This is a genomic window from Actinomycetospora termitidis, from assembly GCF_030286555.1.
Taxonomy (GTDB): Bacteria; Actinomycetota; Actinomycetes; order Mycobacteriales; family Pseudonocardiaceae; genus Actinomycetospora; species Actinomycetospora termitidis.
The window spans coordinates 1-112,651 of record NZ_JASVWF010000006.1; the positions used below are offsets into that span (position 1 = coordinate 1).

The following is a 112,651-nucleotide window of genomic DNA, read 5'->3' on the forward strand; positions in this document are numbered from 1 at the left end:
TCACCTGGACCAAGACCGCCGAAGAGATCCTGCCCCACGCCACCCGTCAGCGAACTTCAGACGCGCGACACTAGCGGCCCTACCGGCCCACACCCGCCAGCGTGGGGTAGTCCGTGTAGCCCCGGTGGTCGCCGCGGTAGAACGTCGCGTCGTCGGCCGGGGCGAGGGGCGCGCGGGCCCGGAGCCGCTCCACGAGGTCGGGGTTCGAGACGAACATCGTCCCCAGCGCGACCACGTCCGCGAGCCCGTCGTCCACCACCCGCAGTGCCTCCGCGCCCGCGGGGAAGTCGGCCCACGCCGCGTGCGGGTTCAGCACGAACACCCCCGGCCAGCGACGGCGCAGGTCGACGGTCAGGTCGCGGTGCCCGGGCCACTCGAACAGGTGCAGGTAGGACAGCGCGGGGAGCTGGTCGACGAGGCCGCGGTAGAGCTCGTCGACCTCGTCCTCGACCAGCCCGAACGCCGTGCACCCCGGCGACAGGCGCAGCGCCAGGTGCTCCGGCCCGATCCGCGCGGCCACCGCGTCCACCAGCTCCAGCACGAACCGTCGACGCCCCGCGAGGTCGCCGCCGTAGCGGTCCGTGCGCAGGTTCGCCGTGCTGGAGAGGAACTGCTGGATCAGGTAGCCGTACGCGCCGTGCAGCTCGACCCCGTCGAACCCCGCCGACATCGCGAGCTCCGCGGAGTCCGCGAACCCGACGATCGTCGCCTCGACCTCCTCGACGGTCATCGCCCGCGGCACCGGGTAGGGGCGTCGCACGGCAGGCTCGCTCGAGTACAGGCGCACGATGCCCTCCGCTGGCACCGCCGACGGCGCCAGCGGCGCCAGCCCGCCGCCGAGCAGTTCCGGGTGGCTGTTCCGACCGGCGTGCATGAGCTGGGCGACGATCCGGCCGCCTGCGGCGTGCACGCGGTCGACGACCGGTCGCCACGACGCCGCCTGCGCCGCGGTGTGCATCCCCGGGGTGTCGGTGTAGCCCTGCCCGACCGCCTCGGGCTGCATCGCCTCGGACACGATCAGCCCGGCCGACGCGCGCTGCTCGTAGTACTCGATGATGAGCTCGGTGGCCGAGAGGCCCGGGCCGTACGCGCGCCGTCGGGTCAGCGGCGCCATCGCGATGCGGTTGGGCAGGTGCAGGGTCGGGAGGTCGATCGGGTCGAACGCGGTGGTCATGGCCGCGACGGTGCTCCCGCTCCTACGCCGATGAGCCCCCACGGCGTCGAGAACGGCTCTTCCCGACGGCAGGTCGGGTCGATCTGCTCGTTCCCGTCACGCCGTGCGCTTGACGGTGCGCAGAACCGGCGCGGTGTGGATCGCGATCAGCCCGGGCAACGTCGTCACCGGGCCGGTCAGGTATTCGAAGAGGGCGCGGTCGTCGCGGAGCTGGACGCTCGCGTAGAGGTTCGTCGCGCCCGTGGTCGCGGCCGCGAAGCCGACCTCCGGGTGTCCGGCCAGCGCCTCCCCGGCCGCGAGCAGGTCGGACGGGTGCACCGAGAGCCACAGCGCGGCCGACGACCGCAGCCCGAGCAGCGACGGCGCGAAGTCCACGTCGAAGACCAGCGCCTGTCCCCGCACGAGCTCCGCCACCCGTCGTCGCACCGTCGTGGGGGACCGGCCCGTCGTCGTCGCGAGGTCCCGCCAGCGCGCTCGGCCGTCGACCTCGAGCGCCGCGAGCAGCGCGGCGTCGTCGTCGGTCGGGCGGCAGCGCTGGCCGTCGTCGGGAAGGGCCGCGTCCGCGATGCGGCGCACGGCCTCGTCGGGAAGGGGACCGGCCTTGGTGAGCGGGCTGATCCGTCCGCCCGCGAACACCGCGAGGACCGACAGTCCGTCGACCCGCGTGACCCGCGGGCTGCGGGGCAGGCGGGAGAGCACCGATCCGGACGGCTGGTCGTCCCCGGCCGGGACCCGGACCATCGTGAGCAGCTCCGCGCCGCCGGACGTCAGCTGCACCCACGACGTCTCCGGCAGGCGCGCGACCGCGTGGGCGAGCCCCTCGGCGGCGTCCGGGACGCACCCGACCCGCACCAGCCACTGCTGCTCGTCCACCGCCGACGGCCAGGTCTTCCCGACGACGCGCACCGCGCCGGCCGCCCGCAGCTCCCGGTAGCGGCGCTCCACCGTGCGTTCGGAGACGTCCAGCACGTCGGCGACCAGTGAGAACGCCACTCGCCCGTCGATCTGCAGCGCCTGCAGCAGTCCGCGCTCCACCTCGTCGGCCGGGCCGGGGGAGCGGGTCACGCGTGCCAGCTCAGCACATCAGGCCTGCGGGAACGACGTGAACATGTCGACCAGGGACTGCGGCGAGTCCGGCCCGAACATGAGGTCGCATAGCTCGGTGCCGTCGAGGGTGGCGGCCTCGGCCCGCGGGAACAGGGCCTGCTCGTACGCGGCGAGCGCGGCCCCGACGTCGTCCGGGTGGGCGGCGAGGGCGAGGCCGAGCTCGGCGCCGTCCTGCATCGCGAGGTTGGCGCCCTCACCGTTGGGCGGGGCGAGGTGGGCGGCGTCGCCGACGAGGGTCACGCCCGGCACGCGCTCCCACCGGTGGCCGGTCGGGAGCGTGTGCAGGCGGCGGACGACCGGGTCGACGTCGGTGTCCGTGAGCAGGGCGGTGAGCTCGGGGGCCCAGCCGTCGAACTCGCGCAGGACGCGCGGGACGTCGACGTCGTCGAACCAGCTCAGCGGCTTCGTCAGCGCGACGTAGGTGTGCAGGGTCCCGCCGGCCTCGCGGTGGGCCTGGATGCCCTTCCCGGGGGCGACCGCCATCATCGAGCCGCCACCGACGGTCGCCGCGGAGGTCGGGTGCCGGGTGTCGCTCTCGTGCAGCCAGGTCTCGACGAACGACCGGCCGGAGTAGGTCGGCGTCGCGTCCGAGACCAGCGGGCGGACCTTCGACCAGGCGCCGTCCGCGCCGACCAGGACGTCGATCTCCACGGTTGTCCCGTCGGCGAACGTGATCTCGTGCCGGCCGCCGTCGAGCGGACGGATCGCGGCGACCTTGTGGCCCCACCGCACGGTGTCCTCGGGCAGGGAGTCGAGCAGCAGACGGCGCAGGTCGGCGCGCTGGATCTCCGGACGCCCGCCCGACCCGTCGTCGGGCTCGTCGAGCAGGACGGTGCCGTGCTGGTCGAGCACGCGCATCGCCTCGCGGCCCTCGAGGACCAGGGCGCGGAACGCCTCCGTCAGCCCGGCCGCCTCGAGGGCGGGCTGGCCGTTCTCCTCGTGGATGTCGAGCATGCCGCCCTGCGCGCGGGCGGTCGCACTCGGTTCCGCCTCGTACACCGTGGCCCGGAGTCCGTGGACGTGCAGGACGCGGGCGAGGACGAGGCCGCCGAGGCCGGCGCCGACGATCGTGACGTGGGTGGTGGTCATGACGTACCTCCTGTGGAATGTCGTTCCAGAAAAGTTTGGAACGGCGCTCCAACCGTGTCAAGATGAGGCATGGCCACGCGGACCCGGCGGAGTGACGCGCTCTCCCGCGAGCGCATCGTGGACGCGGCCGTCGAGGTGCTCGACGCGTCGGGCGAGAGCGGCCTGACGTTCCGCGTGCTGACCGAGCGCCTGGCCACCGGCGCGGGCGCGATCTACTGGCACGTCGCGAACCGGGACGAACTGCTCGGCGCGGCGACGGACGGGGTGGTCGCGGCGGCCCTGGCGGACCGGCCATCGGCGGGGTCGCCGGAGGAGGAGCTGCGGGCGGTCGGGCTCCGGTTGTTCGACGCGATCGACGACCACCCCTGGCTGGGGACGCAGCTCGGGGTGCAGATGTCGCGCTCCCCGACCGGACCCACGACGCCGCGGTTGGTCGAGGCGTTCGGGCGGCCGATCCGTGACCTGGGCGTCCCGGAACCCGCGTGGTTCACGGCGACGACGACGGTCCTGTCCTACGTGCTCGGCGCCGCCGGGCAGAACGCGGTCAACGGACGCGCGGGCGGCGGCGGTCTCGGGCGGGCGGAGTTCCTCGACGCGACGGCGGCGGCGTGGGAGGCGCTCGACGAGGACGGCTATCCGTTCGTCCGTCGGGTCGCGCGGCAGATGCGCGGCCACGACGACCAGGAGCAGTTCCTCGCCGGCCTCGACCTCGTGGTCGGCGGCATCCGGGCGGCGCACCCGCCCGAGCGGTGATCATCGAGCACTGAGGGCTGCGGGATGGCGCTCGACGGCGGGGCGCGGGTCGCCTGCCCTGCAGACGACAACGGGCGAACCGTGTCCCCAGGACACGGTTCGCCCGTCGTGGTTCCGTGCGGTGGCTAGCCGTTCGACAGTGAGCCGTGCCCGGCGGCACCGCCGATGCCGTGCCCGCCGGAGGCGCCGTTGGCCTGGGCGTCCCCGCCGGACGAGGAGTTCTCGCTCGGCGCCGACTTGCCCAGCAGCGCGAGGTTGCTGCCGGACAGGACGTTGATCCCGCCCTGGCCGCCGGTGGCGAGGCCACCGTTGCCGCCCGCACCGCCGGTGCCGGCGCCACCGTTGCCGCCGTTGCCCCCGGTCAGGGTGCTGACGGTGCTCGTGATGTCGGTGATGGGCGACGAGCCGTGGCTGCCGTGCTTGCCGTCGGAGTGCTCACCCTTCGCGTGGCCGCCCTTGCCGTGGCTGCCGCCGGACTGATGGCTGCTCCCGACCTGGTGGCCGTCCTTCTCATGGCTGCAGGAGTCCCCGGTGCTGGCCATGGCGGGCGCGGCGGCGGCCAGCAGGCCCACGCCGGCGATCCCGGCGACCGTCACCGCCCGGCCCGCGCGGCCGACCCGCGGCTCCGCGCCCCGGACGTCGAGACCGATGCCCCCGGCGGCGTTGGTGTGCTTGCCCATGTCTCGTCTCCCATCGCGGTGCGACGTCGGCACGCTCTGCGCCGAACGCCGCGGGAATCCCCCGGATGGATCTCGCTGTAACCCCGATCGAGACATCGCCGTGATCCAACCGTGACCTCACACGGAAGATCCGCACCTCGAACGGGTAGCCGCCGATCATGAGTGACTCACTGCACGGCGTGGTCGCGGCGGTCACGGGGGCCTCGAGCGGGATCGGCGGGGCGACCGCCCGCGCGCTCGCCGAGCGGGGCGCGACCCTCGCCCTGCTCGCGCGCCGCGAGGACCGCCTCACCACCCTCGCGGAGGACCTCGGCGGCGCGACCAGCATCCACGTCGTCGATCTCGCAGACACCGAAGCCGCCGTGGGGGCGATCGGCGAGGTCGTCGCGCGCCACGGGCGGCTCGACGTCCTCGTGAACAACGCCGGGTACGGCTCCCTCGCCCCAGCGCGCGGGTCCGACCTCGCCGACTGGCGCGCGACCACGGCGATCAACCTCGACGGGCTGCTCGCCGTCACGCACGCCGCCCTCGAGCCGCTGGTGAATGCCGCGTCCGGGTCGCGGGGCGTCGCCGACGTCGTCAACGTCAGCTCTGACGCCGGACGGCGGGTCATGCCGGTCGGAGCGGTCTACGCGGCGACGAAGCACGCGGTCGGTGCCTTCTCCGAGTCGCTGCGCCAGGAGCTCGCGCCGGCGCACGTGCGGGTCGGCGTGGTCGAGCCGGGCATCACCCGCACCGAGCTGCCGGACAAGGGGGAGGGCGACACCCCGGACCTCGACTCGCTCGGGGAGCTCGGTGTGCTCGAGGCCGCCGACATCGCCGACGCGGTGGTCTACATGGTCACCCGACCGGCCCGCGTCGCCGTCAATGAGATCCTCGTCCGGCCGGTGGAGCAGGACTGAACTTGTCCGCCTCGACGAACACCATGGGCGCATGGCGATCAGCACCCTGACCCACCTCAACTTCACCGGCGACGCCCGCGCGGCGCTGGAGTTCTACCACTCGGTCTTCGGCGGGCAGCTCGTGATCAACACCTACGGTCAGGGCGGCGTGCCGCAGGACTCGCCCGACTCCGACCGCGTGGAGTTCGCCCCGGTCGCGGCGGACTCCCCGAACGCCGACCTCGTCGCCTTCGGCATGGTCGCGGCCGAGAACGGCTTCCGCATCGCGGCCTACGACGTCTTCGACGCGACCGGAGGCGGGCTCGCCGGGGCCGGTCGTCGCCGGGCCGACAGCCTCGTCCACGACGAGTCGCTGTTCGTCATGCTCAACGGCGAGTCGTTGGAGGAGGTCACGCCGCTGTGGAAGGGGCTGGCCGAGGGCGGGACGGTCCTGCAGGCCCTCGCGCCGACGCCGTGGGGGACGCCCTACGGCATGGTCACCGACCGCTTCGGCGTCACCTGGATCGTCGCGACGAGCTGAGCGACGACCGGAGCCGCCACCCGACGACGGCGAGCGTCACCACCGCGACCACCCCGAGGACGACGAGGTCGGGCACGGACGACCCGACGGCGACGGCGGTGTTCTCCGCACCCGCCGCCGTCGCCGGATCGGCCCCGACGAGGCCCGCGGTGCCGTCGTAGACGACGAACAGCACGCCGATCACGACGAAGAGCAGCCCGGAGACCGTCGACGTGGTGTGCAGGGTCAGCGGCCCGACGTGGAACGTGCGCCCCCGCAGCCACCGGCGACTCCCGAGGTTGAAGCGCTGCCACAGCAGGGCGAGCACGAACAACGGCACGGCCATGCCCACGGCGTACACCGCGAGCAGCGCCGCGCCGCGCACGGCCTGCCCGCTCGCCGCGGCCACGGTCAGGACCGCGCCGAGGATCGGCCCGGAGCAGAACCCGGCCAGGCCGTAGGCGGCGCCGAGTCCGAGCGTGGCGAGCCACGTCCCGCGGCGTGCCATGCGGGACTGGAACCGCGCCGCCGGCGCGAACGCCCACCCGCCGCCGAGGATCTGCACGACGCCGAGCACGATGATCAGGACGCCGGCCGCGGTCACGACCTCCGTGCGGTACTGCGTCAGCACTCCCGCCAGCGCCCCCGATCCCGCCCCGAGCGGCACCAGCACGACGGCCAGCCCGACGAGGAACACCGACGTCCGCGCGACCAGCTCGGTCCGCCCGCTGACCGCGTAGGCGAAGAACGAGGGCAGGAGCAGGGCGCTGCACGGGCTGAGCAGCGCCAGGAGGCCGCCGAGGAACGCCGCCGCGTAGCCGAGGTCGGGCACGCCTCAGCGGTCCCGGGCCAGCGCGCCGTCGAGGGCCTGCTGGAACGTCGGTAGTGGCTGGGCACCGAAGATCAACTGGTCGCCGATCACGAAGCTCGGCACCCCGCCGACGCCGAGCCGGCTGCCGAGCGCCTGGTCGTCGGCGACCGCCCGGGCGATCGCGGGGTCCGCGAGGTCCTGCCGGAACCGGGGCACGTCGAGCCCGAGCCGGGCGGCCTCGTCGGTCAGCGTCGCCTCCGTGACCTCACCGCGGTTCTCCGCCCGCTGGTCGCGGTAGAGCGCGGCGTGGAAGTCCCAGAACCGTTCCTGACGACCGGCGGCGCGAGCCGCCCGGGCCTCGAGCACCGACTCCGGGCCGAGGTAGGCGAAGTCGTGCCACTCGAGGCGGACCTGGCCGCTGTCGACGTACTGCCGGATCAGCGCGGGCTCCGTGGTGGCCGCGTACAGCCGGCAGAACGGGCACTGGAAGTCGCCCCACTCCGCCAGGACGACGGGTGCGTCCGGGTTCCCCAGCGCCAGCGGGTCGCCCGGGTCGCGGCGCGGGACGGCGAGCCGGGCCTGGGCGACCGGGTCCTGCGAGGTCGTCCCCGCGGACCCGGCGTCCCGCGACGTCGTCAGCGTGACCACGGCCAGCACCGCCAGGACGACGAGCACGAGCCCGGCGCCGACGAACGTCCTCGTCCGATTCACCTGGTCGGTTACCCCGGTGGGCTCAGGGCAGACGTGCGACGAGGCCGTAGCCACCGGCGCCGGGGGTCCCGGGGTGCGGGTCGGGCCAGTCGCGGACGTCGACCAGGCCCGGGGGCACGAGCTCGAGGTCCCCGACCAGCCCGCGCAGCTCGGCGCGGCTGCGCAGGAGCAGCGGGGTGGCGCTGTTCGCGTAGCCGACCGCGGCGCCGCGGACCTGCTCGGCGACCTCGGGATCGTCGTGGTCGTCGGAGGCGTGGCTGATCGCGACGACGCTGCCGGGCGCGAGGGCCGCGCGGTAGTGGTCGAGGGCCTCGCGGGCGGCGGGATCGGCGACGAAGTGCAGCACCGCGATCATGAGGAGGGCGACGGGGCGGTCGAGGTCGAGCAGGTCCGCGACGCCGGGCGCGCACAGGACCGACGCCGGGTCGCGGAGATCGGCGCGGGTGATCGTGACGGTGGGGTGCCCGGCGAGGATCTGCTCGGCGTGCGCGACCGCGACCGGCTCGAAGTCGACGTAGGCCACCCGTGCGGTCGGCTCGGAGTCGAGGGCGATCTCGTGGACGTTGCCGACGGTCGGGACCCCGGACCCGAGGTCGAGGAACTGGTCGATCCCCTGCGCGAGGCACCACCGGACGACGTGGCCGAGGAACGCGCGGTTCGCCCGCGCCACCGCGGCGATGTCCGGGTTGCCCTCGACGACGCGGGCCGCCACCTCGCGGTCGACCTCGAAGTGGTGGGCGCCCCCGAGGAAGTAGTCGTACATCCGCGCCGCGTTCGCGTGCTCGAAGTCGATGCCCGCCTCCAACATCCGCTGCGCCTCGGACCACTCGTCGTCGCTCACCGCACCCCCCGGTCCGTCCTCGACCCTAGAGGGCCCGGTGTAACCCCCGGCGAAGATCCGGCGATGAGTCGTCGACACCCACGAGGGGTCACGACGAGTCGGGGGACCGGATGAGCGAGCACGTGGGGCTGACCTGCCCGAACTGCGGCGGAGGGCTGCCGGTCGCCGGCGTGCCGTGTCAGCGCTGCCGGGCGGCCGGACGCCCCGTCCAGTACCCGAGCGGGCCCCAGCAGGTCCCGCCGTACTCCGCCCCCGTCGCAGCCCCCTTCGCGACGACGCCGCCTCCGGCCGCGTACGCGCCCGCGCCCTACGCCCCGGTGCCGTACGGCGGGTACGCGCCGATGGCCTACCCGGTCCGGCCGGCCAAGTCGGCGGGCGTGGCGGTGCTGCTGTCCTTCCTGTGGCTCGGGGCCGGTCACCTCTACCTCGACCGCATCGGCACCGGCCTCACGCTCATGGCCGCGCACTTCTTCGTCGGCTTCCTGCTGTTCTTCCTCTTCTTCCCGCTCGGCTTCCTCGCCTGGCTCGCCGGGTTCATCACCTGCGCGATCGTCTGCTCGAACCTCGCGAACCAGATCAACGCCGGAACGGTGCCACCGCGCGTGACCTGGTGAGACCGCGGCCCCGGCTCGCGCTGCGTTGCGTCGCGCACACGGCGGGAGGAGGTCGCCCCGGCCGACGGAGGCGTTGCGTCGCGCACACGGCGGGAGGAGTTCGCGTCGGGTGACGCGGGCAGTGCGTCGCGCACACGGCGGGAGGAGTTCGCGTCGGGTGACGCGGGCGTTGCGTCGCGCATACGGCGGGAGGGGGCCGCCCCGGCCGACGAAGGCGTTGCGTCGCGCAACGCGACGGCGGGACCAGGTCGCTCCGGCCGGCCGTGTGCGCGACGCAACGCGTGGACGCGAGTAGGTCGCTCCGGCCGGCCGTGTGCGGGGCGCAACGCGTGGACGCGAGGAGGTCGCCCCGGCTGACCGTGTGCGGGACGCAACGCCACCGGGTGCGTGCGACTCCGGCCGCCTCGTCCGCGTCACCGTGACCCGGACATCGACCTGACACCCCGAACGCCCGACCCCCCGACCCCACCGCGCCCGCACCTGGCGGATGGCGCCGGACCGGCCCGCCGGGTCAGAGTGACCCGTATGGCTCACGCGGAGATCCGTCGGGAAGGCCCGGAGAGCATCGGCGACCTGCAGGCCCTGGCCGGGCGCACCGTCGGCGTGCTCGGGTACGGCAACCAGGGCGCCGCGCAGGCGGCGAACCTGCGCGACTCGGGTGTCACACCCGTCGTCGGGAACCGCGTGGACGAGTACGCGACCGCGGCGGACGAGGCTGGCTTCGCGCCGCGGCCGATCGCCGAGGTGGCCCGGGCGGCCGACGTCCTCCTGCTGCTGGTCCCCGACGAGGTGCAGCCCGACCTGGTCCGTGACGAGATCGCGCCCGGGCTGCGCGCCGGGGACACGCTCGTCCTCGCGAGCGGCTACAACTGGCACTTCGGGCTGCTGGAGGTGCCGGACGGCGTCGACGTCGTGATGGTCGCGCCGCGGATGATCGGCGCGGCGGTGCGCGACCGGTACGTCTCGCGGGTCGGCTTCCCGTGTCTCGTCTCGGTCGAGCGGGACGCCACCGGGCACGCGTGGGACACCACGACGGCGATCGCCCGCGGGATCGGGGGCGCGCTCGGCGGAGCGGTGGTGTCGTCCGCCCGCGAGGAGGCGGCGCTGGACCTGTTCAGCGAGCAGGCGGTGTGGCCGCTCGTGCTGGGGATGCTCCGCACCGCGCACGCCGTGCTCACCGAGGCAGGGTTCAGCGAGGAGGCCGTGCTCTCCGAGCTGTACCTCTCGGGCGAGCCGTCCGAGGTGTTCGACCACATCGCCCGGGACGGACTGTTCGGCCAGCTCGGCCTGCACTCCCGGACCTCGCAGTACGGGCAGCTCCGCGCGCTGGCCGCCGCCGACGTCACCGCGACCTACGAACGGTTCTCGTCCGTCCTGCACGACGACATCCTCTCCGGCGCCTTCGCCCGCGAGTGGAGTCGACCGGAGGCGGGGGAGCAGCTCGACGAGCTGCGTCGCGAGGCGGAGACGTCGACCCTCGCGCGCGCCGAGGCGGAGGTGCGCTCCCGCCTGCAGCACTAGGGAGTCAGTGCACCCCCAGCAGGTTGGTGCGCACGTCGACGAGGTGGGCGCGCATGTGGTCGCGCGCGGCGTCGGCGTCCCGCTCCACCAGCGCCTCGACGATCTCGCCGTGGCTGCACTCGTAGCCCTGCCGGCGTTCCGGGGTGGCCGAGCGCCGCTTGATGCTGCCCCAGACCGGCAGGTCCCGGGCGGCGTTCATGGTGTCGAAGAGCCGGAGCAGGAGACCGTTGTGCGCGGCGGTCGCGATGGCGCGGTGCAGGGCGGAGTCCCAGGCCTCGAACTCCTCGTAGGTGCCTGTGGCGTTGCCGCGCTGCAGGCAGTGCCGGACGTGGTCGACGTCGGCGGGGGTGGCGTGCCGGGCGGCGAGCGCCGCGATCTCCGGCTCGAGGACGAGCCGGGTCGCCATGATCTCGGCCGGGCTCGTCTGCAGCGTCGTCCGCGCCGCGGCCGGCAGCTCGGGCCCGCCCTCCAGCTCCGCCAGGAACGTGCCGCGCCCGACGTGCCGGGTGATGCGCCCCTCGCGCTCGAGCTCCGCGAGCGCCGACCGGACGGCGGTCCGCGACGCCTGCAGCACGTCCTGGAGGGCGCGCTCGGTCGGGATCTTGGCGCCGGTCCCGAGCCTGCCCTCGGCCACGGACTCGTCGAGCAGCGCCCGCAGGCGCGTCACCACCGGGGTCATCGGCTCCAACCAATATAGGACCAAAGTGCGGCTTCACAGCCTGCACAGCACCGTCGTACGGTCGATCCCACGATAGGATCGCGACCAAGATAGCAGATTGGTCCGCATTGGTCCGACGACGCGAAGGAGCGTGCCCGTGAAGCTGGTGACGTTCGCCGCCGGCGGCCGTGAGGGCGTCGGCCGGGTCGACGACGACGGCTCGACGGTCCTCGACCTCGCCGCGGTGGTGGGGGAGCGGACGCTCCTCGCCGTCATCGAGGAGTGGGACGTGCTCGGCCCGCGCCTCGCCGCGGCGACCGATCTACCGGCCGTCGACGCACCCGTCCTCCGCGCGCCGATCCCACGTCCCCGACGCGACCTGTTCGCCGTCGGGAAGAACTACCGCGAGCACGTCGCCGAGTTCGGGCGCTCGGGCTACGACACCCCCCAGCGCTCCGAGGACCTCCCCGAGAAGCCGATCGTCTTCTCGAAGGCGACGACGGCCGTCACGGGTCCCTACGACGACGTCGAGGCCCACGCCGGGATCACGCGCGAGCTCGACTACGAGGCGGAGCTCGCCGTCATCATCGGGCGAGGCGGTCGGGGGATCGGCCGGGACGAGGCTCTGGGCCACGTGTGGGGCTACACGATCGTCAACGACGTCACCGCCCGCGACGTACAGCGCGACCACAAGCAGTGGTTGCTCGGGAAGTCCCTCGACACGCACGCGCCGATGGGGCCGTGGGCGGTCAGCGCGGACGAGGTCGGCGACCTCGCCGCCCTCGAGGTCTCGTCCACGGTCAACGGCGAGCCCCGGCAGAAGGCGCCGGTCGCCGACCTGATCTTCGACGTGCCCGAGCTGATCCGCGTGATCTCCGCGGGCATCACGCTGCTGCCCGGCGACGTGATCGCCACCGGCACCCCCGCCGGCGTCGGCATCGGCTTCGACCCCCCGCGCTTCCTGACGACGGGTGACGTCGTCGAGTGCGCGATCACCGGTCTCGGATCGCTCCGCAACACCATCCGCTGACGACCATCCGTTGAAGGAGGACGACCACGTGCAGGTGAACGGCAAGGAGCTGGCGGTCGAGATCACCGGGGACGGCCCGGTGGTGCTGCTGGTGCACGGTCTCGGCGGGACGTCGAACTTCTACCAGCCGCAGGTCGCGGCGCTGGCCGAGCGCTTCACCGTCGTGCGGCCGGACATGGAGGGCTCGGGGCGCTCGCCGGTCGCGGGTGCCGTGTCCATCCAGAGCTTCGCCAACGACCTCGCCGACCTGCTGACCCGCCTCGACGCCGGCCCCGCCCGCGTGGTCGGCCACTCGATGGCGACGATCACCGTGCGGCTCCTCGCCGCGACCCGTCCCGAGGCCGTGTCGCACCTCGCCCTCCTCGGCGCCGTGCCCGCGCCCCTGCCCGAGGCCGGGCAGCAGGGCCAGCACGACCGGGCGGCGAAGGCCCGCGCCGGCGAGATGCCGGCGATCGCCGACGCCGTCGTGGGCAACGCGACCTCCGAGACCACCCGCCGCGACCACCCCGCGACCGCGGCCGCCGTCCGCGAGCTCGTGCTGCGCCAGGACCCGGAGGGCTACGCGCGGTCCTGCGAGGCCCTCGCCGGTGCCCCCGACCCGGGACCGATCAGCCCCGACCTGCCGCTGCTCCTGCTCACCGGGGCCGACGACGGCGTCGGGAAGCCCGAGGTCAGCCAGGCCCTCGCCGACGCGCACGGCGCGGCGACGCTCGACGTCCTGCCGGCCTGCGGCCACTGGACCGCCCTCGAGCGCCCGAACGACGTCACCGAGCACCTCCTCAAGTTCTTCTGAGAGTTCCACCGACCCACCACCCGACGCCTCGACGACGAGGAGCCCGCCATGAGCAAGGTCCTGTTCCGCAACGTCTCGATCCTCGACTCCACCGGGGCCCTGCCCTACCCCGGTGACGTGCTCGTCGAGGACGACCGCATCGCCGCCGTGGGCACCGTCGAGCAGAACCGGGCCGAGGGCGCGCGGGTGGTCGAGGGGCGTGGTCGCACGCTCATGTCCGGGCTGTGCGACGCGCACACGCACTTCTCGTGGAACAACTCGGCGGACCTCGACGGACTGGGCATGATGCCGGTCGAGGAGCACCTGCTGTTCTCGGTGGAGTCGGCGAAGAAGTACATCGACTCCGGCTACACGATGTGCCTCGGGGCCGCCTCCGCGAAGGAGCGCCTCGACGTCGTCTGTCGCGACGCGATCAACGCCGGCCGCATCCCCGGGCCGCGCTACCTCGCGAACGGCCCCGAGATCGCGGTGACCGGCGGCGCGCTGATCAAGTCGATCACGAAGTTCGCGGACGGGCCGGAGGGCATGCGGCTCGCGGTGCGTCAGCTCATCGACCTCGGCGTCGACCAGATCAAGCTCTCCATGACCGGCGAGGAGATCACTGGCACCCAGCGCGCGGAGGACACCTACTTCTCCGACGAGGAGGTGGCCGCCGCCGTCACCGAGGCGCACCGCCGCGGAAAGCGCGTCTGCGCCCACGCCCGCTCCGCGGAGAGCGTGAAGATGTGCCTGCGGAACAAGGTCGACGTCATCTACCACGCCAGCTTCACCGACGCCGAGGGCATGGACATGCTCGAGGCCAACAAGGACTGGGTGTTCGTCGCGCCCGGCATCAACTGGCTGATCGCCACGCTCTACGAGGCCGAGGCGTTCGGGTTCCCGCAGGAGGCCGCCGAAGCGGTCGGCTACAAGAAGGAGCTCGAGCAGGCCACCGAGGGGCTGCGCGAGATGCACCGCCGCGGTATCAAGCTGCTCCCCGGCGGCGACTACGGCTTCGCCTGGACCCCGCACGGCACCTACGCCCGCGACCTCGAGCACTTCGTCGAGCGACTCGGCTTCACGCCGATGGAGGCGATCATCTCGGCCACCGCGTGGGGCGGGGAGATCATGCTGCGGCCCGACGAGCTCGGGAAGGTCCAGCCCGGCTACCTCGCCGACCTGATCCTCGTCGACGGCGACCCGCTCGAGGACATCACCGTGCTGCAGGACCACGACAAGCTGCACGCGATCATGAAGGACGGCCGCTTCCACAAGGAGGACGCGCCGCTCGTCACGCACAGCGGGCTCGACGACCCGGCCGGCGGGATCAGCGACGCCACCGCCGAGTACGTCGCCGCTCGTCCCTGACGTGCCGCTGCTGGTCTGCCGGACCTGCCCCCGCGACCGCCCGGACACCGGCTCCTTCGGCGCCGCGCTCGACGGCCTCCTCACCGGGGCGGCCGAGCGCGGTGTCCGGGTCCGACACGTGCCCTGCCTCGGTGGCTGCCCGAACGACGGCAACGTCGCCGTCGACGCTCCGGGCAAGCCGCGCGTGCGCTTCTCGCACCTCTCCGCCGCGGATGCACCGTCGCTGCTCGACGCAGCCGCCGCCTTCGACGCGAGTGAGAACGGCCTTCCCGACGACGACTGGGTGGTCCCGTCGGCGTTGAGCGACCGGCTCACCGCGGTCACGCCGAAGCGCGTGGTCTGAGGAGCTGGCGCCACGTTCTTGCGTGGCGCACACGGCTGGCGGAAGTCGCTGACGGTCGGATATGCGTTGCGTGCCGCATACGGCTGGCGGAAGTCGCTTGCTGCCGCATACGCGTTGCGTCGCGCACACGGTCGGCGAAGGTCGCGTGCCGCCGCGTGCGCGTTGCGTCCTGCACACGGTCGGCGAGAGTCGCCTCCCGCCGCGTGCGCGTTGCGTCGCGCAACCCGGCGTCGAGCCCAACGTCACGGCCGTGTGCGTGACGCAACGCGATGGTCGGGGCAGGTTGAGCTTGCCGGCCGTGTGCGTGGCGCAACGCCGGCCGGGAGTCGGGTCGCGGCTCCGGACCGTGTGCGTGACGCAATGCAGGTGCGGCGACGAGTCGAACCTGCCGGCCGTGTGCGTCACGCAACGCCCGGCGCCGCCGAACCTCGCGCCGCGCACTCCCGACCTACACCCCGAGCTGGCCGTAGGCGTTGTAGCCGCGGGCGAGGACGCGGCCGTCGGCGGTGAGGACGAGCTGGTGCTGCTGGCCGTGCGCGACCATCACGGCCCCGGCGAACTCCGGCGCCGGCACCCATCCCGAGGGCGGCGGCCCGACCACCCCGGCCTGGACGCCCTCGCGGTCGCGGACGAGCACGGTGCCGTCGGCGGTCCGGACGCGGAGGCCGGTCGGGCCCGTCGTCGACACCGCCGATCCGGGCCCGAGCTCCTGGACAGGGGTCAGCGTGCACTGTCGTCCGCACCCGCCGTCGGGAAGACCCTGCAGTTGCCCGGTCACCCAGACCGAGCCGTCCCGGCCGACGATCGCGGTGCCGTTGCGCCCGGTGGCGACCGTGGCGACGGCGTCGGGGCCGGGCAGGCGGGTCGGCATGGCCGTGCGGCCCAGCTGCGCGGAGGTGCCGGGTGCCCAGCTCCAGAGCCTGCCGTCGGTGTCGATCGCGAGGGAGATCGTCCCGTGCGTCACCACGGTGGCGACCGGCGGGAGACCCGGCACGACGACGGGCTCCGGTGAGCACGGGTAGTCGCGGCCGTACGAGGGTTCGCCGGAGCAGGTCGTCGTCGCCCACGGTGCCGGGACCTCGCCCCACTGCCAGACCCGGCCGTCCCGGTCGACGGCCACGACGTGCGAGACGCCCGCGTCGACCGAGACGATCGGCGGCAGGCCGGTGACAGGCGCCGGGGTCAGGTGGCAGGGCGGCCGGACGTACGCCAGGGCGTCGCAGCGCTCCGGGGAGTCGGCGTGCCGCGGGTCGTGGTCCGAGCCCCAGGTCCACACCGTGCCGTCGGCGGTCAGGGCGACCTGGTGGTCGTCGGCGGAGGAGATCGCGACGGCGGGTGCGGGCAGCGGCACGACGGCGGGTGCGGGCCGGCAGGGAGTGGGGCCGTTGGGGGAGCGGTCGTCGCAGTCCGCCACGGGAGCGGGCCCACCCAGCCCGCCCTCGGTGTCGCCCCAGGAGAAGACCCGCCCGTCCACGGCGAGGGCGAGCGAGTGCTGGCCCTCGGCGTCGATCGCGACGATCGGCGGGAGTCCCGGCACCACGTCGAGCGCCTCACGCGACCGCAGCCCGTGGGCGCACCCGGCCAGCGCCACGACGAGACCGGCGACGACGGCGAGCAGGACCAGGGTGCGCATGAGGAGCACTGTGATCGGGCGCCGGTCGTCGGTCTGCGCCGTGGCCGACCGTGTCCGTGTCACCGCGGCGACAGTTGGCGCTCCATCCTGCCGGGGTCGATCATCCGGACGTGACACTCGGCGACGCCGCCATCATCGCCGTCGCGGGCGTGTGGGCAGGGATGATCAACACGATCGTCGGGTCCGGCACGCTCGTCACGTTCCCGGTGCTGCTGGCGCTCGGGTTCCCGCCGCTGACGGCGAACGTGTCGAACGGGCTCGGGCTGGTTCCTGGCTCGGTCACCGGTGCCATCGGGTACCGGCGGGAGCTGGCCGGGCTCGGGGGACGGACCCTGCGCCTCGCGGTCGCGTCGGTCGTCGGCGGGCTCGGCGGGGCGCTCCTGTTGCTCGTGCTGCCCGCGTCCGCCTTCGACGCGGTGGTGCCGGTGCTCGTCGCGCTTGCGGTCGTACTCGTCGTGATCCAGCCCGCCGTCGCCCGCCGGATCGCCGCCCGACGGCCCTCGGGCGAGCCGCGCACGAGGGTCGGGACGGGTCTCCAGGCGGCCGTGTTCGGCACCGGCGTCTACGGCGGCTACTTCGGGGCGGCGCAGGGCGTGCTGCTCATGGGCGTCCTGGGCCTGATGATCGACGACGACCTGCAGCGCCACAACGCCGTCAAGAACGTGCTGGCGGCGGTGGTGAACCTGCTGTCGGGCATCGTGTTCGCGCTCGTGGCGCCCATCTCCTGGCCGGTCGTCGGGCTCATCGCCGGTGGCTCGATCGTCGGCGGGCTGCTCGGCGCGCGTATCGGTCGGCGGCTGCCGCCGGTGGTGCTGCGCGGCGTGATCGTCGTCGTGGGCCTGGCCGCGCTGGTGCAGCTGCTGCTGCGGTAGGGCCGCGGACGCCGTGTGTGGTGCACAGGATTCCTGTGCACCGGACACGGCACTCGCGAACCTAGCGCTCCCACCCCCCGGTGAACCGCGGCTCCCGCTTCTCCCGGAACGCCTCGAAGGCGGCGCGGGCGTCGTCGCCGGCGAGGTTCACCGACTGGGCGCGCGCCTCGTTCGCCAGCGCCTCGCGCAGCGTCGTCGAGACGGCGGAGTGCAGCAGTTCCTTCGTCTGCGCGAGCGCCACCGGGGGGCCCGCGGCCAGGCGTCCCGCCAGGTCCGCGACGACGGGGTCGACCTCGTCCGGCTCCACGAGGCAGGTGACGAGCCCGAGCCGGTACGCCTCCTCGCCGTCGATCATCTCGCCGAGCAGCGCCAGCCGTTTCGCCTGCTGCATCCCGACGATGCGGGGGAGCAGCCACGAGCCTCCGAGATCCAGCGACAGGCCCCGTCGGGCGAAGATCTGGGAGAACCGCGAGCGCGGCGTGGCCACCACGAGGTCGCAGCCCAGCGCCAGGTTCCACCCCGCGCCCACGGCGACCCCGTCGACGGCGGCGATCGACGGCACCGACAGTTCGTGCAGGGCGATCGGGACCTCGTTGATCCGGCGCATCCGTGCGAGCGGGTGGCCGTCGTCGTCGGAGCCCTCGGAGTCACCGGACAGGTCCGCGCCCGCACACAGGTCGCCCCCGGTCCCTCGCAGCACCAGGGCGCGGGTCCCGTCGGAGGCGCACGAGGTCAGCGCGGAGGCCAGCGCCGCCCACCCGTCCACGGTCAGCGCGTTCTTCCGCCGGGGCCGGTCGATCGTCAGGGTGGTGACCCCGTCGTCCGACCGGTCGCGGAGGACGGAGTCCGGCGTGGGGCTCACACGAGCGTCCTACCGGTCGTCGCCTGCACGTGCATGTCGTCGAACGGTGCCTCGGTCGGCGGGCGGGGGCCGCTGAACCGGGTCCCGAGATAGCACCCGAGGAAGCCCAGCGGCACCGAGACCAGCGTCGGGTACGACAGCGGGAAGAGTGCCGCGTCCCCCATCACGCCCGGCCCGACCAGCACCAGGACGACCGAGCTGATCAGGCCGGCGGTGATGCCGGTGATCGCGCCCCGGGTGGTCAGGCGCGGCCAGAACAGCAGCAGGACCAGGACCGGCACGTTCGCGCTCGCCGCCACTACCACGGCCATGAGCGCCAGCAGGGCGATGTTCGTGTTCTGCGCACCGAGGGCGAGCACGATCGACACGAGCGCGATCCCGATCGCGGCGATCCGCCCCGCGCGCACCTGCTCGGCGTCGGTGGCGCGGCCCTTGCGCCACAGCGAGCTGTAGAGGTCGTGGGCGACCGCGCCGGAGCCCGCGATGACGAGGCCCGCGACCACCGCGAGGATCGTCGCGAAGGCCACCGCGGCGATGACGGCGAACAGCACCGGCCCGCCGAGCAGCTCCGCGAGCTGCGGTGCGGCCAGGTTGCCGGCCGAGTTCGCAGCACGGACCTGCACCTGCCCGACCAGGGCGGCGGCGCCGTAGCCGATGAACGGCATCGCGAGGAACGCCAGCCCGAGGACCCACAGCGCGACGCTCATCGACTTCCGGGCGACCTGCGCGTCCGGCACGGTGAAGAAGCGGATGAGGATGTGCGGCAGCGCCGCGGTGCCGAGCACCTGGGCGACCGCGACCGACACCAGTTCGAGGCCCGGCAGCAGGCCACTGGCCCGGGAGAAGAGGTCGTTGGCCGCGCTCGCCTCGACGGCGGTGAACATGGCGACGACGTCGAAGTCGAACCGGGCCAGCGTGAGCACGACGAGGAACGCCATCGCGGCGAGGAGCATCACGGCCTTGACGATCTGGATCCAGGTCGTCGCGAGCATGCCGCCGACGGTGATGTAGACGGCCATGAGCACGCCGACGACCGAGACCGCGGTCCAGTACGGGATGCCCACGAGCAGGCTGATGAGCACGCCCGCCCCGACGAGCTGGGCGATCATGTAGAAGATCGTCACGATCAGCGTGTTGACCGCCATGACCGCCCGGACCCCGCGGGAGCGGAAGCGGCTGGACAGGACGTCGGCGACGGTGAACCGGCCCAGGTTGCGCAGGGGCTCGGCGACCAGCAGGAGCACGAGCAGGAAGGCGACCAGGCCGCCCGCGAGCAGGTAGAAGCCGTACACGCCCTGGAGGGCGAGGAGGCCGGCGACGCCGAGGAAGGTCGACGCCGAGAGCAGGTCCCCGACGATCGCGAGACCGTTCTGCCAGCCGGTGATCTGCCCGCCGGCGACGTAGTGCGACGACGCCGTCCGGTTCCGGCGGCCCGCCCAGGCGGTGATCCCCAGGGTCACGGCGATCACGGCCACGAAGATCGCGACGGTGATCGGGTCGGCGCTCATCGCCGGGCCTCGGACGTCTCGCCCGCGGCCTCGACCAGCGCCTGCTCGGCGAGGCGGTCCCACGTCGCGGCGCGGCGCACGTACAGCCCGCAGAGCAGCCAGACGAGCGGGAAGATCACCGCCGTCAGGACGAAGGTCCAGCTCGCGAACCCGAAGAACGGGGCGCGCAGGGCTTCGGTGAAGCCGGACACGACGATCAGCAGCAGGTAGGCGCCGAAGCCCACCGCGGTGGCGGTCAGCGCGAAGGACCGGCGGCCGCGGACGAGCTCGCCGAACGCCGGGGTGGCGATGACGGCGGCGGCGGACGGCGGCGGGGCATCAGGGGCAGTGGCCACGGGGTTCTCCTGGAGGGCGGAGCGGCGGGGTGGTCAGAGGAAGCCGAACAACTGGCCCGCGACGCGGCGGATCTGCACCTCCTCCGCGCCCTCGGTGATCCGGTAGCGACGGTGGTGCCGGTAGATGTGCTCGAACGGTTCGTGCCGCGAGTAGCCGAGCCCGCCGAACACCTGCATCGCGCGGTCCGCCGCGTCGCACACCAGCCGGTTCGCGCGGTAGTTGCACATCGACACGTGGTGGCCCACCGACACCTCGGGGCGCCCCTCACGGTGGCACTCGTCGAGCTCGGCGGCCGTCTCGCGGACGAGGGCGCGCAGCATCGCCGCCTCGGTGTGCAGCTCGACCAGCGGCCACTGGATCGCCTGCCGGGTCGAGAGCGCCCGGCCGAAGGTCTCCCGCTCGCGGGCGTGCGCCACGGCCCGGTCGATGCAGTACTGCGCGGCGCCGAGGCTCGAGGCGGCCTGGCGGATGCGGTTGGAGTGCACGAACGTCTGGGCCACGTCGAGGGCGCGCCCCTCCTCGCCGAACAGGGCCGAGGAGGGCACGCGGACGTCGCGCAGCACGACCTCGCCGTGGTCGGTCGGCATGTTCAGCGTCCACCAGTAGAACGGCACCTCGAAGCCGGGCGCATCGGTGGGCACGAGGAAAGCCGACAGGCCGCGCGCACTGCCGGGCTCACCGGACGTCCGCGCGAAGATCATCTCGTGGCTCGCCCGGTGCACGCCGGTGCTCCAGCGCTTGGCGCCGTCGATCACCCAGTCGTCGCCGTCGCGCCGCGCGGTCGTCTCCATCCAGGTCGCGTCGCTGCCGTGCTCGGGCTCGGTCAGGCCGAAGGCGAGCCCGCGGCGTCCGGTGATGACGTCCTCGACGAACTCCTCGCGCTGCTCCGGCGTCCCGTACAGGTGCAGCAGGTGCGCGAAGACGAGGTTCCCGACGACCGAGTGCTCGTTCTGCAGGTCGTTGTGCAGCCCGAGCCCGCGGTGGGCGAGGTGCTCGCGGATCGCGGCCATCGCGGACTCGGACCCGGCCTGCCCGCCGAGCTCCGTGGGCAGGGAGTACCGGTAGAAGCCGGCGGCATCAGCACGACGGGAGGCCTCGGCGAGCAGGTCCTCCCAGTCCCGACGGGGCAGCCCGCCCGCCTCGACGTCGGTGCGGGCGAACTCGCGGCGGTGGTCGAAGAACCGCTCGTTGTCGTCCTGGGCCTGCAGCGGGGCGATCTCGGCGTCGATGAAGGCGTCGAGCTCGCGCAGCAGCCCGGCGATGTCGGGGTCGATCGAGCTCATCGGAACCTCTCCCGCAGCACGTGCTTCTGGATCTTCCCGACGGCGGTCCGCGGGAACTCGTCGAGGAAGTGCACCCGGCGCGGGGTGTTGTAGCCCGCGAGGTGCGTCTTGACGAAGCGGGCGAGCTCGTCGGCCAGCTCGTCCGATCCGCCGTCACGAGGAACGACGACCGCGACCACCTGCTCCTCGTACACGGGATCGGGCGCGCCGATCACGGCCACGTCGATGACGGCGGGATGGCGGGCCAGGCAGTCCTCGACCTCCTTGGACCACACGTTCTGCCCGCCGGAGCGGATCATGTCCTTGGTGCGGTCGACGATCGTCAGGAAGCCGTCGGGGTCGGCCACTGCCACGTCCCCGGTGTGTAACCAGCCGCCCGCGAGCGCCGTCGCGGTGGCCTCGGGGTTGCGCCAGTAGCCCGTCATGCGGGGTCCGCGCACGCAGATCTCGCCGGGCTCGCCCGGGGCGACCTCCGCGCCGTCGGGATCGAGCAGGGCCACGTCGACGCCGGGCATCGGGCGCCCGACCGATCCCCACCGGTCGAACACGTCCTCCGGCGGGCACCACGTGACGAACGGCCCGGCCTCGGTCAGCCCGTAGGTGTGCGCGAACGCCACGCGGCCCTCGCGGGCGCCGAGGGCCTCGGCGGTGCGGTCCATGATGCCGCTGGGGTCGTAGGCGCCGTAGTAGAGCAGGCGGATCGACGAGGTGTCCGTCGTCGGGAAGCGCTCGTGCGTGATCAGCGCGTGCAGCATCGTCGGGACCCCGAGGACGACGGACACCCGGTGGCGGGGGAGCAGCGTCAGCACGACGTCCGGGTCGAACTCGCGCAGCAGGATCACGGTGCCGCCCATCAGCAGGAACGGCTTCATGTGGTCCCAGTTCCCGACGTGGAACGGCGGGAAGTAGTTCATGAACACGTCGCGGTCGTGCGCGCGGAGCACGGTGGCCATCGCGAGGGCGTCGTCGACGGTGCGGCGGTGGGAGAGGATCGCGCCCTTCGGCCGGCCCGTGGTGCCCGAGGTGTAGAGGATCATGTGCGCGTCGTCGTCGGCGACCACGGCCGGCGGCACCTCGACGGCGGCGGCGAGGAACGCGTCCCAGTCGGCCCGGTCGCCCTCCGGCCCGGGGATGCGCAGGACGGGGAGCCCCGGATGCGCTGCGCGGGCCTCGCCGACGACGTCGTCGTACCCGGCCTCGACGAACCACAGCGACGGCTCGGCGTCGGCGATCGTGTAGGCGTGCTCCCCGGCCCGGTGCCAGAAGTTGAGCGGGACGAGGATCGCGCCCAGGACCGCCGTCGCAAAGTAGAGCTGGACGTACTCGAGCGAGTTCTTGGCGAGGACCGCGACGCGGTCGCCGTGCCCGATGCCGCGCGCGACCAGCGCAGCGGCCGTGCGGTCGACCAGGTCCTGCAGTGCGCGGTAGGTGTACTCCTGCTCGCCGACGACCAGTGCGACGGAGCCGCCGCGGGCCCGGGCGTGGTGGCGGACGATGTCGTGGACCAGCATCAGGCCCTCCCGAGCAGTCGGGCGGCGTTGCCGCCGAGCCAACGGTCGATCACGGCATCGTCGAGGGGGAGCGCGCGGACCTCCTCGATGAGGCGTGCGGGCGGTACGCCGAGCAGGGTCCACGTGGAGGCGAACAGCACGCGGTCGGCGAGCTGGCGGTTGCCCAGGCGCAGCAGCGGGCCCCAGCCGGAGTCGGGCCGGGTGAAGGTGCGCGGGCGGTGCGCGGACAGGTCGACGTACACGTGCCGGTGCCGCCACGCGACCATCAGCATGTCCTCGACCCACGGCCACCCGGCGTGCAACGCGACCAGCTTGAGGTCGGGGAACGCCCGCGCGACCGCGTCGACGTGACGCGGATGCCCGACGTCGTAGGCGGCGTCGAGCGACCAGTTGATCCCGGTGTGCAGCAGGACCGGGACGCCGAGCGCCTCGCAGCGCCCGTAGACCCGGGTCATCCGCGGGTCCTCGGGCAGCAGCTGCTGCTTGAACGGCGAGAGGACGACGCCCGAGAGACCGCTCTCGACGGCCTCGTCGACGAGCCGTGCGGCGTCCGCCTCCCAGGGGTCGATGCCGGCGAAGCCGACGACCCGCGACGGATGGCGGGCGACGAAGTCCGCGACCAGTCCGTTCCCGGCGGTCGGCACGCCGAGCCGGGAGCCGAACGACTCGGTGTACACCCCGGCCAGGTCGATCCCGCCGTCGTCGAGCATCGTCAGGAACTCGGCCTCGGACGGCGCGCGCTCGACGGCGGCCTTCTTCGCGTCGGCCCAGCGGGCGGTGACCTCGTCGTGCGTGCGGGCGGGCTGGAGGTCCCCGCCGAAGTGCTCGGCGTAGCCCCGGAGGCGGCCGAGCGTGACGGCCTCGGAGAGAGCGAAGGCCTCGTCGTCGGGAACCGCTCCCGCGAGCAGGTCGATGATCATGACGTCGGCCGCTGCGAGGTGAAGACCGCGCGTCGGCCCTCGAGAGCGGCGGCGGCGCCCTCGGCGAAGTCGGGACCGCGGAAGGTGGCGAAGGCGGCGTCCTGCTCGGCGTGATCGAACCGGCGGTCGTCGGCGCCGTAGCAGCGGTGGACGCCCTGCTTGGTGAATGCGAGGGCGAACGGCGGGTAGGCCGCGTATTTCTGGGCTGCGCGAGCGGATTCCCCCTCGAGGTCGTCCGTGACGGTGGTGACGAGGCCGAGGTCCAGCGCGTCGGACGCGGCGAGCAGCTTCCCGCCGTAGAGCAGTTCCTTGGCCCGGCCGATCCCGACGAAGGCCGTGAGCCGCTGGGCGGGCGCGACGAACCCGACGCGCATCTCGGGGAGGCCGATCCGGGCGTCGGTCGCGCAGATCCGGAAGTCGCAGGCCAGGGCGAGCTCGGTGGCGTTGCCGACGCACGGCCCGGCGATGACGGCGACGGTGACCAGCGGCAGCGCCTCGACCTCGGCGAACAGCCGGTACTCGGTGGCGATGTAGTGCCGGTAGGCGTCGTCGTCGAGGGCGCCGAGGGAGGTGAGGTCGGCGCCGCCGGAGAAGACGGTCGGGGTGCCGGTGATGAGCAGGACTCGCACCGTCCGGTCCGCCTCGACCTCGCGGACCCGGGCGAGCATCGCCTCCAGGGTCTCGAGGTCCAGGACGTTCGGGTGGGGGCCGACGAAGCGCAGGGTCGCGACCCGCCCGTCGTCGGACCGGTCCAGGGAGACGGTCATCGGGTCCTTCCGTTCGTCGGGCCGTGGACCACCCCGTCGTCGAACAGCGCGTCGACGGCGCCGTCGTCGAGGTGGAGGACGTCGTGCAGGACGGCGTCGGAGTCGGCGGCGATCGCGCCCGGCGGCGCGCCGGGCCGGACCTCGGCGCCGGAGAACCGGAACGGCGCGGTCGGCAGCAGGACCTCGCCGTGCCCCGGGAACTCGACCGGGCTCAACGTCCCGCGCGCGATCAGGTGCGGGTCGGCGAGGTTCTCGCGGACGCCGCGGACCCGCGCGGCGGACAGGCCGTGGGCGACGAGGTGCTCGACGAGCGCGTCGGCGGTGGACCAGGTCGCGGCCCACGCCTCGATGCGGTCGTAGAGCGGACCGGGGTCGGCGACGCGGGCCGCGACCGCGCCGTACCGCTCGGCGAGATCGGTCGCGTCCATCGCCGTCACGAGCCGCGCGAAGAACACGTCGCCGGCCATGCCGTAGGCGAGGTGGGTGCCGTCGGCGCAGGTCGCGACGCCGGACGGGACGGAGGTCGTGTGCCGGTTGCCGTAGCGGCCGCGCACCGCCTCGCCGTCGGTGAACGCACCCGCCGCCGGCTGCTGGTCGATCATGGCGAACAGCGAGTCGAAGGCGGAGACGTCGGCGTGCGTGCCCTCGCCGGTCCGCTCGCGGTGGTGCAGCGCGGCGCCGATCGCCGCGAGGCCGTGGACCGCGGAGTTGACGTCGGCGAGCGCGGTGCCGAAGTGCATCGGCGGGCCGCCCTCGGAGCCGGTCAGCGACATCAGCCCGGAGTAAGCCTCGGCGACCAGCCCGAAGCCGGAGAGGTGCGCGTACGGGCCCTCGGTGCCGAACGTCGACAGCGAGCAGAGGATCGTGCGCGGGTCGCGGGCGTGCAGGACGTCCCAGCCGAGGCCCAGGCGGTCGAGCGCTCCGGGTGCGAAGTTCTCGACGACGACGTCGGCCCAGTCGGCCAGCTCCAGCGCGAGCTCGCGGCCCCGGTCGTCCTTGAGGTTCAGGCCGATCGAGCGCTTGCCGCAGTTGTACTGGGCGTAGGCGCTGGAGAGGTGATCCGCCGGGTCGCCGACCGCGACGGGCAGCGCGCGCATCAGGTCGCCGGCGGGCTGCTCGACCCGGATGACGTCCGCGCCGAGGTCGGCCAGCATCCGTGTGCAGAACGGCCCGGCGATCACGTGGCTGAGGTCGAAGACCCGCAGCCCGGCGTACGGACCCGCCACGCCCTCACCTCCTCGTCGAACGAGCGTTCAACCACGGTAGGACGATGCTGCTCACACCGTCAACGGCTGGTTGAACGAGCGTTCGACGAGCTAGGCTGGCGGGCATGGTGCCTGTCGAGGCCCGTCGTCGGACGGTGCCGCCGCCGACGGTGCTGACGCGTCCCGGCGACGAGCCGACCGCGGCCGCCCTGCTCGCGGCGGCGGTCGAGGTGATGGCGGTGAACGGCTACCACGGCTCGTCGGTGCGCGACATCGCGTCGGCGGCCGGCACGAGCCCGGCGGTGCTCTACCACCACTACGAGTCCAAGCAGGGCCTGCTCGTGCGGCTGTGCGACCGCGGGCTCGACGTGTTGTTGCGCGCCACCGAGGACGCGCTCGACGACGCCGGCCCGGACCCCGCCGACCGGCTCGGCGCGATCGTCGAGGCCCACGTCCGCGTGCACATGGACTCGCAGCGGGAGAGCCTCATCGGCAACAGCGAGTTGCGTGCGTTGGAAGCTCCCGGACGGGCGCTGGTCGTCGCGAAGCGGGACGCCCAGCAGCGCCTGTTCGACCGGGTCGTGCGCGACGGCGTCCGGTCCGGGCGGTTCACGACCGCCCATCCCGACGAGGCCTCCCGCTTCATCACGACGGCGTGCACCGGGGTCGCGACCTGGTACCGCCGCGGCGGCCCCCTGACCGACGACGACGTCGTGACGCGGCATCGCGCGATCGCACTCGACGCGGTGGGGTGCGGGCGGTGAGTTCACTCGAGGAGGCGCTGTCGACGCTGCTGGGGGCGTCGGTCACCGATCTGCGCCGCGTGTCGGCGGGCGCGAGCCGCGAGACCTGGACGTTCGAGGCCGATGGCCGCGCGCTCGTGCTGCGCCGCGACCCGCCGGAGGTGCCGCGTCCGGTGGAGATGCGCCGCGAGGCGGAGTGCTTCCGGGCGTGCGCCGCGGCGGGTGTGCCGATCCCGACGTTGGTGGCGGTCGGCGACGGCTCCGACGCCGTCGGGTCGCCCTACCTGATCATGGAGCGGCTCGACGGGGAGACGCTGCCCGGGCGGCTGCTGCGCGACGAGCGCTGGGCCGACGTGCGCGCCCGGCTGCCGCGTCAGTTCGGCCGCGTCCTCGCCCGCATCCACGCGCTCGACCCGGCGGACGTGCCGTCGCTGGAGCGGATCGACGACCCGGTCGACTCGCTGCGGGCCCAGCACGACGCGTTCGACGAGCCCCGCCCCGCGCTGGAGGCGGCGTTCCGCTGGTTGTCGGCGCACCCGCCGTCGGGAACGGGGAGCGCCGTCGTCCACGGCGACTTCCGCAACGGCAACCTGCTGATCGACGACGACGGGCTCGCCGCCGTCCTCGACTGGGAGCTCGCCCACCTCGGCGACCCGCGCGAGGACCTCGGCTGGCTCTGCGCCCGGGCGTGGCGGTTCGGCGCGGTGGAGGAGGTCGGCGGGTTCGGTCCGCGGGAGGAGCTGTTCGCGGGGTACGCCGAGGTCGCGGGTGCCCGGCCCGACGCCGACGACGTGCGCTGGTGGGAGGTCTACGCCTGCGTGCACTGGGCGGTGATCTGCCGCATCCAGGCGGAGCGGCACCTCGGCGGGTCGGAGCGGTCGATGGAGATGGCGGTCCTCGGGCGGCGGGCGGTCGAGGCGGAGTACGACGCGCTGCTGGTGCTGGGGCTGGTCGGGACCGAGCTGCCGGAGGTGGCCGCGGCGCCGTCGTCGGGGGAGCGTCCGACCGTCGACGACCTCCTCGACGCGATCGCCGGCGCCGTCGTCGACGAGCTCGCACCCGCCGACGACCGCTCCCGCTACCTCGCCCGCGTCGCCCGCAACGGGCTGCAGATCGTGCGCCGCGAGCTGACCCTCGGACCGGAGCTGACCCGCCGTCATGCCGAGTGCCTGGCGCGGGCGGGCTGCGCCGACGACGTCGAGCTGGCCGCGCGCCTGCGCGACGGTTCCCTCGATCCCGACGACGAGCCGGTGGCAGCGGCCGTGCGCAGCGCGACCCTGTCCCGGCTCGCGCTGTCCAATCCCCGATATGTGCCTGGCGGCAGGTGAGCACTTGTTGTCGTCATAGGGACAACAGGTGCTCACCTGGCGAAGCCACAAGGAGGTAAGAAGTGCGCGCTGTCCGAGTGACCACCCACGACGGCCCGGCCGCCCTCACGGTCGAGGACGTCCCGGAACCGGAGCCCGGCGACGGCGAGGTGCTGATCGAGGTCGCCGCGGCCGGGGTGAACTTCCCCGACCTCCTGCTGACCCAGAACCGGTACCAGTACAAGCCGGAGCTGCCCTTCACCCTCGGCGGCGAGCCGGCCGGGACGGTGCGGTGGGCCCCGGAGGACAGCGGGTTCACGACGGGGCAGCGGGTCGCGGCGACGAGCACGGTCGGGGCCTTCGCCGAGCTGGTGGTGGCACCGGCCGACGGCGTCTTCCCGCTGCCCGACGCCGTCTCGTTCACCGCGGGCGCGAGCCTGCCGATGAACTACCTGACGATGTCGTTCGGGCTGGTCGTTCGCGGAGGGCTGCAGGCGGGGGAGACCGTGCTGGTGCACGGCGCCGCGGGCGGGATCGGGACGGCGACGGTGCAGTTGGCGCTCGCGCTCGGCGCCCGGGTCATCGGCGTGACGTCGTCGGAGGAGAAGGCGGAGTTCGTCCGGGGACTCGGGGTCGAGACGGTGCCGAGCGACGGGTTCAAGGACGCCGTGCTCGAGGCGACCGGCGGGGCGGGCGTCGACGTGGTCGTCGACCCGGTCGGCGGCGACCGCTTCACCGACTCGCTGCGTTGCCTCGCCCCGCTCGGGCGGCTGCTCGTCATCGGGTTCACGGCGGGTGACATCCCGACGGTGAAGGTGAACCGCCTGCTGCTGAACAACATCGACGTGCGCGGGGTCGGGTGGGGCGCGTACGCACTGCCGCGCCCGGGCGTGCAGCGCCGCGAGTGGGACCGCATCGTCCCGTTCCTCGAGAGCGGCGCCATCGACCCGCCGATCGGCGGGACGTACCCGCTCGACCGTGCGCACGAGGCGGTCGCGGCGCTGGGGGAGCGGGCGGCGCTGGGCAAGCTGGTCGTCGAGGTCGCCCCTCTCGCGTGAGGGGAACCCTCGAGTCATCAGAGCGCTCGGATCCTCCCCTCACGTCGGCGGGGTCGCTGAATCGTGCGCGCGATACACCGATGGCAGCAGCGCGTGCACCCCGATGCCGCGGGGTGTCGCAAGAGAGGTTGTGAAACCGCTCACTTGAGTTCACTCTCAGGAGTCTTCGCGGTACTCCTCGTTGTCTGAGGTGTCCGTTCCGCGTCTCGACGACGCCGGGAACGGGTCGTCACCTCGGACCGGCGTGGGCGGATCGGGACGTCGAGGGGGTGGGAGTCGTGCACGACGACACTCACTCGGAGCCGGTCGCGTCCGGCCTCCTCCGCCGCCTCGTGCTCCTCGCCGGGCTGCTGGGCGGGTTCCTCCTCGCCGGACTCCTGCTCGCCGGACCGGCGCAGGCGGCCCCCGACGACGGAGCGTCCTCGGGCGGCTCCTCGACCGGCCCGGTGAGCTCCGTGGTGCACGCGGTCACCGGCAAGAGCTCCGGCAAGGAGACCTCGGGCAAGGAGTCGTCGCCGAAGGAGTCCTCGGCGAAGAAGGACTCGACGACGTCGGAACCGGCGAAGCCGGCGAAGAAGGACTCGACGAAGACGGAATCGGCGAAGTCGACCCCGGCGAAGGCGACGTCGACCCCGGCGAAGGCGAAGGCGACGTCGACCCCGGCGAAGGCGACGTCGACCCCGGCGAAGGCGAAGGCGAAGTCGACCCCGGCGAAGGCGAAGTCGGTCCTGACGAAGGCGACGGCGACGACTGCCGGGGGTTCCGCGCAGCGCGTGTCGACGACGCTGACCAGGACGCTCGCCGCCACGACGTCGGCCGTCACGAAGACCGCCGCGGCGGGCCGGGCCTCCGACCTCGTGACCCGGTCCGCGACCTCTCCGACCACCTCGGGACGCACGTCGGACCGCGCACCCGCCGCAGCTCTGACGTCGACGGCCGACACGCTCGCCCGGACCGCCGTCGGCGGAACGAGAAGCCTCACCGACGGCACGGTCACCGGCCTGACCGACACGACGACGTCACTCACCGGGACGGTCGACACGGTCAGCCGGACCGCCGTCGGCGGGACGAGAAGCCTCCTCGGCGGGACGGTCACCGGCCTGACCGCCACGACGACGGCGCTCACCGGGACCGTCGACGCGGTGGGCAGAACGGGCCTCGTCGCCGGCACGGTCACGGGTCTGGCGAACACCACGACGGAATTGACCGGCACGGTCGACACGCTCGGCCGGACCGCTCTCGGCACGACCGGTGGCGTCCTCGTCGGCACCGTCTCCGGCCTGACCGGCACCACGACAGCGCTGACGGGCACGGTCGACACGCTCGGCCGGACCGCTCTCGGCACGACCGGCGGCCTCCTCGCCGGCACGGTCACCGGCCTGACCGGCACCACGACGGCGCTGACCGGGACGGTCGGAGCGATCGCGACGAGTGCCCTCGGTCCACCGCGCGACACGTTGACCGGGCTCGACGGCACGACCGGAGTCGGGGTGCGAACGACGTCGCCGACGCTCGCGCCCGGGACGGACGCGACCCGGTCCCCGGCCGCCGTCCCGACCCGCTCCCGGCCGGTCCTCGTGGGCGGGCCGGCACATGACCCCGGGGCGCAGCCCCCGACCTGGTCGAGCGCGCCGCGCACGGCCGACGCGGCCACCGTCCCGGTGTCCCGGCAGGCGCCGTCCGGGGCGCCTGCCCCCGGCAGCCCGGTCGCTCCGGCGGCCCCCACCGGGACGGCCGGCGCCTCGGCGAGCGCCGGCGTGAGTGGCCTGTCCGGCGTGCTGGACGACCCGTTCGCGCTGCCGGCGATCCTGGCCGGTCTGGTGCTCCTCGCCTGCGGCCGCCGGTGCACGTGGTGGTTCCCCGAGGTCTCCGTCGGGCCTGACTGAGGCCCCGACGTCCGCCGTCCGCTGCGCGCGGGTGGCGGTCGTGCGTTCGACCTCTCCGTCACTCCGGGACGGGCCGCTCCGGCCGCTGCCCAGGACCTGACGCCGGTCGGCGCGCTCGCCCGGTCCTCGTGATCGACGCGCGGCGCGGCCGTTCGCGGATCGGTCCGGGCAGGGGCGTCCGGGTGCGCCGTCCCCTCCGGACCGGTCGTCCGGCTCGAGGTGCTGCGCCACTCGGGGCCGGTCGGCCTGGGCGATCACGCGTGGGGCCACCTCGTCGAGCACCGGCGGGCGAAGGGCCGTACGAGGGGGCGGCTCATCGCGTCATCCGCTGCGGATGCCGCGGGGTGCGCCCCACGCGTGATCGTCTCCGTTCCCCGAGCTCGCTCGACCACCCGACGTTGCGAAAGGCCTGCCATGCGACACGACGTCCTCGTGCGCGTCCCCGTCGTCCTCGAGCTCGTGGACGCCCACCGCCCTCCGGTCCCGGCGCCGGTCGAGCTGCGCTACACCGGGTCCGAGCCGTACGCGGTGGTCCTCGCGTTCCGGACCGCCCACTCCCGCGAGGTCGTGTGGCGGTTCTCGCGCGGGCTGCTCGCCCAGGGCCTGATCGAGGCGGCCGGCGAGGGCGACGTGCGCCTCCGCCCCCTCGACACGCCCGCGCCGGGCAGAGTCGTCGAGATCGAACTGCGGTGGCCCGGCGGGCGCGCCGTGTTCCGCGCGCCCCACGCGGCCCTCGCCGAGTACCTGGCCCGCACGCAGGAGATCGTCGCGTTCGGCGCCGAGCACGAGTGGCTCGACCTCGACCACGCCGTCGCGATGCTCCGCCTCGCCCCACCGCGGTCGGGACATCGGCCTCCGGCCCACCCCGCGTGAGGGGCGCTAGGTTCACGAGCGCCGTGTCCGGTGCACAGGTTTCCTGTGCACCACACACGCCACTCGCGAACCTAGCGCCGCCCACGGGCCCCATCGACCCCGGTCCCACGAGTGCGACCGCCCGAGCCCACCGTCGGTCCGATGAGCAGCATGTTGTAGGAAATCCCGTGGTGCGATCACTCCTCGCCGCGTCCGCGGTCCTGCTCGCGGTCCTGGCGACGACCGCGGGATGCGCGGCTGCGCCCACCCCGCTCTGCGACGCCGCGGCGACCCAGCTGGAGGCCGGTCACGTCGCGGCGGCCACGGAGCTGTCGGCGCGCGCGGTCCAGGCCCAGGAGGGCGACTGCGGCACGAACGGACTCACCGCCGCGAGCCAGCGCTACGCGGCCGCCTACCAGGAGGTCGCCACCGGCTCCGCGGCCGAGACGGCGGGCGACCAGGCCGGCGCGATCACGCACTACGAGGCGGCGCAGCGGCTCGACGTCGGGAACGAGGCCGCGGTCGAGGGGCTGACGCGGCTGGGGCAGCAGACGACGACGGTCGACACCCCGGTGACCGTCACGCCCGCGCCCGTCGCGCAGACCGACGGCCTCGAGTGGCCGTGGGTGCTGGCCGGGTTCCTCGTGCTCCTGGCAGCGCTGGCCGGGCTCGCGTACGAGGCGTACCGCCGCTTCCGGCGGCTCGAGGAGCGGAAGCCCGAGGACCTCCGCCCCGAAGTGGCCCGCCTCCTCGAACGTGACGCGCGCGCCCGTCGTCGGGACCTCGCCGAGGTCCGCGACTACGTCGACGAGCTCGTCACCGACCAGCTGCGCCTCCTCGGCCTCGTCCTCGACCGCACCGGCGTGCAGGAGGTTCCCGACGACGGGTCGCGCTCGCTGCTGCTGTGGCCCGACCTCGCCGACACGCGCGACGTCACCGACGACGACGAGCCGTACGACCGGCTGGACCTCTCCGTCGTCGTCGCCCGCCCCCGCGCGACCGAGGACGCCCCGCAGCTCGCCGTGCACCACTACCGCATCGAGGCCGAGCGGCTCGACCTCGCGCGGATGCTCGACGACGAGGATGTGGTCGGCGCGTTCACCGCCCTCGCCGACGACCCCGACGACACCGACCGCCTCGCGGAGCTCGAGTCGACGGCGGTCGACGTGCGGGGGGAGAAGGTCGTCGAGGTCCTGGGCGAGGAGCCGCTGGCGGCGCCGTCGGCGGAGCGCGCGTTCTGGCGGGCGGTGCACGGGACGGTGGTGCTGACGTGGTCGCACCGGGTCGCGAGCCGCCGTCGTCAGGTGGTCTGCACCGTCTCGACGCCGGCCGCGGCCGCGACGCTCGTCGACTTCCCCGCGCTGGTCGACGCGTTCCGCGAGCCGCAGAGCGCCGAGCTCACCGACCTGCTCCGCCCCGCCCTGGAACGTTCGATCGTCCACGCCGTCTGCGGCGAGCCGCCGCCGGTGATCGCGCCGGCCGGAGCCGGGGAACTGGTCGTCGTCGGGACCCCCGAGCTGGACACTCGCCCGATCGATCGGGTCACCTGGGACGAGTAGCGGTTCGGTGATCATGGGCGCTTCACCGCCGAGCACCTACGCTGGACATCATGACGGCGTTCGGCGGCGTGTTCCGGTCCCCGAAGCTCGAGGGCGTCGAGGAGGGCGAGGACAGCGGCCAGCGGGCGCAGATCGTCGGGCTCGACCTGGAGAGCGGGGTCGTGCGGTTGCGTGCGGCCCAGCCGGCCGCAGCGCAGGACGACGACGAGCCGTCAGCGAGCGACTGACCGCGGCCCCGCCAGGCGAGCCAACGCCGGCGCGACCAGCAGCATCAGGATCACCCGCACGACCTGCACCGCCACGACGAACGTGACGTCCCCGCCCGACGAGATCGCGGTGGCGAGCACGGCGTAGATGCCGCCGGGGTTCGTGGCGAGGTAACCCTCGAGCGGGGTGACGCCGGTGATCGCGGAGAGCAGCAGGCCCAGGGCCGCGCAGGCCGCCATGATCAGCACGATGAGCGCCGTCGCGAGCGGCAGGACCCGCAGCACCGTCCGCACCGCCTCGCGGGTGAACCGCACGCCGGCCTGCCAACCGATCACGGCGTAGGCGAGGTCGACGAGCAGGTCGGGCACCGAGCCGCCGAACGTCAGGCCGCTGACCGACAGCACGATCGCGACGATCATCGGGCCGAGCAGTGCACCGGCCGGGATTCGGAGCTTCTCCGCCGGCCACGCGGCCAGCGAGCACACCGCCACCAGAGCGAGCCCCACGTACCAGGGCGCGGACCCCTCGACCGACCCGCTCGACCCCACGTGCGCCGCCCCGAACACCGCCGCCGCGACGATCGGCATGGTCGCCGTGACCAGCCCGACCCGCAGGTACTGGATCACCGACACGACCCGCTCGTCGCCGCCGAGGTCACGGGCGATCGCGGTCAGCCCGGACGCACCGCCGGCGGTCAACGCGAGCATCCCGGTCAGCGGCGACACCCCGCGCTGCACGCCCAGCAGCAGACCCGCGCCCATGCTCGCGGCGAGCGTTCCCACGCTGACGAGCAGCACCGGGAGCCACTGCGACGCGACCGCGGCCAGCGTGTCGGGCCGGGCGAGCAGGCCGATCACGACGCCGATCACGGCCTGCGCGCCGCCGACGGCGGGCTTCGAGACGGTCGTCGGGCCGAGGCCGAGCAGCGCCAGCACCGTCGCGACCCCGAGCCCGGCGAACAGTGCCGCCGAGGGCACGTCGACCTGCTGCAGGGCCAGCGTGACGAGGAGCGTCAGGACCGCCAGGAGCCCCCACCGCATCCACGCCGTCATCACCGTCGAGGATCGACCTCCGGGCGCTTCAGCGTCGAGCAGTTGTGGTGCGCGGGACTTCTCGGAACGCGCCTGCATCGTGATGCGGTGTCCGTATGCTGTGATGCATGCGGACGACGATCACGATCGACGACGGACTGCTCGACCAGGTCCGGCGGCGTGCCGCCGAGCTCGGGCAGACCGTGAGCCAGGTGATCGAGGACGGTGTCCGTACAGCGTTGCTCCGGCGCGAGGAGCAGGCCGAGCAGCCGTTCCGCGTCACGCCGTTCCGCGGTGGACGTCCTCGTACCGCAATCGATCTCGACGACAACACGGCGCTGCTCGAGCACATGGAGCACGAGTGATCGCCTGCGACGTCAACGTCCTCGTCCATGCGTTCAACGCGGACGACCCCCACCACGAGCCGTACCGGGAGTGGCTGGAGGGCGCAGCGTCGGGTCCGGAACCCCTCGGTCTCCCCTCCGCGGTCGCGAGTGGGTTCGTCCGGGTCGTCACACATCCCAAGGTGCTGGCGGAGCCACTCGACGTCGCACGAGCGCTCGACCTGGTCGGGATGCTCCGCTCCGCGCCGTCCGTGGTCACGCTCGACCCCGGGCCGCGGCACTGGTCGCTCTTCGACGACCTGTGTCGCAGGACGGGAGCCCGGGGCAACGCAGTCCCGGACGCCTTTCTCGCTGCTCTGGCGATCGAGCACGGCTGTGTCTGGGTGACCGCGGACCGGGGGTTCGCGCGGTATCCAGGGTTGCGTCTGCGGCATCCGCTCGACTCCTGAGCGGTCGCCGTGCCTCACCCTGAGCACACCGCGGCCGGGGACCCAGGTGGGTGAGTCGTTCCTGGCGTGCCGCCGGACTGTGCGTCCTCGCGGCCGTCGTCGTCAGCTGCGCGCCGGCCCCTGCCCCCGTCGCTGCTCCTCCACCCGTGACGACGGCGGCGTCCGCTCCCGTCGAGCCCTCCCGCGCGCAGGAGGCCGTCGACGCCGCGGACGCCAGCGTGACCCGGGCCGGGGCGACCGTCGGGATCGCCGTCCTCGACCGCACCACCGGCTCGCTCGCCGTGAACGACGCCGGGTCGGAGCCATTCAACTCGGCGTCGCTGTCGAAGGTGCTGACGGTGCTCGACGCGCTCCGCGGCGGTCAGGTCACCGACGCCGACCGGGAGCTGATCCGCGCCGCCCTCGGGCCGAGCGACGACGACGCGATGAACACCCTGTGGTCGCGCTTCGGCGGGCAGGCCGGGATCACGCGGGTGAGCGAGGCGCTCGGGCTGCAGGACACGACGGCCCCCGACGACCCGTCCCAGTGGGGCGAGGTCCAGCTCTCGCCGCGGGACATGACCAGTGTGTTCCGCTACGTCGTCGAGGGCCTCGCGCCGGTCGACCGGGACCTCGTCCTGGACGCACTGGGCGCGGCGCCCGCGCAGGCAGCCGACGGTTTCGACCAGGCCTTCGGGCTGCTCGACCCGTCCCGACGAGGTCCGGCGGACGCCAAGCAGGGCTGGCTCTGCTGCCTGGACGAGGCCGTGGACCTCCACAGCGCCGGCCTGCTCGCGCCGGCCGACCGCTACGTCGTCGCGATCCTCTCCCGGCAGCCCTACGGCTACCCGGCCGCGCGCCAGGTCCTCGACGACGCGGCCGCGGCGATCCGCGACGTGGTGGGCGACCGGGGCTAGTCGTCGTCCTCGTCCGACGAGGTCGTCGTCGTGGTGGGCTTCTTCGTGGTGGTCGTGGGCTTGGTGCTCGTCCGCGGTGCTGCGCTCTTCCTGACGGCGGGTGCGGACGTCGTCGTGGTCGGGCTCGGTGCGGCCGGCGCGTCGAGCAGCCGGACCGGACCCGCCGTCGTGACGGGCTCCTGACCGGCGGGTGACGCGGTCAGGGCCGACCCGCCGACCATCAGGGCGACCGCGGCGAGCGCGGTGCCGACGGCGGTGAGGACGGTGGTGCGGAGCTGCCGTCGTGATGTCGGTGCACTGTGTGCCGGCATTGCGGTGCCTCCCGGGGAGCGTCGGCCGTCATCGGCCGTCGTCAACTCCGAACGAGCGCCGGAAGATCCGGGGACCGCCGAACACCCGGAATGCCCGGATCGGGTCGGAGTTCTGACCGAGAACGGTGCGGGAAATCCGCTTCCGCCGGAATCGGTTCTCGCGCACCTTCCGGCCCAGCCGTTGCACTCTTCGTGCACACCCACGCCACGAACGTGTCGTCGCGGCCGCCGTCGGAGCATGCTCGGGGGATGACCGCCCCTCGTCCCCGTGTCCGCAGTGCGACCACGCGCTCGTCGCTCGGTTCGAGCACGACCGCGCGCGTGAAGAGTGCGGCGAAGGTCGTCTCGCACCTCGTGACCGACCTGCCCCACCTCCGGACCGGGAGCTCGTCGTCCTCGATGGCCAAGGCGCTCCGGTCGAGCGGGGCGTGGCCGGTCCCGCGGGCGAAGGCTCGCGACGTGGTGCCGTGCCCGCGCTGCAGCGCCGCGTCGCCCCGTCTCGACGACGGGACCTTCCGTTGTGCGCACGGGCACGTCTTCCGCCGCTGACCGCAACCCGACAGATACCGAAATCGGTATCGTTGGTGGCATGGCCATGACGCTGCGGCTGACCGACGAGGAGTCCGAGGCCCTGCGGCGTCGGGCCGACGCGGAGGGCCGCTCGATGCAGGAGGTCGCCCGTGCGGCGGTGCGGGAGTACGTGGAGACCCGCGAGCACGAGGACGACGTGGACCGCGCTGCGGCCTGGGTGACGACGAACTTCCGCGAGGCGCTGGACCGGCTGGGTCGGGCGTGATCCGCTACCTCACCCTGGACGACCTCCTGCGATTCATGGAGTCCGCCCTCGGCGAGGAGCCTCAGGTTCGCGACTTCGGTCTGCTCGAGGCCGCGCTCGCTCGGCCGGCGGCCACGGTCTTCGGACGGGACGCGTACCCGACGCTCCCGCTCAAAGCCGCCGCGCTGCTGCACAGCCTCTGCCGGAATCATGCTCTGATCGACGGCAACAAGCGGTTGGCCTGGGCAGCGACGGCTGTCTTCCTCGTGATCAACGGCTGCCGCCCCCGAGTGGACCAGGATGCAGTGTTCGATCTCGTGGTGGCGGTCGCGAGCGGCGAGCTCGACGAGATCGGAGCCATTGCGGACCGGCTGGACGCTCTGCTCGATCCGTCCCCGGGAGCCGGTCCCTGACGGATCGCGAGTTCTCGCGAGCCCGCTTCTCCCGTTCCGTCGTTCCACCGGCACGTGGTGCCCCCAACCTTTTCCTCCCGGACGCGGTCCACCTCTGCGACTGGCGGCTCCGGGCCGCTCGAGGACAGGGGAGTGACCATGGACGCGACGGTTCCGGGAGCGGCTCAGCACGACGGCCCCGCCCCCTACGAGCAGACCGCGGCGGAGCGGGGGTCGCTGGCGCGGCGCCGGCTCGTGGTCGGCGCGATCTGGTTGATCCTCGGGGTCCTCGTCACCGTGATCACGTACGCGAACGCGGCCGGTGGAGGCATCTACGTCGTGGCCTGGGGTCCGATGATCTTCGGTGTCTTCCGGATCGTCCAGGGGCTGTGGACGGCCACACAGACGAGCTGACGAACACAGAAAACGACATTCGGCCCACGTGGTGCGCGGCTACTCAGCGGATCTATCCCTCACCCGATCGAGCTGGTATGACTCGCGCAGTGGATCTGCTGCCGCGGTCGTCCGCATGTGCAGATCACGAGTGCGTGCCGCCGCGGGGGTGACGGGCGTGGTGGGAGTCGGCGGCAACGCGGCGTCCGGTCGGACGCACGCCCGGGGGAAGTGGTGACCATGGTCGGCGGGGAAGAGTTCGGCCCGTACCGCCTGCAGCGGCTGCTGGGGCGGGGCGGCATGGGTGAGGTCTTCGCGGCCTACGACGTCGGGCAGGACCGGGAGGTCGCGGTCAAGCGCCTCCTGGCGCACATGGCCGACGACCCGGACTTCCAGAAGCGGTTCAAGCGGGAGTCACGGGCGGCCGCGCGGCTGCGCAACCCGCACGTCGTCCCGATCCACACCTACGGCGAGATCGACGGCCGGCTCTTCCTGGACATGCGCCTGGTCAACGGCTGCGACCTGGAGCGTCTCCTCGTCGAGGAGGGCCGGCTGCGCGCGTCCCGCGCGGTCGCGATCGTCAGCCAGGTCGCGAGCGCCCTCGACGCGGCGCACCGCGACGGTCTGGTGCACCGCGACGTGAAGCCGTCCAACATCCTGCTCGACCGCGACTTCAGCGACGAGGACTTCGTCTACCTCGCGGACTTCGGGATCACCCGGGCGTCGTCCGGGTCGTCCGCGGCGCTGACCGCCAGCCACGTCGTCGTCGGCAGCCTGCAGTACATGGCGCCCGAGCAGTTCGACGGCGTCGCGGGTCCCGAGGCCGACATCTACTCACTGGGCTGTGTGTTCTACCAGTGTCTGACGGGGGCGCTGCCGTTCGAGGTCGACGGCTTCCCGTCGTTGATGAAGGCGCACACCGAAGCCGCACCGCCGGTGCCGTCCCTGCGCTGCCGCGAGGTCCCGAGCGGGTTCGACGACGTCATCGCGCGCGCCATGGCCAAGGACCCGGCGGACCGGTACACCTCGGCCGCCGAGTTCGCCAAGGACGCGCGCGTCGTCCTCGACCGCAGCAGCGCCGGACACTCGGCACGCGACGGCGCCGCAGTGCCTCCGGCGTCGACCCGGATCCTGACCGACCCGCCCACCCCGGTGTCCGACGCCGAGGCCGGGGACCCGGCATCGGCCGCGACCGTGGTCACGGACCGGCGCCCACCCACCGACGACGCGGACCGGACCGCCGTCGTCGCGACCCCGTCGGGCCCCACCGGCCCGGGCGGCCCCGGCGGTCCCGGCGGTGGAAGGAACCAGGGAAAATCCCGCCGCGGCATGGTGGCGGCCCTGGCCGTCGTCCTCGTCGCGGCGGTCGTCGCGGCACTCGTCGTGATCGTGGGGAACTCCGACACCGACACCGACACCGCGGCCGCGTCGTCCGAGGCGACCGCCACCGGCGCTCCCCGGCCACCCGCCGAGGAGGAGAAGCCGATCGCGGTCAGCCGTCCCGACGCGAGCCTCGTCGGGACCTTCCCGACCAACGGCGAGCCCGAGACCGTCGCGGTGTCCCCGGACGGGAAGTCGGCCTACCTGACGATCACCGGCGACCGTCCCGCCCTCGAGGTGCTCGACATCGCCAGCGGGCAGGTGCTCCAGGACGTGCCCGTGCCCGGCCCGCCGTACTTCGTCGGCGTCTCGCCCAGCGGCGAGCACGCCTACGTCACCTACTACGACAAGACCCAGCAGCAGCTGGTCATCGGCACCATGGACACGCGGCTCAACGAGTTCGACGGGGCCATCCCGACCGGGCAGCGCGCCGACCAGGGCTCCGCGCTGACCTGGCTGTTCGGGTTCGCGATCGCGCCGAAGGAACCGCACCTGCTCTACGTCCCGAACATGAACGCCTCGACGGTGTCCGTGCTCGACCCCGAGAGCCGGGCGCCGGTCGCCGAGATCCCGACCCCGGCCAGCCCGCACTGGGTCGCGCTCACCCCCGACGGCCGCTACGGCTACGTGACCAACCACGTCCCCGGGCAGATCACGATCATCGACACCACGACGAACGCCGTGGTCGGCTCGGTGCCGATCGGGCCCGGGGTCGCCCCGCACTCGATCGCTGTCTCGCCGGACGGGAAGCTGGTCGAGGAGGTCAACTACGACGGCGACTCCGTGACCTTCATCGACGCCGCGTCGAACACGGTCATCGGCACGACGCCGCTGCCCGAGGGGCCGCAGAGCATCGCCTTCGCACCCGACGGAGCGCACAGCTACGTCGTCAACGAGGACGGCAAGTCGATGAGCATCATCGACAACCGGACCCGTCAGGTCACGCAGAACGTGCCGGCCGGCGACGACGCGTCGATGGTGGCGCTGACCCCGGACGGGAGCCGGGCCGTCGTCGCGAACAAGGAGAGCAAGAACGTCATGATCTACGACGTCGGGACGCTGCCGCCCCACTGAGCCGTCCCGACGACGGTGGGCGCCACCGCTCGGCACCACGCGGACACCGGGGTGCCGAGCGTCGACGCGAGCACGATCCCGAGGAGGACCCCGAGGACGACCACGGCGACCAGCGTCGCGCGCTGCAGCCGCCGTTCGAGACGGCGGCGCCGCAGGCCGGCCCGGACGAAGTCGATCTCGGGGGCGCTCAGCTCGTCGGCCCGCTCGTCGAGCCACGACGCCGCGACCTCGAGGGGAACGCCCCGCAGCACCGTGTCGCGGTCGTGGCCCGGTTCCCAGCCCCTCACCGCGTGCCGCAGCTGCGCTCGCCAGCGCAGGAACTCGCCGTCGGACTCCAGCCAGCCGCGCAGACGCGGCCAGCGCTCGATCAGCGATTGGTGCGCGAGCTCGACCACGTCGCCGTGCGGGCCGGGCCCGATGACGACGAGCCGGGCGGCGGCCAGCGCCTCGGCCACGCGGCGCTGTCCGGCGTCGAGCGAGGTCAGGGGGACCGGGTGCCGGACGAATCCGGTGTCGTCGGGACGGGTCATCGCCAGCAGCAGCGTCCGGGCGCGCGCCCGTCGTCCGTCGCCGAGCTCGTCCCAGAGCCGCTCGGCGGCCGTCGCGAGGGCGCCCTGCACCGTGCCCACCCGGCGGTAGGCGTCCAGGGTGAGCCACCCGTCCTCCGCGGCGTCCCAGAGCTCGGCGAGCAGGACGGCCACCAGCGGGAGTCGCCCCGGCTCGTCGCCGGCGTCGTCGACGATGCGCGCCACCACCCTCGGCGCGAAGGAGGGGCCGGGCACCCGCGCGGCGGGTTCGGCCACGGCGGCCCGCAGCCGCTCGCGTCCCGGCGGCAGCACGCCGACGACCGCGCGGTGCAGCGTCGGAGCGCCGCGGCCGTCGAGCAGGTCGTCGATGGTCGCCCACCGGGCCGTCACCGCGACCCACACCCCGAGCGAGGCGAGCGTCGAGATCACGTCCACCGCCGTGCGCGCCGCCACGGGGGCGGAGGCCGCGAGGTCCTCGAACTGGTCGACGACGACCATCAGCCCCGCCCGCGCGACCGCGGCGGCGTCCGTCCCGCGCACCGCGCCCGGCCGCTCGTCGTCTCGGCCGATCGCGGTGACGTCATCCGGCCGCGCGGCGAGCAGGCGGGACCACGTGCGTGCGTCCCAGTCCTCCACGACCGGGCGCACCCCGCGGCGTGTGACCGCCGCCGGGTCCGGCGCGGTCGCCTCGACCAGGGCGGCGGCGAACGCCGCGACCACCTCGCCGCGCGTCGAGACGCCCGCCAGCCGGGTGGGCGCCGGTCGCCGTCCGCGAGCCCGGGCCTCGGGGACGATCCCCGCGGCGAGCAGCGACGACTTCCCGGTCCCGGAGCCGCCGGCCAGCACCACCAGCCCCTCCCGCTCGAGCACACCGGTCGCGTGCGCCAGCTCGGTCTCCCGACCGAAGAAGAGGTCGCGGTCCGACTCGCCGAAGGCGGCCAACCCGCGGTAGGGGTTGGCCAGCAGCTCGGGGACCTGCGACAGCACATGACCGATGGGAATCGCGTACGTCGACCGCTCGGTTCCGCCCGCTCGGTCGGCCGCGACGGCGAGGGCGATGACGCCACCGCCCTCGTCCCACACCGGGGTCCCGCTGAAGCCGGGGCCGACGTCGGCGGAGCCCACCAGCTGGATCCAGCCGGCGCCCTGACCGGAACGCAGCACCCCGCCGGACCAGACCCCGTCCTCCCGGCCGGGCGGGAAGCCGGCCACGCGGCACGACCGCCCCCAGAGGTCCGCAACGCGACGCATCGCCGGCACCGCGACGGGGACCGGGGCGGCGAGCCGCAGGATCGCGACGTCGCCGGACCCGTCGGCCGCCGGCGGCCACCACCGCCAGACGGTGGCGTCCCGCGCAGGTGCACCGGGGGCGAACGGCAGGTCCACCCGCAGCGCCGCGCCCGGCGCCAGCGACGGCACCTCGTCGTGGCCGAGGGCGTCCCCGACGACGTGCGCGCACGTCGCGACCAGATCCGGGGCCAGCAGGACCCCCGCCCCGGCGACGTGCCGACCACCTGCGCGGACGCGCACCACGGCGGCCGCGCCGTCGGCCTCGGTCATCGCGGCGGTCAGGCCGCCGTGCGGAGATCGCCGAGACCCGGGTCGGCACGCAACCGCCGCAGCGCGACGAACCGGTAGTTCTTGGCGGTCCCGAGGGAGATGCCGAGCTCGACGGCGGCGTCCTTGATGGTCATCTGCCGGATGTCCACCAGCTCGACGAGATCGCGCTCCCGCGGCGACAGCGTCGCGAGCGCGCGGGCGAGCACGAGGTGGAACACCACCGGGTCCTCGACGGCGGCCGTGTCGTCGGGCACCTGCGCCGCCGCGTCCTCGTCCTGCTCGCGGCGGCTGCGCTCCCGCCCGGCGCGCGTCCCCTGCGTCACGGCCTCGTTGCGGATCGCCTGGTAGAAGAACGGGGCCTCCTTGTCCGGCTCCCGCATCACCGGCGGCTTCTGGCAGATCTTGCGCATGACCTCCTGGAGGAGATCGTCCGCGAGGTCGGCGTCCGTGCCGAGCGTGCGGCGCGCGAACGCCAGCAACTTCGGCCGCTCCTGCTCGTAGAACGCGATCAGCCGGTCCAGGCGGCCCCGCGCGTCCGTCGCCGAGATGCGCTGCAGGCCGCCCCGGGCCTCCCGGTCGCTCGCCAGGCCCTCGACCGGAGGCATCCACCCCGGGTCGAACCGCCGGAGCAGGTCACCGAGCCATCCCTCGACCCCGTCCGCGTCCGCGACCACCACGACGACCCCCAGCCTGCGACGACGCCGGGGATTCTCACCCGGCGGGCCCCCGGGGCGACAGGGGATCTCCGCAGCCGGTCCGGATCGTCCCGGGGTGCCCGGAACCCGCTCAGCGCACCGTCGCGCCGTGCGTGCGCGCGCCGGCGATGACCCCGTCCATGAACGGGTCCCGGCCGCCCACCGTGCGCAGCGGCAGGACGACGGGACGGGCGCCGCGGACCCCGACCCGGTAGGCGAGCACCGCGGCCCCCGCCCGCCCCTTCACCGCACGGAGCTCCTCCACGTCGGCCCACCGCACCGTGCGGACCGAGCCGCGCCGGGCGACGACCAGGCCCCCGTCGCAGCGGTAGTGGGTGCGCGCGCCCATCACGAGCGCGCGGATCGCGATGACGAGCCCGATCACGGCGACCGCGCCGCTGGGGACGAACACGTGCGGGGCGCCCGAGCCCCCGGACGCGGTCTGCGTGGCGTTGAAGCCCGAGACGAGCAGCGAGACGACCACGCCGACGGTGCACAGGGCCAGCCCACCCAGGGCGGTCGCCGTCGCCGACCGCTCGGCGCGGACCTCCCGCGCGACGCCGAGCCCGGCCGCCTCCGCCGCCCGGCGCACCGCCTCCGGCACCCACACCCCGCCCTGCTCCCGCATCTGCACGTTCATGTCCGCTCCCTCGTCGTCCGGGCGTCCACCGCGCCCTCCCATCCCTGGAGACCACGGCGGGCGCCGGAAGGTTGGGGTCAGGCCACGTCGCGCAGTTCGGCCAGCGCCGGGTCGTCCCGCAGCCGGCGCAGCGCGACGAAGCGATGCTTCTTCGCCGTGCCGACGGCGATGTCGAGCTCCGCGGCCGCCTGCGCCACGGTCAGGCCCCGGATGTCGACCAGTTCGACCAGGGCCCGCTGTCGAGGCGCGAGAGCCGCCAGGGCCCGCGCGACGACGAGGTGGAACAGCACCGGGTCCTCGAAGGGCGCGGTGGCGTCGGTGACGCCGGCCACGGCGTCGGGATCGTCGACCCGGCGTGCGCGGTCGCGTCCGGCCCGTCCACCGATGGTGGACGCCTCGTTGCGGACCGCCTGGAGGAGGTAGGCGAGTTCCCGGCCGGGTTCCTGCACGGTCGGCGGCTTCTGGCAGACCTTCCGCATGACCTCCTGCAGGAGGTCCTCGGCGGCTCCGTCGTCGCGCCCGAGCAGTGACCGGGCGAAGCGCAGGAGCCCGGCCCGCTCCGTGCGGTAGACGCCGATCATGGTGGCCAGCCGCTCGTCGGCGCCCGTACAGATACGCACCAGCCCGGAGCGGGTGCTCCGGTCCACGGCGAGCCCGCCCTCGTCGGGCAGCCAGCGCACGTCGAAGCGGCGCAGGAGGGCCGTGAGCCGGTCGTCCGGCGGGATCGTCGTCATCTCGTCGTCTCCTCAGCCCGGCACGCAGTTGCAGGTGCAGACGTAGCCCTTGGGGATCTTCGTCGGCAGACACGGCTGGGTCAGGCGGTCACCGCCCACGTAGCCACCGCCGTACGAGCCACCCGCGGGCGGCGTCGTGGTGGTGGTCGTGGTGGTGGTGGTCGTGGTCGGCGGCGGGGTCGTGGTCGTCGTCGGCGGGGGCGTGGTGGTCGGCGGTACGTACCGGGTGGTCGGCGGGGGTGCCGACGTCGGTCCGCAGGCCGTGAGCGCGGCCAGCGCGCCGGCCACGCCGAGTCCGGCGGCGAGCACGGGCCGGTGACGACGGCGGGGCGCGGGCAGCTCGACCGGGACGATCACCACCGGCGTCTCGGGCGTCTCGGGGTCGGGCATCGTCATGACGTCTCCTCGGTCGGGTCGGTGCCGTCGGGGCCCGCGTACCAGCGCAGGCCGCCGGCCTCGCCGATCGCGCGCACGAGCTGGTCCGCGGTGAGCGCGCGGGTGATGTGGCAGCGCTGCGAGCCGCGGAACGACTGCCCGGGGTGCTCGGAGCGCGCCTTGTGCAGGCAGTCCCCGGCGCAGCTCCACTTCGCGAAGCAGCCGGAGCAGAAGTCGTGGTGGCCGGTGGCGTGGGCCCGCAGGGAGTCGCGACGGGTCGTGTCGACGAGGTAGCCGTCGCCGTCGGGATCGCTGCGGCCGTACACGAACCCGTCGGCCTGGGGCGAGGCGTCGGAGAAGACCTCGTAGCAGCCGGAGATCGCGCCGCCCGGTGTGACGGCGAAGGTGTCCCGGGTGACGCCGCAGAAGTGGTGGCTGACCAGCCCGAGCCGGGCGGCGGAGTAGAACAGCCCGACCCCGGCGTCGTCGGCCCGCAGCTGCGCCGTGCGGTAGGCGTCGACGAACTCCGTGGTCTCCGCCGACGTCGCGTCGGCCCACCGCCCGAGCCGGTAGGCGGGCTCGACCTGGATCCGCCGCGGCCGGAAGCGCGTGGCCAGGAACTCCACGGAGTCCGCGAGCCGCGGGATCTGGTCCCGGGTCACGGTGACGCGCAGGTTGTAGCGGAACCCGGCCGCGTCGAAGCGCTCGAGCGTGCGCATCAGCGGCGCGGACGACCCGGCACCGCCGACCCGGGGGCGGTGCGCGTCCTGCACCTCGGGGAGCCCGTCGCACGAGATGCTGGCGGAGTCGACGTGGGCGGCCAGCCAATCGGCGCGGGCGGGCGGGAGGACGCCGTTCGTGGCCAGCGTGACGGTCGCGGCCAGGCCCGCGGCCGTCGCGCGGTCGCGGAGCCGCTCCACGGCCGCCGTCAGGACCTCCCAGTTCAGGGTGGGTTCTCCGCCGCCGTGCAGGGCGAGCGCGACCCGGTCCGCTCCCGTGGCCACGGCGTTGTCGACGACGGTGTCGACCGCCTGCCGTGCGACCGGCCACGGCATCCACTCCTGCACGGTGTCGCCGGCCGAGGCGTAGCAGTAGTCGCAGCGCAGGTTGCACGCCGTGGTGAGGAAGAGCGTGACCGCGGTGGGGACGGTCGGGCCGGTCAGGAGGTCGTCCGGTGGGGCCTCCGGTCCGCCGTCGACGAGGCCCATGGAGCGCAGGAACGCCAGGAGGTCCGGGTCGACCGGTGCCGCCGCGTCGTCGAGCCGGGCCAGCGCGTCGCGCCCCGCCGTCGTCGTCACGAACGCCGCGCGGCGCAACGGGGCGTAGACGACGTGGCGGTCGTCGCCGAGCGGCACGTCGAACACCTCGCTCGACCACCGGCCCCCCGGTGAGGCCAGCACGTCGTGCGGCCCGTCGACCGGACCCTCGTCGTGCGTCACCACCGTCAGCCCCAGCGGGCGGCCCCGCAGGCCCTCCCGCACCGGTTCCTCCACCACGGACCCCATGTGTCCTCCCTCGCCGTCGTGTCGGTCTCGTCCGGGGGACCACCGGGACCCCGCACAGGGTTGGGGCCGGTCGGCGAGGAATTTCCGCGGTCACCCCCAACCTTCGGCGGCGGTGTGCCGGTCCTCCCCGGCAGGGACGAGTGGCGGGAGACGTGGTGGGGACGACGGTCGAGGTCGGGATGAGTACGGGCGAGGTCGGCGAGCGGCTCGGCAGGCCGCCGCGGCGGGCGCTCGTGCGGTCCGTGGGCAGCGCGTCGGACCAGGAGCTGTGGATCTATCCCGACCGCGAGATCCTCTTCGACGGGGCCGGGCGCGCGTGCGAGATCCGCGTCCTCCGGCCGCCGACGCGATGGGTGATCGCGGACGGCACGGCGACCGCGTTCCCGGCGCGATGAGCACGAGATCCACGTCGTCACCCGGTCGTGTCAGACTCCGCGTCGTGGGGGAGGGGCGCCGGGGGACCGGCGAGGCACAGCGCGCCGTCGTGCGGTTCGGGCGGTCGGGCTACGCGGTCGGGGCCGGGATGCTGCTCGCGCCGGACATCGTCGCCACCTGCGCGCACGTCGTCGCGGAGGCGCTCGGGCACGACGACGTGCCCGACGGGATGCCCCCGGACAAAATGCGGATCGACCTGCCGTTCCTGCCCGGCCGACCGGAGCGGTGGGCCCAGGTGTGGCGGTGGGCGCCCCCGGACGAGGACGGCGGCGGCGACGTCGCGGTGCTGCGGCTCGACGAGCCGGTGCCGGCCGACCCACCCCCGTTACGGCGGGTCGCGGACCCTTTCGGCGACGCGTTCCAAATCGCCGGCTTCCCACCGGGCCGGGAGGAGGGCTCCTGGACGGCGGGGGAGTTCCGACGGGGTCAGGCCAGCGGGTGGCTGCAGCTGGTGGATCACGACGACGAGCCCGTCGGGCCGGGCTTCAGCGGCGCCCCGGTCTGGGACGTGGAGCACGAGGCCGTCGTCGCGATGGCCGTGGCGGCGGACCTGCCCGGGAGCGACGGCGGCGCCTACGCCCTCCCGATCGACCGGGTCCTGGCCCTCGCGCCCGACCTGCTCGTCAACCCGTACCGCGGGCTGGCCGCCCTGGGCGAGGACGACGCCGAGTTCTTCTTCGGCCGTGACGACGACGTGGCTCGTGCCGTCGGCGTGCTCGACGCCACCCGGCTGCTGATCCTCACCGGGGGCTCCGGGTCCGGGAAGTCGTCCCTGCTCGCGGCCGGCGTCATCCCCGCCCTCCGTCGGCAGGGCCGCACGATCGCGATCGCTCGGCTCGCAGGCGCGGACACCGCGGCGACCGTGGTCGAGGGCATCGCCGCGGGGCTCGGCGCCGTCGGGGCGGAGATGGCGACGACGTGGCGGGCCCGGTTGCGTGCCCTGCTGGAGGGGCGCGAGGTCGACGACCTGGCCCATCGGCGGCTCGTCGTCGTCATCGACCAGTTCGAGGACCTGCCGGTGCTGACGCCCGAGGCCGCCCGCGCGGCGCTGGACGTCGTGACCGCCCTGGCCCGCGCGGGCGTGGCGGTCGCCCTGACCGCGCGGTGGGCGACGTTCGATGCGCTGCGCACCGGGTCGACGGTCGCCGACCTGCAGCGCTCACTGGTCGCGATCACCCCGCTCGACCGGCCGGGTCTGCGGGCCGCGGTGGCGGAGCCCGCGGCCCGCGTGCCCGGGCCCTCGTTCGCGCCGGAGCTGGTCGAGCGGATCGTGGACGACGCCGGCGACGAGCCCGGCCGGCTGCCGCTGGTCGCCGCGACGCTCACCGCGCTGTGGGACGACGGTCGGCTGACCGTGGAGGCCTACGAGCGGGTCGGTCGCGTGGAGGGTGCACTGGTCACGGCCGCCGAGCAGGTGTGGGGCGCGCTGGGGACCGAGGAGCGGCACGAGGCGCGGGACGCGCTGACCGCGATGACCCTCCCTGTCGAGAACGGCTTCGTGCGGCACCCGTCCCTCCTGGCGTCCGCGTCGGACCGACGACGCCGGGTCGTGGAACGCCTCGCGGAGGCACGCCTCGTCGTGATCGGACCCGGACCGCGCGGCGAGGTCGCCGAGCTCGCCCACCAGGCGCTGCTCGAGCACTGGCCGCGTCTGCGGACGTGGGTCGAGGCCGACGCGGACTTCCTGCGGTGGCGGGCGCAGGTCGGTCCGGCCGCCGAGCGGTGGGCGGCCGATCACGAGCCCGGGGTCCTGTTGCGGGGCGCGGACCTGGAGACGGCACTGCGGTTCTCGTCCCGGGACGACCTCGCGCCACGGGAGCGGTCCCTGGTCGACGCCAGCCACGGTCGTCGGCGTCGTGACCGGCGGGTCCGGACGACGGCCGTCGCGGTCGTCGTCGTGCTCGCCCTGGTGGCGGGTGTCCTGTCGATCGTGCTGGGGCAGAGCAACGGGCGGCTGAGCCGGGCCCTCGCGGTCGCGAACGCGAGGACGCTCGCCCAGCTGTCCTCGAGTCGCCTGCCCACCGACGCCGGCGCAGCCACCCAGTTGGCCCTGGCGGCCTACGCCGCCGACCCGGACGGGGTGGAGGCGCGCGAGGCCGTCGGGCAGGCCTTCCTCGCGCGACGGTCCACGGTCGGCCGGTTCGACGTGCCGGACGCGACCGGCGCCCTCGGGGGACTGGAGATCGACCCGTCGTCGGGAGCGGCGTTGGTGGCGATGCCGAGTGCGGCGACCGTCGTCGACGGGCTCGGTGGGCCGCGCCCGGTCGTGACGCCCGTCCCCGAGGTCGACGGGCGGTTGCGCCCGCTCACGGTGGTGCCGGGCGGGCGCTTCGTGCTGCTCGCCGATCCCACCGGCCGCACGCTCGTGTGGGACCGCACCGACGCGGCGCCACCGCGGGAGCTGCCCCTGGCGCGTCGGGGCGTGCTGCCTACGGCCGACGGTGCGCACCTGCTCAGCACCGTCGCGGGAGGGACCGAGGTCCGCCTCGACGACCTGGTCACGGGCGCCTCGACGGCGGTGATGCAGCTCCCGGAGGCCGGGGACACGGTCTGGCCGACGGCCGATCCCACCCGTGTCCTGGTCCGCGTCCCCGATCCGCAGGTCGCGTTGGCGGACATCACCACCGCGCGGCCGATGGCCACCCTGACCCTCCGCGACGTCCGGACCGGCGCGGTGCTGGGGACGTTCTCGCCGAACACCGTGGTCGCCGGCAACGGGCGGTTCCTGGTGACCTGCGGCGACGAGCAGATCGGTCCCGGGACGAACGTGCTCACCGTTGCCGACGGCGCGACCGGCACCCCGACCCGACGGATTCCGACGTCCGGGACCGGCCCGAGCTGCCGTCCGGACAGCACCATGGTGACCTCCGACGGGGAGCACCTCGCCTGGTTGGAGAACGGGTCGAGCACGGACGCCACCGGGACCGACCGGGCCCAGCTCGTCGGCCTGGCCGACGGGGCACGGAGTTCGGTCTGGCTCCCGTCCGCGGCCGGCCTGGACGCCGACGACGTCCGGTCCGTCGAGCACACCACCGCGATCGGGACGCGGATCCGCCGGACGTCCCTGGTCGGGGTGCACGACGGTCGGGTCCTGCTGGCGGACGGGACCGGGATCGACCTGCTGGCCCCGTCGACCGTGCCCGCGTGGCGGGACTCCGGCGACACCTCCGCCCCGACGATCGCGTTCGGCGGCCCGGACGGCTCGTTCGTCGTGGTGATGCGGCGTTTCGAGAACCGGGCCCGGGTGGTCGATCGGGCGAGCGGGCGGGTGCTGGGGGAGCTGGACGAGGCCCGGATGGGGCTCGATCCGGGGGAGACCGTGACGAACCTCGGGAGCTTCACCGACCGCCGCACGATGTGGGTGACCACGCGGTCGCCCACCGGGCCGCGGGTCCGGGAGTTCGATCTGCCGACGATGACGCCGACGGGTCCCTACGAGCTCGGCCCGGCCGGCGCCACCGGTGCCGGCGCCGACACCGACACCGCGCGGGTGCAGCTCGTCCGGACGCCCGATCGGTTGGTCGTGCTCTCCCGCGGCGTGCTCTCGTGGTGGTCGACGGCCACCCACCGGCTGGTCGCCCCGCCGACGCCCGTGGCCACCGACCCGGACACGCTCTCCTACCTCGACGACCACGGCGGCTTCACGGCCGTCGACGATGCCGCGGACACGGTGGCGGTCCGGGATCCGGAGGGGCTGCGCGAGTGGCGGCTCGGCGACCCGCGCCCGGTCCCGGTCGACGTCGATCTCACCGACGCGGAGACCCCGTACCAGTTCGACCACGGTCACCTGCGCACGCTGGAGGTACCCGGCACGCTCGGCTCCCGCGACCCGACGGACGGCCACCCGGACGCCCCGCCGACGGCGATCCCGAGCACGGCCTCGTTCGTCGGGAACGACGTCGCGGGCGACATCGTCACCGCGGACGCCCCCGGCGGCAGCAACGCCGTCCTGCGGTTCTGGGACGGGGTGGACCTGCGTCCGCGCGGGGAACTGCGGGTCCCCGGCGACACGGGGAACCGGCTCGACGTGATCGACGGACGGTGGGAGATGGACACCGCGAACGACTTCGTGACGATCCCCGTGGACGCCGACGCGTGGCGGGCCGGGCTCTGCGCGGTGCAGGACCGGCCGTTCACCGACGCCGAGAGGGCCCTCCTGCCCGCGGGGGCCGACACCGCCGCCCCGTGCGGTGCCGGCTGAGTCCACCTCACTGCAGCAGCTTGACCAGGAGGAGCGCGATGATCGTGGCGACCACGACGCCGTAGAGGATCATCGGCGCCCAGTTCCCGGCCGTCACCGGTCCCATCGATGCCGGTCGACCCCGCACGGGCGGAGCGGCGGGGGGCGGCGGGGGAGCGGGGACCACCGGCGGCACCCGCGCCGGGCGTCGCGGAGGCGACGAGGAGACGGCTCGCGGGGCGCCGTTCATCCCGGCGATGGCGGCTGACACGGGTCCGTCGATGCGACCGTGGCTGCGTTCCAGCGCGGCTCGGAGGACCTCGGCCGCGCGACCCGTCGACGGGGTGCTCCAGGGGTGTCCGTCCGTGTGCCACGGCACGACGGTGACGCCGTACGTCCGTTCGAGAGCCTGCCGGGCCATCGTCGGGACGCCGGGCGAGGCCAGGAGCACCAGCGGGTAGGCCTTCTGCGCCCGCCAGCCGAACTCCGCCTCGACCAGCCGCCCCCACAGGCCCACGCAGCCCATCACCGACGCGCCGGAACCGCTGCCGTGGTACCGGCCGGCGTAGGCGATGTCGCGCGCCGCGTAGACCCCGCAGCTGCAGCTCGCGGCCGGCACGGAGTGGTAGCCCCCGACCGCGCACGCACCCACCATCGGTTGCAGCCCGGGCCAGGCGTCGGGGCAGGTGACCGAGGTGAGCCGGGTCCCGGCCAGCTGCCACGTGCGCCAGGCGACGACGAGCCCGGCCACGTCGGGGACGACCGCAGGGGCCGGGGCCTCGTGGGTCTCCGGCGAGCGGCGCTGCCCCGGGACGCGGGGTGCGCCCACCGCGGGGGAGCGACCGGCGCGCCAGGCCTCGGCCGCCGACCAGGCGGTGACCACCTCGGCGACGAGGTCCTCGACCAGCCGCCGCCGCGTCCCCCCGGCACCGCGCGCACCCAGCGAGGACTCGAGGCGGAGGCGCAGGGTCTGCCACACGACCCGGCGCAGCGGGTCGGCGAACATCGCGACGGTGTCGGCGGCCCCCGCGTAGACCGGCACGCCGTACGTGGACCCCAGGACCCGACGCTGGTCCGGCGTGACCCTGTCGTTGCCGATCAGCAGGACCGGGTAGGCCCGCTTCGCGCGCCCGCCCGGCCCGGCCGTCGATCGTCCGTCGAAGCCTCCCCAGAACGCGACACACCCGATGACGAGGGCCGTCCCCGGCCAGCGGACGGCCAGCCCGGGGAGGGCCGCCTCGTCACGCACCGGGAGACCGCACCCGCAGCCGGGCGCCGGGGCGACGTGGTTCCGGGTCGCGCACCGCGCGACCCGCGCCCGCCGCACCGGCCAGAACTCCGTCTCGCCGACCGAGACCAGGCGGTCGTCGCGCACCGTCCACACCTGCCACCCCAGCCGGAGCCCCGGGAGTTCCGCCGAGGCGTCCAGCGGCGAGGCGAGGGTGGCGTGGTGCTCGTCGCCGCCGAGCCCGTCGTCGCGTTCCAGGAGGGACATCAGATGGTCGCCTCCTCACGGATCGCCGGGACGGGCTCGCGGTCCCGGTGCTCCTGGAGCGTCCCGGTGGTGGCCGGCTCGGCGGGGACCGTCTCTGCCGGCACGATCCGGTGGCGACCCGGGATCGGTTCCTCCACCGGTTCGACGGTGACGGTCCGCAGGACCTGTCCGATGTTCATCGTGTCTCCTTCCTCGACCGACGCCCGGACGGCGTCGGACACTCGACGGATCGGGCCGTGTCGCGCAGACCGGCCACGACGGGGTCGTCGCGGAGCCGCCGGAGCCCCACGAACCTGTGCTTCTTCACGGACCCGACGGAGATGCCGAGCCGGGTGGCGGCGACGGCGACCGGCAGGTGGCCCAGGTCGACCAGGGCGATGACCTGGCGCTGCCGCGGGGAGAGGTCGGCCAGGGCGGGCCCGAGGACCAGCTCGGTGTCCACGGCGTCCTCGAACCCGGGATCCGGGCGGACCGCCGCCGCGACGACGTCGGGTCCGGTCGGCACCTCGCGGTTCCGCCCCAGTCTCGTGATCGCCCCGTGCCGGACGGCGACCCGGAGGTAGGCGTGCACGGCTCCGCGATCCCGGAGGCGTGGCGGGTGCCGGTGGAACCGGTGCACCACGTCCTGGAGCACGTCCTCGCTCTCGTCGGCCCTCGCGCCGAGCACGTGCCGGGCGTGCGCGACGAGCTGCCGGTGGTGCACGACGTAGCAGGTCAGCCACGGCGTGGGCCCATCGTCGTGGCACTCGGATGCCGGGTTCGACACGGAAGCGGACACAGCACTCCTCCTCACTCGGGCAGGATTCGGGCAGTACGCATCACCGACGGAGCTCGGGACGGCTCGGGTCGGGCGGGAGGCGAGTCGGTCAGGCCGCCGTCATCGGTACTCGCGGACCCGCAGCGCGATCCCGGCGGCGACGGCGAGGGCAGCGAGCACCGCGAGCGCCGTCGGTCCGATGTCGATGCCAGTCAGGGTCCGGCCCGTCGCGTCGATCGCCGACGCTCGCCGGCCCTGCTCGAGGCCGATCGCGTCGGAGACCGACGTCGTCAGGCGGACGAAGGACTGCCGGGACTGCTCCGACCCGGCCCCGTGGTCGTGCAGGGCCGTCCGCCAGCTCTCGACCGTCCCCCGCAGCCCGCCGAGATCCGGGGCCGCGGTCCCGGTGTCGTTGCTCGCCCCGGTCCGGGCGGCGTCGATCAGTCCGCCGGAGCCCAGGACCCGGACGAACGAGGCCTCGATCGTCTGCCCCGGCGTCTCGGCGCTCACCGAGGCGTCGTTGGCGAGGGTGTCGATCTCCACGGCGCGGACCTGCAGCGTCGCGACCCGCGCCTGGCCCAGATCGGCGGCCGCGGCGTTGTGGGCCAGGGCCGCATCGAGGTGACCCGCGGCGATCGGCGCGGCGACGGCCCACCAGCCCGTGGCCACGAGCACGAGCGCTCCCGCCGCGAGGAGCCCGGGGTTGAGGATTCGCCGTGTCCGGCGGGCCTCGCCGACGGACACGACGACGATCGCGACGAGGGTGGCCAGGCCGCAGAGCACGGGCAGCCACGGGAAGCCCGAGGCGCGCTCGTAGTCGTCGGCGAGAGCGGCCCGGCGGCTCTGCTGCACGGCGTCGGCGACCGGGAGGATGGTGGAGCTCATCAGGGCGGTGGCGCTGTCGAGCTGGGCCTGCCCGAGCGTGGGCGACTGGTCGCGCAGGGCGCGGGCGGCGTCGACGGCGGCGGTGTAGCGGGGCAGCTGGTAGGTGATCGTCTCCAGGGCCGCGGTGTCGGGCTCGTCCGGACCGAGCAGGTTCGTGGCGTGGTCGAGACGCAGCGACGCGGAGGTGATGTAGCTGTCGTAGCGGCTCAACTGCGTGAGCGACCGGGTCTGGTCACGACCCAGCCCGGCTGCTGCGGAGGCGTTCGCGCCGTTCAGCGCCTGGTACATCTCCGCGACGTCGTACTCGATCGTGGCCAGTCGGACCCCGGTCTCGCCGGTGGCGTCCGTGCGGGCGTATCCCGCGAGCACACCGAGGACGGCCGTGAGCAGGCACAGCGTCGCGAGGAGGGCCCCGCGGCGCCAGAGGCGGGCCGGGGTCCGTGTCCCGGTCAGGAGCCGGACCGACCGGCGGACGACTCCCGTCATCGCAGACCACTCCTCACCAGGAAGTCGCGGGCGACCGTCGCCTCGTCCTGCCCGTCCAGGCGCACCAGGCGGTTCATCTCGCGGACGGCGCGGACGGACAGCCGGGCACTGAGCCAGTTGCAGGTGCGGGCGAACGCCGGCCCCGACGCCGCGAGGACGGCCCGGGTGACCACCGGGGCCACGTACTGGAACCCGAAGAGGTTCTGCGGGTCGTCGAGCTCCACGTAGGCGGGCGACGCGAGCTCCGGGTCGGTGCTGAACCCGTCGGCGACCTCGGCCTCGCCCGCGTCGAGGGCGCCGTAGGTCTCGTCCGGGGCCACGGCGAAGAACTCGAGGTCGGTGAGCCCGTAGACGGCCCGCATCCCGGCGAGGCCGCTCGTGCGGGTCCGGAAGGGCGGCTGGGCGGCGAGCCGGGCGGCGCCGAGCTGCGCGAGGTCCGGGACGGAGCGCAGCCCGTGGCGCTCGGCCAGCTCGCGGCGGACCACGATGACGTCCGTGTTCTGGAATCGGCAGATCTTGAGCAGCGTCGCGTTCCGACGGGTCGCCTCGTACTCGGCCGCCCGCCGGTAGGTGGTGAGGGCGTCGTCCGTGGGAGAGGCGCCGGCCAGGCTCGAGGCGATCTCCCCGACGTACTCGGGATAGCACCCGATCCGCCCCGCGCCGAAGGCCGAGTCGATCACCTCGGTCCCACCGACGTTCTGCGCGAGGGAGATCGTGAACCCCTTCGCCCGCAGCGCCTGGGCGTAGAGCTCACCGAGCAGGAACTGCTCGGAGAAGTCCTTCGTGCCCAGGGTGACCGTCGGGGTACCGGCGCCGGGCGCCCCGGCCGGGAGGGTGTCCCCGGCGGTCGCCGCGCTGATCTCGGCCGGGCCGGGGACGTCGGCCCGGACAGGACCGGAGGCGCCCGCCGGGCTCGACGGCGTCGGGGCGGAGCACCCGGCGAGGGCCAGCGTCGCGAGGCCGCCCAGGATCGCGACGGCGCTGCGCCGCGAGAGGGGCCGCCCCTGCGGGGCGTCGCTGCTGCTCATGGTCCTACCGTCGCCCTCGGACGGGGTCGGCTTCCAGATGGCGACCATCTGTGCGGATCGGGCGGCTCAGAGCCGGTCGCGCAGCCACCGCGCGTCCGCCTCGGTCAGGTGGCCCCACGCGAGCAGCTCGCGGCGGACACGTGGGGTGGCCCCGGACCCCTTGATGCCCTGGATCCCGTGAGCCTCGAGGAGATCGCGCGCCTTCTTGGCGGCGTTCATGACGGCGTTCTCGCTGACCTCGTCGGTACCGCGCAGCCGGTTGATCAGCGTGGCCGCGTCCTGGTCCCCGAGGATCGGTCCCGACGGGCCCTCCGGGAGGAACTTGGACGCGAGGAGGAAACGGGTGTGCGGGGACAGGGAGTAGCGGGGTGTCGTGGGATCATCGTCCTCGTCCGTCGACGGGGTCGGGAGCGGATCGGGCGGGAGCCGTTCGGTCGTGACCGTGATGGTGATTCGCCGCATCCCCGTCTGGATCCGGAGCACGAGGCCTGGTGGCGAGATGACGCGACTGGCGACGCGCTCTCCTCGCCGGACCGCGATCGGCACCGGCGCATCGTCGGGCACGACGACGTACAGGGCGTGGTTGCCACTGAGATTCCTCACCCACCACAGCCCGTCCTCGCAGAGGAACGAGACGGCCTTCCGGGAGATCGACGTCTGGTCGCCGGTGCACAGATGAATGTCCGCCTCCGACCCGCGGCCGTAGACGATCTCGGTCTGATTTGGCTCGAGGCGCCGGCGCGTTCCCCCATCAACGCTCACGAACAAGGCATTACCTGTCGCGACGGTCGATTCGCTCACGGTCGTTCCCCCCTCCTCCGTCCGCCCGGACGAGGCGCACGAGTGTCCAGAGACCTAACCCGATCGTGTCGCCGGAGGCGAGGAGCTTCGGGCGGTGCGGCTCGACCCGCTCGCGGTTGACGTCGGTGCCGTTGCTCGACCCGAGGTCGAGCAGCGTCCAGCCGTGGGCCTCCCACAGCAGCCGCGCGTGCCGCCGCGAGATCCCCGGATCGGTCGGGGGCCCCGTGAGGTCCAGTTCCGGCAGCGACGGCTCCCGGCGGCTACGGCGACCGATGCGGGTCGACGACGTGGTCAGCTCGACCCGCCGCTCGTAGTCCCCGGGGAACTCGACGCCCTCGTCACGGGCGCCGCTCGCGAGGAAGCGGGCCCGGTCGGAACTCACCACGGCCGTCCACCCCGTCGGCGGCCCGGTCGCGGAGGGGTCCTGGTCGTCCGGGCGTCCGCAGGCCTCGCAGAAGCGACCGCCGTCCCGCGGGGCGCCACAACCCCGGCACGGGACACCTCCGCCGCCCGCGGCCGTCGGAGACGTCGTCGAGGGTGTCGTGGGGGCCGCGGCCGGTGCTGCCAGCTCGAGCCCGCACGCGGGGCAGCACCCGGACCCGTCCGGGCCCGCCGGGTGGGTGCAGGTCGGGACGGCCGTCACGGGTCATCCCTCCGTGTCGCGGGTCTGGACCGGTCGCCAGGTGGTGATGATCTCCAGGTCGAGCGCCTGGGCCCGGCTCGGTCCGCCAGGACGGTAGGTGTCGGTCTCGGGGTCGAAGAGCTCGTCGATCTGTCGGACGAGCTCGTCCTGCCCGATCCCGACCGCCCACTCCCGCGCGACCCGCAGGAGGTCCTCCGCCTCGGCCTCGGCGGCCGGTCCGCGTCCGACGGCGGACATGGCGGCGCGGATCTTCTCCGCGATCCGGTTCTCGGTCTCGGCGCGTTGCACCTGTTCGGCCCGGCCGGTGTCGATGTCCGGGTCGTCGGTCCAGGTCGCGGTGATCCAGGCCTGGTCCTTCCCGTCCTCCCCGCCGGTGGGAAGGCGTCGGAGGAACTGCTGGTCGAGCGTCGTGGTGCTGTCGTCGGGCCAGATCCGGACGAAGTCGACACGCGCCGCGTGCCGGGTCTGGCCGGGGTGGCCGGACGGCACGTCGATGGCGAGGTGGAAGTCGCGCTGCTCCCCGCCCCACGCCCCCGTCGGGTAGAGACCGACCTGTTCGTCCACGTCGGTGCGCCGGGCGGTGAGGTCGACGGCCTCCGGCGCGGACTGCGAGACCAGCCGGACCCGGGCGCCGACCGGGGTCCAGAGCCGCAGCGCGACCTCCGGGACCTCCTTGGCCATCGAGGCCGCCATCATCTCGCGGAAGTCCTCGGCGAGTCCCGAGGCGTCGGCGACACGGCGGGTGGTGCCGTGCATCGCGCTGGAGACGGCGTGCAGTTCGTCGAACCGCCACAGGTCGCCGACGCCCCGGCAGTCGCAGTTCATGACGTCCTTGGTGTCCTCGATCGCGAGGTCGAGGGTCGCCCGCTCCTCGTGTTCATTTCTTCCGTCGGTCAGCAAGATCGTGTGCCGGATCGCGCCCGGGTGGTCGGCGAGCAGCTCGCCGGCGGCACGGAGCCACCGTCCGATGCGCGTGCCGCCCCCGACCTTCGTGACCTCCAACGCGGAGATGGCCTGCGCCCGGCTGGTCGCGTCCGCGGGCACGAGCCCTCCGTCGGTGGGCCAGACCCGCCGGACGACGTCGGTCCCGGCCAGGACGGCGAAGTGGACGCCGTCCCGCATCTCCCGGACCGCCGCCGTCGCGGCCTCGGCGATCGCCCGGTCCGTGCCGGCCGGGTGCGTCGTCGAGGTGCTCGTGTCGATGACGATGACCTCGGCGGCCTCCGGGGTGTCGTCCGGCACCGCGGTGCCCGCGCCCTCGGCGTCGACGCTGACGATGGCGTGGACCTCCTCCGCGTCCCGGGCCAGGTGCAGGGTCTGGTGGACGCGTCCACGGAGCACGAGCCGGTCAGCCGCCTCCTGCTCGACGACGGTCGGGGAGGGTGCAGCGGCCGGCGTGGGTGAGGGGGTCGTCATGACTCCTCCGGGAGGTCGGTGTCGGTGGTCGGGGCCGGGACGTCGATGACGGCGGCCGTGATGTTGTCCAGCTCGGCCCGGTCGAGGGCCTCGCCGACGAGGCGACGGGCGACCGCCAGGGGGTCGTCCGGGGCACTCGCGACGAGTTCGGCGAGGTCATCGGGGCCCCGCAACCGGTTCCACAGGCCGTCGGTGCAGGCCACGAGCACACCGGGCGCGTCCAGGTGCACGGTCGTGACCCGCGGATCGAGCGGGGCGGCGTCGGCGCCGAGCCAGGCCGTGATCGCGTGCCGGCGGCGGTCGCGGGCGGCGGCCGCCTCGCCCAGCGACCCGGTGGCGACGGCTTCGTGGCGCCACGAGTCGTCCACGGTGAGGGGACGGGCGCCACCCTCGGACCGGGGGAGCCAGTACACGCGGCTGTCGCCGACCGACGCCACCGTGGCAGTGCGCCCGACGACGACGGCCGACACGAACGTGCAGGCGGGTGGGAGATCCACCGGGGCCCGCGTGGAGAGTCGGACGACCGCGGACGAGGCCGCCCGCACGGCCGCGCGGCTCGAGGTGTCCGGGTCCTCGACCCCCGTGACGAGCACATCCAGAGCCGCGTCCACGGCGGCCTGGGAGGCGAGGTCCGGACGGGCGCCGCGCGAGACGCCGTCGCACACGACGGTGATGCGCGCGGACCCGCGTCCACCGTCGGACACGCTGCGGATGCCGACGGCGTCCTCGTTGTGCCGGTGCCGGACGCCCCGGTCGCTGACCGCCCCGAGCCGGTCGGCGACGAGTTCGACCCGGTCCCGGGGGTCCGGTCGACGGGCACCGCACGTCTCGCAGAACCGATCGTCGGGATGGACGGGCGAGGTGCAGTCGGAACAGCTCGCCCAGCCGTGTCCGGTCGACGGCGGGCGGGTCACCACAGGCTCCAACGGCGCACGGCGTTGGCGGCGTCGACGTGGGCGTCCCGCGTCGCACGGTCGCCGGGGAGGGCGGCCGCGGCACGGTGGGCGTGCTCGAGGCCGCGACCCAGCCCCTGCGGGGTGAGGGCCCAGCCCAGGACCGTGGCCGGGGTCCCGTCGCCGGCCACGCGCGCGGAGCGGTCGAGACGGGTCCGGCACGCGGTCAGGACCGCGATCGTCGTCAGGGCCCGCCGCCGCTCGTCGACGGCGAGGGGGTCGTCGTGATCGGGGTCGAGGCGCTCCGCCCGCTCGAAGAAGCGGGCCACGACCTCGGGATCCTGCTCGGTGTCGGGGGGCGCCACACCGAGCGCACACAGCGCGGCGTTGCTGGCGTGCCGGGAGGCGGCGGGGACCTCCTGCAGGGCGCGTTCGGCGCCGGCCCGGTCACCTGCGGCGACCCGGCAGCGCGCGAGCCCGAAGGCGGCGCCGACGTAGGCGTGGTCCGTGCGCCACACCAGGTCGAAGTAGTGCAGCGCCCGGGCGCGGTGGCCGTGCCCGTCCTCGTCGGGATCGTCCGACCGGTCCGCCGCCACCGCGAGCAGTTCGGCGCAGTGGGCGAGCGCCAGCTTCGGCGCGGCCTCGCCGGGCATCGACGTCCGGCTCTCCCGGAACTCCGTCTCGGCGTCGACCGGCGATCCGAGGGCGAGGTGGAGGACGCCGCGGACCCACGCGAGGCGCCCCCGGAACGAGGCCGGCCACACGTGGTCGGGGAGGTGATCAGGGTCGGGGAGTTCGGCGAGCAGCTCGTCCAGCGTCGGGCGGGCACCGTCGGAGGCCACCGACAGGTGCAGGCCGGCCCGCACGGCGACGAGCCGGCTCTCCGGTGACGGGTCGGGGACGACGGCGAGGACCGCTCGGACCGACTCGGGGTCCTCGCCCGTGAGCGTCGTGAGCCGTCCGGCGTGTCGGTCCCGGACGTCGATCTGGAGCTCGGGGAGCGCCAGGGCGACCGTCGACGGCGACGCGGTGACGGCGGGGAACGTGTCGGGATCGTCCCCGACGACGCGTGTGGCGCGTCCGAAGTAGAGCGATCGGCCGGGTTCCGGGACACCACCGTCGGCGGTCGCGCGAATCTCGCGCGCGACGGCGCGGAAGGCGTCCGCGTTCTCCTCGGCGGAGGCGAACCGTTCCGCGGGATCGGCGTGGGCGGTCCGTCGGAGCAGCAGGTCGAACGACTCCTGCTCGGCGAGCAGCGGCGCCGTCGCGGGGTCCGGGATGCCGTGCTCGGCGTGCCGGAAGTCGGTGACCGCGACCGTGAGCCGCAGGGCGGTGCGGCCGGCCGTGAAGAGGTCCGCCGGCACCGACGCCGGGGGATCGGTCGGGTCGGCGAAGCCCTGCTTGCGCTGGAGCAGCCCGGTGGCGCCGAGCTCGGTCACGCCGCCGAGGTCGATGATCGTCAGACCGCCGTCGGGGGTCTCCATGAGGTTGTCGTCGCTCAGGTCGTTGTAGGCGAACCCCAGACCGTGCAGGTGCCCGAGGCCGTCGAGGGCCGCGGCCATCCGCTCGCACACGTCCGCCGGCGGGAGCGGACCGTCCCCGGCCTCGATCCGCCGGCGCAGGACCTGGCGGAGCGTCCTGCCGCGCACGAGGTCCATGACGATGTACGGGATGACGAGCTTCTCCTCGTCCGGGCCCGGCGGGTGGTACGGGTGGTCGACCTTGTCGAGGACCTTGACGATGTTCCGGTGGTCGGCGGTGACGAGCGCGCGCAGCTCCTCGCGCTCGAGGGCGGCGGTGCCCGGCAGCCAGGGTTCGCTGACGCCCTTCAGGACGACGTGGTGGCCGCCGAGGGGTTCGTGCCGTGCGAGGTAGGTCCAACCGATGCCTCCGCGGCCGATGGCTCCTCGGACCTCGTACCGCCGGGCGACCAGGGTGCCCGGGGTGAGTGGCGGCCGGAAGTCGAAGGGCCACCGGCACTCCTGGCAGAAGCCGTACGCCCGGCCCGGGCGGCCTCCCCGGGACCGCCCGACCTCGCGCCGGCACTGCGGGTTCCGGCAGAACCGCTTGCGCTCCGGCAGCGCCGGGTTCTCGAGGATCATGTCCTCGGGGTCGTCGGGGACGCCCGAGCGTGGTACCCCGATCGGGCCGGTCGCGGCGCCGCCGGTCGAGCTCGTACGGGGAGACGTGGGAGGTGGCGCGGCGGAGTCCGGCGGCGGTGTGGGCGCCTCGGGTTGCTGCTCGAGGCCGCAGCGCAGGCAGACGCCCTCGTCGACGGCCGCCTTGCCGCAGCCGGTGCACGGCGTGCTCGTCATACCGCCCTTCCTTTCCGACGTCGGTTGACGCCCGCTGCGTAGGCCTGGCCGGCCCGGCGGGCCTCCCGGAGGTCGCACGGCCAATGCCACAGCAGGTCATGGGCGTGGCGGTGGAGCCGGGCGAGGGCGACGTCCTCGGCGAGACCGAGGTCCAGGGCCTTGATCCGATAGGCCTCCAACCGGCCGCGCAGCTCGTCGCGGACCCGCAGCGGATGTCGGCAGGCGACGAGCGCCTCCCTGGCCGCCGTGCCCGCGCGCCGGGCCTCCGCCTCGAGTGCGGGGAGCACGGTCGCGAGCTCCTCCCACGCCGAGGCCGCGACGAGGCGGCGGGCCCGCTCGATCGCAGCCCCGAGGTCCCTCGAGGAGTCGGAGCCCGGGGGCGTCCCGCCGTCGCCCTGGTCCACGATCTTCAGGGCGACCTCGGCGCTGACGAGTGTGCTGCGGCGCCGGATGTCGGCGACGTCGTCGAGGAGACGCTCGACGTCCCCGAGTCGTCGCCCGGCCCGCCGACGGACGTCCGCGAGTTCGGCGAGCCACCGGGTCGCCCGGGCCGCCTCGGCACGCAGCGCCTCGTGCGGTGTCCGATCGGGCTCCCCGTCGACGAGCGTCGACAGCGGGTCCTCGTCCACGACCCGGCGCAACGCCGCCGCCCGTTGCCGAAGCCCCCGGCTCGGGTCGGTCGACAGGGAACCGTCGAAGGCGGCGAAGGCGGTCTCCGCCGCGCGGGCGTCCGCCTCGCACACCGCGACCAGCGGCTCGATGACGCCCAGGGTCGCGACGACGTCGTCGAGGAGCGTCCCGACGTCGCGCACCGCGGCCCGGACCCGCGCGACGAGCTCGGTACGCCCGACCGGGTCGCCGGCGAGCGTCAGCGTCCCGTCGGGGGCGGCCAGCAACGTCATCAGCTCCTCTCGGGCGGACCGGGAGAGGCGACCCCGCGCGGGCATCCGCTCGCGGGCGGCCTCGCAGGTCAACCGGTGGGCCTCGAGGTCCGCGAACGCGTCCGCCCACACCGCCCGGGCCTCGTCCCACCGCCGTGCGGTGATCCCGATAGTGGTGCGCGCTCGCAGCAGCGCCGCGCCGCGGTGGTCCTCCAGGGTCATGAGGAGGTCGGCAAGCTCCTCGTGGTCGGAGTCGGCCGCGGCGAGCGCCGCGTCTGCGGCCGAGCGGGGGTCGAGGGTGGGGGCCGGGTTCATGGCAGATCACGTCCTGGTTCGGTGGCGGGAGGACGATGTCGCCGATTCTCGGCGGGCTGATCGGGATCCGGTAGATGGTCGCCATCTACCTCGGCGGACCGGGTCAGACGTGGTCGCCGCTGCAGGTCCAGGCGATCAGGCGGGCTCCGCGGCCGGCGTGCGAGGCGGCGATGCCGTCCGCGTCGGAGCGGGAGCGTCCGTAGGCCCAGCCCCACCGGCCCGACGGCGCCTGCATCAGCGAGGCGCACCCGTTGGCGACCTCGACCGCGCTCTGGCAGCCCCGCGTGCCGCACTTCCCGCGCGCGGCGGACGCAGCGGCGCTCTCGGAGGAGTAGTTCCAGGCCACGGCCGCGCTGCCGGTCTCCATGCTGAAGGCGATCGCGGACCAGGGACCGGAAGCGGTCTCGGCGGTGGTGGGGACCGCGCTGGCCACCCCGGCGGTGCCGATGGTCAGCAGGGCTGCGAGGGCACCACCGAGGAGGAGGGAGGCGGCGTGACGGCGCATGGTGGTTCCCTTCCACGGGTGGACCGGCGTGGTGTCGGTCCGATGCCGGGAAGACCGGCCGGCGCCGCGAAAGGTTGGGGTGGTCAGGTCGCGGCGTCGCGGAGCGCCTCGTCGAGGGCCCTCCAGGGGCGGCCGTCCGGTGTCGGGGGATGCCGGCACAGCGTCTGCATGGCCGTCGTGACGAGCTCCTCGACCGGAGTCGTCGGTCCCAGGAGGCTGCGCGCGTGCGACCGGATGGCCAAGTGTTCCCGGCGGTAGAAGTCGAGCAGGCAGTCCAGCCGCGCGGTCGTGTCCGCGCTCAGCTCCTGCGGCAGCCACAACGGGTCGAACCGGCGCAGCGTCTGCCGCACCCGTGCATCGTCGTCGTCCATCGGTCTCTCCCTCGTCGTCGCCGACAGGTCGTCGGCACGGGGTAGACCGGCGGCGGGTCGTCAGCGTTGGGGTTCGGCTCGCCCGCGACGGCTCACTCGATCGAGTCGCCTCCGCGCCGCCGGGTTAACAGAGGGGTGCTCCGTGGCGAACCCCCGTCCGACAACGGAGGTCGGGGGACACCATGGGTCGGCATCTTCAGCGCACGTCGCGCCACGGCGTGCGACCTGCCCAGCTCGCGCTCGGTCTCGGTGCGCTCGCCGCGATGGTCGGCGGCAGCGGGGCGGCCGTCGCGCTCCAGTCCGCCCCGGCCGAGGCGTCCGCGCCGATCGCGCCGGCGGCCTCCGTCGCTCCGGTGGTCCTCACGACGGCCCCGACGGCGCCGCCCGTGCCTCGCACGACGGCGAGGCCCACGAAGGTGCCGAAGGTGGAGACGTCGAGGACGGCCACGACGAAGGCCACCGCGACGAAGGCGTCGAAGAAGGCCACCCCGATCTGCGACCTCAGCGGCCCGCCCGAGTTCGGCGACCCGGCCCACCCGAACGTGATCACCAACCGGAACTGCGGCTACGTCGACGCGCAGGGCCGCGAACGCTCGCGCGACCGCTGGATCGACGATCAGTTCCTCGACGCCGCCGCGAACTGAGCTTTCTGGACCGGCCGCTATTCCCCGCAGTAGCCGTCGCCGTCGCCGTCGCGCTCGCCGGGCAGGCACGGATGGCCGGAATGACCGGAGCGAGCCTTCGTCCGCGGCGCCGGCACGTACGGGCGGTCGACGTCGTCGTCCACGTCGGGCTCCGAGGTCGCCTCGGTGGTCGTGGTCGGCGCGGGCGCCTCGGTGGTCGTCTCCGCCGCGGCCAGGCAGGTGGCGACATACGACTCGGCCGACATGTTCCGCCAGGTCTCGGCGTAGTCGCGGCCGTCGGCGAGGGTCATGACGACGGGTTGGAAGCCCGCCGGTACGGCGGTCGGGGTGTCCGTGTGCGCGGCGTCCGGGGCAGCGATCGACACCTGCTGACCGGTGACGAGCTTCGACGCTGCGGCCGTGTCGGTGCCCGTCCGGCACGGATCGCTCGACTCCTGCCCCTGCATCATCGTCACGTGCAACCGACGGCCCGCGGTCGTCACCAGGTTGTCGGGGGACTGCACCGTCGCGACCGTGACGGAGGCGGGCAGCGCGTTCGGGTCCACGGGCGGCGCGGTCTGGACCGCCTGCTGGAAGCCCTCCTGTCCCTCGGCGCTCATCAGGCTCCCGATGAACAGCGCCAGCACCGCCATCACGAGGCCGACGATCGCCTCGCGCTTACCCGGCCGTCCTCCTCGGGCCCGCACCAGGGCGATCACGGCCAGGACGATCACCACGAGCGCGAGGAAGACCGCGAACGAGTGCGCGAAGAAGCTCAGGATCAGGGCCAACAGACCACCGAGGACCGCGATCGCGGCGAGGCCGCTGGTCTCCTGCTGTCGCTGCGGTTGCGCGTGCCGCGTCATCGAGTCCCCCCTGGACGTCCCCCGTTCGAGCAACGACGTCGGGCCCGGCGGGTGACGGACGAACCGGATCTCCGGCGCAGGTCCTACCTCGCGTGACGTCCCGCCACGCCAAGACCGCCACCCGACGCGAGGGACGGCAGGGCGACCGGCATGGTCGGCGGGTCGACGATCGGGACCTGCTGCGGCGCCGGCGAGCCGAGGAGGCCGATCCGGGCGTAGCCGAGGAAGAGCAGCACGCTGACGAGGACGATCAGCACGGCGACGAAGCCGCCGGCCGCGTAGTCGTACACGCCGTGCAGCAGGGCGGTCGCGCCGAGCCCGACGGCCGTCAGCGCCACGATGTGCCCCGGACGCCGGTACTGCGCGGCGAGCCCGACGAAGTAGCCCGAGACCCCGGCCCACAGCGCGTGGAGCAGCGGGCCCACGACGAAGCGCCACACGGACGCCAGGGAGGCGTCGACCCCGCCGCCGGAGACCAACGGGATGTACTCGGTGACGTAGGTGACCGCCTCGGCGGCGCCGAACACCAGCCCGCTCACGGCGCCGAGGAAGAGGGCGTCGCGCGGGGCCAGACCCCGCCGGCGGACGTAGAGCGCGAGCGCCACGACCGGGAGCAGCTTGGCGAACTCCTCCGGGACGCCGACGGTCAGGATGCTGAGCGCCAGGTCGTCGGTGTCGGAGTCGAGCGCCCGCTCGAGGACGATCGCGAGCGGGCCCTCGACGACGAGCGCCGCCACGCAGAGCACGGCGAGCAGACCGCCCGACACCGCCTGCGGGCGCACGAGCATCCACAGCACGCCGAACCATGCGGCGGCGAAGTACGCGGCGAACATCCACGCCTGGTCGGTGCCGCCGGAATCCTGCGTGAGGAAGCGGGCCAGTACCGGCACCAGGGCGAGCCCGACGAACAACCACGTCGTCCACGCGCGCACCACCGGGTGGCGCACCCAGGCGCGGAACGGGAACAGGAGCCCGACGTCGGGAAGGCGTTCGGAGGAGGGAGCGGTCACGGGAGGACTCCGGAGCTGGTGTCGGCAGCACGGCCGACCCCCGACCGGTGCTCGGCGTCCGGGAGCGGCCCCCGCAAGCCGACCGTGACATCGCCGTGACGGGCGTGGCGTTACCGCTCATCAGCCGGATCAGTCGTACGCCACTTGTCGTAACGACACCCCGTCGGCGAGCGAGTCAGTCGTACGGCACCGCGGTGAGGGCGGCGTCGACGCATCGTCGGGGGAGACACCGTGACCGAGACCCAGCCCGGACCGCGCCACGCGACGCCCGCCCCGTGGGCCCCGCCCGCGGGTCGGGGAGTGCACTGGAACCAGGCGCCCGGCCACGCGCCGGCCGGGCTCGCTCCGGCGTGGGCCGGCATGCCGCCCGCGGCGCCTCCGCGCCGGCCGCGCTGGGGCTGGATCGTCCTGGGCATCGTCGGGGTGATCGCCGCGCTCGGTCTGGTGGGGACGCTCGTCGTCGCGAACCAGCCCATGACGGTCCAGGGCTCGGTCACCGTCTACGGGATGAACGGCGTGGTGTCGCCCGGCTCGTCGTGCTCCAACACCTACCTCACCGGTCGGCCGGTTTCGATCTTCGGAGCCGACGGGTCGCTGGTGGGGACCTCGTCGATCACCGGTTACGGCACGGCGGTGAACCAGTGGAGCACCTACTCCTCCGGCTACGCGGACGCCTGCGTGTACTCGTTCACCGTCGCCGACGTGCCGGCCGGGGAGAAGAGCTACCGGGTCACGCTCGGGACGGACATCAGCAACAGCGTCGGCTTCACCGAGGACCAGCTCAGTCGCGGCGCGCACATCACGATGGGTCACTGAGGCCGCGCGGCTCCGCCCCGACGAGCAGCAGCGTCGAGAACACCGGCGCCAACCACGACGGCGAGCGCGGCAGCACGACGACGAGCGGGACCGACCATGCCAGCAACGTCCCGCCGACCCACCGCGGCACCGGCCGACCCGCGTGGGCGGTCGACACCACCAACGCCCCGAGCGCCGCGCAGGGCACCCCGAAGCTCGCGAGGCTGAGCCACAGCACCTGGGACCGGTCGAGCGCCGCGGGCTCAGCGGGGCGGACCCGGGTCGTGTCCCACCAGCCCTCACGGTGGATGCGCGCCCACTCGTCACGGGTCATCGCGAGGGCGAGCACGGTGTGCGTCGCACCGAAGGCGAGGGCCATCCATCCGCCGGCCTCGGCGGCTCGTGAGCGTCGCATGTCCGACCTCCGTGTCGATATACGGTGCCGTACACGCTAGCTCTGATGTACGGCGCCGTATAGTCCGTGGACGTGGTTCGAGCACGCACTCCTCGGCACGCCTGGATCGACGTCGGGCTGCGACTCCTGGGGGAGCGGGGCCCGGACGCGGTGCGCGTGGAGGTCCTGGCGCGCGAGCTCGGCGTCACGAAGGGCGGGTTCTACGGGTACTTCGCCGACCGGCCGGCGCTGCTCACCGAGGTGCTCGACGAGTGGGAGCGGCGGAGCACCACCGCGGTCATCGAGCGGGCCGAGCACGAGGGCGGCGATCCGGTGACGCGGGCTCGGCGGGCTGCCGCGTTGACCTTCGCCGACGACCTCGTCCCCATCGACCTCGCCGTCCGGGAGTGGGCACGACGTGACGACGGCGTCGCCGCGCGCCTGAAGCGGGTGGACAACCAGCGCATGGACTACCTGCGGACTACCTTCCGCGACCGCTTCCCCGACCCGGCCGACCTCGAGGCCCGGTGCCTGCTCGCGTTCGCCGGCGCCATCTCGAGCTCGTTGATCGTCGCGGAGCACCCGGGGGAGACGCGAGCGCAGGTGTTGGAGCGAGCCGCATCGTTGGTGCTCGGTCGCCGTACTCTGCGTCCATGACGCCCGGTCCGACCGCGTCGCCGAGGCCGTCGGGATGACACGCACGAGGATCCGGCTGCTGGGCGAGATCGCCGTGATCGACGGTGACGTCGCCCGTCCTCCCCACAGCCGCCGACTTCAGACGATCCTGGCTCTCCTCGCCGTGCGGGCCGGTCGGATCGTCCCAGCGGACGACCTGATCGACGAGGCGTGGCAGGACGATCTCCCACGACAGCCCAGGGCAGCCCTGCACATCGGCATCACCCGCGTACGACGCTGGCTCGGCACGAGCGAGGTCGGCGCGGCGCCCGGCGGGTACAGGCTCGACATCGATCCCCTGGACGTCGACCTACTCGCCTTCCTCGCGGCCACGGATGACGCGCTCGAGACGAATGACCGCGACCGTCGCGACGCGGCCGTGGCGCTCTGGGACGAGCCGGTGCTGCCGGAGCTCCACTCGCCGCGTCTCACGGAGGTCCGGGTCCTGGCCGAGGCGCGGCGGCACGCCCTCGGGTGACCCTCGTCGGGCCGTGTCCTCGCCTAGAGTCCGGATCGTGCCTACTCCTCCGGAGTTGTCCCGCGCCGAGGCGCAACGCCAGTACGCGGCCGCTGAGGAGCACCTCCGGCGGGCCCAGGACGCCCAGTCGACCGACGCGACGCTGCACGTGGCCCGCGCGCAGGTGTGCGCCACGTTGGCGCTGGTCGCGGCCACTGCGGCGGCCCAGCCGCCGGTGCCGTTCTCGTCGTCCAGGCCACGGGACTTCACGACCTCGACGCCAGAGCCGGACGTGCCGAAGCTCGGGCCGTTCGACGCCATCGACCCGCATGCCTTCGACGACGACCCGGCCGGGCCGGGCTCCCCGTTCGACCGATGAGGAGGTCCGCACGGCTCCGACGCGTTGCGGCCGCGTCGCGGCCGAGCGTTATCGGTGTACAGCGGCGCTGTGGCGGCACGTCGTAGCGGTATTCGCTGGCCACGCCCCGCCGAGTCGTGGTCGGCTGCGGCGGTGGACGCCCACCTGGCCGCTTTCGTCGCCGCCGCTGCACTGATCATCGTGATCCCCGGGCCCAGCGTGGTCTTCGCGATCAGTCGTGCGCTCGTCGTCGGGCGGCGGCATGCGTTGGCGTCGGTGATCGGGAACGCGCTCGGGGTGCTGATCCAGGTCGTCGGGCTCGCGTTCGGTCTCGGCGAGCTCATCGCGCGCTCGGCGGCCGCGTTCACGGTCATCAAGCTCGTCGGCGCGGCCTACCTCGTGTACCTCGGGATCAGTGCCATCCGGCACCGTCATGCGGCCTGGGACGAGCTGGCGAGTTCGGCTCCGGAGGTCGTGCGGGGCGGTCTGGCGCGCAGTGTGCTCCGCGGTGTCCCGGTCGGGCTGTTCAATCCGAAGACCGTCGTCTTCTTCGCCGCGTTCCTCCCGCTGTTCATCGACACCGCGCGCAACGTCCCGGTGCAGCTGCTCGTCCTGGGAGCGATCTTCGCGGCCATCGCGGTCGTGCTGGACAGCATCTGGGTGGTGACGGCGTCCTCGGCCCGCACGTGGTTCAGCCGGTCCCCGCGTCGCCTCGCCGGGCTCGGCGCGGCGGGCGGGGTCGCCATGATCGGCCTCGGAGCGGGCGCGGCGACGGCACAACGCGCGATCTGACCGCCCGGCTTTCATGACGGCCGGGCGAAGCACGTGACGCGTCGCGTCAGGACACGAGGATCCGAGGGGACACGTTCACGCGCTGATCGCGGGCTCGTCGGGCGCGGCCGGGACCGTCTGGCTCTTCATGAGGCAGGCGACGCCGAGCGCGGTCAGCCAGATCGTTTCGCCCCAGAACGTCGCGCCCAGGGTGTCGCCGCCGAGAAGGACGGCGACGGTGGTGAGCAGGAGGCTCCCGACGATGGCGCCCGTCAGGATCGCGTAGGCGCGACGACGCCGGAGGGAGCGCACTCCGAGGCTGAAGAAGAAGACGAGTCCAGCGCTGCCGTAGATCGTGAACCCGAGCGCGATGGCGTGCAGGATGCTCGTGAGCGCGGACAGGGTCGGGTCGGTCGCGCCGCTCGGCGCAGTGACGGCCGCGGCGACGGCGGCCAGGCCCATGATTCGCGTGGCGCGCACGATCCACACGTCGAGCTGGATCGTCATCAGGAGGACCCCGATCGCGACCAGTGCGACGACCACGACGTCCCGTGCGAACCCGCCGTGGAACTGGCTGAGCGACGTCCGGGGCGCCTCGACGCTGGACATGCGGTCTGCCAGGACGATCGCCCAGGGGACGAGCAACGCGATGATGCCGACGGCTCGGAAGATCCGGAGCTCCCGCCCGAGCACCCATCCCGGCGTTGCGGGCCCCGGGTCGGGTTCCGGCCGGGGCGCGGGCTCGGCCGAGGCCAGCGAGCGGGCCAGGGCGTCTCGGTCCGCCTCGGCCTCCTCCTGACGACGACGAGCCTCGACCGTCCGCGGGTGGTCGGGGCCCAGCCCCTCCTCGTAGGCCTGCCGTGATCGGGAGGTCGCTGCGGCCTCGGCCTCGGCCTCCTCGAGCGAGGTGCCCGAACTCGCCGGACTCGTGCGCCGGCGCTCGACCACATAGCCCAGGGCCAGCAGGACGACGAGGACGATCACCGTGATCCACGGCGCGGACGTCGGGATCGAGTTGGACAGCACGTTGAGCGCACCCGCTGTGGCCGTGCTGAGCAGCAGGACGACGGCCGGCCCCCTGACGCGGCTCCGCTCGGCCATCCGTTGCCCTCCGATCACGGCTCAGCGTGATCAACGACGAGGTCCGCCGCGTGGGCCGAACGAGTGGAGATGGGAAGCGGTGCTCAACCCGCGCGGGTTCACGGACCGGGCCTCGGGCGCGGGCCCGTTACGGGACAGGCGCCCGAGCGCGAGGTCACTGCAGCGTGCGGCAGTACTTGTTGTCGACGGCGGTGGCCTCGGCCGTCGTCCAGAGTTCGGCGTGGTCGGTGACCTTGAGGCAGCTGCCGCGGTCCACTGCGTCCTCGGTGGCGTTCTTGACGTCGTTGAACATCACCGATGCCGAGAGACCGAGCACCTCGCACGGCAGGCTCTTCAGCGACGTGCACAGTGCGAAGGAGCCGATGCCGGTCTGGCTGTCGAGATTGCGGTGCTCGTCGAGCCAGGCGTCGAACTGCCTCGTCGCCCCCGGACTGAAGTAGTAGCTGTTCGAGACGTTCCCGAAGTTCGTCGTGTACCAGGCCTTGCCCGAGCCGGCGTCGGTGCAACCGTGCACGTACTGGTCGACGGCCCATTCCTCCTCGGCGCGGGCCCCCTCGGAAGGATCCGGCCGCGGCACCGAGCACTCCGGCCGCCGCCCGTCGGTGGCCTGGTCGTCGGCCGAGGACGTCGGAGCGGAAGCCGACGAGGTCGTCTCCTCCGGTACGAGGTCGACGAGGAGGTCCGCGGTCTCGGCGCCGACGTTGCCGTCGGCCGGGAGGTCGTGACGACCTTGGAAGTCCAACACGGCCGTGCGGGTAGCGGGCCCGAAGAGCGTCGTGCCGGGGAGGTCGTACTCGGGGTGCTCCGCGGTCAGGTCCCGCTGGAGCCGGGCGACACACTCGTGACGCTGCCCCTCGCGTAGGAGAGGGCACCCCGGGTAGCTGCGGTCCACGTCGGGCGCGACCTGAACGCGCAGCGGGCCCGGCACGGCGATGGCGGCAGGCGCCGCGGTGAAGGCCCCGGTCGCGAGCAGGAGCAGGGTCAGCCCCGCGAGGGTAATGAGGAGTCGACGTGGAATGGCCGGCCTGATCATGATGTGTAGCTCCCGTTCGTCTTCTGTCGGTCCGGTCCGGCGGTGGGACCCGCGGCGGATGGGCGCGAGCCGTGGTGTCGCGAGGAGGCCCCGGTTCTCCTCACGCGAGTCGATCAAGCAATCGAAGGCGCGGGTAGGGACGAGGGAGGTGTGGCCCCCACGACCCATCCGTGTGCGACCACAGCGCCCGTGAGGGCCCCGCGCCCTGGAATGGCCGTCCAGGACGAATCGACGGCGGTGACCGTCGGCCCGGCGTCGGCCCCGGAGCAGGACACGGCCAGCCCGACGACGAACCCGAGGAGGAGGAAGAAGGCGACGATCCGTCCGAGAGTGGCGACCTCCATGAGCAGCTTCATCTGACGTCCCCCGGTTCCAACGCTGCCGTAGCAGCATGTAGTGTTGTGTCGTCGCGCTGCGTCGCGCTGCGACGGATTGCGGAGAAGTCTAGATCGGTCGGCTCGGAATTGGATACCGACCGAACGGCCCAACGGGAGGAAGAGATGGCGCCACCGACGCCGGACCCCGTCCTCGTGCTCCTCGCCGAGTGGGCCAACGCTCGCGGGCTGAGCCGGGAAGCGGTTTCCCGCGAGTTGGGCGTGGCGCGCGCGACCGTGGCCGGCTGGTTCCTCGGGCTCGAGGCGCAGAGTGAGGGGAGGGCGCCGTCGCGCAGCGCACGGGAGTTCCGATTCACGGCGCAGCGGCCGGCGGTCCAGGAACGGGTTGCCGAGCTGCTCGACCGCAACTCGTCGACCCTGCGTGCGCTCTCGCTCGGCGCACCGCAGACGGGGATCACGAACGACGACGAGCCCGTGGCGCGCGAGACGCTCGATGCAGCCGGAGTGTTCCTCAGGGAGGTGACGGCCCATGCGCTGGCCCGTCCCAGCTCGTTGACGTCGACCAGCACCCAACGGCACCGAATCGCCGAGCTGGTTGAGAGCCTCGACGACGTCGCGGCCACCACCGTCATCGGCGTCGCACGCGGTGCCGTGTCGGCAGAGCCCTACGCCTACCAGATTCTCGTGCACGCACTCCCTCTCGCGAACGGTGACGAGGAGGAGCAGCGGCGTTCGGTGAGAGCGCAGGTCGATGCTCTTCTCGTGCGGGAGTCCGTCTCCTGCAAGTGGGAGCACGGCGGGCTGCAACCTGATGCCGACCTGCGATCACGCGGAGTCCGACTCGTCGTGGTCGGGACGTTGATCTGCCCGGCACTCAGCGGATCACGACTCCCGCGTCGGAGCTCGTTGGTCACGTCGCGCGGCGAAGCCGCCCTCGCCCGGGACCCGCGCGTCGGACTCGTTGTCACGAATCCCTACGGCGGGAGCGCACCGATCGCCGGTCTTCTCGCCCGGGCGTTGGGGGCGGGCCATCTCCGAGCCGACGAGGTCGTCCGCGCGGTCGGGCGGAGCCAGGCCGTCGGCAGGCTCGACGAGCGTGGTCCGTTCCTCAGCGCCACGGCCACCCGCGATGCCGCGTTCACGCTCCAGCTCATCCTCCAGCTGCTGATGGGCGGAAACGCTCCCGGTGCCTGGTGGCTCTCGCTCGAAGCGGCCCTGCTCGACGAAGTGGCGCTCCGGCGGACGGTCGAGACGACCGAGGCCGTCGTCGTCGTCACCCGTCTCGGCCCGCGCTGGCGCCGGATGGCCGCGTGGCGGCTGGCAGCCGCGGAACTCAACAGCGCACGTCGCCCGAGTCGGACGACAGGTGTTCCCGCGTCCTCCGACGACATCGTGGACCTGGAGGCGGGCCGGGAGCTGGGCGTGACCGAGCGCAGGGTCCTCAAGGCCCAACAGGTCGAGGCCCGGAGCGAGCTCCTGAAGCTCGAGGCGTGGGAGGCGAGTCTCGAGCGCCTGATCGATGCCAGGACGAGCAGGGAGCTCCCGACGATCGAGGTGACTGTTGATCATGTCCCGACGACGTGGGCGGTCTACTCGTTCGAGGACGGCGCGGTCCGTCCTCTCACGGGGGACGAGCGCTTCGACGGCACCCTGCACGCTGCGGCGGACGACGTCGACAGCATGGTCGACGTCTGGGTGGATGCGACTCGGGAGGTTCTCGACCGGCTCGCCGTCTTGAGCGGGTGGGACTCCCGCCTCGACCTGCTCGAGGACAATACCGCTGACTCGTGGACCTGGGCCCTTCGCGACGACCGGTGAGGATTTGCTATGAGTTCGTCAATCGTCCCGGACGAATTACGGAACGGTCAGATCACGAGGGTCGACGCCCGGGTCGCGGGGGGTCCGTACGGCCACGAGAGCGACGAAGTACGGCGTGCAGCGGACGCTCTGGACGCGATCATCGACCATCGGAGTCTCTACGGGCCGGTACGCGACCTGACGCCGGGTACCGGGAAGCCGCAGTTCCTGCTGCAACTCGCGGACGAGACCGGGACTCCGGTGGTGCTCAAGGTGTACGGACGTCTGCGTCCGGCTGAGGCCGCGGTCCAGGCCAGGTGGTGTGCGGCGGGCGTGCCGACGCCCGAGATTCGGTCGAGCGGCGACGAGCCCGTGAGCTGGCTCCTGATGTCGGTCTTGTCCGGGAGCCCCCCCGCCCGCGAACGGGGGCCCCTGCTGACCAGGCGCCTGGCGCGCACGATGTCCACGGCCCACTCGGTCGACGCCCATGACCTGTCCGGTCCCGTCGACCTCGCAAGTGCGCTGGAGAAGCACCTGGCCGCGGTCACATCAGCCGCGGAGGCGCATGGTTACCGAGTGCCCCGGGACATCCTCGGTCGAGCGCGGACCACGATGAGCTCGGACCTTCCGACCTGCCTGCACGGCGACCTGTCGCCGGTCAACCTGATGGAGTCGCGCGACTCGCTGCACATCCTCGATACCTGCGGCTACTTCGGTCCTGCCGAGTTCGATGCGGCCCGCTGGTGCGCCCGGGTGGGCGGTGCGGATGGCGCGGAGCGCGAACTCGGTCGTTGGCTGACCGAGGAGCGGGGCCTCGATCCGGAGCGCGCGCGGACCCTGCTCGGTCTGGAACTGATCATGGAGGCGGGTGTCCGCGAGATCATCAAGGACGAACGGGGTGATGACGCCGGCCCGCGCGACTCGGTGACAGATGCCCTCCTGGCCGCAGCCGATCGCTTGGACGCCTCATGAGCAGGCACCGGATCGGAGTGGTCATCAGCACGCACGACGCGCTGGATCACACGCGAGCGAACATGGAGATCATCCGGTCGCTCTGGGCGCCGTACCTCGACGTCGTCCTCGTCCACGCGGACAATGGTCCGCACCATTGGGAGCCGTACCTCGAGGACCACACCGTCAAGCCACTGCCGGCGGAGAGCCACTTCACCGGCGCGGCCTCGCTCATCGACGCGGGGACGTCGGCCCTTCGCTCTCTCGATCCCGTTCCCCGTTTCGTCGTCTGTCTCGCCGGGGACTGCTGGCTCTACCGTCCCGAGGTCCTGCGGGATCTCCTCGACGAGATGGCCGCGGACGATCTGCGCCTGGCCGCGGCCCGGTTCGAGGTTGCCCGCGATGCACACGGTGTCGTTCGCCAGAGCGGCGATCCGACTCTGCTCCCCGGCGTCGGGCTCACCACGGACTTCTTCGTCCTGGACCTCGAGTGGGCGATACGCACCGACATGATCCCGTTGAGGTTCGACGAGTTCCTGGCTGCGCACGGCCCGCTGCTCGACTACCTCCAGGAGATCGTGCTGCTGGAGAAGTTCTTCGAGGGCCGGTTCCTGGGCGCCGTCCGTCTCGAGATGCAGCGAGCACGTTGGTGGAAAGACGGGTTGGGCAGCGAGGGGCTTCGTCAAGCACGCCGCTCGCTCCGGGTGCTCGACGAGCGCCCGATCGACCCGACGGGCCGCACCGCGCCGCCACACAAGGGCCACTGGCCGGCCCTGGGGCTGTCCACGACGGAGGACCCCACCCGCAAACGGGACGAGCTCCGAGGAGTCGACGACCTCCGCTGCGGACCGACCCTGCGGCGCTTCTTCGCGGAGGACGACCTGTCGTGGTTCAACGCGAAGACCGGCTGACCTGTCGCCACTGGCGCAAGGTCCGTGCTCATGCCATGCAGATCAACACCGCACGGCGCGGCTGCGAGAGGGGAGACGAACCGGCCAGCAGCGTCTACGTCAACCACAATCTGTCGAGCTGTCAGCGCTCGAGCACGCCGATCACGCGGTTCAGCTTGCTAACGAGCGCGGCGACTTCGGCCTGTCCTTGTCCGATGGACGGTGCGACGCCGGGGCGAAGTCGCGACCACGGTCGCTAGGTCATCGAGAGCCGTGTGTGGTGCTCAGGTTTTCTGCGCACCACGCACGGCAGTCATGGCCCTAGTGTCACGGGAACTCCCAGGACCGACGGGTCCGAGACCCGGGGCCCCGCGGCCATCACGACGGGTCGAACCTCGGCACGCGCGGTCGGTCCTGCTCGTCATCGTGCAGGAGCGCTACGGGAGGGCGCAGAAGGTAGCGGACCCAGAAGTTGCGCCAGAGGACGAACCCGATCGCCTCGACGGACAGGTGTCCCGGGAGCGAGAAGACCTCGTTCGCGTTCCGGTGCACCGAATCGAGCGGCAAGAAGTAGTACAACGACCCGAGCAGACCGAAGTCGTACAGTTCGCCGAGGCAGTCGACCACGCCGGCGTCACTCCAGAAGAGGACCCGCCCGTCGACGGTGAGCGGCCGGTACCGACCGCCATCGATTCGGTTGTCGTCGAGCGCGGCACCGGGATCGGACGTCGGCACGGGGCCTTCGCTCGGCCACACGGCCTCCGGACTGAGCATCCACGTCCTGCCGTCGCCGGGTGTGCTCAGCACGGCCGTGCGGTCGCGCCCGGGACGAATGGTGGCGATCCATTCGAAGTCGTCCAGCACGTCGGCGACCCACGTCTGGTGCTCCTCGACCCGGTCCATCGGCTCGAGTTCCTGGTAGTGGTTCTGCAGTGCCACGGTGAGAATCGACGCGCTCCACGGGCGCTCGATCCAGTTCTTCTCCGCGTAGACGAGTATCTCGGTGCCACCTCGTCCGGCGAGGACCACGGTCCGCGGTCCTGCCTGGTGCACGTCCCGACTGGGCAGGGTCGCTGCGCGCATCATGCGACCGATCCCTGCAAGCAGGACCTCATTGCGACTCCCGGCACGGAACCAGTCGCCGAGCCACGAGGTGGAACAGACGAGGCCGGACAGCAGGAGGCCGATCCCCGGCAAGATGAAGAGGGCGGCCCAGCGGTAGCTGCTCTCGGGCCAGAGAAGGCCGACGACGACGAATGCGCTGCCCAGGAGCCACGCACACGCGAGTTTGACGAGCGCTCGCCGGGAGGCCCGTCGGTCGTCGGAGACCTGCTCGAGCAGCACCCCGAGGCCGGCGCGCTCGCCGTACGGCGCGCTCGCCGCCCGCCGGTGTGCCGACAGCCGCGTCCTGCGACCGATCACCGTTGCTCGTTGCCGCACCTCGTGCACCGCCGGTACTGCTGCACCAGCGTGAACACGAGCCCGACGGGGGAGAGGGAGACGACGACGAGCAGGACCAGCAGAACGACGGCGGCCGCGACCCGTCCGGACGCGAGGTCCGACGCGAGGCCGAACAGCAGGAACAGCACGACGATGCCGCCGATGACGCCGGCCGCGACGAGGCGAGCGGGCGGCGGGGCCGAGCCCAGGCCCGGGTAGCCGCACCGGAAGCAGTACGGCGAGTGGGATGCCGAAGCGACTCCGCCACGCTCCTTCACCTGCTGCACGATGTTGCTGGGTAGCACGAACAGCGTGTAGCAGAACGAGATGATGCCCAGCCAGCCGAACAGCGAGGACACCCCGGTGAAGGTCCAGAAGTAGCGGGACCGACACGGGTCGCAGAGCGGCCCCTCGACCCGGCGGTGGAATCGCAGGATCAGCGCGCCGATGCTCTCGCGGTAACTCGAGATGCGCGTTCCCCCCATCCGCGAACAACTGCAACACGGGTGGTGCAGGACCGCACCCATCGGTGCTCCTTCTCCGGATCGTCGTCGGGACTCAGGCGTGCGATGCCTTCACCGCGGCGAAGAACTCGTTCGCTTCGCGCCGGTAGGAGAAGGCGAGAGCCGCGATCACGACGATCGGCAGCAGAGTGCTGAGGATCAGGGCACTGGCCGGCACCTCGCTGACACCGCCGGAGCTGAGGAGCATCGCCAGCGACCCGACATTCGCGACGATGTTGAGCGCCCCGAAGACCGTCAGGACGATGCGGGCCCAGTTCGCTCCCTCGCGGAACTTGTTCGTGCAGCCCGCGACGAGGGCCAGCACCAGCGCGCCGAGCGATGCCACGCTCCGCGGCGAGTCGTTCGTGACCACGGTGATGATCAACGAGAGCACTGCCAAGCCTACGAAGGTGTACCAGAGGATGACGGCGGTCTTCACGGCGGACGGGCGGGAGACGGCGGTCGGAACGGACATGAGGAACTCCTCGACGGGTCGATTGTTCGTGACCCGCGTTGGACGTTCCCGACCTCCACGAATGTTCCCGCGAATCGGCGGGAAACGACGACGGCCGTCGCCGTCCTCGCCGAGTGGTCGTCCACCCGGCGGGGCGAGAGCGCCGCCGTCCGGTGGGCGCCCACTCGGCCTCGGCGACGATAGGCATGGAAAGGCCGTGTGTGGTGCACAGGAATCCTGTGCACCACACACGGCATTCGTGGACCTAGCGCGCCGACAGGCGACGGCGGATCAGCCCCAGCGGACCCCTCGCGGCGCCGAGGCGGGCGCAGCCACCTCCGGCAGCCGGTTGGCCACCAGATCCAGCCGCGACAACGACCGGCCCAGTTCCCCCAGTTCCGACCGGCCCTCCCGCAACAGTTGCAGCGACACTTCCGGCGGAAGCGAGGTGAACGGCCCGAAGCGCTTCGCGATCCCCAGGCCGATCTCCTCGATCACGCCCCGCAGGTACACGACGGGTTCGCCGCGGCCCTCCACGCTCACCACGCCGATCAGATCACCCACCCCCGCGGCGGCGGCGAGCACCGTCAGCTCGTGGGCGGCGGCGACGAGCGCGGCGTCCGGACGGTCGTCGGACCCGCGGCCGGGCTCGACCTGCAGCGCCCCCTGCACGACGACGGCCTTCGGGTCGTCGAGCGTCGTCGGGACGCGGTGCAGCTTCGCGGCGAGCAGCGTCGTCACGAGCGGCGTCCGGCTGGACCCGCCGGTCAGGTAGAGGTCGGCGAGGCCCTGCGGTGTGAGGCCGGCCCGCATGACGGTGTCGATCATCTCGTCGACGCTGCGGGTGAGGATCTCGGTGACCGCCTGCTCGTACTCGCTCCGGGTCAGCCGCATGGCCTCGGAGGACCACGGGAGCGGGAACGCGGCCGTGAGCCGGGAGGAGAGCGACTCCTTGGTCTCGGTGATGTCCTGGCGGAAGCGGGTCCGGGCCTTCAACGCGACGAGGTCGTCGCGGCCCCAGAGGTCGCTCCACCGTTGCGGGTCGTGGGTCTCGGCGTAGTCGGAGACGAGGGTGAGCAGTTCGGCGTCCAGATCCTCGCCACCGAGGTTGAGATCCCCACCCGGCGGGCCCGCGAGCTCGAAGCCGGTCCGGCTCCGCCGGAGGACCGCGGTGTCGAACGTGCCGCCGCCCAGGTCGTACACGCCGATGGCGCCCCCGACGGGCAGGTCGGCGCCGGAAACGTTCACATAGTGGTGCGCGGCGGCGACGGGCTCGGCGATCAGTTCCGGGCGGCCGAGCCCGGCGCGCGATGCAGCCTCGCTCAGCCGGATCAGTTCGACACCGCCGGACTGCCACCGGGCTGGATGGGTCAGCACGACGCGGTCCGGCGGCCGGCCACCGTGTCGGCGCCGGGCCTCGAAGGAGACCCGGGCGAGCACCGCCCCGACCAGGTCGATCGTCTCGACGTTGACGTCCCCGAGATGCACCGCGGGAGCTGCCGCCAGCGCTCGCTTCGGCAACCGCTCGGCCCGCGTCGGGTCGAGCACCGCCTCGCTGACGGCGTCCCGGCCGACCAGGAACTCGCCGTCGGGACCGAGACAGACCATCGACGGCAGGTAGCGCGACGACCCGATCTCGAGGACCTCGATCGGCCCGCCCTCGACGCGGGTGGCCGCCGTGGTGAACGAGGTCCCGTAGTCGATCGCCAGACTCCAGGGACGGTTCACGACCCGTCCCCGTGGTGGTCGTGGTGCTCGGACCACACCTCGTGGTGACCGAGGTCGTCGTCCTCGGCGCCGATTTGGTCGGCGTCCCACGGCTGCTCGTGCCCGACGACGGGATCCTCCGCGACCTCGTCCTCGACCGGCTCGGACTCCGGCTCGCCGGAGGGTGCTCCGACCTCCTCGGCCGAGCCGGAGATCGCCGACGAGACCAGGTGCTCCCACAGCGCGTCGGAGGGCTCGGATGCGGGGTCGACGGCGAGGGCGTCGCGCAGCATGCCGAGCTCGGCGTCGGACACGCCCTCCTCCGGGTCGTCGTCCTCGAATTCGGACATGTCGACCCAGGGTTCGTCCTCCACGATCACGACCCTGTACCTCCGTCCTGGTCGCGGCAAGCGAGGATCTCGGCGAGTCGACTCGCCCGTTCGCGCATCTGGGAGCGCTTGCGCAGCGTCGCGTCCGAGGCCTTCTTCCGGTTCGCGACGTCGGACTCCTCGGCGGCTTGGGCCTTCTGGTGCTCGGCGAGACGGGCGTTCAGGCGCTCCTTCTCCTCGACGATCGCGCGGGCCACCTCGGCCGAGACCGCCTCGCGCGCCCGCGCGACGGCGGCGGAGAGCGCCGGCGGGATCTCGGTGGTCATGCGCGCGGTCACCTCGGCGACGTGCCGACGCGCGTCCTCACGGTCCCGGAGGATCTTGTCCCGCTGGTGGCGGCGGTAGGCGAAGATCCCGACGACAGCGGCACCGGCGGCCAATCCGACCGGGGCGGCGACGAGCAGGCTGAGTAGACCCATCGTCATCGACCCCAGGCCCATCGACATGACCGTCTGCTCGACGAACGAGATCGACGCCGCACCCCGGGCGGCCTCGGGGAGCTCGTCCTCGGCCAGGCGGCCGGGAGCCGCTCGGGGGCCGCCGTCCAGGACCTGGATGCCGCTCGTGTCGATCGTGTCGGCCACGGCTTCGACGAGGCCGGGGAGCTCCTTGCGCAGCTGGGTGTCCAGGTCGACCCACACCGCCTGCACGCGGGCGGGGAGGTCGGCGCTGATCTCGGCGAGGACGGTCCCACCGCCGGCGGCAATCCGGTCGTGGCACTGCTTGCGCAGGTCCTCCACGCGTCGGGCGAACTCGGTCCGCAGGCCCTGGTCGATGCGCGCGGAACGGTCCGCGAGCGTCTGGCGCCAGCTGGCGGTGCGGGACTGCAGCGCCGTCAGCGCCTCCCGTTCCACCTTCACGCGGGCCGCGAACCCCGGATCGGGCGTGAGCGACATCGACCGGCGGACCTGGGTCCGGCACAGGCGCCGGACGGTGAGGTCCACCCGGTGCACCAGGTTCGCCAGCCGCAGCCCCTCGGCGTCCACGGCGGCCTGCCGGAGGCGTGTGACCAGCGGGTCCATACCGCTGGCCTCCCGACGACGGGTCGCGACGTCGGGTCGGTCGGCCGCGGCCCGGGCCGCCGCGTCGCTCAGCTTCGCCGACACCGGGAACCACGCCGCGGAGGAGTAGCGCGGAGCGTGCTCGGCGACCCGGGCGAGGTCGCGGGTCACGATCGTGCGCCACTCCACGAACCGGTCGATCTTCGTGACGGCGATGAGCACCGTCGCGATCCGTTCCGAGGCCCGCTCCAGGAACGTCAGCTCCGACGCGGTGATCTCGCTCTGCCCGTCGAGGACGAACAGCAGTGCGTCGGCCCGCTCGAGGGTGGCCAGGGTGAGCTCGGCGTGCCCGGCGACGAGCCCGCCGACCCCGGGGGTGTCGACGAGCTCGAGCCCGTCCGGCACCTCCGGCAGCGTCACCGACACCTCCGAGACGCCCTGCTGCTCGGCCCCGACGTACCGGGACAGCTCCGACAGCCCGACCTCCCGGCCACCCGGGGACTGCTCGTCGACCACGACCGCGCCCGGCACGGGACCGTGGCGCAGGACCACGTGGACCGAGGTCGCCACGTCGGCGTCCACGGGCAGGAGCCCGGGCCGCCCGATGACGGCGTTGATCAGCGAACTCTTCCCGCGCTTCTTCTCCCCGACGACGACGATGCGCGCCGCTCCGGCCCGGACGTGCGCGAGCTCCCGGTCCAGGTTCTCCACCAGGCCGTTCTCGCCGTCCTCCGCCGCGGCGGCCCGGACGTCCGCCACCAGAGCCAGGACCTCGGGGGTGACCGCGTGCGGGGCACGGGCCGTGGCCAGGTCGATCTCGATCGTCACGACGGCTCCTCCGAGGTGTAGACGACGACGCCGGGTCGGCGCAGGACCTCACCGCGGTCGACGAAGCCGGCCCGGGCCGTGCTGGCGACGGTCCGGACCTGCTGGGGCGACGGCGCCGGCTCGACGTCGAGCGCGTCGTGCTCCCGGCGGTCGAAGACCGAGCCGTCCGGTTCGACGACGCGCACGCCGACCTCCGCGAGCCCCTGGTGCAACCGCCCCGCCAGGGCCGCGTTCTCGTCCGCGAGCCGGTCGCTCAGGTCGATGCAGAGCTCGACGAGCCGGCGCCGCTCCTCGGCCGCGCGCCGGTCGGGCACGAGCACCGGGGGCGGAGCGGCCACCGGCGCCGGCGCGGGAGCCGGTCCCGGAGTCGGTCCCACAGCCCGCGCGGGCGGCGGTGGCGGGGGCGTCCACCGGGGAGGAGCCGGGGCCGGGATCGGGGCCGACCCCGGCCCGGGTGCCGTCCCGGGGCGCTCCACGCGCTCCGGACGGCCGGTCCACCAGAGGATCACGGCGGCGGCCAGGCAGAGCCCGGCCAACGCGTAGAGCAGCGTGGACAGCACGGGTCACTGCCCGCACAGTGCGGTGCGGTCCCCGATGGTCAGCGGGGCGTCGACCATCTGCTGCCAGGTGACCTTGCCGACGATCGAGGACTCGGTCCACGAGAACGGCGAGTTCTTGTAGATCCGGATGTAGTCCTGGTACGGCTGGCCGTCCGTGCCGGTCAGCGTGCCCTTGTAGTCGACGGCACAGGCATCCTCCGCGATGAAGGTGAACGTGCTGTACCCGTTCCTCGCGGACGCCAGGAACTGGTCCGAGGTCCCGGAGTACTGGCTGTAGAACGTGAGGATCCCGGTCCCGGGGTCGCACGAGATCGCCTCGACCTCACCGGTGATCGGCTCGATCGGACGGCAGGTCCCGTTCCCGGTGCCGAACATCGTGTTGACGTTCCAGCCCTTCGCCGACGGCGTGGTCGGTTGGGTCGGGAACACGGTGTACGGCGCGCTGCTGGTGGGCGCGGCGACCGGCGTGCTCGGCGGCGGTGCCGGTGCCCGGCTGCCGCGGCCCGCCACGACGCCGGCCGTGATCACTCCGCCGAGCAGGACGAGGACGCCGACGGCGACCCCGATCCACACCCACGGTGACCTGCGACGCGGCGGCGGGGGAGGGGTCGGGAGAGGACCGCTCGGGTGCCCGCCGCCGGGCGGCATCCCGGCGGGAGGACCGCCCGACGGCGTGGTGGGAGACCAGGGACGCTGCTGGAACTGATCGGTCATCGCGATCACGTCCCGCACAGCGCGGCAGTGCTGCCGACCACCGGCGGCTTGGCGTCGAGGACGGACTGCCAGGAGACGCTCGCCGGCGCCACCGTCTGGTACGCCCACGGCGACTTCTTGAACACCCTCATGTAGGCCTGGTAGGCGACGTTGTCGCTCCCGGTGTAGAGGAGCTGGTAGTCCACCGAGCAGGCGTCCTCACCGAGGTAGTTCATCGTGGTCCCCGCTCCGCTGCGCACACTCGCGACGTAGCGGTCGTACGTCGACGCCGTCTGGTCGTAGAAGGTCGTCCAGGAGGTCTTCGGGTCGGTACAGCTCATGCTCGCGACCGCCCCCGTCGCCGTCGTCTCGGTCGTGCAGGGTCCGTTCTCCCCGCCCTCGGCGAACATCGTCTGCAGCGTGTAGCCCGCGGCCGACGGGGCCGCCGGCGTGGCCGGCGTCGTCGGGAACGTGTTCGGGAAGCTGGTCACGGCGCTGGGCGTCGGGGTGGCGGGCGGCGGCGCGGCCGTGCTCCCGCTGCGTCCGAGGGCGAAGGCGGCGATGCCGGCGCCGATCAGCACGATGACGGCGAGGGCCGCGGCCCCGATCCAGACCCACGGGGATCGCTTGCGCTGCTCCGGGCCGGGCTGCACCGGCTGCTGCTGGGGCCACGGCGACGTCGGCGGGTGGTTCGGCGGAGGCATCCACACGCCGTCGGGGTAGGGGCGGGTCCCGCCACCCTGCTGCTCGGAGGGGCCCCGCTGCTCGGGGATCGGGTCCGCAGGCGGCGGAGGCGGCGGGGGAGGGGTTCCGGCCCCACCGGCCAGTGCCGCCCGGCACGCGTTCGCGAACTGCCCGGCCGTGGCGTAGCGCTCGTCGGGGTCCTTCGCCATCGCCGTCGCGACCACCTGGTCGAGCGCGGCCGGGATACCGGGCACGACGTCGGAGGGCCGCGGGACCGGGGCCGACTCGTGCGCCTCCATGATCGCCTTCAGGCCGTGCACGGGGTACGGGCGCTGGCCGGTCAGGCACTCGTGGAGCACGCACCCGAGGGCGTAGATGTCGACGCGGTGGTCGAGCGAGTCGGAGCGGAAGCGCTCCGGCGCCATGTACTCGAGCGTGCCCATGGTCGAGCCGGTGCCGGTGATCGTGGTGGCGCCGGTGCCGCCGACCGAGCGCGCGACGCCGAAGTCGGAGAGGGCCGCGAAGTGTCCGTCGCCCACCTCGGTCGGCACGGTGAGCACGTTGGACGGCTTGACGTCGCGGTGGACCAGGCCCTTGGCGTGGGCGGCGGCGAGCGCGGAGGCGACCTGGCCGAGCAGGTCGACCGCGAGCGCCGGCGACAGGCGGCCGTGCTGCGAGACGAGCTCGCCGAGGTGCGGCCCGTCCACGAGCCGCATGTCCATGTAGAGCCGACCGGCGATCTCGCCGTAGTCGTGGATCGGCACGATGTGCGGGTTGGTCAGCTCGGCGACGAGCTGGCACTCCCGCCGGAACCGGGCCGCGAACTCGGTGTCCTGCGCGTACTGGGGCGCGAGCAGCTTCAGCGCCACCGTCCGGTTCCGTCGGAGGTCCCGGGCCCGGAAGACCTCGCCGACCGCGCCGCGGCCGACGAGGGACTCCAACCGGTACTGCCCGAGCTGCGCCCCGACCCCGGACGCCCCGCTCGTCGTCGTCACGATCGTCAGACCGTCGTGGTGCCGGAGTAGGGCTCCGACGCGTCGTACGAGCCGTCGCCGTCGGTGTCGTAGACGATCTCGTCCGCGGACCCGTTGCCGTCGGTGTCGACCAGGGCGGTGTCCACCCAGCCGTCGGAGTCCGTGTCCATCTCGACGGTGTCGATGCGGCCGTCGCCGTCGTAGTCGGAGGCGATCGACTCGCGGTAGCTGTCGCCGTCCAGGTCGACCTGGGTGGTGTCGGCGTAACCGTCGCCGTCGGCGTCCACGGTGATGGAGTCGACGTAGCCGGCGGAGTTGGTGGTGTAGCTGGCCACCTGCTCCCCGGTCTCGGGGTCGTAGGCCGCGTCGTCGGTGACGTACAGGCCGCTGCTGCTGGTGCTGGTGTCGGACATCGGTGCCGCCTCTCGGGCCGTCGGTGGTGAACGGCCTTTGGACGACGCCGGGGTGCCGGGATGTTCCCGGCGATCCGAGGATTTTCTCAGCGCCTTCCCGACGGCGGGTGTGCGGCGGCGAAGTAGGCGTGCTCGGTGAGCTCGCGGGCGGCGCGGGCGTAGCGCTGCAACGGGCGGGAGGGTCGGCCCTCCAACGTGCGCCACCGCCGGATCCGGACGTCGGCCGCGTCGCGGATCCGGTCCGGCCCGGCGCTGCGGGGCAGGCCGAGCCGGGCGGCGTCGTCGGCCCCCGTCGCGAGCGCGGTGAGGGCCTGCAGGTCGGTCGTCTCGAGACGCAGCAGGCCGCGAGCGACGTCGGCGAGGCCCTTCGCCAGCTCGACCTGGCGCATCGCCGGCTCCAGGCGGACCCGGTCGAGCTCGGCGCGCAGCCGGACGAGCACGGGGCGGTCCGCCAGGCACGACCCGTCGTCGCGCCACACCAGTTCCTCCAGCGCGGCGACCGCCGCCGTGGCGCGCAGCCGGTCCGCGCCGGCCACGAAGACCCGCTCGATGTGGTGGAGCACCGTGTCGATGCCCGACCGGCGGGTGAGCTCGGCGAGCAGGTCCGCGGTCGTCCGGCTGCCGCCGCGCACGACCTCGACCGCCACCGACGTCCCGTACAGCCCGAGCAGGCGCAGCAACCGGTGTCGGCGTTCCTCGGAGACCGGACAGTCCGGCCAGGCCAGGAAATCCTGCACCGAGAGCAGGGCGTCCTCCAGATCGACCGGGTCCACCGCGGTCAGCGCGCGGACGGCGGCGTGGTCGCCTTCCGCGAAGTCGGCGCCCAGCCCCGTCTCGGCCATGAGCCCGACCACCGGCACGACCGTGGACAGTGCGGAACTCAGCTCGCCCGCGTAGCGCTCGGCGACGCGGCGCGCGTCCGGCCACGGGTTCTCGGCCCCGGAGAGCGTGTCGATCCGCGAGAGCACCCCGATGAGGTTCGCCGCCCCGAGCCGCAGTTCCCCGGCCGAGGACCGGATCGACTCGAGCGCGGCCAGGTCGTTCTCGCCGGGGTGCGGCATCAGGTAGACGACCGCGTCGGCGTCGGCCATGGCCGCGAGCGAGTACGCGTCCAGGGCGGAGAGCGAGTTCAGCCCGGGGGTGTCGACCACGGTGTGACGACGGGCGAGCGCCTCGTTCGGGGTCTCGACCTCGAGATACGAGACCGTGGCCGGGTCCTCGATGTGCTCCGGCACGCCACCCCCGCGGGCGGCCGGCACGATCGAGACGCTTCCGTCCTGGCGGTGCACGCGCACCCGGTCCTGTGGTCCGTGCTGGAACCAGGAGACGAGCATCGTCGTCTCGCCGACGCCCGTGGCCGCCAGCCGCTGCCCGAGCAGCGCGTTGACCATCGTCGACTTCCCGGCCTTGATGCGGCCGCCGATCGCGATGCGGATGCGCGGCTCGGCCAGGCGGGCGCCGAGGGCCTCGACGGTCGCGCGCGCCGCCGGGTCGGTGAGGGTCGGGGCCGTCTCGTCGCAGAGTCGGGCGAGGCGGGCGGTGAGCGGTCCGATCACGCCGCGTGCGCCCCGGCCTCGGTCAGCAGCGCGACCAGGGCCTTCCGGCCGCGCGAGAGCTGCGACTTGACGGTGTCGATCGGCAGGTCGCGCAGCTCCGCGATCTGGGCGTAGGACAGACCGGCGATCTCGTAGAGCACGACGACGACGCGGAACTGTGGAGGGATGCGGGCGAGCGCGCGGTCGACGTCGACCCGGGCGATCGCGGCGTGGTCGGCGCCGTCGCGAGGGCGGGCCTCCGGCAGCGTCTCGACGGGCTGCGGCGCGCGTCCACGACGGCGGACCTCGTCGATCGCGGCGTTCGTCGCCACGCGGTAGAGCCAGGTGCCGACGGCCGACGTCCCCTGGAAGTCGCGCAGCTTCGACCACACCGTGATCATGGTGTTCTGCAGTGCCTCGTGGGCGTCCTCGTCGTGGCAGGTGATACGGCGGCAGACCGCGTACAGGCGGCTGCGGTGGCGGCCCATCAGGTCGGCGAAGGCGGCCGCGTCCCCGTCGGCCGCGCGCTTCGCGAGCGCGAGATCGTCGTCCCGCTCGCGGTCGGCACCATCGCCCACGAGAACCCCCTCGAACCGGACCACGGTGCGTGCTCCGGACTTCCCCACCCGTGTGGCTACGGTGAAGGACATCTCGCCACCCCCATATCGTCCGAACGGGTGAAGGTCAGTGAAACCAGCGGTGTAAGACGCCGATCTGTGATCAGCGGGGCCCGTGAATCGTGCCCCGGTGACCGCTTGCTTCCCGCGAGTGGCGGTAGCCGCCGCATGCAGTAGCACGATCAGTAGTCGCGAGGGGTTTCATCCGGCTTTCGGACGACCGACGGGTCGGGTCGGGCCCTGGTGCGGGCTGCCGCGTCGTCCGCGGGAACCACAGCGACGGGCACCTCAGCGGCCCTTGTCGCGGGCAATCGCATCCCACCCGACAGCCTGTCGCTGGGAATCACAACGACAAGCCGGCACCATCCGCGCAACTCCCCGCGACAAGGCGGGCCGTACCCGCCATCGGGATGTGCGGAGGACGTCAGCGCTCGAGCAGGCCGATCACGCGGTCCAGCTTCGTGTCGAGGGAGGTCAACTTGGCGTCGAGCGAGGTGACCTTGTCGTCCAGCGAGGTGACCTTGGTGTCCAGCGAGGTGACCTTGGTGCCCAGCGAGGTGACCTTGGTGTCGAGCGCGCTGGCCGTGGCACCGATCGCGGTGACGTCCTCGCGGAGGTCGGACACCTGGCCCCGCAGTTCCGTGAGGTCGGTCCCGATCTCCGCGAACCGGTTGTCGTGGCGCCGCTGGGTGCCCTCGATGCGCGCGAGCATCTCGTAGATCGCCTGGACCTCGTTGTCGAGCTGGCGGATCTTTCGATCGACGTCCGCAGGAGAGGCGCTCACGGCCGCTGATGCTACGACGCCCGTTGCTCGGGGAGGGGGCGGAACCGCGAAGGTCGCCGGGACGGCACCCGGACGCCACCGGCTCGCTCATCGCACAGGTGATCTCCGGTCCCGCCGCCGGCACGGTCGTTGCGCTCGCCCCCGGGGCGCACCACGGTCGGACGCGTGCCACGTCGGGCTCGCCGACGTCTCCCGCGAGCACATCGGCGACCGGCCGCATCGAGAACGGAGCGACCGACACCACGACTTGTACTTCGAGGTCGTCGCGGGGTACCGCCCGAGTGCGACATGGTGCAGCCGCGGCAGGGGCAGTGCCAGGTACGACAGGGTGCTGGCACGCATGTGGGGCCGCGTTGATCTCCCTAACGTCTCGTGACGAGTCGCTCGAGGCGGAGGGGGAAGCGTCGTGTACGACGACACGGGAGAGGGTCGGCGGCCGGTGCGGCGCGACCCGGAGCAAAACGGTCAGGAAGTGCCCCTGTCCGACCTTCGTCGGGATGGAGCATTGCCTGTGCGTCGGGATCGCGCTCCTGCCCGACCCGACCGGGACGCGCGATTGCTCGACGTCGAGTACGCGCTCGAGTACGGATTGGCCGACCGCGACGAGTGCTGGCAGAGACTTCCGGCCCGGGTGACCTCTCGCATGGCCGACGTGGCCGGCACGATCGAGGGCTGGTTCGCTCGTGAGACCCGCCGTGGTGGGCCGATCGAAGCCATGGCCTTCGGTCACCGCGCGCTCGTCATCGCCGTGCCGCGGGCACGCGGTCTCGACGACGACGGACACCAGTACGTCCTCCATCGCTACGAGTTCGACGCCTCCACCCTGCGGTCGGCACACGTTCGGCACCAGCCGCCGAGGAGGACGCCGTCATCTGGGGCGGGCCGATCCGGCGCGCCTGATGGCGGACCTCCTCCCCGGCACGCGGCGGGTCTGGACCCCGACTTCGTTCAGACGCTCTCGGGGCTCCCACCCCGGGCCCGCGCGCTCCTGGAGGGCCCGTACCTCGAGCACGACGACGTCGTCCTCCGCTACGACTCCTTCTGGTGGGCGAACCCGGACGAGGGCGACCTGCGCCCGTTCATCGTGATCATGGCGTCCGCGCGTCGGGCGGCGCTCGGGGTCGGGCGCCGGCTCATCCCGCCGGGACATGACCGGTCCACCGCACACTGGCAGCTCACCTGCTGGGACGCGCGCGTGGTGAAGCGGACGGAACGCTGATGGACCGAGCGGTGAGCCGCCTGCTCGGGGAGCTCGGTGGCGCCGATCCCCACGACATCCTCGGACTGCCGGCGACGGCGTCGAAGGAGGAGGTCGAGGCCGCCTTCCGCCGTCGCAGCAAGACCCTGCACCCGGACCGTCGGTCCAGCGAGGACCCGGTGGCCGATCGCGACTGGCTGCGATTGTGCACGGCTCGGGAACTGCTGGGGCGCTTCGGCGACGACTATGCAGCGCTCCTCCGCAGCAGCGGCTCCGTCGAGGGAGAGGACGCGTCGTCGGACCGCGAGCCGACCGCTCCGGACAGCACTTCCCGTCCCGACCGCGCGCACGAGCCGGGTGACACCGACACACGGTGGGATCCGTGGGCTGAACCCTACGAGGGCGGGGGCTACCGCGATGTCGGGCCGACGTCGTGGAGTCCGCCGCCCTCCCCGCCGCGGCAGGAGCCGCCGCCCTTCCGGCCGCACCAGGCGGATCGTCCGTCCTTCCGGCCGCACGACCAGCCTGCCGCGCCCGTCCCGCCGTTCACGCCTCCCGCGTACGCCGTGCCCCACCACCCCTCCCCGCCCCCGTACCGGCCCTCCATGCCCTCGTACCGGCCGATGAAGACGCCGCTCAACACCATGGCGATCGCGGCTCTGGTGGCGTCGTTCGTCATCGCACCGCTGGGTCTGGTCCTCGGACTCGTCGCTCTCGTACGGATCGCGCAGACCGGAGAACGCGGGCGCGGTCTCGCAATCACGGCGATGGTGATCGGGGTCGTGTACGCGATGGTCGTGCTGTCGGCGGTGGCCGGCGCCTCGTCCCCCGCCCCTAGCTACGCCTCCGAACAGGCCGTCGAGGCGCAGATCGAAAGTCAGCTGGGTGGGCGGGCCGAGAACGCTCGGTGCACGGAGGACCTCCCGGCGCGGGTCGGCGCTGCCATCCGCTGCACCGCGACGCTGGACGGTCGCTCACGTCAACCGGTCGCCGTCTCCGTGTCGTCGGTCGAGGGATCGACGATCCGGTTCGACATCACGACGGACTCATGACCTGACGCGAGAGTGAGGCGCTACCACTCACGCCCGTGAGTGGCTCTTTCCATAACGTTGCCCAGGCCAGCAGGGAAATTGAGAAGGGTCGAGTGAGACACGCAATGGGCGGCGTCATGGAAAGAAGTGTGAGGGCGGCCGCGGTGGCGCTGCTCGTCGTCGCAGGAATAGCCGGCTCGCCAGTCGGTGTCGGTGAGGCGCAGGTCGCGCCGCCGATCCCGGCCGAATCGATCGGGCCGGAATCGACCGACGCCGACGCGGTGGCCTGCATTCAGCGGGCCCTCGACGTCGATACCGGAGGCGCACCGCTCGGTACTTACGGGGCGCGCACTACCGCTGCGGTCCGTGCGTTCCAGGAGGCCTCCGGACTGCCACCGATCGGCCGGGTCGGGCCGGCGACGGGTGCGCTGCTCGCCGACCGTGCACCGGTCGGCTGCGCTGACCTGCTGCCGTCGGAATCGTCGGTAGTGGCGGCGCCGTCGGCCGAGGAGAGCCGCAGTTACTCCGACTGCCCTCTGCTGATCGAGGGGATGCGTCACGAGTGTGTGCGACGGCTGCAGAACGACCTGAACGCGGTCGAACCGAGCCACGCGCTTCCAGGCACCGACTTCTTCGGCCCGGCGACCCGGACCGCAGTGCTCGACTTCCAGGGGCAGAACAGGCTGGCGGCCGACGGCAACGTCGGCGGGGAGGTCGCCGATCTGCTCGCGCGGCAGGCAGCATCCGCCCGCGGTTCGGGATCGGGCTCGGAGGCGGCCCCTTCGCAGACCGGGCAGGGAGCCGGAGCGGCCGAGACAGCCGAGATGCCCGAGACCCCCGCGCCCACGCGCTACGCGGCCCTCGGCGACTCGTTCGCGTCCGGCGAGGGAGCGCCCGAGGCGGGCCGGACCTACCTCCCGGGAACGAACGAGAACGACAACCTCTGCCACCGATCGGACAACGCCTACGGGGTCGAGGTCGGCCGAGCCCTGGATATGCCGACCGACTTCGTCGCGTGCAGCGGTGCCGTCCTGAACGACTACGACGCGTCGCAACAGGGCCGAGCCGGCCAGGAGGCTCAGCGCGGCGCCGTGGGGCCGGACACGAAGCTCGTGACGATGACCTTCGGAGGCAACGACATCGCGTTCAGCAAGATCGCGACCGACTGTGCGGGTGCGAAGCTGGACCCTCGACGCGACACGTGGGCGGCCAATTGCGCCGACGCCGTCGACGAGGCGACGAAATCGGTGGCAGGACGGATCAGCGGCCCCTACGAGCAGCTGCTCGCCGACGTCCAGAAGCGAGCTCCGGAAGCGCGCATCCTGGTCGTCGGATACCCGCGAATGTTCCCGGACGCCCCGGACGAGCAGTGCGCGACGGGTGTCCTCCGTGCCCCCGGCATTCCTGGGATCAGCTTCCAGATCAAGGAGATGACGCGGATCAACACGCTCGTCTCCACGCTCAACCAACAGATTCGCCAGACGGCGGAGGCGGCAGGCCCGCGGGTGTCGTTCGTGAACGTCGAACGGGCCCTCGAGGGACACGACGCCTGCTCGTCTGACCGCTGGATCAACCTCGCCAACTACCCGGCCTCGACCTCGGTGAAGAACGAGAGCTTCCACCCGACCGTCGCCGGCCAGGCCGCTATGCGGGACCGCGTCCTCGCCTGCGTGCGGGAGCCCGGCTCCTGCTGAGTCCTCGGGTGCCGGCGGCCGAGGCCGTCGGCACCTGGAGGCGTGTGGCTCAGCGCCCGAGCTGGAGCGCGGGGGAGCGCAGCGCCGTCGGGTGGTGGGCCGCGGCGTGGGCGAGCCACCCCTCGGGCAGCCACGTCCCCGTGACCAGCTGGTGGTGACCGGGAAAGCGGCAGATGGCCCACGTCACGAACACGAGCTCGGCCCAGTCACTGGCGATGACGAAGGGGCCGGTGTCGCGCCCCTGGAACTGCACGACACCGGGCGCGAGCATCTCCGCGCTGAGCAGCGACCACCAGTCCCACGAGCCGAGGCCGTACTCGGCGCTCTGCAGGTACACCCCGTACCCGGAGGCGTGGAGGACGCCCTGCTGGACGACGTGCCACTGCGGCACGGCCAGGGCAGCCGCCTCCCGACGACGGCGGGCGTTGCCCACCGCGCTGCCCGTCGCCGTGGCGGCCAGGAGAGCCATCCCCAGCAGCCCGGTCCCTCCGGCGATGGTCGTGCTGCTCTCGTAGCTTCCGTCGCCCATCGCGAAGTACAGGCTGAGGCTGTAGGGGCCGGAGGCCCAGAACCGCTCGTCGGGCGCGTAGCAGGGCGGGAAGGACGACGCGATGGTCTGCTTCGGCGTCGGGTACTCGCCGCGCGCCATCGCGGCGGCCAGGTCGCAGGTGTGCCAGAGGGCCGTGTCGCGCTGCGTCCACGGTGCGGTCCGGTCGGTCACAGGTCCCCCAACCCGTCAGGTGCACGGAGATCCGTCACGGTAAGTTCTCCACCGTTTCCCGCCTACCGTGGCAGCACCCAACATGGTGCACGTCGGTTGGGCTGTTCGGGCGAACTCGACCGACGCTCGGTAATTGCTCGTCCCGAGGTCGCGATGAGCCGGGCGCCATGAACATCGCGATCGTTCCCTCGGAGCTCTCGGCGCTGCGGTCCTTGGACGTCCGCCCCCTCGCGCGCGCCTTTCGACGACTCCTGCTGCTCGCGTCCGCCCTGCTCGGCGGGTCGTGGGCGGCGCTGTGGTTCGCGCCGGACCTCGGTCGGAAGCCGTTCGCCGCCGCCTGCGTCGTCGTGGTCGGAGCAGGGTTCGCGGCCGCCGCCCCGGCGGTCCTCGGGCAGCCGGGGCGGCGACGCGCGGGGTTGCTGCTCGGTCTGGCCGGTGCGCTCTGGCCGCTGAACACGCTCGGCGGCTGGAACGTCGGCCCCGTGCCCTTCCTCCGTGGTGTCTCCGAAGGCGCCTTCTGGCTCGTCCTGTCCGCGGCCGTGGTGCTCTACCAGCACCCGCGGCTCGCTCGACCGGAACGCACGTTCCTCGTCGTCGCCGGACTGCACTTCGTCGGCAGCGAGGTCCTCTGGGCCTGCGTCGGGCGTGCGGAGTGGGCCGGCTACTCGGCCCACGCCTGGTGGCCGGCCCTCGCGCCCGACCGCACGCTCTTCGACGTCCTGTCGGTCGCGCTCGTCTCGGTCGACCCCCTGTTCGCCGTGGCGCTCATCGCGATCCTCGTCCGTCGGCGGCGTCGCGAGTCCGCCCTCGACCGCTACTCGCTCACGCCGGTGATCATGGCGGTCGGCGTCGCCGCGGCGGTCACGGGCGTCTCCTACGCGATCCACGGTCGTGCCACGGTCGCCATGGCCCTCGTCCTCATGCCGCTCCCGCTGGCCTTCCTCTACGGCGCGGTGCGGCTGTCGAGCCTCCGCGTCCGTCTCGGCGAGGCCCTCGAACGCAGGACGTGCACCGATGCGCTTCGTACGGTGCTACGTGATCCGACCCTGCAGGTGCGCTTCTGGTCGCCGGAGGTCGGCGAGTGGGTCGACGAACAGGGCGTGCGGACGGAGCGCCCCGCCGCGCACCCGGCCCGGTGGCGTATCCCCATCCGGCGGCCGGACCGACGGGTGGTGGCCGAGGTCGAGACGGCGGCGCCGTCGTTGAGCGCCCGCCGTGGTGTCGAGGCCGCGGTGCGGCTCGCGGGCGCCGCCGTCGAGAACGCCGGGTTGCGGGCCCAGGTGCGCCTCCAGCTCGAGGCGTCGCGCCGCGCGCACGCCCGCACGGTCGAAGCCGGGCTGGTCGAGCGGCGCAACCTCGAGCGCGATCTCCACGACGGCGCCCAGCAGTACCTGCACGCCGTCCTGCTCACCCTCGCCCGCGCCCGACTCGTCGTGACCGACTCACCCGAGCGGGCCGGCAACCTGCTCGAGGACGCTCGCGAGGACGTCCGGCACGCGCTCGACGAACTCCGGGGCCTCGCTCACGGGCTGCGTCCCACCGTCCTGCTCCGCCACGGCCTCGGGCCGGCGATCGAGGAGGCGGCGGACCGGACGGGGCTGCCGGTCACGGTCGACGTGAAGGCGGCGGGGTCGCCGGACGACGACGCCGCGGTCTACTTCGTCGTCTGCGAGGCGCTGACGAACGCCGCGAAGCACGCGGGCGCCGACCGCGTCTGGGTCCGGGTGGGCGAGGACGGCGACGGCGTCGACGTCGACGTGCGCGACGACGGGATCGGCGGGGCCGACGCGCGCGGCTCGGGGATCCGCGGGATGGCCGACCGCGTGGTCGCCCGTGGCGGGACGTTCACCGTGCGCAGCGACGAGGGCCATGGCACGTGGGTGCACGCCCACCTGCCCCGCCTCGACGAGCCCGACCCCCCGCAGGTGCCCTCACCCCGTGCTCGACCCGAGGTTCTCCCCGTGGTCACGCCACCACAGCGCGGCCCGGACCCGGGCGTTGCCGTCCGGGTCCTCGAACACCCCGATCTTGGGCAGTAGCCGCCGGATGTGGTTCTCCACCGTGCGCACGCTGATCGAGAGCGCGGTCGCCACGCCCGCATTCGATCGTCCCTCGGCCATCTCCCGCAGCACCTCGATCTCTCGGGGACTCAGGGGGCCGTCCGGTCCCGGCGCCGGGACGGCCACCTGCGCCGAGATCTTCGGGTCGACCAGGACCCCGCCGTGGGCGACGCGGTGCAGGGCGTCGCGGAGCACCGCGGTGTCGTCCACCGTGTCCTTGAGCAGGTAGCCGACGCCCCGCGGACGTCGGGCGAGCAGCCGCCGTGCCCAACCGGGCTCGGCGTAGGAGGACACGACCAGCACGCCGATCCCGGGGTGGGTCGCATCGAGCTCCTCGGCGAAGCGGATGCCCTCGTCCCGACGGTCCGGGGGCATCGCGACGTCGACGATCACGAGGTCGGGAGGATCGAGCGCGACGAGGGCGGCGAGCTCCCGCGCATCTCCGGCCACGCCGGTGACGTCGACCCCGAGCTCGGCGAGCCAGGCGGCGAGCCCGCGGACGAAGGGAGGATGGTCGTCGGCGATCGCCACCCGGAGGGCAGGCGCGCCGTGATGGTCGTACCGCAATGTTCCTCGCTCTCGATGCTGAGGGTGCCGTCGAGCACGTGCGCCCGGTCGGCCATCCCCGCGATCCCACTCCCGCCCGCGTGGGCGGCGCCCCCGACCCCGTCGTCCTTGACGACGATTTCCAGGAAGCCGTCGGCCTCCGAGATGTCGACCGACGCCCGGCTCGCGGACGCGTGCTTCACCACGTTCGTCAGGGCCTCGGAGACCAGGTAGTACACGTTGAGCTCGAGGTCAGGGTGCAACCGGTGGTCCGGGACCGAGACGTCGACGGGGATGGGCATGCGTTCGGTTCGGTCGGTCAGGGCCGTGTGAAGGCCCTCAGCGCGCAGCAGGACCGGGAAGCGGTCCCTCACCAGCCGCCGGATCTCCTCGACTGCGGTGTCGATCTCGTTCCGCGCCTCGTCGAGCGCATCGTGCACGGAGCCGTGGCCCGATTCCAGACGCAGGCGCGCCGCCGAGAGCCTCGTCTTCGCGACGGCGAGCGTGGGTTGGACGCCGTCGTGCAGGTCGCGCCCGATCTCGTGCCGGGTCTGGTTCTCGGCGTTGAGCAGGCGGACGCGCGAGGCGAGGACCTCGTTCAACGTCGAGCGCACGTCGAGCGCCATCGCGGCGGCCGCGAGGACCGCCTCGGTCAGGACCGGGTGGCGGCGAGCGACTGCGTCGTCGAGGTCGACGCGGGCCAGTTCGAGCTTCCGTGCGCAGACGGGGACCAGCCGGCGACCGAGGCCGCTTTCAGGACGCGACGGTCGACCGGCCGGGTCCAGGTACTCGCCCTCGTCGGTTCGACACCACAGACGCAGGAGCTGATCATCGAGTGTTGCCGCCATCTCGTGCTGGATCTCGACCGGCGTCGTGGCGGTGGCGACGGAGCGGAGGAAGTCCACCGCCGAGTTCCGGGCGAGGCGACGCCTGAGGACGGCAGTGAGGAAGGCGATCGGTGTCGCGAGTGCAGCTACTGCGGTGGCCGCCCGCAGCACGTCCCCGGTGAGCACCGGGAGCCCCACGACCCGAGCCAGCAGGTAGAGGCCTCCACCGACTCCCACCAGCGTCGCCGCGACGAGGGCGGGGACGACGTCGAGGAGTTCGAGGCGGCCGACCCGACGTGCCTTCGCGATCGCCAGGGGGATCAGACCGACGGTGAACGCCACGATCCCGAGGTCGAAGACGGCCGAGGCGACGTCGTACAGACTGTCGAGCCGCACCGCCGTCGGCCACCATCGACCCGGCGCGAATCGGGCGCGCTCCGGGACCGTGATGATCGCCAGGAGCGGCTTCCCGACGAGGATCCAGGCCGCGAGGGTCGAGAAGAACAGCCGCTCCGAACGGGTGCTGAGCGTCGAGGCGGGGTAGCGCACCAGCGCATAGCCGCCCACGACGAACCAGAGGTAGCCACAGAGGAAGGAGAGAATCGGTAGCGGACCCCATTGCCAGTCGACCGGCCACCACCACCACAACGACATCAGGTAGAAGATCGGGAGGACCGCGAGCGCCCGGGCAGTACCCCGGTGCTCCGGGTCGTCCCAGAGCAGCGCCGCGGTCACGACGAACGACACCGCGATGGCGAGGTTCACCATGCCCGCCGCCGGAGCGCTCGACCACAGGGGCCACCACGACGTCATTGACGCCGCAGCGCCGAAGGTCGCCGCGAGCGTGGCCCGCCCGGCGAGCGCGGTCGGCGAGCCGCCCCTCAGCGACCGGATGCGGATGCTGCGGACGTCACTGCGCACCATCAGCTGACGCGCTCGATGTCGAAGTCGATCCGCTGCGCGGAGGCGGATGCGACCGCGACGGATACCGCGATGTCGGCGCCCTCGTCCGTGGTTGCCGTGCACGTCACCGCAGCTCCCACACGCACGGGCAGCGCAGGACAGTCGGCCCTGACGACGACGCCCTCGGCGTCTCGGACGAGTGTGCGACCGAACTCGACCACCTCGGTCTCGACCGCGGACGACGGGACGGACGGGACGGTCTTGCGCTGGTCGCGTCCGGTGATGTCGGCATACATGCCGATCAGGGTCATCACGACGGCGAACGCCGCGATGAACCACAGGAAGAGTCGGAGCTGGCTCGTCTCCTTCGGGTAGTACCCGTGCTCGCGGCGGAAGTCCTCACGCCGCTGCTGCTCGAGCCATCGGTCGATCGCGCTCACCGGTCCGGTCCCCTCTCGATGGAGACGAACGAGTACCGACGTACTCGGTGCCGTCGTCGGATCACCAGTGGCGGGCCCTCGGAGCGGCCCTGTTCGTTCTTGGTCCGACATCTACAGACAACAGGCTGCGCGGGTGAACCACATGCGTGCTGGCACCTGTCGTTACGCAGCCGATGGGCGAGATAGCGGGGGTTTGCTCGGTGACCTCGACCGTCGAAGGGCACTATCCCGGACCGCTCGGGAGTACGAAGCGTGACGCACAGACCTTGCGCGCGGCTTCACGGACGGGCCCACGGGGCAACGGACAGCAGCATCCGGCGTAGCTCGTTCGGTGACTTCGACGTATGCAATGCGTAAGGTCCCGGAGCAGGTGTCACCGGCAGTGACTCCTGGGGGGATCGATGGGGAGTCCGCAGTTCCGCCTGCTCGGCGACGTCGGGGTGGAGCGCGACGGTCGGCTGGACGGTCGCAGCAGCGTCACGGCGCGGACCCTGCTCACGCTCCTCGCCCTGAACGCGGGGCAGGCGGTCGACGGCGACGTCCTGATCGACGAGGCGTGGGGGGAGGACCTCCCGCGCAACCCGCGGGGCGCGCTCCAGATCGCGCTCTCGCGCCTGCGGACCTGGATCGCCGACACCGGCGCCACGGTGACGGCGTCGGCCGGGCTCTACACGCTGAACACCGACCCCGACGATGTCGACCTCCTCCGCTTCCTGCATCGCACCGACGAGGCCCTGCGCGGGACCGACCTCGACGCATGCCGGAACGCGCTGCACCTCTGGCGCGGCACCCCGATGCCCGGCCTCGCCGCGCGCCGCGTCGAGGACGCCCGCGTCCACGCCCAGGAACGCCGCCGGGCGCTCGTCGCCGCTCTCGCCGAACGCCTGCTCGCGGCCGGACGAGCACGCGAGGTCGTCGACCTCCTGACCCCCGAGGACCGCCTCGACGAGGAACTCGACGTCCTGCTCGTCCGCGCCATGCGCGACGCCGGCCGTCGTCGGGACGCCGCCGCGGTCTGCCGGACCGTCATTCGACGGCTGCGCGACGAGCTCGACGCCGAGCCCGGTCCGGCGCTGCGAGCGCTCCACGACGAGCTCTCGGTGCGACCGCCGAAGCCGGTCGCCCCACCGGAGATCATCGGGCGCGACGACGTCCTCGACCAGCTCGACGAGCCCGGCCTGCACGTCGTGCTCGGGCCTGCCGGGTGCGGCAAGAGCGCCGTCGTCCGCGCGCTCGGAGACCGAGGTGGCCGCCTCGTCGGCTCCGCCTGGGGCGAGAGCGGCGCCCCCGCCGCCCCGTGGCTCGAGGTCGCGGCCGACCTCGGGCTCCACGGCGCACCGGACCGCACCCTCGGCGCCTGGCTGCACGCCGGCCTCAACCGCCTGGCGCGGGACGCGCCCGTCGTCATCACCCTGGACGACGCCCACCGCGCCGACTCGGCCTCGACGGACGTGCTGCGCGTCCTCGTGCGGCGCGGATTTCCCGACGGCGTCTCGGTCGTCCTCGCCGCGCGCGATCCGGACGCGGTCGACCACCCCGTCTGGCGGTCCGCGCTCGACGAGCTGGTCGCCGGCGGCGTGACGCCGACCGTGCTCGGCCCGCTCGACCACGCCGCCGTCGAGACCCTGGTGCGGCGGCGACTCGTCGCGCGGGCCGTCGACGACGAGGTGGTCGATGCCTTGGTCCGGCGCTCCGGCGGGCACGCGTTGCACCTGACTGCGCTGCTCGCCGTCCTGGCCCGTGCGGGCACCGTGGCCGAGGCGCACGAGGCGATGCGCACCGTGCCGGACCAGGTCCGTGCGGTTCTCGCCCACCAGGTCGACCGGCTCCCGACGGCGACGCGGCGCTCGCTGGAGGCACTGGCCGTCCTCCAACCCGTCGACCTCGGTGGGCTCGCGAAGGTCCTGGACGCGCGGGCGCTGGCGGTCGCCGACGACCTCGACCCCGCGGTGCGCGCCGGCCTGCTCGGCGCACTCGACGACCGCTTCGCCTTCCGGCACGAGCTGGACGTCGACGGTCTGCGGGCAGCCGTCCCCGCGGTCCGTGCCGCCCACCTGCACGCGGCCCGGCTCGAGACGCTGGCGCCGGACGCCGACGAGTTCGAGGTGCTGCGGCACGCCGAGGGGGCGGCGCGGGTCCTCCCGGCGGCCCGGGTCGGCGAGGCCCGGGTCCGCGCCGGGGTGGCGGCCTACCGCCGTCGGGCCCTGCCGGAGGCCCTCGCCCTGCTCGACGACGTCCCCGATCTTCCCGACGACGTCCGTCCCCTCCAGCTCGTGCATCGGGCCCTGTCCCTGGCGGGGCTGCACGATGACGCCTCCGACGAGGCCGCCGACGCGCTCGACCGGGGGCTGGAGGCCGCTCTCATCGCGGGCGACGCCGCGCTCGCCACCCTCGCCGCGATCGGCGACGAGCCCCTCGGGTTCGAGATCGGGGGAGACGCCCGGCGCCTGGCCCGGCTCCGGCGGGTCGAGCCGGCGACGCTGCCACCCCGCCGACGGCTCGACCTCATCGCCGCCCTCGGCCGCGAGGCCGACGCGATCGGGAGCGACGAGGTCCCCGCGCTCGTCGCGCAGGCACGGCGGATCGCCGACGAGCTTCCCGACGACGACGTCGCGATGGCGGCACGGGTGCGCGCGCTCGAGGCGCGCACGCTGGTCGACGCGCCGGTGCCCGGTCAGGAACGGCTCGCCGTCGCGACCGACGCGCACCGCCTCGCCCTGCTCACCGAGGACCCGGCCCTGCACCTGGACGGGGTCGAGCTCGCGATGTCGGCCGAGCTCGCCGTCGGGAACACCGAGCGCGCCCACAAGCTGCGCCTGGACCTGGAACTGCTCGCGGAGCGGTGGTTCCGGCCGCGGTCGCAGTGGGCCGCATCAGCGGCCCTGGCCGCGATGCTCCTCGCCGAGGGCGACCCAGAGGCCGACGCCGCCTCCGGGCGGGCCGCAGCCCGCGGCCACGAACTCGGTCTGCCGACGGCTCGGCTGGCGGCGGGGGCGCACCTGCTGGTCGCACACCTGCTCCGTGGCACGGTCGCGGACCTGGAGGGCGCGGCGGTGTACGCGTCGTCGCAGGTGTCCAACACGGCCGCCTGGGCCGCAGCGGCCGCGCTCGCCGCTGCGTGCGCCGGGCACGAGGAGACCGCCCGGGCCCAGCTCGCGGATTTTCGACGACGGGTCGACCAGCCGGCCTCGTGGTTCACCCGCGCGGCGTGGGCACTCGCGGCGGGCGCTGCCCATCATCTCGGCGACCGGACGATCGCCGCGGACGTGCTCGAGGCGCTGCCCGTCGACCCCGACGTGTGCGTGCTCGTCGGCTTCGGGGCCGCCGTGCTCGGGCCGGTGACGCTCTGGACCGGGCTCGCCCACGCCACCCTGGACGACCCGGCGAGTGCGCGCCGGGACGTCGCCCACGCGGAGGCGTTCGCCGAGCGTGCCGGATGGCGGCCGTGGCTTGCCCTCGCACGCTCAGCACTCGACGATGAAGCCGGGTCCTGGCCGTTCAGCGCGCCGTTCTGAGTCGCGGTGCTTCGCGCTTGATACTGCTAGCCGTCAGCGAGATCCCGGTCCGCCTTCTGAACGTCCGCGCTCGACGAATCAGTCGCCTTGGACACCGCAACGATCTTGGAAACTCCCACCACGGTCTCGGTGCCGAAGTAAGCGGCGATGATGGTGAGAAGTATGCTGCGAAAGTCGTTAAGTAGTGCGTTTGTGTCCATCGCGTCTTGCAGTCCACGAAGAGTGAAGGTGTAGACGAACGCGGTCAAGAAGGTGAGAATGAATGAAGACATGATAGCTACGCGCGCCCTCCTAGACGCGATATAGAAGCCACCGAAACTGCCGATGGCGATCACCGACAGAACTATTCCTACGACCGGCTGCCAAGGCACTCTGTTGGTAAACCCAAACGCATAGGATAGCCACATCGCCGCCTGTCCGAGTACGGCGAACCCTGCACACCACAGCGTGGTGAGGAAGATGTGGCGACGGCGAATCCCGGTCTCCGGGCCATCGGCGTTCGGATTGACTTCTTGCGTGGGAGGCTCGGGCGAGCCATCGGCTACTGCGGTGGTCTGCGTTGGTGCCGACATCATGTCTCCCGGGTCGCCGTTCATCGTGTTCTTGCAAGAGTTGCTTAATCGGTCATGTACTGGCCAAGCCCGGACACTCAAGGATTCAGCTGAGCTACAGTTGATTGTTCTTCCTGATATGGGGCGCGTGCAGACTCGCCTATTACGTCGACCTGCCCGGTCGCGCCAGCGGTCGGTTTGTCGGTTCGGTGCCGACGTCCCGGCATGTCGGCTCAGGAGATGACGAGGACAGGGTCCGGAGCGGTGTAGATCGCCGAGACCGTGTCCGAGTCGATGTTCACCACGTAGGCCTGCGACCCGTCCGGGGTCAGAACCAACCTTCCCGGCGTCGTACCCACCGGCACCGTGGCGATCACGGTGTTGGTGGTCGTGTCGAAGACCGTGACGGTTCCTGCTCCGCCGTTGTTGACATAGGCGAGCCGGCCGTCGGGGCTGAGCGTGATCGTGGGCGGAGCAGAGGTACGGGGGGTCCCGGTCGGGATCGTGGCGATGACGGACTTCGACGTCGTGTTGTAGACGGTGACGACACCCGTTTGTGAGTTGGCGATGTACAGACGTCGGCCGTCTGCGCTCAACTGCAGGTCCCCGGCCCCGAGCCCGACATCGACGAGAGCGCTCGCGACAGTCCCCGTCGTGGTGTCGACGACGAGGACCTGCCCCGTGTTGTTGTTCGCGATGTAGACCCGCGTGCCGTCCGGGCTGATCGCCATGTCCCGCATCGCCCCGCCGCCGATCGGGATGGTCTGGAGCAGGGAGTTGGTGCTCGTGTCGAACACCAGGACGTTGTAGCCGTTGGTGATGGTGGTGACGTAGAGCCGGCGTCCGTCGGGACTCGTGAGCATCCCGGTCACGACCTGACCGACGGGAGGCGTTGCGATCACGGTCCCCGTCGTCGTGTCGATCACCGTCAGCGTGTTGCCTCCGATGTGCTGGAGATAGAGGCGGCTGCCATCGGGACTCAGGACCATCTGTGCGGCATTCGGGGCCACCGCGACAGAGGTCACCGTGTTGGTGGCCGTGTCGATGATCGACAGCACTCCGCCCTGATCGATGACGTAGGCGTGCGCGCCATCCGGGCTGAGCTTGATCGCTCGCGGATACTGGCCGACGGCGAGCGTGGTGATGACGGTGCCGGTCGCGGTGTCGATGACGGAGACGTTGTTGGTGCGGGAGTTGCTGATCACGTAGGCACGGCTGCCGTCCGAACTCATGGCGACATCGAGCGGATAGTCACCGACCGGGATGGTGGTCAGGACGGTGTTCGACGGCGGGACGGAGGGCGACACGGTGACGGTGACGGTGATCGGAGTGGTGCCCCCGTGCCCGTCCGACGCGGTGATCGTGAACGTGTCGGTCACGGGACCGGCCGCCCTGGCAGCCGTCAGCCGCGCCGAGCCGGTCGGTGTGTAGACGTAGGCGCCCGTCGCGTCCACGGTGACCGTGCCCTTCGTGGGCGCCGTGGTCGTCGCGAAGGTCAGGGTGTCGCCGTCCGCATCGACCGCGCCCAGACCGCCGGAGACGGCGCCTGTCGTCGCATCGGGCGCTCCGGGGCTCGACGACCCTGCGGACGGTGCGGCATTCGCAGGAGTGATCGGCACGCTGACGGTGACAGCCACGGTGCCACCGTGACCGTCGGAGGTCGTCACGGTGAACGTGTCGATCCTGGTCGTGGCAGAGGCGCCGGTAGCCGCAGCGGCGTGACGTGCGGCAGCGCTGGGCGTGTAGGCGTACTGCCCGGTGCTCGGGTCGACGACGACGGTCCCGCCCTTGGCAGTCGTGCTCGGAGCGGAGTAGGTCAGGACGTCGCCGTCGGCGTCGGCGACCCCGATGGAACCGGTGACCACACCCGAGACCGTGTCCGTGGTGGCTGCCGGCGGGGCGGCCGGGCGGGTGGGCAGCGCGTTGACGGGGGCCACGGGCACTGTCACCACGATGGGCACGGCGCCACCGTGACCGTCGGAGACGATCACGGTGAAGCTGTCCTGCCGGTCTGCAGCGGTCGCGCCCTCCGAGGCCGCGGCGTGCCGGGCCGCCGCGCTGGGCGTGTACACGTAGCGACCGGTGCTCGCGTCGACCGTGACGGTGCCGCCCTTGGCCGTGGTGCCGCTCGGGCCGATGTAGGTCACGGTGTCGCCGTCGGAGTCGGACCCGGGCGTGAACCCGCCGCTGACGGCTCCGGTGCTCGCGTTCGGAACGCCGACCGTCACGCTGCCGACGGCGGGTGCCGTGTTGGAGCCCGAGATGTCGACGGTGACGTTCACGCTGGTGACGCCGCCGTGGCCGTCGGCCACGGTGATCGTGAAGTTGTCGGTCTTGTCGGCGGCGGACGCGCCGTCGCGTGCAGCGTCGTGGCGTGCCTGAGCGCTCGGTGTGTAGGTCCAGTTCCCGCTGGTGGGGTCGACCCTGACGGTGCCGCCCTTCCCCGTGCGTCCGCTCGGCCCGGCGTAGGCCAGGGTGTCGCTCTCCGCGTCGTCGACCCGGACCTGGCCGGACACGGCGCCCGAGGTCGGGTCCGTGGACGTGACCGAGCTGCCGCTCGTCGAAGGCGTGGTGTTCGTCGGTGTGATCGGAACGCTCACCGTGACCGGCACGGTGCCACCGTGGGCGTCGGTGACGACGATCGTGAACGTGTCCTCCTTGTCCGCTGCGGTGGCGCCGTCCCGAGCCGCGTCGTGGCGTGCCTGGGCGCTCGGTGTGTAGGTCCAGGAGCCGGTGGTCGGATCGACCGCGACGGTGCCGCCCTTGAACGTGGTGGACGTCGGCCCGGAATAGCTCAGCGTGTCCCCGTCGGCGTCACTGACGGCGAGGGGCGCGCCGGTGACCACCCCGGTCTCCTCGTCCTCCTGGAACGACGGGCCCGGGGTCAGGGACACGGGCGCCGCATTGACCGGCACGACGGGCACGGTCACCGTGACCGGCACGGTGCCGCCCCTGCCGTCGGAGACGACGACGGTGAAGGTGTCGGTCGCGTCGGCGGCGGAGGCCCCGTCGCGGGCGGCCGCGTGACGTGCCTGGGGGCTGGGTGTGTAGGTGTAGCGCCCGGTGGTCGGGTCCACGATGACCGTCCCGCCCTTGGCCGTCGGCCCGCTCGGGCCGACGAAGGTCAGGGGGTCTCCCTCGGCGTCGCTGACGCCGAGACCCCCCGTGACCACGCCCGACGACCCGTCCACCGTGGACGGGGCGGGGGTGACGGGCGGTGCCGACGGGGCGGTGTTGGCCGGCGTGATGCTGATCGGGACGGTCACGGTCGTGGTGTGGGCGCCGAAGAGCCGCTGGGCGAGGGCTGGGTTGGAACGCGCGAGCACCTGCTGGGCCAGGCCGGTGAAGCGCCCGAGGCCGGGCGCCGAGGGATTGTTGTCGCGGATGGTGATGGTGAACGTGTCGGTGCCGCCGGTCCTCGCCCAGACCGGGTCGGGCACGTACGTGTAGGTCCCCGTGGAGGGATCGACGGTGACGTGGCCGTGGCTGGGCGCGCGGGTGACGGTGTACGTCAGTCGGTCGCCGTCGGGGTCGGTGGCGTGGAGTTCGCCGGTGACCAGGCCCGTCGTGGTCGGCGGGAGCTGGACCGGGTCGGCCACGGGGCTGCGGTTGAACAGGGAGTTCTCGCCGCGGCGGAACAACGCCCACTGGGCGATGAGCAACGCGCTGGTCGGGGCGGCCGGCGCCAGCGGGCCGGGGCCTCCACGTGGTGCAGCGGGGACGATCCCCACCAGCGCGAGCGCGAAGCGGGTCAGCGGGTTCTCGGTCACCGGGCGGGTGACTCGAGAGGTCGACGTGGCGTCGAGGCTGGAAGCCGCTGTCGTGGCAGCGGTGCCCTCGGCTGCGGGGGTCGTGGCGGCGGAGCCCACGGAGCCGATCTCGCCGACCCGCGCGGTGGCCGGTGCAGGCCGCGCCACCGGCGGGTCGGTCACGGCAGGAGCCGTGGTCGTCGGCTCGGCATCGTCGTGCCGGCCGGTCGGGGGCGGGGACACCGACGTCGTGGGGCCTGCGGCTCCCACGGTGGCGGGCTCACCGGCGGGTGCGACGGGGTCGTGCTCCGCGGGAGAAGCCGAGCGCTCGGGCTCGGCCTCGGAGGCCGCGCCATCGTCGACGACGACGTCGTCGGAGGTTTGTTGCTCGTCGGTCGACCCGCCGCTGCCGCCGCCGCCGTCGGAGCCACCGGTGCCGCCGCCGGTCGACTCCGTCGTGGTTGCCGCACTCCGACCATCACCAGTGGTCGCCTCGTGGGCCTCGGACTCGCTCGGCGTCCCCCCGGGCGCAGACGCGGAGTCGTCCGTCTCCTCCGCTGGTGAGGTGGTCACTGCGACCGTGTGCACCACCATCCCGACGGCCTGGTCGCCCGGCGTGCCGGGGGTGCCCTGCAGAAGGACCCCCGCACCGATCGCTGCAGCCAAGGTCGTCTGCGCCGCACGGGAGGCGAGCGCGGATCTTCCGGCTCGCCGCGCTTTCGCGATTCGAGCGGCCTTCCGCGCCTTCGCGGCCTCTGTGGTCCTCGCGGTGTTCCTGGTCTTGACGGGCTTCTTCACGACTCGTCCCCCCGAGTGCGGCTTGTCCTGCTTGCCATCCCCATCGACACGATCTGTGGAGATGTTGCGGGAATGACTAGGCCGATCAGGTGAAACGGAGAAGAACAAACCACGACGAATACACGCGGAGCATCACGCGTTGCTGTGCGTAGGGATCTTCACGCCTCGTCCGAAGAAATGAGGATCTTTCCCGTCAGACCGGCGCGGGCTCGCCGACCCAGTCGCAGCGCAGCAGCATCCGCGGAGTGACCAGCGCGGACGGGAGGTTCTGCGGCCAATTGTCGCGAGCGGTCGGCAGTAGATCGTCCATCCGGTGACCGGTGGTCCTCAGCCACCCCCACACCGATCGCAGGGCACCGGCGAAGAAATCCGGGTCGTACCGGGTCACCGCCGCGACCAGGCTCGCCATCGTCCGGCCCCGCTCGTCCGGTTCCCACTGCTCGATCACCTCGCCACCGAGCGATGCGGCGTGCACGAGGATGTCCCGAGGCGCGCCCGAAGGAGATGGAGGCGCGAGGTGGGCGGTGGGCACCGGCCGCCCGTAGGCCTCGACGATCATTTCCGCGGCGGTGAACGCGGGCCGGTCGGAACCGTGGCGCCAGGACTCCGCAGCGGCGAACGCGGTTCCGAGCAGAATGGATCTCGCGTCGTCGTCGAACTCCGCCTCCGGTCGGCAGGCGTCGACGGCCACGGTGCTCTGCAACAACTTCGGGAAGGAGAACCCGGAGTGATCCACCCACGCCAGGCACCGCTCGAGGGCGAGCTTCTTCTCGTCCTCCTCGAGCAGGACCGCCGCACGGAACAGCGGTCGCTCGGTCACGTCGTCGAACCGATCGAGGCGCACGCCGCCGCCCTCGCCGGCCCGGAGGAGCCCGGACCCGGTCCGGCAGCTGACGAACGAGTCGTCGCCGACGTCGATCCCGACCTGGGTGTACTCGCCCCGGTCGTATCGCCTGATCATGTCGCCGATCGGGCTACCCGACGGTGAGCTGAGGATCAGGTCGCCCACGGCCATATCTGTGCTCCTCGGTGGATGAGCGGACGTGCTCAGCTCATGTCGGGCGGACCCACCCACAGACCGCGGACGTAGGCCTCGTGCCAGCGGGCCTTCGCCGGGCGTCGCAGGGCGCGGTAGGCGAGTGCGCGGGAACCGGCCCCGGCCGAGAGGATGAGCCGGATCGCCAGGGTCTCGAGCCGGGAGTGGTGCCGCCCGACGTCGCGCATCATCGACGAGCCGCGCAGCTGCGACATGCGGGCGGGCGCGTCGCCCGATCCGCCGGAGCCGTGGGGGACGAGCAGGTCGGTGCGCAGCCGTTGGCCCAGACCGGCCGAGCGGATGCGCCGGGAGAGGTCGACGTCCTCGTTGTAGACGAAGAAGCCCTCGTCGAACGCGCCGAGCTCGAAGAACAGGGAGCGGTCCAGGGCGCACACGGAGGCACTGACCCAGTCGACGTCGGCCTCGGAGCCCGGCTCGGGCCGCGCCCAGAGCCCGGTCCGCGGCAGTAGGTAGTGCAGGCCGCTCGCGTGCGACAGCGCCCGCCACCAGGTCGGCTCCCAGCCGGCGGTGCCCAGCTCGACCCGTCCGTCGCGCCCGATCGCCATGGGGAGGGCCTGCACGCACGCGCTGTCCGCGCGGATTTCGGCAGCCAGCTCGTCCAGCAGTTCGGGCGTGGGGCGGCTGTCGGGTCCGACCAGCATGACGACGTCGCGGGTCGTCTCGCGCAGACCGAGGTTCGCGCCCACGGCGAAGCCCCGACCGGGGCCGTCCATCACACGGACGGACGGACGGTCGGCCACCCGCTCGGCGAGACCGTCCGCACCCTGACAATTGTCGACCACGATGATCGGGAACTGTGGCCCGAGTTCGTCGATCAGTTCCTCGACGAGCGCCGCACTGCGGTAGGCCACCACGACCGTCTCGTAGTCCCGCACTCCCGGGCTCGCTGAAACGGACATCTCTCGCTCCTCCACATGATCCGAGCGCGGACGGTTTCTCCACGTTCGAGACAAGCAACCATCGCGGTGTGTGAGCGTCCACCACTCCGGAGAACCGGTCAAGATCGGTTTTCACGCGATCGTGGACGAAAGATCGCAACGGTGCGTAGCCTGTCATTTCCGCGCGCGCGAGAGCGGATCGCAACAGAGATCTTTGTCCGGGGGGACACCGATGACTATCGAGGGACGTTCGCGTCCACCAGCCGCGAACGCCGGGAGATTCGTCCGGAGGCGACGTGTTCCGGCCGCCATTCCGAGCGCCCGCGAATCGACCGAGTCCGTGCCGAGCCTGGCCGAGGGCCGGTCGTGCCGGCTGCTCGACCTGTCCCTGCAGGTCTTCTCCACCCCCGAGATCGCCGCCCGGCGGCTGGTGGCCGCCCGTCGACCCGACCGTGGCGTCGCGGCTTTCACCTGCAACGTCGACCACGTGATGCTGACCCGCTCCGACCGGACCTTCCGCGAGGCCTACGGGCGCGCGGACGTGGTGACGATGGACGGAGCCCCGGTCGCGTTGCTCTCGCGGTGGACGGGTGCCGCCGGAGCCGTGCGCGTGACGGGGGTCGACATCGTGGAGGCCCTGGGCGGCGTCGGAGCCGAACAGGGGCTGCGGCTCGGCATCGTCGGCGGAGTGCCCGGCCGGGCGCAGCGGGCCGGACTCGCGTTGCAGTCCGCCAACCCTGGCCTGCCCGACGTCCTCGCGCGGACGCCGTCCGCAGGCTTCGAGATCGGTGGCGACGAGGACGAGGCCCTCGTCCGCGACCTCGCCGCGCAGGGCCTCGACGTCGTGGTCGTGTGCCTCGGCGCCCCCAAGCAGGAACTGTGGATCGACCGGCACCGCGACGAGATTCCCGGCGCCGTGCTGATCGGGGCCGGCGCCACCGTCGACTACCTCGCCGGGGCCATCCGTCGTGCCCCCGCGGCCTTCCAGAAGACGGGCACCGAGGCCTTCTGGCGCCTGAGCACCGAGTTCCCGCGCCTCTGGCGGCGGTACCTCGTCCGCGACAGCGCCTTCATCCTGCTGTTCGCCGCCGTCCTCGCCCGGCACCACGCCCGGTTCGGGACACCCCTGCCGACCCCACGCCGTCCGCACGACGAGAACACCGAGGCCGCCCCGTGACCATCGACGACTTCCTCCGTATCGTCCGCGACCGCTGGGTCGCGGTCGTGGCGGGCCTGCTCGTCGGAGCCCTCGCCGGCCTGGCGTTCGGCCTGCTCAGCCCGTCGTACTACACCGCGACGACCACGCTGTACGTGTACTCGCCGAGCGGGGACTCCACCGACGCCGCCTATCAGGGCAGCCTGGTCTCCCAGCAGCGCGTCTCCTCCTACGCGGAGCTGGTCACCAGCGAGGAGGTGACCGACGACGTCATCGCGAAGCTCGGTCTGACCGAGACGTCCCCCGAGCTCGCGAAGCAGCTCTCGGCGAGCAGCTCGAGCGAGTCGGTGCTCATCGACCTGTCCGCCACCGACGGCGACTCGCAGCGCGCGGCCCTCCTCGCGAACACCGTGGCCACCTCGTTCATCGCGGTGGTGAACGACCTCGAGAAGCCCTCGGCGCCGGGGGCCCAGCAGCAGGTGTTCGTCCGCCAGGTCCGCCCCGCACGCGCACCGGTCGAGGCCGGCAACCCGTCGGTCGTCGTGACGACGGCGGTGGGCGGTGTCCTCGGGCTCGCGCTCGGGGTGGTCGCCGCCGTCCTGATCAGCGCCCTCGACAAGTCGGTGCGCTCGGTCGGGCAGCTCCGACGCGTCAGCGGTGTCCCGACCCTCGGCGCCGTCCCGATGGACCCGACCGCGCTCGAGGGCTCGGTCGCCGACTCGCTCGCGAGCGGGTCGGCCTACTCGGAGGCGCTGCGCTCGTTGCGCACCAATCTCGACTTCGTCGACGTCGACCACGACTCGTCGCTGCTCGTCGTCACGAGTCCGTTCGAAGGGGAGGGAAAGACGACGACGGTCGTGGGCCTCGCCGTGGCCCTCGCCTCGGCGGGCAAGCGCGTGATCATCGTCGACGCGGACCTGCGCCGTCCCCAGCTGGCGAGCCGCCTGGGCTTCGACGAGTCGGTCGGCCTCTCGAGCGTCCTGGCGGGCAAGGTGCCGCTCGACCACGCCCTCCAGCCATGGGGCCCGGGGCTCACGCAGGTCCTGGCGAGCGGTGTCGTCCCGCCGAACCCGAGTGAGCTGCTCGCGAGCCGCCAGGCCGTGGAACTGTTCCGCGCCCTCCGCGAGCGGGCCGACGTGGTCCTCGTGGACACACCGCCCGTCCTCCCGGTCACCGACGCCGCGACCGTCGCCCGGCACGCCGACGCGACCCTGCTCCTCTGTCGGATCGGGCGCACGCGCATTGCGCAGGTCGAGTCCGCCCTGACCTCGCTGCGCTCGGTGTCGGCCAACGTGGTCGGAACGGTCGCCACCATGGTCCCGACGACGGGTGACTCGTCGTACGTCGGCCGCTCGGCCTACCACAAGGGCACGGCCACGACGTCGGTGGCGGCCCCGCAACCGATGCCGACACGGAGCCCGCAGCAGAACGGGGCGCCCCACCAGAACGGAGCACCGCAGAACGGCCGCGCGCTCCCGGCGTTCCCGCAGACCGGTCCGCAGCCCGCGCCGCCCGGGCCCCGTCCGTCGCCGGGGCCGCGCGCGACGCCGGCTCCGCGGCCACGGCAGCAGGCGCCGTCGGTTCCCGCGGGCATGGACCCGGACGTCGACGACCCCACCCCGACGGTGACGGTCGTGCCCGTGCAGCCCCGCGCCGGCGGCGAGGCGTCCACGACGTCCTCGAGCACGTCGACCGACACGGTCGAGGTGTCCCGCGACGACCGGGCGACCGTGGTCCACACCCGGCCCGAGCCCGACGCGAGCTCCGACGAGGCGGACAGCAGGGCGGTCGACACGAAGGCAACTGACACCAAGGCGGTCGACACGAAGGCGGTCGACACGAAGGCGGTCGACACGAAGGCGCAGGCCGAGACCGCCGACCCCGAGGCCGAGGACGAGGAGTCCGCCGACCCGCAGGAGGGCCAGGACGACACCGAGGTGAGGGCCGGGACCGCCGGCGACGAGACCCACAAGAGCGACGAGACCGACAAGAGCGACGAGGACGACGAGACCGACGCCGAGTCGGACCTCGACGCCCCCACCCGCACCCTCACCACGGAGAAGGCGTCGACGTGACCCGTGTGCTGGTCGACGCCCGGTCGGCGGGCGCCGCACGGCTGACCGGATGGGAGCGCTACGCCCGCGGGGTGGCGTCGCTGCTCGCCCCGGTCCCGGAGGTGCAGCTGCGCGTCACCGATCCCGGAGGGCTGGTGCGCCGGATCGTCGACGATCACGTCGTCCTGCCCGTGGCGGCGAGCAAGGTCGGAGTCGTCCACCACCTGACGTTCCCGCCTGCGGTGGTGCGCGGGCCCACGGTGATGACGCTGCATGACCTCGTCTGGTGGACCCATCCGGAAACGGCCAGCTTCGGCGGGCGGCACTACTACACGCGGCTGGCGGAGCGGGCGCTGCAGCACCCCGACGTCTCGGTCGCGACCGTGTCCCACACGGTCGCCCACGAGATCACCGAACGGTTCGGCACGCCCGCGCACGTGGTGCACCCGTTCGTCGTGCCGCACCTGGTCGCTCCCGCGCAGCGCCGGCGCCCGTACGTCCTGGCCGTCGGGAGCATCGAGCCGAGGAAGAACCTCGCCCGCCTGGTCAGCGCCTACGAACGTTCGCACCTGCGCGAGCACACCGACCTCGTCCTCGCGGGACGACGGGCCTGGGGGCACCTGCCTCCCGGCGTCGAACTGGTCGAGGCTCCCGACGACGACGACCTGTGGGCACTGCTCCGCGGCGCCTCGGCTCTCGTCCTGCCCACGCTGTACGAGGGGTTCGGCATGCCGGTGATCGAGGCGCAGTCGGTGGGCGTGCCGGTGATCTGCTCCGACCTGCCGGTCCTGCGGGAGGTCTCCGGCGGGCACGCGCGCTTCGTCGACCCGTACGACGTCGACGACATCGCCGCGGCCCTCGCCCGCGTCCCGCACGAGGGGACCGCCTCCGACGTCGCGACCATGCTCGGGATCGACCTGGGCGCGGCCGACCACAACAGCACCTTCTACGGCCCGGCCACCACCG

Annotated in this window: 108 protein-coding genes and 1 pseudogene (1 of these 109 cut by a window edge); 44 read left to right on the forward strand and 65 right to left on the reverse strand. The window is 73.1% G+C overall.

What is annotated here, in order from left to right; all coding sequences use genetic code 11:
- Positions 1-79 precede the first annotated feature (79 nt).
- The 3 genes from QRT03_RS23025 to QRT03_RS23035 form a co-directional block, all read right to left on the reverse strand.
- Positions 80-1,174: an alkene reductase gene (locus QRT03_RS23025; protein ID WP_286055419.1), complete on the reverse strand. Its 1,095-nt coding sequence runs from the start codon at positions 1,172-1,174 to the stop codon at positions 80-82.
- Positions 1,175-1,270: 96 nt separating this feature from the next.
- Positions 1,271-2,239 carry an Lrp/AsnC family transcriptional regulator gene (locus QRT03_RS23030; protein ID WP_286055420.1) on the reverse strand — a complete coding sequence of 323 codons (969 nt, stop codon included), beginning with the start codon at positions 2,237-2,239 and terminating at the stop codon, positions 1,271-1,273.
- Positions 2,240-2,257: 18 nt separating this feature from the next.
- Positions 2,258-3,370, reverse strand: a complete 1,113-nt coding sequence (locus QRT03_RS23035; RefSeq protein ID WP_286055421.1) for an FAD-dependent oxidoreductase — start codon at positions 3,368-3,370, stop codon at positions 2,258-2,260.
- Positions 3,371-3,439: 69 nt separating this feature from the next.
- Between QRT03_RS23035 and QRT03_RS23040 the strand changes: the two genes are divergently transcribed.
- Positions 3,440-4,123, forward strand: a complete 684-nt coding sequence (locus QRT03_RS23040; protein ID WP_286055422.1) for a TetR/AcrR family transcriptional regulator — start codon at positions 3,440-3,442, stop codon at positions 4,121-4,123.
- Positions 4,124-4,248: 125 nt separating this feature from the next.
- Here QRT03_RS23040 and QRT03_RS23045 read toward each other — a convergent pair whose 3' ends face one another.
- Complete coding sequence (locus QRT03_RS23045) at positions 4,249-4,803, reverse strand: hypothetical protein (RefSeq protein ID WP_286055423.1); 555 nt, start codon at positions 4,801-4,803, stop codon at positions 4,249-4,251.
- Positions 4,804-4,961: 158 nt separating this feature from the next.
- Between QRT03_RS23045 and QRT03_RS23050 the strand changes: the two genes are divergently transcribed.
- Together QRT03_RS23050 and QRT03_RS23055 are read left to right on the forward strand one after the other, a co-directional pair.
- Positions 4,962-5,705: an SDR family oxidoreductase gene (locus QRT03_RS23050; RefSeq protein WP_286055424.1), complete on the forward strand. Its 744-nt coding sequence runs from the start codon at positions 4,962-4,964 to the stop codon at positions 5,703-5,705.
- A gap of 31 nt (positions 5,706-5,736) precedes the next feature.
- Entirely contained in the window at positions 5,737-6,225 is a 489-nt protein-coding gene (locus QRT03_RS23055; RefSeq protein WP_286055425.1) for a VOC family protein, read from the forward strand.
- Here the strand turns inward: QRT03_RS23055 and QRT03_RS23060 are convergent.
- Genes QRT03_RS23060 through QRT03_RS23070 form a run of 3 tightly spaced genes read right to left on the reverse strand, consistent with a single transcriptional unit; the run spans position 6,200 to position 8,567 of the window.
- Entirely contained in the window at positions 6,200-7,036 is an 837-nt protein-coding gene (locus QRT03_RS23060; protein WP_286055426.1) for a cytochrome c biogenesis CcdA family protein, read from the reverse strand. The two genes, QRT03_RS23055 and QRT03_RS23060, sit on opposite strands and share 26 nt — an antisense overlap.
- Before the next feature lie 3 nt (positions 7,037-7,039).
- Complete coding sequence (locus tag QRT03_RS23065) at positions 7,040-7,726, reverse strand: DsbA family protein (RefSeq protein WP_286055427.1); 687 nt, start codon at positions 7,724-7,726, stop codon at positions 7,040-7,042.
- Positions 7,727-7,748: 22 nt separating this feature from the next.
- Positions 7,749-8,567 carry an SAM-dependent methyltransferase gene (locus QRT03_RS23070; RefSeq protein WP_286055428.1) on the reverse strand — a complete coding sequence of 273 codons (819 nt, stop codon included), beginning with the start codon at positions 8,565-8,567 and terminating at the stop codon, positions 7,749-7,751.
- A gap of 110 nt (positions 8,568-8,677) precedes the next feature.
- Here QRT03_RS23070 and QRT03_RS23075 point away from each other — a divergent pair, with 110 nt between their 5' ends.
- Both QRT03_RS23075 and QRT03_RS23080 read left to right on the forward strand, forming a co-directional pair.
- Positions 8,678-9,181, forward strand: a complete 504-nt coding sequence (locus QRT03_RS23075; protein WP_286055429.1) for a TM2 domain-containing protein — start codon at positions 8,678-8,680, stop codon at positions 9,179-9,181.
- Between the two features lie 525 nt (positions 9,182-9,706).
- Positions 9,707-10,702: an NAD(P)-dependent oxidoreductase gene (locus QRT03_RS23080; RefSeq protein WP_286055430.1), complete on the forward strand. Its 996-nt coding sequence runs from the start codon at positions 9,707-9,709 to the stop codon at positions 10,700-10,702.
- Between the two features lie 4 nt (positions 10,703-10,706).
- Here the strand turns inward: QRT03_RS23080 and QRT03_RS23085 are convergent, their stop codons facing one another.
- The gene (locus QRT03_RS23085) at positions 10,707-11,381 is read right to left on the reverse strand and encodes a FadR/GntR family transcriptional regulator (protein ID WP_286055431.1); all 675 of its coding nucleotides are present in this window, start codon (positions 11,379-11,381) and stop codon (positions 10,707-10,709) included.
- 136 nt (positions 11,382-11,517) lie between these two features.
- On the opposite strand from QRT03_RS23085, the gene QRT03_RS23090 reads away from it, so the two are divergent.
- From QRT03_RS23090 to QRT03_RS23105, 4 genes are read left to right on the forward strand one after another with little or no spacing between them, the layout of a single operon-like run.
- Positions 11,518-12,390, forward strand: a complete 873-nt coding sequence (locus QRT03_RS23090; RefSeq protein WP_286055432.1) for a fumarylacetoacetate hydrolase family protein — start codon at positions 11,518-11,520, stop codon at positions 12,388-12,390.
- Positions 12,391-12,400: 10 nt separating this feature from the next.
- Positions 12,401-13,183 (forward strand): alpha/beta fold hydrolase, encoded by a 783-nt coding sequence (locus QRT03_RS23095; protein WP_286055433.1) that lies wholly within the window; start codon positions 12,401-12,403, stop codon positions 13,181-13,183.
- A 48-nt stretch (positions 13,184-13,231) separates the two neighbouring features.
- The gene (locus QRT03_RS23100) at positions 13,232-14,530 is read left to right on the forward strand and encodes a metal-dependent hydrolase family protein (RefSeq protein ID WP_286055434.1); all 1,299 of its coding nucleotides are present in this window, start codon (positions 13,232-13,234) and stop codon (positions 14,528-14,530) included.
- Position 14,531: 1 nt separating this feature from the next.
- Positions 14,532-14,873, forward strand: a complete 342-nt coding sequence (locus tag QRT03_RS23105; protein WP_286055435.1) for a DUF1636 family protein — start codon at positions 14,532-14,534, stop codon at positions 14,871-14,873.
- A gap of 448 nt (positions 14,874-15,321) precedes the next feature.
- Here QRT03_RS23105 and QRT03_RS23110 read toward each other — a convergent pair whose 3' ends face one another.
- Complete coding sequence (locus QRT03_RS23110) at positions 15,322-16,506, reverse strand: RCC1 domain-containing protein (protein ID WP_286055436.1); 1,185 nt, start codon at positions 16,504-16,506, stop codon at positions 15,322-15,324.
- 110 nt (positions 16,507-16,616) lie between these two features.
- On the opposite strand from QRT03_RS23110, the gene QRT03_RS23115 reads away from it, so the two are divergent.
- Positions 16,617-17,378 (forward strand): sulfite exporter TauE/SafE family protein, encoded by a 762-nt coding sequence (locus QRT03_RS23115; protein WP_286055437.1) that lies wholly within the window; start codon positions 16,617-16,619, stop codon positions 17,376-17,378.
- Positions 17,379-17,439: 61 nt separating this feature from the next.
- On the opposite strand, the gene QRT03_RS23120 is transcribed toward QRT03_RS23115, so the two are convergent.
- From QRT03_RS23120 to QRT03_RS23155, 8 genes are read right to left on the reverse strand one after another with little or no spacing between them, the layout of a single operon-like run.
- A complete protein-coding gene (locus QRT03_RS23120) occupies positions 17,440-18,240 on the reverse strand; it encodes an enoyl-CoA hydratase/isomerase family protein (protein ID WP_286055438.1) in 801 nt (266 codons plus the stop codon).
- Positions 18,237-19,748, reverse strand: a complete 1,512-nt coding sequence (locus tag QRT03_RS23125; protein ID WP_286055439.1) for a solute symporter family protein — start codon at positions 19,746-19,748, stop codon at positions 18,237-18,239. Before QRT03_RS23125 ends, QRT03_RS23120 begins: the two co-directional genes overlap by 4 nt.
- Positions 19,745-20,083: a DUF485 domain-containing protein gene (locus QRT03_RS23130; RefSeq protein WP_286055440.1), complete on the reverse strand. Its 339-nt coding sequence runs from the start codon at positions 20,081-20,083 to the stop codon at positions 19,745-19,747. Before QRT03_RS23130 ends, QRT03_RS23125 begins: the two co-directional genes overlap by 4 nt.
- 33 nt (positions 20,084-20,116) lie before the next feature.
- Positions 20,117-21,367 (reverse strand): acyl-CoA dehydrogenase family protein, encoded by a 1,251-nt coding sequence (locus QRT03_RS23135; protein ID WP_286055441.1) that lies wholly within the window; start codon positions 21,365-21,367, stop codon positions 20,117-20,119.
- Entirely contained in the window at positions 21,364-22,878 is a 1,515-nt protein-coding gene (locus tag QRT03_RS23140) for a class I adenylate-forming enzyme family protein (protein WP_286055442.1), read from the reverse strand. The genes QRT03_RS23135 and QRT03_RS23140 overlap by 4 nt, the downstream gene beginning before the upstream one ends.
- Positions 22,878-23,798, reverse strand: coding sequence for an amidohydrolase family protein (locus QRT03_RS23145; protein ID WP_286055443.1), 921 nt, complete (start codon positions 23,796-23,798; stop codon positions 22,878-22,880). Before QRT03_RS23145 ends, QRT03_RS23140 begins: the two co-directional genes overlap by 1 nt.
- On the reverse strand, positions 23,795-24,565 hold the full coding sequence (locus QRT03_RS23150; RefSeq protein ID WP_286055444.1) for an enoyl-CoA hydratase/isomerase family protein: 771 nt from the start codon (positions 24,563-24,565) through the stop codon (positions 23,795-23,797). Before QRT03_RS23150 ends, QRT03_RS23145 begins: the two co-directional genes overlap by 4 nt.
- Entirely contained in the window at positions 24,562-25,791 is a 1,230-nt protein-coding gene (locus QRT03_RS23155) for a CaiB/BaiF CoA transferase family protein (protein WP_286055445.1), read from the reverse strand. Before QRT03_RS23155 ends, QRT03_RS23150 begins: the two co-directional genes overlap by 4 nt.
- A 104-nt stretch (positions 25,792-25,895) precedes the next feature.
- On the opposite strand from QRT03_RS23155, the gene QRT03_RS23160 reads away from it, so the two are divergent.
- The 7 genes from QRT03_RS23160 to QRT03_RS23190 all read left to right on the forward strand — a co-directional run bounded on the left by QRT03_RS23160 (position 25,896) and on the right by QRT03_RS23190 (position 33,402).
- Positions 25,896-26,534: a TetR-type transcription factor C-terminal domain-containing protein gene (locus QRT03_RS23160; protein WP_286055446.1), complete on the forward strand. Its 639-nt coding sequence runs from the start codon at positions 25,896-25,898 to the stop codon at positions 26,532-26,534.
- Positions 26,531-27,841, forward strand: coding sequence for a phosphotransferase family protein (locus QRT03_RS23165; protein ID WP_286055447.1), 1,311 nt, complete (start codon positions 26,531-26,533; stop codon positions 27,839-27,841). Before QRT03_RS23160 ends, QRT03_RS23165 begins: the two co-directional genes overlap by 4 nt.
- A 62-nt stretch (positions 27,842-27,903) precedes the next feature.
- Complete coding sequence (locus QRT03_RS23170; protein WP_286055448.1) at positions 27,904-28,878, forward strand: NADPH:quinone oxidoreductase family protein; 975 nt, start codon at positions 27,904-27,906, stop codon at positions 28,876-28,878.
- 278 nt (positions 28,879-29,156) lie between these two features.
- The gene (locus tag QRT03_RS23175) at positions 29,157-30,764 is read left to right on the forward strand and encodes a hypothetical protein (RefSeq protein ID WP_286055449.1); all 1,608 of its coding nucleotides are present in this window, start codon (positions 29,157-29,159) and stop codon (positions 30,762-30,764) included.
- A 414-nt stretch (positions 30,765-31,178) separates the two neighbouring features.
- Positions 31,179-31,637: an SsgA family sporulation/cell division regulator gene (locus tag QRT03_RS23180; RefSeq protein WP_286055450.1), complete on the forward strand. Its 459-nt coding sequence runs from the start codon at positions 31,179-31,181 to the stop codon at positions 31,635-31,637.
- Between the two features lie 167 nt (positions 31,638-31,804).
- Complete coding sequence (locus QRT03_RS23185) at positions 31,805-33,175, forward strand: hypothetical protein (protein ID WP_286055451.1); 1,371 nt, start codon at positions 31,805-31,807, stop codon at positions 33,173-33,175.
- 50 nt (positions 33,176-33,225) lie between these two features.
- Positions 33,226-33,402, forward strand: a complete 177-nt coding sequence (locus QRT03_RS23190; RefSeq protein WP_286055452.1) for a hypothetical protein — start codon at positions 33,226-33,228, stop codon at positions 33,400-33,402.
- Here the strand turns inward: QRT03_RS23190 and QRT03_RS23195 are convergent.
- Positions 33,388-34,434, reverse strand: coding sequence for an AbrB family transcriptional regulator (locus tag QRT03_RS23195; protein WP_286055454.1), 1,047 nt, complete (start codon positions 34,432-34,434; stop codon positions 33,388-33,390). The two genes, QRT03_RS23190 and QRT03_RS23195, sit on opposite strands and share 15 nt — an antisense overlap.
- A 107-nt stretch (positions 34,435-34,541) precedes the next feature.
- Here QRT03_RS23195 and QRT03_RS23200 point away from each other — a divergent pair, with 107 nt between their 5' ends.
- The 3 genes from QRT03_RS23200 to QRT03_RS23210 are packed head-to-tail and all read left to right on the forward strand — an operon-like array spanning position 34,542 to position 36,102.
- The gene (locus tag QRT03_RS23200) at positions 34,542-34,778 is read left to right on the forward strand and encodes a ribbon-helix-helix protein, CopG family (protein WP_286055455.1); all 237 of its coding nucleotides are present in this window, start codon (positions 34,542-34,544) and stop codon (positions 34,776-34,778) included.
- Positions 34,775-35,206 (forward strand): type II toxin-antitoxin system VapC family toxin, encoded by a 432-nt coding sequence (locus QRT03_RS23205; protein WP_286055456.1) that lies wholly within the window; start codon positions 34,775-34,777, stop codon positions 35,204-35,206. The genes QRT03_RS23200 and QRT03_RS23205 overlap by 4 nt, the downstream gene beginning before the upstream one ends.
- Positions 35,207-35,256: 50 nt before the next feature.
- Positions 35,257-36,102, forward strand: a complete 846-nt coding sequence (locus QRT03_RS23210; RefSeq protein ID WP_286055457.1) for a serine hydrolase — start codon at positions 35,257-35,259, stop codon at positions 36,100-36,102.
- Here the strand turns inward: QRT03_RS23210 and QRT03_RS23215 are convergent.
- Positions 36,099-36,413 carry a hypothetical protein gene (locus QRT03_RS23215; RefSeq protein ID WP_286055458.1) on the reverse strand — a complete coding sequence of 105 codons (315 nt, stop codon included), beginning with the start codon at positions 36,411-36,413 and terminating at the stop codon, positions 36,099-36,101. The two genes, QRT03_RS23210 and QRT03_RS23215, sit on opposite strands and share 4 nt — an antisense overlap.
- A gap of 321 nt (positions 36,414-36,734) precedes the next feature.
- On the opposite strand from QRT03_RS23215, the gene QRT03_RS23220 reads away from it, so the two are divergent.
- The 5 genes from QRT03_RS23220 to QRT03_RS23240 all read left to right on the forward strand — a co-directional run bounded on the left by QRT03_RS23220 (position 36,735) and on the right by QRT03_RS23240 (position 40,427).
- Positions 36,735-36,962, forward strand: a complete 228-nt coding sequence (locus tag QRT03_RS23220; protein ID WP_286055459.1) for a TFIIB-type zinc finger domain-containing protein — start codon at positions 36,735-36,737, stop codon at positions 36,960-36,962.
- A gap of 40 nt (positions 36,963-37,002) precedes the next feature.
- The gene (locus QRT03_RS23225) at positions 37,003-37,209 is read left to right on the forward strand and encodes a ribbon-helix-helix protein, CopG family (RefSeq protein ID WP_286055460.1); all 207 of its coding nucleotides are present in this window, start codon (positions 37,003-37,005) and stop codon (positions 37,207-37,209) included.
- A complete protein-coding gene (locus tag QRT03_RS23230; RefSeq protein ID WP_286055461.1) occupies positions 37,206-37,601 on the forward strand; it encodes a type II toxin-antitoxin system death-on-curing family toxin in 396 nt (131 codons plus the stop codon). The genes QRT03_RS23225 and QRT03_RS23230 overlap by 4 nt, the downstream gene beginning before the upstream one ends.
- A gap of 138 nt (positions 37,602-37,739) precedes the next feature.
- Entirely contained in the window at positions 37,740-37,994 is a 255-nt protein-coding gene (locus QRT03_RS23235; RefSeq protein ID WP_286055462.1) for a hypothetical protein, read from the forward strand.
- Between the two features lie 219 nt (positions 37,995-38,213).
- Positions 38,214-40,427 (forward strand): serine/threonine-protein kinase, encoded by a 2,214-nt coding sequence (locus QRT03_RS23240; RefSeq protein ID WP_286055463.1) that lies wholly within the window; start codon positions 38,214-38,216, stop codon positions 40,425-40,427.
- Here QRT03_RS23240 and QRT03_RS23245 read toward each other — a convergent pair.
- From QRT03_RS23245 to QRT03_RS23270, 6 genes are all read right to left on the reverse strand, one after another.
- The gene (locus tag QRT03_RS23245; protein WP_286055464.1) at positions 40,397-42,514 is read right to left on the reverse strand and encodes an nSTAND1 domain-containing NTPase; all 2,118 of its coding nucleotides are present in this window, start codon (positions 42,512-42,514) and stop codon (positions 40,397-40,399) included. The two genes, QRT03_RS23240 and QRT03_RS23245, sit on opposite strands and share 31 nt — an antisense overlap.
- A gap of 8 nt (positions 42,515-42,522) precedes the next feature.
- A complete protein-coding gene (locus tag QRT03_RS23250) occupies positions 42,523-43,191 on the reverse strand; it encodes an RNA polymerase sigma factor (RefSeq protein WP_286055465.1) in 669 nt (222 codons plus the stop codon).
- Positions 43,192-43,300: 109 nt separating this feature from the next.
- Positions 43,301-43,849, reverse strand: a complete 549-nt coding sequence (locus QRT03_RS23255; RefSeq protein WP_286055466.1) for a hypothetical protein — start codon at positions 43,847-43,849, stop codon at positions 43,301-43,303.
- Between the two features lie 77 nt (positions 43,850-43,926).
- On the reverse strand, positions 43,927-44,583 hold the full coding sequence (locus QRT03_RS23260) for an RNA polymerase sigma factor (RefSeq protein WP_286055467.1): 657 nt from the start codon (positions 44,581-44,583) through the stop codon (positions 43,927-43,929).
- 12 nt (positions 44,584-44,595) lie between these two features.
- Entirely contained in the window at positions 44,596-44,979 is a 384-nt protein-coding gene (locus QRT03_RS23265) for a hypothetical protein (RefSeq protein ID WP_286055468.1), read from the reverse strand.
- Positions 44,976-46,463 carry a radical SAM protein gene (locus QRT03_RS23270; protein WP_286055469.1) on the reverse strand — a complete coding sequence of 496 codons (1,488 nt, stop codon included), beginning with the start codon at positions 46,461-46,463 and terminating at the stop codon, positions 44,976-44,978. Before QRT03_RS23270 ends, QRT03_RS23265 begins: the two co-directional genes overlap by 4 nt.
- 155 nt (positions 46,464-46,618) lie before the next feature.
- Between QRT03_RS23270 and QRT03_RS23275 the strand changes: the two genes are divergently transcribed.
- Both QRT03_RS23275 and QRT03_RS23280 read left to right on the forward strand, forming a co-directional pair.
- Positions 46,619-46,858: a hypothetical protein gene (locus QRT03_RS23275; RefSeq protein ID WP_286055470.1), complete on the forward strand. Its 240-nt coding sequence runs from the start codon at positions 46,619-46,621 to the stop codon at positions 46,856-46,858.
- Positions 46,859-46,902: 44 nt separating this feature from the next.
- The gene (locus QRT03_RS23280; protein ID WP_286055471.1) at positions 46,903-51,099 is read left to right on the forward strand and encodes a S1 family peptidase; all 4,197 of its coding nucleotides are present in this window, start codon (positions 46,903-46,905) and stop codon (positions 51,097-51,099) included.
- Positions 51,100-51,106: 7 nt separating this feature from the next.
- Here QRT03_RS23280 and QRT03_RS23285 read toward each other — a convergent pair whose 3' ends face one another.
- From QRT03_RS23285 to QRT03_RS23345, 13 genes are all read right to left on the reverse strand, one after another.
- The gene (locus QRT03_RS23285) at positions 51,107-52,573 is read right to left on the reverse strand and encodes a hypothetical protein (protein WP_286055472.1); all 1,467 of its coding nucleotides are present in this window, start codon (positions 52,571-52,573) and stop codon (positions 51,107-51,109) included.
- On the reverse strand, positions 52,573-52,752 hold the full coding sequence (locus tag QRT03_RS23290; protein ID WP_286055473.1) for a hypothetical protein: 180 nt from the start codon (positions 52,750-52,752) through the stop codon (positions 52,573-52,575). The genes QRT03_RS23285 and QRT03_RS23290 overlap by 1 nt, the downstream gene beginning before the upstream one ends.
- On the reverse strand, positions 52,749-53,351 hold the full coding sequence (locus QRT03_RS23295; RefSeq protein ID WP_286055475.1) for an RNA polymerase sigma factor: 603 nt from the start codon (positions 53,349-53,351) through the stop codon (positions 52,749-52,751). The genes QRT03_RS23290 and QRT03_RS23295 overlap by 4 nt, the downstream gene beginning before the upstream one ends.
- 99 nt (positions 53,352-53,450) lie before the next feature.
- Complete coding sequence (locus tag QRT03_RS23300; RefSeq protein ID WP_286055476.1) at positions 53,451-54,701, reverse strand: hypothetical protein; 1,251 nt, start codon at positions 54,699-54,701, stop codon at positions 53,451-53,453.
- Positions 54,698-55,729, reverse strand: a complete 1,032-nt coding sequence (locus QRT03_RS23305) for an ABC transporter substrate-binding protein (RefSeq protein ID WP_286055477.1) — start codon at positions 55,727-55,729, stop codon at positions 54,698-54,700. Before QRT03_RS23305 ends, QRT03_RS23300 begins: the two co-directional genes overlap by 4 nt.
- Positions 55,730-55,795: 66 nt before the next feature.
- Complete coding sequence (locus QRT03_RS23310) at positions 55,796-56,332, reverse strand: hypothetical protein (protein WP_286055478.1); 537 nt, start codon at positions 56,330-56,332, stop codon at positions 55,796-55,798.
- A 169-nt stretch (positions 56,333-56,501) separates the two neighbouring features.
- Positions 56,502-56,912 carry an FHA domain-containing protein gene (locus QRT03_RS23315; protein ID WP_286055479.1) on the reverse strand — a complete coding sequence of 137 codons (411 nt, stop codon included), beginning with the start codon at positions 56,910-56,912 and terminating at the stop codon, positions 56,502-56,504.
- A gap of 264 nt (positions 56,913-57,176) precedes the next feature.
- Positions 57,177-58,589, reverse strand: coding sequence for a vWA domain-containing protein (locus QRT03_RS23320; protein ID WP_286055480.1), 1,413 nt, complete (start codon positions 58,587-58,589; stop codon positions 57,177-57,179).
- On the reverse strand, positions 58,586-59,503 hold the full coding sequence (locus QRT03_RS23325) for a protein phosphatase 2C domain-containing protein (RefSeq protein ID WP_286055481.1): 918 nt from the start codon (positions 59,501-59,503) through the stop codon (positions 58,586-58,588). The genes QRT03_RS23320 and QRT03_RS23325 overlap by 4 nt, the downstream gene beginning before the upstream one ends.
- The gene (locus tag QRT03_RS23330; RefSeq protein ID WP_286055482.1) at positions 59,500-61,797 is read right to left on the reverse strand and encodes a tetratricopeptide repeat protein; all 2,298 of its coding nucleotides are present in this window, start codon (positions 61,795-61,797) and stop codon (positions 59,500-59,502) included. Before QRT03_RS23330 ends, QRT03_RS23325 begins: the two co-directional genes overlap by 4 nt.
- Positions 61,794-62,993 (reverse strand): hypothetical protein, encoded by a 1,200-nt coding sequence (locus tag QRT03_RS23335; RefSeq protein WP_286055483.1) that lies wholly within the window; start codon positions 62,991-62,993, stop codon positions 61,794-61,796. Before QRT03_RS23335 ends, QRT03_RS23330 begins: the two co-directional genes overlap by 4 nt.
- A 103-nt stretch (positions 62,994-63,096) precedes the next feature.
- Positions 63,097-63,498 (reverse strand): DUF4189 domain-containing protein, encoded by a 402-nt coding sequence (locus QRT03_RS23340; protein WP_286055484.1) that lies wholly within the window; start codon positions 63,496-63,498, stop codon positions 63,097-63,099.
- A gap of 83 nt (positions 63,499-63,581) precedes the next feature.
- Complete coding sequence (locus tag QRT03_RS23345) at positions 63,582-63,869, reverse strand: hypothetical protein (RefSeq protein ID WP_286055485.1); 288 nt, start codon at positions 63,867-63,869, stop codon at positions 63,582-63,584.
- A gap of 182 nt (positions 63,870-64,051) precedes the next feature.
- Between QRT03_RS23345 and QRT03_RS23350 the strand changes: the two genes are divergently transcribed.
- The gene (locus QRT03_RS23350; protein WP_286055486.1) at positions 64,052-64,513 is read left to right on the forward strand and encodes a hypothetical protein; all 462 of its coding nucleotides are present in this window, start codon (positions 64,052-64,054) and stop codon (positions 64,511-64,513) included.
- Between the two features lie 17 nt (positions 64,514-64,530).
- Here the strand turns inward: QRT03_RS23350 and QRT03_RS23355 are convergent, their stop codons facing one another.
- Both QRT03_RS23355 and QRT03_RS23360 read right to left on the reverse strand, forming a co-directional pair.
- Complete coding sequence (locus QRT03_RS23355) at positions 64,531-65,358, reverse strand: DUF4190 domain-containing protein (protein ID WP_286055487.1); 828 nt, start codon at positions 65,356-65,358, stop codon at positions 64,531-64,533.
- Between the two features lie 83 nt (positions 65,359-65,441).
- Positions 65,442-66,368, reverse strand: coding sequence for a PrsW family glutamic-type intramembrane protease (locus QRT03_RS23360; RefSeq protein ID WP_286055488.1), 927 nt, complete (start codon positions 66,366-66,368; stop codon positions 65,442-65,444).
- Between the two features lie 231 nt (positions 66,369-66,599).
- Between QRT03_RS23360 and QRT03_RS23365 the strand changes: the two genes are divergently transcribed.
- Entirely contained in the window at positions 66,600-67,184 is a 585-nt protein-coding gene (locus tag QRT03_RS23365) for a hypothetical protein (RefSeq protein ID WP_286055489.1), read from the forward strand.
- Here QRT03_RS23365 and QRT03_RS23370 read toward each other — a convergent pair.
- Positions 67,168-67,578 carry a DUF6463 family protein gene (locus QRT03_RS23370; RefSeq protein WP_286055490.1) on the reverse strand — a complete coding sequence of 137 codons (411 nt, stop codon included), beginning with the start codon at positions 67,576-67,578 and terminating at the stop codon, positions 67,168-67,170. The two genes, QRT03_RS23365 and QRT03_RS23370, sit on opposite strands and share 17 nt — an antisense overlap.
- 72 nt (positions 67,579-67,650) lie before the next feature.
- Here QRT03_RS23370 and QRT03_RS23375 point away from each other — a divergent pair, with 72 nt between their 5' ends.
- The 4 genes from QRT03_RS23375 to QRT03_RS23390 all read left to right on the forward strand — a co-directional run bounded on the left by QRT03_RS23375 (position 67,651) and on the right by QRT03_RS23390 (position 69,839).
- Positions 67,651-68,214, forward strand: coding sequence for a TetR/AcrR family transcriptional regulator (locus QRT03_RS23375; RefSeq protein ID WP_286055491.1), 564 nt, complete (start codon positions 67,651-67,653; stop codon positions 68,212-68,214).
- A gap of 34 nt (positions 68,215-68,248) precedes the next feature.
- Positions 68,249-68,710 carry an AfsR/SARP family transcriptional regulator gene (locus QRT03_RS23380; protein ID WP_286055492.1) on the forward strand — a complete coding sequence of 154 codons (462 nt, stop codon included), beginning with the start codon at positions 68,249-68,251 and terminating at the stop codon, positions 68,708-68,710.
- Positions 68,711-68,747: 37 nt separating this feature from the next.
- On the forward strand, positions 68,748-69,068 hold the full coding sequence (locus QRT03_RS23385) for a hypothetical protein (protein ID WP_286055493.1): 321 nt from the start codon (positions 68,748-68,750) through the stop codon (positions 69,066-69,068).
- Positions 69,069-69,200: 132 nt separating this feature from the next.
- Positions 69,201-69,839: a LysE family translocator gene (locus QRT03_RS23390; protein ID WP_286055494.1), complete on the forward strand. Its 639-nt coding sequence runs from the start codon at positions 69,201-69,203 to the stop codon at positions 69,837-69,839.
- Positions 69,840-69,914: 75 nt separating this feature from the next.
- Here QRT03_RS23390 and QRT03_RS23395 read toward each other — a convergent pair whose 3' ends face one another.
- Positions 69,915-70,919: a hypothetical protein gene (locus tag QRT03_RS23395; RefSeq protein ID WP_286055495.1), complete on the reverse strand. Its 1,005-nt coding sequence runs from the start codon at positions 70,917-70,919 to the stop codon at positions 69,915-69,917.
- Positions 70,920-71,073: 154 nt separating this feature from the next.
- Positions 71,074-71,952 (reverse strand): peptidoglycan-binding domain-containing protein, encoded by an 879-nt coding sequence (locus QRT03_RS23400; protein WP_286055496.1) that lies wholly within the window; start codon positions 71,950-71,952, stop codon positions 71,074-71,076.
- 170 nt (positions 71,953-72,122) lie between these two features.
- Here QRT03_RS23400 and QRT03_RS23405 point away from each other — a divergent pair, with 170 nt between their 5' ends.
- The 3 genes from QRT03_RS23405 (at position 72,123) to QRT03_RS23415 (ending at position 75,946) form a co-directional block, all read left to right on the forward strand.
- The gene (locus QRT03_RS23405) at positions 72,123-74,105 is read left to right on the forward strand and encodes a hypothetical protein (protein WP_286055497.1); all 1,983 of its coding nucleotides are present in this window, start codon (positions 72,123-72,125) and stop codon (positions 74,103-74,105) included.
- 9 nt (positions 74,106-74,114) lie between these two features.
- Positions 74,115-75,056: a phosphotransferase family protein gene (locus QRT03_RS23410; protein WP_286055498.1), complete on the forward strand. Its 942-nt coding sequence runs from the start codon at positions 74,115-74,117 to the stop codon at positions 75,054-75,056.
- Between the two features lie 62 nt (positions 75,057-75,118).
- A complete protein-coding gene (locus QRT03_RS23415) occupies positions 75,119-75,946 on the forward strand; it encodes a hypothetical protein (protein ID WP_286055499.1) in 828 nt (275 codons plus the stop codon).
- A 357-nt stretch (positions 75,947-76,303) separates the two neighbouring features.
- Here the strand turns inward: QRT03_RS23415 and QRT03_RS23420 are convergent, their stop codons facing one another.
- From QRT03_RS23420 to QRT03_RS23480, 13 genes are all read right to left on the reverse strand, one after another.
- Positions 76,304-77,374: a hypothetical protein gene (locus tag QRT03_RS23420; RefSeq protein ID WP_286055500.1), complete on the reverse strand. Its 1,071-nt coding sequence runs from the start codon at positions 77,372-77,374 to the stop codon at positions 76,304-76,306.
- The gene (locus QRT03_RS23425) at positions 77,344-77,850 is read right to left on the reverse strand and encodes a hypothetical protein (RefSeq protein ID WP_286055501.1); all 507 of its coding nucleotides are present in this window, start codon (positions 77,848-77,850) and stop codon (positions 77,344-77,346) included. Before QRT03_RS23425 ends, QRT03_RS23420 begins: the two co-directional genes overlap by 31 nt.
- A gap of 73 nt (positions 77,851-77,923) precedes the next feature.
- On the reverse strand, positions 77,924-78,343 hold the full coding sequence (locus tag QRT03_RS23430; RefSeq protein ID WP_286055502.1) for a hypothetical protein: 420 nt from the start codon (positions 78,341-78,343) through the stop codon (positions 77,924-77,926).
- Positions 78,344-78,613: 270 nt separating this feature from the next.
- The gene (locus tag QRT03_RS23435; RefSeq protein WP_286055503.1) at positions 78,614-80,050 is read right to left on the reverse strand and encodes an Hsp70 family protein; all 1,437 of its coding nucleotides are present in this window, start codon (positions 80,048-80,050) and stop codon (positions 78,614-78,616) included.
- Positions 80,047-80,379: a hypothetical protein gene (locus QRT03_RS23440; protein ID WP_286055504.1), complete on the reverse strand. Its 333-nt coding sequence runs from the start codon at positions 80,377-80,379 to the stop codon at positions 80,047-80,049. The genes QRT03_RS23435 and QRT03_RS23440 overlap by 4 nt, the downstream gene beginning before the upstream one ends.
- 26 nt (positions 80,380-80,405) lie before the next feature.
- Positions 80,406-82,247 carry a dynamin family protein gene (locus QRT03_RS23445; RefSeq protein ID WP_286055505.1) on the reverse strand — a complete coding sequence of 614 codons (1,842 nt, stop codon included), beginning with the start codon at positions 82,245-82,247 and terminating at the stop codon, positions 80,406-80,408.
- Positions 82,244-82,807, reverse strand: coding sequence for a nucleotide exchange factor GrpE (grpE, locus tag QRT03_RS23450; protein WP_286055506.1), 564 nt, complete (start codon positions 82,805-82,807; stop codon positions 82,244-82,246). Before grpE ends, QRT03_RS23445 begins: the two co-directional genes overlap by 4 nt.
- 3 nt (positions 82,808-82,810) lie before the next feature.
- Entirely contained in the window at positions 82,811-83,380 is a 570-nt protein-coding gene (locus tag QRT03_RS23455; RefSeq protein ID WP_286055507.1) for a hypothetical protein, read from the reverse strand.
- A gap of 146 nt (positions 83,381-83,526) precedes the next feature.
- Entirely contained in the window at positions 83,527-85,179 is a 1,653-nt protein-coding gene (locus tag QRT03_RS23460) for a serine/threonine-protein kinase (protein ID WP_286055508.1), read from the reverse strand.
- A gap of 5 nt (positions 85,180-85,184) precedes the next feature.
- Positions 85,185-85,571, reverse strand: a complete 387-nt coding sequence (locus tag QRT03_RS23465; protein WP_286055509.1) for a hypothetical protein — start codon at positions 85,569-85,571, stop codon at positions 85,185-85,187.
- An 86-nt stretch (positions 85,572-85,657) separates the two neighbouring features.
- The gene (locus QRT03_RS23470) at positions 85,658-87,127 is read right to left on the reverse strand and encodes a dynamin family protein (protein WP_286055510.1); all 1,470 of its coding nucleotides are present in this window, start codon (positions 87,125-87,127) and stop codon (positions 85,658-85,660) included.
- Entirely contained in the window at positions 87,124-87,756 is a 633-nt protein-coding gene (locus QRT03_RS23475; RefSeq protein WP_286055511.1) for an RNA polymerase sigma factor, read from the reverse strand. Before QRT03_RS23475 ends, QRT03_RS23470 begins: the two co-directional genes overlap by 4 nt.
- Before the next feature lie 391 nt (positions 87,757-88,147).
- Positions 88,148-88,507 (reverse strand): hypothetical protein, encoded by a 360-nt coding sequence (locus QRT03_RS23480; protein ID WP_286055512.1) that lies wholly within the window; start codon positions 88,505-88,507, stop codon positions 88,148-88,150.
- A 643-nt stretch (positions 88,508-89,150) separates the two neighbouring features.
- On the opposite strand from QRT03_RS23480, the gene QRT03_RS23485 reads away from it, so the two are divergent.
- The 3 genes from QRT03_RS23485 to QRT03_RS23495 all read left to right on the forward strand — a co-directional run bounded on the left by QRT03_RS23485 (position 89,151) and on the right by QRT03_RS23495 (position 92,430).
- Positions 89,151-89,726, forward strand: a complete 576-nt coding sequence (locus QRT03_RS23485) for a hypothetical protein (RefSeq protein ID WP_286055513.1) — start codon at positions 89,151-89,153, stop codon at positions 89,724-89,726.
- Between the two features lie 11 nt (positions 89,727-89,737).
- Complete coding sequence (locus tag QRT03_RS23490; protein WP_286055514.1) at positions 89,738-90,757, forward strand: DUF4190 domain-containing protein; 1,020 nt, start codon at positions 89,738-89,740, stop codon at positions 90,755-90,757.
- A gap of 143 nt (positions 90,758-90,900) precedes the next feature.
- Positions 90,901-92,430: a peptidoglycan-binding protein gene (locus QRT03_RS23495; RefSeq protein WP_286055515.1), complete on the forward strand. Its 1,530-nt coding sequence runs from the start codon at positions 90,901-90,903 to the stop codon at positions 92,428-92,430.
- Between the two features lie 49 nt (positions 92,431-92,479).
- On the opposite strand, the gene QRT03_RS23500 is transcribed toward QRT03_RS23495, so the two are convergent.
- Positions 92,480-93,151 carry a hypothetical protein gene (locus QRT03_RS23500; RefSeq protein ID WP_286055516.1) on the reverse strand — a complete coding sequence of 224 codons (672 nt, stop codon included), beginning with the start codon at positions 93,149-93,151 and terminating at the stop codon, positions 92,480-92,482.
- Positions 93,152-93,318: 167 nt separating this feature from the next.
- On the opposite strand from QRT03_RS23500, the gene QRT03_RS23505 reads away from it, so the two are divergent.
- The gene (locus QRT03_RS23505; RefSeq protein WP_286055518.1) at positions 93,319-95,190 is read left to right on the forward strand and encodes a sensor histidine kinase; all 1,872 of its coding nucleotides are present in this window, start codon (positions 93,319-93,321) and stop codon (positions 95,188-95,190) included.
- On the opposite strand, the gene QRT03_RS32095 is transcribed toward QRT03_RS23505, so the two are convergent.
- The 4 genes and pseudogenes from QRT03_RS32095 to QRT03_RS23520 all read right to left on the reverse strand — a co-directional run bounded on the left by QRT03_RS32095 (position 95,083) and on the right by QRT03_RS23520 (position 97,927).
- Positions 95,083-95,505, reverse strand: a complete 423-nt coding sequence (locus QRT03_RS32095; RefSeq protein WP_345783283.1) for a response regulator transcription factor — start codon at positions 95,503-95,505, stop codon at positions 95,083-95,085. The two genes, QRT03_RS23505 and QRT03_RS32095, sit on opposite strands and share 108 nt — an antisense overlap.
- Positions 95,482-95,682 (reverse strand): annotated as a pseudogene (locus QRT03_RS32100) (response regulator); the annotation flags it as partial. The gene QRT03_RS32095 and the pseudogene QRT03_RS32100, both read right to left, overlap by 24 nt.
- Complete coding sequence (locus QRT03_RS32105) at positions 95,601-97,508, reverse strand: sensor histidine kinase (protein ID WP_345783279.1); 1,908 nt, start codon at positions 97,506-97,508, stop codon at positions 95,601-95,603. The pseudogene QRT03_RS32100 and the gene QRT03_RS32105, both read right to left, overlap by 82 nt.
- Positions 97,508-97,927 (reverse strand): hypothetical protein, encoded by a 420-nt coding sequence (locus QRT03_RS23520; protein WP_286055520.1) that lies wholly within the window; start codon positions 97,925-97,927, stop codon positions 97,508-97,510. The genes QRT03_RS32105 and QRT03_RS23520 overlap by 1 nt, the downstream gene beginning before the upstream one ends.
- A 401-nt stretch (positions 97,928-98,328) precedes the next feature.
- Between QRT03_RS23520 and QRT03_RS23525 the strand changes: the two genes are divergently transcribed.
- On the forward strand, positions 98,329-101,442 hold the full coding sequence (locus QRT03_RS23525) for an ATP-binding protein (protein WP_286055521.1): 3,114 nt from the start codon (positions 98,329-98,331) through the stop codon (positions 101,440-101,442).
- Between the two features lie 26 nt (positions 101,443-101,468).
- Here the strand turns inward: QRT03_RS23525 and QRT03_RS23530 are convergent, their stop codons facing one another.
- The 4 genes from QRT03_RS23530 to QRT03_RS23545 all read right to left on the reverse strand — a co-directional run bounded on the left by QRT03_RS23530 (position 101,469) and on the right by QRT03_RS23545 (position 108,496).
- Complete coding sequence (locus QRT03_RS23530; protein ID WP_286055522.1) at positions 101,469-102,038, reverse strand: hypothetical protein; 570 nt, start codon at positions 102,036-102,038, stop codon at positions 101,469-101,471.
- 188 nt (positions 102,039-102,226) lie between these two features.
- Complete coding sequence (locus tag QRT03_RS23535; protein WP_286055523.1) at positions 102,227-106,408, reverse strand: Ig-like domain-containing protein; 4,182 nt, start codon at positions 106,406-106,408, stop codon at positions 102,227-102,229.
- A 325-nt stretch (positions 106,409-106,733) separates the two neighbouring features.
- Positions 106,734-107,501 (reverse strand): hypothetical protein, encoded by a 768-nt coding sequence (locus QRT03_RS23540; RefSeq protein WP_286055524.1) that lies wholly within the window; start codon positions 107,499-107,501, stop codon positions 106,734-106,736.
- Between the two features lie 86 nt (positions 107,502-107,587).
- Positions 107,588-108,496, reverse strand: a complete 909-nt coding sequence (locus tag QRT03_RS23545; RefSeq protein WP_286055525.1) for a glycosyltransferase — start codon at positions 108,494-108,496, stop codon at positions 107,588-107,590.
- Positions 108,497-108,815: 319 nt separating this feature from the next.
- Between QRT03_RS23545 and QRT03_RS23550 the strand changes: the two genes are divergently transcribed.
- The 3 genes in view from QRT03_RS23550 to QRT03_RS23560 are tightly spaced (each overlapping or abutting the next) and all read left to right on the forward strand, a layout consistent with a single transcriptional unit that may run on beyond the window.
- Complete coding sequence (locus QRT03_RS23550) at positions 108,816-109,652, forward strand: WecB/TagA/CpsF family glycosyltransferase (RefSeq protein WP_286055526.1); 837 nt, start codon at positions 108,816-108,818, stop codon at positions 109,650-109,652.
- On the forward strand, positions 109,649-111,706 hold the full coding sequence (locus QRT03_RS23555; RefSeq protein WP_286055527.1) for a polysaccharide biosynthesis tyrosine autokinase: 2,058 nt from the start codon (positions 109,649-109,651) through the stop codon (positions 111,704-111,706). Before QRT03_RS23550 ends, QRT03_RS23555 begins: the two co-directional genes overlap by 4 nt.
- On the forward strand, positions 111,703-112,651 hold the 5' portion of the coding sequence (locus QRT03_RS23560) for a glycosyltransferase family 4 protein (RefSeq protein WP_286055528.1). It continues 59 nt past the right edge of the window; 949 of the gene's 1,008 nt are visible here — the first part of the coding sequence; its start codon is at positions 111,703-111,705; the stop codon falls past the right edge of the window. Before QRT03_RS23555 ends, QRT03_RS23560 begins: the two co-directional genes overlap by 4 nt.

Excerpts from the sequence above, each read along its gene's own strand:
- QRT03_RS23285 (WP_286055472.1), bottom strand. The coding sequence starts at position 52,573 with ATGTCCCTCCTGGAACGCGACGACGGGCTCGGCGGCGACGAGCACCAC.
- QRT03_RS23100 (WP_286055434.1), top strand. The coding sequence starts at position 13,232 with ATGAGCAAGGTCCTGTTCCGCAACGTCTCGATCCTCGACTCCACCGGG.
- QRT03_RS23400 (WP_286055496.1), bottom strand. The coding sequence starts at position 71,952 with ATGATCAGGCCGGCCATTCCACGTCGACTCCTCATTACCCTCGCGGGG.
- QRT03_RS23380 (WP_286055492.1), top strand. The coding sequence starts at position 68,249 with ATGACACGCACGAGGATCCGGCTGCTGGGCGAGATCGCCGTGATCGAC.
- QRT03_RS23200 (WP_286055455.1), top strand. The coding sequence starts at position 34,542 with ATGCGGACGACGATCACGATCGACGACGGACTGCTCGACCAGGTCCGG.
- QRT03_RS23195 (WP_286055454.1), bottom strand. The coding sequence starts at position 34,434 with ATGACGGCGTGGATGCGGTGGGGGCTCCTGGCGGTCCTGACGCTCCTC.
- QRT03_RS23475 (WP_286055511.1), bottom strand. The coding sequence starts at position 87,756 with ATGTCCTTCACCGTAGCCACACGGGTGGGGAAGTCCGGAGCACGCACC.
- QRT03_RS23305 (WP_286055477.1), bottom strand. The coding sequence starts at position 55,729 with ATGAGCAGCAGCGACGCCCCGCAGGGGCGGCCCCTCTCGCGGCGCAGC.
- QRT03_RS23215 (WP_286055458.1), bottom strand. The coding sequence starts at position 36,413 with ATGCCGGCACACAGTGCACCGACATCACGACGGCAGCTCCGCACCACC.
- QRT03_RS23255 (WP_286055466.1), bottom strand. The coding sequence starts at position 43,849 with ATGAACGTGCAGATGCGGGAGCAGGGCGGGGTGTGGGTGCCGGAGGCG.
- QRT03_RS23160 (WP_286055446.1), top strand. The coding sequence starts at position 25,896 with ATGGTGCCTGTCGAGGCCCGTCGTCGGACGGTGCCGCCGCCGACGGTG.
- QRT03_RS23140 (WP_286055442.1), bottom strand. The coding sequence starts at position 22,878 with ATGCTGGTCCACGACATCGTCCGCCACCACGCCCGGGCCCGCGGCGGC.
- QRT03_RS23410 (WP_286055498.1), top strand. The coding sequence starts at position 74,115 with ATGAGTTCGTCAATCGTCCCGGACGAATTACGGAACGGTCAGATCACG.
- QRT03_RS23440 (WP_286055504.1), bottom strand. The coding sequence starts at position 80,379 with ATGTCCGAATTCGAGGACGACGACCCGGAGGAGGGCGTGTCCGACGCC.
- QRT03_RS23485 (WP_286055513.1), top strand. The coding sequence starts at position 89,151 with ATGGCCGACGTGGCCGGCACGATCGAGGGCTGGTTCGCTCGTGAGACC.
- QRT03_RS23300 (WP_286055476.1), bottom strand. The coding sequence starts at position 54,701 with ATGACGGGAGTCGTCCGCCGGTCGGTCCGGCTCCTGACCGGGACACGG.
- QRT03_RS23320 (WP_286055480.1), bottom strand. The coding sequence starts at position 58,589 with ATGACGACCCCCTCACCCACGCCGGCCGCTGCACCCTCCCCGACCGTC.
- QRT03_RS23110 (WP_286055436.1), bottom strand. The coding sequence starts at position 16,506 with ATGCGCACCCTGGTCCTGCTCGCCGTCGTCGCCGGTCTCGTCGTGGCG.
- QRT03_RS23505 (WP_286055518.1), top strand. The coding sequence starts at position 93,319 with ATGAACATCGCGATCGTTCCCTCGGAGCTCTCGGCGCTGCGGTCCTTG.
- QRT03_RS23265 (WP_286055468.1), bottom strand. The coding sequence starts at position 44,979 with ATGACGATGCCCGACCCCGAGACGCCCGAGACGCCGGTGGTGATCGTC.
- QRT03_RS23180 (WP_286055450.1), top strand. The coding sequence starts at position 31,179 with ATGCGACACGACGTCCTCGTGCGCGTCCCCGTCGTCCTCGAGCTCGTG.
- QRT03_RS23540 (WP_286055524.1), bottom strand. The coding sequence starts at position 107,501 with ATGATCAGGCGATACGACCGGGGCGAGTACACCCAGGTCGGGATCGAC.
- QRT03_RS23350 (WP_286055486.1), top strand. The coding sequence starts at position 64,052 with ATGGGTCGGCATCTTCAGCGCACGTCGCGCCACGGCGTGCGACCTGCC.
- QRT03_RS23465 (WP_286055509.1), bottom strand. The coding sequence starts at position 85,571 with ATGTCCGACACCAGCACCAGCAGCAGCGGCCTGTACGTCACCGACGAC.
- QRT03_RS23225 (WP_286055460.1), top strand. The coding sequence starts at position 37,003 with ATGGCCATGACGCTGCGGCTGACCGACGAGGAGTCCGAGGCCCTGCGG.
- QRT03_RS23135 (WP_286055441.1), bottom strand. The coding sequence starts at position 21,367 with ATGAGCTCGATCGACCCCGACATCGCCGGGCTGCTGCGCGAGCTCGAC.
- QRT03_RS23545 (WP_286055525.1), bottom strand. The coding sequence starts at position 108,496 with ATGTCCGTTTCAGCGAGCCCGGGAGTGCGGGACTACGAGACGGTCGTG.
- QRT03_RS23145 (WP_286055443.1), bottom strand. The coding sequence starts at position 23,798 with ATGATCATCGACCTGCTCGCGGGAGCGGTTCCCGACGACGAGGCCTTC.
- QRT03_RS23025 (WP_286055419.1), bottom strand. The coding sequence starts at position 1,174 with ATGACCACCGCGTTCGACCCGATCGACCTCCCGACCCTGCACCTGCCC.
- QRT03_RS23125 (WP_286055439.1), bottom strand. The coding sequence starts at position 19,748 with ATGAGCGCCGACCCGATCACCGTCGCGATCTTCGTGGCCGTGATCGCC.
- QRT03_RS23245 (WP_286055464.1), bottom strand. The coding sequence starts at position 42,514 with ATGACCGAGGCCGACGGCGCGGCCGCCGTGGTGCGCGTCCGCGCAGGT.
- QRT03_RS23290 (WP_286055473.1), bottom strand. The coding sequence starts at position 52,752 with ATGAACATCGGACAGGTCCTGCGGACCGTCACCGTCGAACCGGTGGAG.
- QRT03_RS23370 (WP_286055490.1), bottom strand. The coding sequence starts at position 67,578 with ATGCGACGCTCACGAGCCGCCGAGGCCGGCGGATGGATGGCCCTCGCC.
- QRT03_RS23415 (WP_286055499.1), top strand. The coding sequence starts at position 75,119 with ATGGAGATCATCCGGTCGCTCTGGGCGCCGTACCTCGACGTCGTCCTC.
- QRT03_RS23270 (WP_286055469.1), bottom strand. The coding sequence starts at position 46,463 with ATGGGGTCCGTGGTGGAGGAACCGGTGCGGGAGGGCCTGCGGGGCCGC.
- QRT03_RS23085 (WP_286055431.1), bottom strand. The coding sequence starts at position 11,381 with ATGACCCCGGTGGTGACGCGCCTGCGGGCGCTGCTCGACGAGTCCGTG.
- QRT03_RS23355 (WP_286055487.1), bottom strand. The coding sequence starts at position 65,358 with ATGACGCGGCACGCGCAACCGCAGCGACAGCAGGAGACCAGCGGCCTC.
- QRT03_RS23430 (WP_286055502.1), bottom strand. The coding sequence starts at position 78,343 with ATGTCCGTTCCGACCGCCGTCTCCCGCCCGTCCGCCGTGAAGACCGCC.
- QRT03_RS23345 (WP_286055485.1), bottom strand. The coding sequence starts at position 63,869 with ATGGACGACGACGATGCACGGGTGCGGCAGACGCTGCGCCGGTTCGAC.
- QRT03_RS23425 (WP_286055501.1), bottom strand. The coding sequence starts at position 77,850 with ATGGGGGGAACGCGCATCTCGAGTTACCGCGAGAGCATCGGCGCGCTG.
- QRT03_RS23260 (WP_286055467.1), bottom strand. The coding sequence starts at position 44,583 with ATGACGACGATCCCGCCGGACGACCGGCTCACGGCCCTCCTGCGCCGC.
- QRT03_RS23335 (WP_286055483.1), bottom strand. The coding sequence starts at position 62,993 with ATGAACCCGGCCCCCACCCTCGACCCCCGCTCGGCCGCAGACGCGGCG.
- QRT03_RS32105 (WP_345783279.1), bottom strand. The coding sequence starts at position 97,508 with ATGGTGCGCAGTGACGTCCGCAGCATCCGCATCCGGTCGCTGAGGGGC.
- QRT03_RS23240 (WP_286055463.1), top strand. The coding sequence starts at position 38,214 with ATGGTCGGCGGGGAAGAGTTCGGCCCGTACCGCCTGCAGCGGCTGCTG.
- QRT03_RS23530 (WP_286055522.1), bottom strand. The coding sequence starts at position 102,038 with ATGAACGGCGACCCGGGAGACATGATGTCGGCACCAACGCAGACCACC.
- QRT03_RS23525 (WP_286055521.1), top strand. The coding sequence starts at position 98,329 with ATGGGGAGTCCGCAGTTCCGCCTGCTCGGCGACGTCGGGGTGGAGCGC.
- QRT03_RS23055 (WP_286055425.1), top strand. The coding sequence starts at position 5,737 with ATGGCGATCAGCACCCTGACCCACCTCAACTTCACCGGCGACGCCCGC.
- QRT03_RS23150 (WP_286055444.1), bottom strand. The coding sequence starts at position 24,565 with ATGACCGTCTCCCTGGACCGGTCCGACGACGGGCGGGTCGCGACCCTG.
- QRT03_RS23340 (WP_286055484.1), bottom strand. The coding sequence starts at position 63,498 with ATGCGCCGTCACGCCGCCTCCCTCCTCCTCGGTGGTGCCCTCGCAGCC.
- QRT03_RS23075 (WP_286055429.1), top strand. The coding sequence starts at position 8,678 with ATGAGCGAGCACGTGGGGCTGACCTGCCCGAACTGCGGCGGAGGGCTG.
- QRT03_RS23035 (WP_286055421.1), bottom strand. The coding sequence starts at position 3,370 with ATGACCACCACCCACGTCACGATCGTCGGCGCCGGCCTCGGCGGCCTC.
- QRT03_RS23040 (WP_286055422.1), top strand. The coding sequence starts at position 3,440 with ATGGCCACGCGGACCCGGCGGAGTGACGCGCTCTCCCGCGAGCGCATC.
- QRT03_RS23395 (WP_286055495.1), bottom strand. The coding sequence starts at position 70,919 with ATGGCCGAGCGGAGCCGCGTCAGGGGGCCGGCCGTCGTCCTGCTGCTC.
- QRT03_RS23050 (WP_286055424.1), top strand. The coding sequence starts at position 4,962 with ATGAGTGACTCACTGCACGGCGTGGTCGCGGCGGTCACGGGGGCCTCG.
- QRT03_RS23045 (WP_286055423.1), bottom strand. The coding sequence starts at position 4,803 with ATGGGCAAGCACACCAACGCCGCCGGGGGCATCGGTCTCGACGTCCGG.
- QRT03_RS23080 (WP_286055430.1), top strand. The coding sequence starts at position 9,707 with ATGGCTCACGCGGAGATCCGTCGGGAAGGCCCGGAGAGCATCGGCGAC.
- QRT03_RS23190 (WP_286055452.1), top strand. The coding sequence starts at position 33,226 with ATGACGGCGTTCGGCGGCGTGTTCCGGTCCCCGAAGCTCGAGGGCGTC.
- QRT03_RS23330 (WP_286055482.1), bottom strand. The coding sequence starts at position 61,797 with ATGACGAGCACGCCGTGCACCGGCTGCGGCAAGGCGGCCGTCGACGAG.
- QRT03_RS23235 (WP_286055462.1), top strand. The coding sequence starts at position 37,740 with ATGGACGCGACGGTTCCGGGAGCGGCTCAGCACGACGGCCCCGCCCCC.